The organism is Ureibacillus aquaedulcis (assembly GCF_030418165.1).
In the GTDB taxonomy this organism is placed as follows: Bacteria; Bacillota; Bacilli; order Bacillales_A; family Planococcaceae; genus Ureibacillus; species Ureibacillus aquaedulcis.
Genome location: NZ_JAUHTQ010000005.1, coordinates 115,343 through 230,685, shown reverse-complemented (window position 1 = coordinate 230,685; position 115,343 = coordinate 115,343). Strand labels below are relative to the sequence as shown.

100 protein-coding genes, 1 riboswitch and 2 other annotated features (2 of these 103 running past the window's edge) are annotated in these 115,343 nt (G+C 38.4%); of the genes, 77 read left to right on the top strand and 23 right to left on the bottom strand.

The window, feature by feature from the left end; genetic code table 11:
• Window positions 1-801 carry the 3' portion of an o-succinylbenzoate--CoA ligase gene (locus QYB95_RS09430; RefSeq protein WP_301138082.1) on the top strand. The gene continues 636 nt to the left of window position 1, outside the view, so the window shows 801 of its 1,437 coding nt (coding positions 637-1,437); its start codon lies off the left edge, out of view; it ends in the stop codon at window positions 799-801.
• A gap of 55 nt (window positions 802-856) precedes the next feature.
• Here the strand turns inward: QYB95_RS09430 and QYB95_RS09425 are convergent, their stop codons facing one another.
• Complete coding sequence (locus QYB95_RS09425) at window positions 857-1,873, bottom strand: metal ABC transporter solute-binding protein, Zn/Mn family (protein WP_301138081.1); 1,017 nt, start codon at window positions 1,871-1,873, stop codon at window positions 857-859.
• Between the two features lie 154 nt (window positions 1,874-2,027).
• Window positions 2,028-2,261 (bottom strand): membrane protein insertion efficiency factor YidD, encoded by a 234-nt coding sequence (yidD, locus tag QYB95_RS09420; protein ID WP_301138080.1) that lies wholly within the window; start codon window positions 2,259-2,261, stop codon window positions 2,028-2,030.
• Window positions 2,262-2,570: 309 nt separating this feature from the next.
• Here yidD and QYB95_RS09415 point away from each other — a divergent pair, with 309 nt between their 5' ends.
• The 4 genes from QYB95_RS09415 (at window position 2,571) to QYB95_RS09400 (ending at window position 4,766) form a co-directional block, all read left to right on the top strand.
• Window positions 2,571-3,023 (top strand): Dps family protein, encoded by a 453-nt coding sequence (locus tag QYB95_RS09415; RefSeq protein WP_301138079.1) that lies wholly within the window; start codon window positions 2,571-2,573, stop codon window positions 3,021-3,023.
• Window positions 3,024-3,166: 143 nt separating this feature from the next.
• Window positions 3,167-3,484 carry a transposase gene (locus QYB95_RS09410; RefSeq protein WP_301138078.1) on the top strand — a complete coding sequence of 106 codons (318 nt, stop codon included), beginning with the start codon at window positions 3,167-3,169 and terminating at the stop codon, window positions 3,482-3,484.
• A 51-nt stretch (window positions 3,485-3,535) separates the two neighbouring features.
• Window positions 3,536-4,003, top strand: a complete 468-nt coding sequence (locus tag QYB95_RS09405) for an NUDIX domain-containing protein (protein WP_301138077.1) — start codon at window positions 3,536-3,538, stop codon at window positions 4,001-4,003.
• Entirely contained in the window at window positions 3,987-4,766 is a 780-nt protein-coding gene (locus QYB95_RS09400) for an alpha/beta hydrolase family protein (RefSeq protein ID WP_301138076.1), read from the top strand. Before QYB95_RS09405 ends, QYB95_RS09400 begins: the two co-directional genes overlap by 17 nt.
• A 62-nt stretch (window positions 4,767-4,828) precedes the next feature.
• On the opposite strand, the gene pckA is transcribed toward QYB95_RS09400, so the two are convergent.
• On the bottom strand, window positions 4,829-6,415 hold the full coding sequence (pckA, locus tag QYB95_RS09395) for a phosphoenolpyruvate carboxykinase (ATP) (protein WP_301138075.1): 1,587 nt from the start codon (window positions 6,413-6,415) through the stop codon (window positions 4,829-4,831).
• A 198-nt stretch (window positions 6,416-6,613) separates the two neighbouring features.
• Window positions 6,614-6,731: riboswitch (SAM riboswitch) on the top strand.
• Window positions 6,732-7,173: 442 nt separating this feature from the next.
• On the opposite strand from pckA, the gene metK reads away from it, so the two are divergent.
• Both metK and QYB95_RS09385 read left to right on the top strand, forming a co-directional pair.
• Window positions 7,174-8,370 carry a methionine adenosyltransferase gene (gene metK / locus QYB95_RS09390; protein WP_301138074.1) on the top strand — a complete coding sequence of 399 codons (1,197 nt, stop codon included), beginning with the start codon at window positions 7,174-7,176 and terminating at the stop codon, window positions 8,368-8,370.
• 516 nt (window positions 8,371-8,886) lie between these two features.
• Complete coding sequence (locus QYB95_RS09385) at window positions 8,887-9,987, top strand: acyltransferase (RefSeq protein ID WP_301138073.1); 1,101 nt, start codon at window positions 8,887-8,889, stop codon at window positions 9,985-9,987.
• 85 nt (window positions 9,988-10,072) lie between these two features.
• Here the strand turns inward: QYB95_RS09385 and QYB95_RS09380 are convergent, their stop codons facing one another.
• Together QYB95_RS09380 and QYB95_RS09375 are read right to left on the bottom strand one after the other, a co-directional pair.
• On the bottom strand, window positions 10,073-10,624 hold the full coding sequence (locus tag QYB95_RS09380) for a hypothetical protein (protein WP_301138072.1): 552 nt from the start codon (window positions 10,622-10,624) through the stop codon (window positions 10,073-10,075).
• 136 nt (window positions 10,625-10,760) lie between these two features.
• A complete protein-coding gene (locus tag QYB95_RS09375; protein WP_301138071.1) occupies window positions 10,761-11,273 on the bottom strand; it encodes a gamma carbonic anhydrase in 513 nt (170 codons plus the stop codon).
• A 112-nt stretch (window positions 11,274-11,385) separates the two neighbouring features.
• On the opposite strand from QYB95_RS09375, the gene QYB95_RS09370 reads away from it, so the two are divergent.
• The gene (locus tag QYB95_RS09370; protein ID WP_301138070.1) at window positions 11,386-12,186 is read left to right on the top strand and encodes an alpha/beta hydrolase; all 801 of its coding nucleotides are present in this window, start codon (window positions 11,386-11,388) and stop codon (window positions 12,184-12,186) included.
• A 222-nt stretch (window positions 12,187-12,408) separates the two neighbouring features.
• On the top strand, window positions 12,409-13,863 hold the full coding sequence (locus QYB95_RS09365; protein ID WP_301138100.1) for an alanine/glycine:cation symporter family protein: 1,455 nt from the start codon (window positions 12,409-12,411) through the stop codon (window positions 13,861-13,863).
• Window positions 13,864-13,908: 45 nt separating this feature from the next.
• Here QYB95_RS09365 and mnmM read toward each other — a convergent pair whose 3' ends face one another.
• Both mnmM and mnmL read right to left on the bottom strand, forming a co-directional pair.
• Window positions 13,909-14,481, bottom strand: a complete 573-nt coding sequence (gene mnmM / locus QYB95_RS09360) for a tRNA 5-(aminomethyl)-2-thiouridylate-methyltransferase MnmM (protein ID WP_301138069.1) — start codon at window positions 14,479-14,481, stop codon at window positions 13,909-13,911.
• A gap of 42 nt (window positions 14,482-14,523) precedes the next feature.
• Complete coding sequence (gene mnmL, locus QYB95_RS09355; RefSeq protein WP_301138068.1) at window positions 14,524-15,486, bottom strand: tRNA modification radical SAM protein MnmL/YtqA; 963 nt, start codon at window positions 15,484-15,486, stop codon at window positions 14,524-14,526.
• A gap of 290 nt (window positions 15,487-15,776) precedes the next feature.
• Between mnmL and QYB95_RS09350 the strand changes: the two genes are divergently transcribed.
• The 10 genes from QYB95_RS09350 (at window position 15,777) to QYB95_RS09305 (ending at window position 28,134) form a co-directional block, all read left to right on the top strand.
• On the top strand, window positions 15,777-16,967 hold the full coding sequence (locus QYB95_RS09350; protein WP_301138067.1) for an MDR family MFS transporter: 1,191 nt from the start codon (window positions 15,777-15,779) through the stop codon (window positions 16,965-16,967).
• A gap of 87 nt (window positions 16,968-17,054) precedes the next feature.
• Window positions 17,055-17,269, top strand: a binding site (T-box leader).
• 331 nt (window positions 17,270-17,600) lie between these two features.
• On the top strand, window positions 17,601-20,015 hold the full coding sequence (gene leuS / locus QYB95_RS09345; protein ID WP_301138066.1) for a leucine--tRNA ligase: 2,415 nt from the start codon (window positions 17,601-17,603) through the stop codon (window positions 20,013-20,015).
• Between the two features lie 311 nt (window positions 20,016-20,326).
• Window positions 20,327-21,523 carry a class I SAM-dependent rRNA methyltransferase gene (locus QYB95_RS09340; protein WP_301138065.1) on the top strand — a complete coding sequence of 399 codons (1,197 nt, stop codon included), beginning with the start codon at window positions 20,327-20,329 and terminating at the stop codon, window positions 21,521-21,523.
• A gap of 13 nt (window positions 21,524-21,536) precedes the next feature.
• Window positions 21,537-21,719 (top strand): hypothetical protein, encoded by a 183-nt coding sequence (locus tag QYB95_RS09335; RefSeq protein ID WP_036197386.1) that lies wholly within the window; start codon window positions 21,537-21,539, stop codon window positions 21,717-21,719.
• A gap of 400 nt (window positions 21,720-22,119) precedes the next feature.
• Complete coding sequence (cobA, locus tag QYB95_RS09330; protein ID WP_301138064.1) at window positions 22,120-22,890, top strand: uroporphyrinogen-III C-methyltransferase; 771 nt, start codon at window positions 22,120-22,122, stop codon at window positions 22,888-22,890.
• Window positions 22,891-22,905: 15 nt separating this feature from the next.
• On the top strand, window positions 22,906-23,664 hold the full coding sequence (locus tag QYB95_RS09325; protein ID WP_301138063.1) for a sirohydrochlorin chelatase: 759 nt from the start codon (window positions 22,906-22,908) through the stop codon (window positions 23,662-23,664).
• Window positions 23,657-23,803, top strand: a complete 147-nt coding sequence (locus tag QYB95_RS09320; RefSeq protein WP_301138062.1) for a YezD family protein — start codon at window positions 23,657-23,659, stop codon at window positions 23,801-23,803. The genes QYB95_RS09325 and QYB95_RS09320 overlap by 8 nt, the downstream gene beginning before the upstream one ends.
• 24 nt (window positions 23,804-23,827) lie before the next feature.
• Window positions 23,828-25,657: an assimilatory sulfite reductase (NADPH) flavoprotein subunit gene (locus QYB95_RS09315; protein ID WP_301138061.1), complete on the top strand. Its 1,830-nt coding sequence runs from the start codon at window positions 23,828-23,830 to the stop codon at window positions 25,655-25,657.
• A 13-nt stretch (window positions 25,658-25,670) separates the two neighbouring features.
• Window positions 25,671-27,392 (top strand): assimilatory sulfite reductase (NADPH) hemoprotein subunit, encoded by a 1,722-nt coding sequence (gene cysI / locus QYB95_RS09310; protein ID WP_301138060.1) that lies wholly within the window; start codon window positions 25,671-25,673, stop codon window positions 27,390-27,392.
• 142 nt (window positions 27,393-27,534) lie between these two features.
• Entirely contained in the window at window positions 27,535-28,134 is a 600-nt protein-coding gene (locus QYB95_RS09305; protein WP_301138059.1) for an NAD(P)-binding protein, read from the top strand.
• Window positions 28,135-28,347: 213 nt separating this feature from the next.
• Here QYB95_RS09305 and QYB95_RS09300 read toward each other — a convergent pair whose 3' ends face one another.
• Window positions 28,348-29,604, bottom strand: a complete 1,257-nt coding sequence (locus QYB95_RS09300; protein WP_301138058.1) for a BaiN/RdsA family NAD(P)/FAD-dependent oxidoreductase — start codon at window positions 29,602-29,604, stop codon at window positions 28,348-28,350.
• Between the two features lie 293 nt (window positions 29,605-29,897).
• Here QYB95_RS09300 and QYB95_RS09295 point away from each other — a divergent pair, with 293 nt between their 5' ends.
• The gene (locus QYB95_RS09295) at window positions 29,898-31,511 is read left to right on the top strand and encodes a putative polysaccharide biosynthesis protein (protein ID WP_301138057.1); all 1,614 of its coding nucleotides are present in this window, start codon (window positions 29,898-29,900) and stop codon (window positions 31,509-31,511) included.
• A 14-nt stretch (window positions 31,512-31,525) separates the two neighbouring features.
• Complete coding sequence (locus tag QYB95_RS09290; protein ID WP_301138056.1) at window positions 31,526-32,233, top strand: pseudouridine synthase; 708 nt, start codon at window positions 31,526-31,528, stop codon at window positions 32,231-32,233.
• 258 nt (window positions 32,234-32,491) lie between these two features.
• Here the strand turns inward: QYB95_RS09290 and QYB95_RS09285 are convergent, their stop codons facing one another.
• Window positions 32,492-32,713, bottom strand: coding sequence for a DeoR family transcriptional regulator (locus QYB95_RS09285; protein ID WP_036197405.1), 222 nt, complete (start codon window positions 32,711-32,713; stop codon window positions 32,492-32,494).
• A gap of 861 nt (window positions 32,714-33,574) precedes the next feature.
• On the opposite strand from QYB95_RS09285, the gene pepV reads away from it, so the two are divergent.
• From pepV to QYB95_RS09255, 6 genes are all read left to right on the top strand, one after another.
• Window positions 33,575-34,969 carry a dipeptidase PepV gene (gene pepV, locus QYB95_RS09280; RefSeq protein WP_301138055.1) on the top strand — a complete coding sequence of 465 codons (1,395 nt, stop codon included), beginning with the start codon at window positions 33,575-33,577 and terminating at the stop codon, window positions 34,967-34,969.
• Window positions 34,970-34,989: 20 nt separating this feature from the next.
• Window positions 34,990-35,853 (top strand): D-amino-acid transaminase, encoded by an 864-nt coding sequence (gene dat, locus QYB95_RS09275; RefSeq protein WP_301138054.1) that lies wholly within the window; start codon window positions 34,990-34,992, stop codon window positions 35,851-35,853.
• 184 nt (window positions 35,854-36,037) lie between these two features.
• On the top strand, window positions 36,038-37,033 hold the full coding sequence (locus QYB95_RS09270; protein WP_301138053.1) for a nuclease-related domain-containing protein: 996 nt from the start codon (window positions 36,038-36,040) through the stop codon (window positions 37,031-37,033).
• Between the two features lie 3 nt (window positions 37,034-37,036).
• On the top strand, window positions 37,037-37,984 hold the full coding sequence (locus tag QYB95_RS09265) for a diacylglycerol/lipid kinase family protein (protein ID WP_301138052.1): 948 nt from the start codon (window positions 37,037-37,039) through the stop codon (window positions 37,982-37,984).
• A gap of 86 nt (window positions 37,985-38,070) precedes the next feature.
• Window positions 38,071-38,721 carry a tRNA (guanosine(46)-N7)-methyltransferase TrmB gene (trmB, locus tag QYB95_RS09260; protein ID WP_301138051.1) on the top strand — a complete coding sequence of 217 codons (651 nt, stop codon included), beginning with the start codon at window positions 38,071-38,073 and terminating at the stop codon, window positions 38,719-38,721.
• A 204-nt stretch (window positions 38,722-38,925) separates the two neighbouring features.
• A complete protein-coding gene (locus QYB95_RS09255; RefSeq protein ID WP_301138050.1) occupies window positions 38,926-39,801 on the top strand; it encodes a YtnP family quorum-quenching lactonase in 876 nt (291 codons plus the stop codon).
• 51 nt (window positions 39,802-39,852) lie between these two features.
• On the opposite strand, the gene QYB95_RS09250 is transcribed toward QYB95_RS09255, so the two are convergent.
• Complete coding sequence (locus QYB95_RS09250) at window positions 39,853-40,167, bottom strand: peptidase M4 (protein WP_036197739.1); 315 nt, start codon at window positions 40,165-40,167, stop codon at window positions 39,853-39,855.
• A gap of 240 nt (window positions 40,168-40,407) precedes the next feature.
• Here QYB95_RS09250 and QYB95_RS09245 point away from each other — a divergent pair, with 240 nt between their 5' ends.
• The 9 genes from QYB95_RS09245 to QYB95_RS09205 all read left to right on the top strand — a co-directional run bounded on the left by QYB95_RS09245 (window position 40,408) and on the right by QYB95_RS09205 (window position 50,993).
• Entirely contained in the window at window positions 40,408-41,484 is a 1,077-nt protein-coding gene (locus tag QYB95_RS09245) for a M42 family metallopeptidase (protein ID WP_301138049.1), read from the top strand.
• 66 nt (window positions 41,485-41,550) lie between these two features.
• Complete coding sequence (locus QYB95_RS09240; protein WP_345783713.1) at window positions 41,551-42,078, top strand: DUF84 family protein; 528 nt, start codon at window positions 41,551-41,553, stop codon at window positions 42,076-42,078.
• 450 nt (window positions 42,079-42,528) lie between these two features.
• Window positions 42,529-43,056, top strand: coding sequence for a hypothetical protein (locus QYB95_RS09235; RefSeq protein ID WP_301138047.1), 528 nt, complete (start codon window positions 42,529-42,531; stop codon window positions 43,054-43,056).
• Between the two features lie 159 nt (window positions 43,057-43,215).
• The gene (locus QYB95_RS09230) at window positions 43,216-44,025 is read left to right on the top strand and encodes a DUF1444 domain-containing protein (protein WP_301138046.1); all 810 of its coding nucleotides are present in this window, start codon (window positions 43,216-43,218) and stop codon (window positions 44,023-44,025) included.
• 2 nt (window positions 44,026-44,027) lie between these two features.
• Window positions 44,028-44,645: a YtpR family tRNA-binding protein gene (ytpR, locus tag QYB95_RS09225; RefSeq protein ID WP_301138045.1), complete on the top strand. Its 618-nt coding sequence runs from the start codon at window positions 44,028-44,030 to the stop codon at window positions 44,643-44,645.
• Window positions 44,646-44,997: 352 nt separating this feature from the next.
• Window positions 44,998-48,345, top strand: a complete 3,348-nt coding sequence (locus QYB95_RS09220) for a DNA translocase FtsK (protein WP_301138044.1) — start codon at window positions 44,998-45,000, stop codon at window positions 48,343-48,345.
• 277 nt (window positions 48,346-48,622) lie between these two features.
• A complete protein-coding gene (murC, locus tag QYB95_RS09215; RefSeq protein ID WP_301138043.1) occupies window positions 48,623-49,939 on the top strand; it encodes a UDP-N-acetylmuramate--L-alanine ligase in 1,317 nt (438 codons plus the stop codon).
• A gap of 91 nt (window positions 49,940-50,030) precedes the next feature.
• Window positions 50,031-50,516 carry a DUF948 domain-containing protein gene (locus QYB95_RS09210; protein ID WP_301138042.1) on the top strand — a complete coding sequence of 162 codons (486 nt, stop codon included), beginning with the start codon at window positions 50,031-50,033 and terminating at the stop codon, window positions 50,514-50,516.
• 18 nt (window positions 50,517-50,534) lie between these two features.
• Window positions 50,535-50,993, top strand: a complete 459-nt coding sequence (locus QYB95_RS09205; RefSeq protein ID WP_301138041.1) for a YtxH domain-containing protein — start codon at window positions 50,535-50,537, stop codon at window positions 50,991-50,993.
• Window positions 50,994-51,383: 390 nt separating this feature from the next.
• Here the strand turns inward: QYB95_RS09205 and QYB95_RS09200 are convergent, their stop codons facing one another.
• Complete coding sequence (locus QYB95_RS09200; protein WP_301138099.1) at window positions 51,384-53,525, bottom strand: cell division protein FtsA; 2,142 nt, start codon at window positions 53,523-53,525, stop codon at window positions 51,384-51,386.
• Window positions 53,526-53,705: 180 nt separating this feature from the next.
• Between QYB95_RS09200 and QYB95_RS09195 the strand changes: the two genes are divergently transcribed.
• A complete protein-coding gene (locus QYB95_RS09195) occupies window positions 53,706-54,791 on the top strand; it encodes a bifunctional 3-deoxy-7-phosphoheptulonate synthase/chorismate mutase (RefSeq protein ID WP_301138040.1) in 1,086 nt (361 codons plus the stop codon).
• Window positions 54,792-54,972: 181 nt separating this feature from the next.
• Window positions 54,973-55,971 (top strand): catabolite control protein A, encoded by a 999-nt coding sequence (ccpA, locus tag QYB95_RS09190; protein ID WP_301138039.1) that lies wholly within the window; start codon window positions 54,973-54,975, stop codon window positions 55,969-55,971.
• 39 nt (window positions 55,972-56,010) lie between these two features.
• Here the strand turns inward: ccpA and QYB95_RS09185 are convergent, their stop codons facing one another.
• Genes QYB95_RS09185 through QYB95_RS09175 form a run of 3 tightly spaced genes read right to left on the bottom strand, consistent with a single transcriptional unit; the run spans window position 56,011 to window position 58,469 of the window.
• A complete protein-coding gene (locus QYB95_RS09185; protein WP_301138038.1) occupies window positions 56,011-57,168 on the bottom strand; it encodes an acetoin utilization protein AcuC in 1,158 nt (385 codons plus the stop codon).
• A complete protein-coding gene (locus tag QYB95_RS09180) occupies window positions 57,165-57,815 on the bottom strand; it encodes an acetoin utilization AcuB family protein (RefSeq protein ID WP_301138098.1) in 651 nt (216 codons plus the stop codon). The genes QYB95_RS09185 and QYB95_RS09180 overlap by 4 nt, the downstream gene beginning before the upstream one ends.
• 21 nt (window positions 57,816-57,836) lie before the next feature.
• Window positions 57,837-58,469, bottom strand: a complete 633-nt coding sequence (locus QYB95_RS09175; RefSeq protein ID WP_301138037.1) for a GNAT family N-acetyltransferase — start codon at window positions 58,467-58,469, stop codon at window positions 57,837-57,839.
• Between the two features lie 282 nt (window positions 58,470-58,751).
• Here QYB95_RS09175 and acsA point away from each other — a divergent pair, with 282 nt between their 5' ends.
• From acsA to argD, 5 genes are all read left to right on the top strand, one after another.
• Window positions 58,752-60,479 carry an acetate--CoA ligase gene (acsA, locus tag QYB95_RS09170; RefSeq protein ID WP_301138036.1) on the top strand — a complete coding sequence of 576 codons (1,728 nt, stop codon included), beginning with the start codon at window positions 58,752-58,754 and terminating at the stop codon, window positions 60,477-60,479.
• A gap of 359 nt (window positions 60,480-60,838) precedes the next feature.
• A complete protein-coding gene (gene argC / locus QYB95_RS09165; protein ID WP_301138035.1) occupies window positions 60,839-61,873 on the top strand; it encodes an N-acetyl-gamma-glutamyl-phosphate reductase in 1,035 nt (344 codons plus the stop codon).
• Window positions 61,874-61,888: 15 nt separating this feature from the next.
• Window positions 61,889-63,112: a bifunctional glutamate N-acetyltransferase/amino-acid acetyltransferase ArgJ gene (argJ, locus tag QYB95_RS09160; RefSeq protein ID WP_301138034.1), complete on the top strand. Its 1,224-nt coding sequence runs from the start codon at window positions 61,889-61,891 to the stop codon at window positions 63,110-63,112.
• On the top strand, window positions 63,075-63,866 hold the full coding sequence (argB, locus tag QYB95_RS09155) for an acetylglutamate kinase (RefSeq protein ID WP_301138033.1): 792 nt from the start codon (window positions 63,075-63,077) through the stop codon (window positions 63,864-63,866). The genes argJ and argB overlap by 38 nt, the downstream gene beginning before the upstream one ends.
• Window positions 63,867-63,905: 39 nt before the next feature.
• A complete protein-coding gene (gene argD, locus QYB95_RS09150) occupies window positions 63,906-65,057 on the top strand; it encodes an acetylornithine transaminase (RefSeq protein WP_301138032.1) in 1,152 nt (383 codons plus the stop codon).
• Window positions 65,058-65,138: 81 nt separating this feature from the next.
• On the opposite strand, the gene QYB95_RS09145 is transcribed toward argD, so the two are convergent.
• Entirely contained in the window at window positions 65,139-68,168 is a 3,030-nt protein-coding gene (locus QYB95_RS09145; protein WP_301138097.1) for a transglycosylase domain-containing protein, read from the bottom strand.
• Between the two features lie 115 nt (window positions 68,169-68,283).
• Window positions 68,284-68,495, top strand: a binding site (T-box leader).
• A 125-nt stretch (window positions 68,496-68,620) separates the two neighbouring features.
• On the opposite strand from QYB95_RS09145, the gene tyrS reads away from it, so the two are divergent.
• The 3 genes from tyrS (at window position 68,621) to QYB95_RS09130 (ending at window position 71,838) form a co-directional block, all read left to right on the top strand.
• Entirely contained in the window at window positions 68,621-69,889 is a 1,269-nt protein-coding gene (gene tyrS / locus QYB95_RS09140; RefSeq protein ID WP_301138031.1) for a tyrosine--tRNA ligase, read from the top strand.
• 103 nt (window positions 69,890-69,992) lie between these two features.
• Window positions 69,993-70,175, top strand: a complete 183-nt coding sequence (locus QYB95_RS09135) for a hypothetical protein (protein ID WP_301138030.1) — start codon at window positions 69,993-69,995, stop codon at window positions 70,173-70,175.
• 319 nt (window positions 70,176-70,494) lie between these two features.
• Entirely contained in the window at window positions 70,495-71,838 is a 1,344-nt protein-coding gene (locus QYB95_RS09130) for a hydroxysqualene dehydroxylase (protein ID WP_301138029.1), read from the top strand.
• Window positions 71,839-71,972: 134 nt separating this feature from the next.
• Here the strand turns inward: QYB95_RS09130 and rpsD are convergent, their stop codons facing one another.
• Window positions 71,973-72,575, bottom strand: coding sequence for a 30S ribosomal protein S4 (gene rpsD, locus QYB95_RS09125; protein WP_301138028.1), 603 nt, complete (start codon window positions 72,573-72,575; stop codon window positions 71,973-71,975).
• 532 nt (window positions 72,576-73,107) lie between these two features.
• Here rpsD and QYB95_RS09120 point away from each other — a divergent pair.
• The gene (locus tag QYB95_RS09120; RefSeq protein ID WP_301138027.1) at window positions 73,108-74,985 is read left to right on the top strand and encodes a sensor domain-containing diguanylate cyclase; all 1,878 of its coding nucleotides are present in this window, start codon (window positions 73,108-73,110) and stop codon (window positions 74,983-74,985) included.
• Between the two features lie 91 nt (window positions 74,986-75,076).
• Here the strand turns inward: QYB95_RS09120 and QYB95_RS09115 are convergent, their stop codons facing one another.
• Together QYB95_RS09115 and hisJ are read right to left on the bottom strand one after the other, a co-directional pair.
• Window positions 75,077-75,556, bottom strand: a complete 480-nt coding sequence (locus QYB95_RS09115; protein WP_301138026.1) for a GAF domain-containing protein — start codon at window positions 75,554-75,556, stop codon at window positions 75,077-75,079.
• A gap of 88 nt (window positions 75,557-75,644) precedes the next feature.
• Window positions 75,645-76,436, bottom strand: a complete 792-nt coding sequence (hisJ, locus tag QYB95_RS09110) for a histidinol-phosphatase HisJ (RefSeq protein WP_301138025.1) — start codon at window positions 76,434-76,436, stop codon at window positions 75,645-75,647.
• A gap of 308 nt (window positions 76,437-76,744) precedes the next feature.
• On the opposite strand from hisJ, the gene ezrA reads away from it, so the two are divergent.
• From ezrA to QYB95_RS09060, 10 genes are all read left to right on the top strand, one after another.
• The gene (gene ezrA / locus QYB95_RS09105) at window positions 76,745-78,454 is read left to right on the top strand and encodes a septation ring formation regulator EzrA (protein ID WP_301138096.1); all 1,710 of its coding nucleotides are present in this window, start codon (window positions 76,745-76,747) and stop codon (window positions 78,452-78,454) included.
• Window positions 78,455-78,582: 128 nt separating this feature from the next.
• Window positions 78,583-79,731 (top strand): cysteine desulfurase family protein, encoded by a 1,149-nt coding sequence (locus QYB95_RS09100; RefSeq protein ID WP_301138024.1) that lies wholly within the window; start codon window positions 78,583-78,585, stop codon window positions 79,729-79,731.
• On the top strand, window positions 79,728-80,936 hold the full coding sequence (gene thiI, locus QYB95_RS09095) for a tRNA uracil 4-sulfurtransferase ThiI (RefSeq protein WP_301138023.1): 1,209 nt from the start codon (window positions 79,728-79,730) through the stop codon (window positions 80,934-80,936). The genes QYB95_RS09100 and thiI overlap by 4 nt, the downstream gene beginning before the upstream one ends.
• Window positions 80,937-81,037: 101 nt before the next feature.
• Window positions 81,038-81,250: an alpha/beta-type small acid-soluble spore protein gene (locus QYB95_RS09090; RefSeq protein WP_301138022.1), complete on the top strand. Its 213-nt coding sequence runs from the start codon at window positions 81,038-81,040 to the stop codon at window positions 81,248-81,250.
• 306 nt (window positions 81,251-81,556) lie between these two features.
• The gene (locus QYB95_RS09085) at window positions 81,557-81,769 is read left to right on the top strand and encodes an alpha/beta-type small acid-soluble spore protein (protein ID WP_301138021.1); all 213 of its coding nucleotides are present in this window, start codon (window positions 81,557-81,559) and stop codon (window positions 81,767-81,769) included.
• A 225-nt stretch (window positions 81,770-81,994) separates the two neighbouring features.
• The gene (gene mbcS / locus QYB95_RS09080; RefSeq protein WP_301138020.1) at window positions 81,995-83,581 is read left to right on the top strand and encodes an acyl-CoA synthetase MbcS; all 1,587 of its coding nucleotides are present in this window, start codon (window positions 81,995-81,997) and stop codon (window positions 83,579-83,581) included.
• 213 nt (window positions 83,582-83,794) lie between these two features.
• On the top strand, window positions 83,795-84,805 hold the full coding sequence (gene sppA, locus QYB95_RS09075) for a signal peptide peptidase SppA (protein ID WP_301138019.1): 1,011 nt from the start codon (window positions 83,795-83,797) through the stop codon (window positions 84,803-84,805).
• 13 nt (window positions 84,806-84,818) lie between these two features.
• Window positions 84,819-85,418, top strand: a complete 600-nt coding sequence (locus QYB95_RS09070) for an RDD family protein (protein WP_301138018.1) — start codon at window positions 84,819-84,821, stop codon at window positions 85,416-85,418.
• Window positions 85,419-85,555: 137 nt separating this feature from the next.
• The gene (tpx, locus tag QYB95_RS09065; protein WP_301138017.1) at window positions 85,556-86,059 is read left to right on the top strand and encodes a thiol peroxidase; all 504 of its coding nucleotides are present in this window, start codon (window positions 85,556-85,558) and stop codon (window positions 86,057-86,059) included.
• 116 nt (window positions 86,060-86,175) lie between these two features.
• Window positions 86,176-87,105 carry a class I SAM-dependent methyltransferase gene (locus tag QYB95_RS09060; protein ID WP_301138016.1) on the top strand — a complete coding sequence of 310 codons (930 nt, stop codon included), beginning with the start codon at window positions 86,176-86,178 and terminating at the stop codon, window positions 87,103-87,105.
• Window positions 87,106-87,313: 208 nt separating this feature from the next.
• Here the strand turns inward: QYB95_RS09060 and QYB95_RS09055 are convergent, their stop codons facing one another.
• Window positions 87,314-87,760: a universal stress protein gene (locus QYB95_RS09055; protein WP_301138015.1), complete on the bottom strand. Its 447-nt coding sequence runs from the start codon at window positions 87,758-87,760 to the stop codon at window positions 87,314-87,316.
• 350 nt (window positions 87,761-88,110) lie between these two features.
• Between QYB95_RS09055 and ald the strand changes: the two genes are divergently transcribed.
• A complete protein-coding gene (gene ald, locus QYB95_RS09050) occupies window positions 88,111-89,223 on the top strand; it encodes an alanine dehydrogenase (RefSeq protein ID WP_301138014.1) in 1,113 nt (370 codons plus the stop codon).
• A gap of 45 nt (window positions 89,224-89,268) precedes the next feature.
• Here ald and QYB95_RS09045 read toward each other — a convergent pair whose 3' ends face one another.
• Complete coding sequence (locus tag QYB95_RS09045; protein ID WP_301138013.1) at window positions 89,269-90,360, bottom strand: M24 family metallopeptidase; 1,092 nt, start codon at window positions 90,358-90,360, stop codon at window positions 89,269-89,271.
• A gap of 213 nt (window positions 90,361-90,573) precedes the next feature.
• On the opposite strand from QYB95_RS09045, the gene QYB95_RS09040 reads away from it, so the two are divergent.
• Both QYB95_RS09040 and QYB95_RS09035 read left to right on the top strand, forming a co-directional pair.
• Complete coding sequence (locus QYB95_RS09040; RefSeq protein ID WP_301138095.1) at window positions 90,574-91,251, top strand: metal-dependent hydrolase; 678 nt, start codon at window positions 90,574-90,576, stop codon at window positions 91,249-91,251.
• A 143-nt stretch (window positions 91,252-91,394) separates the two neighbouring features.
• Window positions 91,395-92,702 carry a DRTGG domain-containing protein gene (locus tag QYB95_RS09035; RefSeq protein WP_301138012.1) on the top strand — a complete coding sequence of 436 codons (1,308 nt, stop codon included), beginning with the start codon at window positions 91,395-91,397 and terminating at the stop codon, window positions 92,700-92,702.
• Window positions 92,703-92,760: 58 nt separating this feature from the next.
• Here QYB95_RS09035 and QYB95_RS09030 read toward each other — a convergent pair whose 3' ends face one another.
• A complete protein-coding gene (locus QYB95_RS09030; RefSeq protein ID WP_301138011.1) occupies window positions 92,761-93,063 on the bottom strand; it encodes a YtpI family protein in 303 nt (100 codons plus the stop codon).
• A gap of 125 nt (window positions 93,064-93,188) precedes the next feature.
• Between QYB95_RS09030 and QYB95_RS09025 the strand changes: the two genes are divergently transcribed.
• From QYB95_RS09025 to QYB95_RS08990, 8 genes are all read left to right on the top strand, one after another.
• Complete coding sequence (locus QYB95_RS09025) at window positions 93,189-94,136, top strand: DHH family phosphoesterase (protein ID WP_301138010.1); 948 nt, start codon at window positions 93,189-93,191, stop codon at window positions 94,134-94,136.
• Window positions 94,137-94,153: 17 nt separating this feature from the next.
• Window positions 94,154-97,237 (top strand): DNA polymerase III subunit alpha, encoded by a 3,084-nt coding sequence (gene dnaE, locus QYB95_RS09020; RefSeq protein ID WP_301138009.1) that lies wholly within the window; start codon window positions 94,154-94,156, stop codon window positions 97,235-97,237.
• A gap of 263 nt (window positions 97,238-97,500) precedes the next feature.
• Entirely contained in the window at window positions 97,501-98,148 is a 648-nt protein-coding gene (locus tag QYB95_RS09015; protein ID WP_301138008.1) for a FadR/GntR family transcriptional regulator, read from the top strand.
• Between the two features lie 18 nt (window positions 98,149-98,166).
• Window positions 98,167-99,039 carry an acetyl-CoA carboxylase, carboxyltransferase subunit beta gene (gene accD, locus QYB95_RS09010; protein WP_301138007.1) on the top strand — a complete coding sequence of 291 codons (873 nt, stop codon included), beginning with the start codon at window positions 98,167-98,169 and terminating at the stop codon, window positions 99,037-99,039.
• Window positions 99,032-99,997: an acetyl-CoA carboxylase carboxyltransferase subunit alpha gene (locus QYB95_RS09005; protein WP_301138006.1), complete on the top strand. Its 966-nt coding sequence runs from the start codon at window positions 99,032-99,034 to the stop codon at window positions 99,995-99,997. The genes accD and QYB95_RS09005 overlap by 8 nt, the downstream gene beginning before the upstream one ends.
• Before the next feature lie 454 nt (window positions 99,998-100,451).
• The gene (pfkA, locus tag QYB95_RS09000; protein WP_301138005.1) at window positions 100,452-101,411 is read left to right on the top strand and encodes a 6-phosphofructokinase; all 960 of its coding nucleotides are present in this window, start codon (window positions 100,452-100,454) and stop codon (window positions 101,409-101,411) included.
• 23 nt (window positions 101,412-101,434) lie between these two features.
• Window positions 101,435-103,195 (top strand): pyruvate kinase, encoded by a 1,761-nt coding sequence (gene pyk, locus QYB95_RS08995; protein WP_301138004.1) that lies wholly within the window; start codon window positions 101,435-101,437, stop codon window positions 103,193-103,195.
• Between the two features lie 148 nt (window positions 103,196-103,343).
• Window positions 103,344-103,733: an FxsA family protein gene (locus tag QYB95_RS08990; RefSeq protein WP_301138003.1), complete on the top strand. Its 390-nt coding sequence runs from the start codon at window positions 103,344-103,346 to the stop codon at window positions 103,731-103,733.
• Here the strand turns inward: QYB95_RS08990 and QYB95_RS08985 are convergent.
• Window positions 103,720-104,697 carry an AI-2E family transporter gene (locus QYB95_RS08985; protein ID WP_301138002.1) on the bottom strand — a complete coding sequence of 326 codons (978 nt, stop codon included), beginning with the start codon at window positions 104,695-104,697 and terminating at the stop codon, window positions 103,720-103,722. The genes QYB95_RS08990 and QYB95_RS08985 overlap by 14 nt on opposite strands.
• Before the next feature lie 238 nt (window positions 104,698-104,935).
• Here QYB95_RS08985 and citZ point away from each other — a divergent pair, with 238 nt between their 5' ends.
• From citZ to pnpS, 6 genes are all read left to right on the top strand, one after another.
• Window positions 104,936-106,051, top strand: a complete 1,116-nt coding sequence (gene citZ, locus QYB95_RS08980) for a citrate synthase (RefSeq protein ID WP_301138001.1) — start codon at window positions 104,936-104,938, stop codon at window positions 106,049-106,051.
• A 78-nt stretch (window positions 106,052-106,129) separates the two neighbouring features.
• On the top strand, window positions 106,130-107,389 hold the full coding sequence (gene icd, locus QYB95_RS08975; RefSeq protein ID WP_345783712.1) for an NADP-dependent isocitrate dehydrogenase: 1,260 nt from the start codon (window positions 106,130-106,132) through the stop codon (window positions 107,387-107,389).
• Window positions 107,390-107,604: 215 nt separating this feature from the next.
• On the top strand, window positions 107,605-108,543 hold the full coding sequence (gene mdh / locus QYB95_RS08970; protein WP_301138000.1) for a malate dehydrogenase: 939 nt from the start codon (window positions 107,605-107,607) through the stop codon (window positions 108,541-108,543).
• Window positions 108,544-108,728: 185 nt separating this feature from the next.
• Complete coding sequence (locus tag QYB95_RS08965; protein ID WP_425609192.1) at window positions 108,729-109,163, top strand: MaoC/PaaZ C-terminal domain-containing protein; 435 nt, start codon at window positions 108,729-108,731, stop codon at window positions 109,161-109,163.
• Window positions 109,164-109,217: 54 nt separating this feature from the next.
• Window positions 109,218-109,931, top strand: a complete 714-nt coding sequence (locus QYB95_RS08960; protein ID WP_301137998.1) for a response regulator transcription factor — start codon at window positions 109,218-109,220, stop codon at window positions 109,929-109,931.
• The gene (pnpS, locus tag QYB95_RS08955) at window positions 109,928-111,373 is read left to right on the top strand and encodes a two-component system histidine kinase PnpS (protein WP_301137997.1); all 1,446 of its coding nucleotides are present in this window, start codon (window positions 109,928-109,930) and stop codon (window positions 111,371-111,373) included. The genes QYB95_RS08960 and pnpS overlap by 4 nt, the downstream gene beginning before the upstream one ends.
• Before the next feature lie 358 nt (window positions 111,374-111,731).
• Here pnpS and QYB95_RS08950 read toward each other — a convergent pair whose 3' ends face one another.
• Window positions 111,732-112,826 carry an ABC transporter ATP-binding protein gene (locus QYB95_RS08950; protein ID WP_301137996.1) on the bottom strand — a complete coding sequence of 365 codons (1,095 nt, stop codon included), beginning with the start codon at window positions 112,824-112,826 and terminating at the stop codon, window positions 111,732-111,734.
• Between the two features lie 217 nt (window positions 112,827-113,043).
• Here QYB95_RS08950 and QYB95_RS08945 point away from each other — a divergent pair, with 217 nt between their 5' ends.
• The 3 genes in view from QYB95_RS08945 to QYB95_RS08935 are tightly spaced (at most 31 nt apart) and all read left to right on the top strand, a layout consistent with a single transcriptional unit that may run on beyond the window.
• Complete coding sequence (locus QYB95_RS08945) at window positions 113,044-114,399, top strand: acyclic terpene utilization AtuA family protein (RefSeq protein ID WP_301137995.1); 1,356 nt, start codon at window positions 113,044-113,046, stop codon at window positions 114,397-114,399.
• A gap of 3 nt (window positions 114,400-114,402) precedes the next feature.
• The gene (locus QYB95_RS08940; RefSeq protein ID WP_301137994.1) at window positions 114,403-114,711 is read left to right on the top strand and encodes a DUF4387 domain-containing protein; all 309 of its coding nucleotides are present in this window, start codon (window positions 114,403-114,405) and stop codon (window positions 114,709-114,711) included.
• Between the two features lie 31 nt (window positions 114,712-114,742).
• Window positions 114,743-115,343, top strand: partial view of an ABC transporter permease gene (locus tag QYB95_RS08935; RefSeq protein WP_301137993.1) — the 5' portion only. It continues 302 nt past the right edge of the window; 601 of the gene's 903 nt are visible here — the first part of the coding sequence; it begins with the start codon at window positions 114,743-114,745; its stop codon lies off the right edge, out of view.

Genomic DNA, 115,343 nt, shown 5'->3' with positions numbered 1-115,343 from the left:
AAAAGGTTTGACATAGAAGGAACTATAATGGATATAGCAGATGGGCATGTCACACATATGTCTGCGGTAGCGGTGATGTTGCAGCGAATTCTACAAGGACTGGAAGAGAAAGGGTTGAAGGCTTCTCCGAGATTTAAATTAATCTTGGCTGGTGGAGGACCTGTTCCGGAAAAATATATCGAACGGGCTCATCGCTTAAAATTAATGGTTTCTCAAACTTATGGAATGACAGAGACCTCTTCTCAAACCGCAACATTATCAAATGAAGATGCATTGAGGAAATTAGGCTCTGCCGGAAAGCCGCTATTCTTTAATCAAATTCAAATTTCTGACGCTTTGTCCCCAAGAGAAATGGGAGAAATTTTAATCCGCGGTCCACATGTTACGCCGGGATATATAGGGCGATTCTCAGAGAAAAGCTCCACTATTGATGGTTGGTTACATACTGGCGATATTGGTTACTTAGATGAGGATGGCTACTTGTTTGTTGTTGATCGCCGTTCCGATTTGATCATCTCCGGTGGGGAGAATATTTACCCAGCCGAGTTGGAGAATGTGCTGCTAAGTCATGAAGCAGTTCAAGAAGCAGGTGTCTGCGCCATAGAAGATGAAACATGGGGACAGGTTCCGGCAGCATTCATTGTACTAAAATCGGATGCGACAGAGGCTGAGCTGATCCAGTTTTGTTCAGAAAGGCTGGCAAAATACAAAGTACCTCGGTATTTTTATTTTGTACCAAATCTCCCCCGGAATGGTTCGGATAAATTAATGAGAAGAAAGCTAAAAGAATTATTGCAGTAAATGAAAAAGGTTCGCCTCCAAAAATATTGAGGTGAACCTTTTTCGATTTTTCGGTTTAAGGATTTAAAGCTTGTTTTAATGTCTCGATATTCTTTTCCATAAGTGTGAAGTAGGTTTCACCATTCTCGATATCCTCTTCTGTTAATACGCTTAAATTATGTAATTCAAGCGAGTCCGCGCCAACTTCATTCTGAATAACTGAAGAAAGTTTAGAAGATACATTTTGTTCAAATAAAATATATGAAACCTGTAACATTTCAGCTTGATCGACAATCTTTGTTAATTCCTTTTGGGATGGCTCACTTTGTGAATTAATCCCTGCAATTGCGATTTGATCCAGTCCATAACGATCAGCGATATAACCGAAAGATGCGTGAGAAACAAAGAATGTTTTAGTTTCTGCTTCTGAAGCCATCTGTTCAAACTGTTGGTCCAAGGATTCTAATTCAGTCATTAACTGGTCATAGTTTTCATTTAGTAATTGTTCTTGTTCTGGAAGGGCAGCTACAAGTTCATCTTTAATAGTACCTGCTAAATCTTGGGCAAGAACTGGTGACAACCAAATATGTGGATCTGTATCGCCGTGATTATGGCCCTCATGTCCTTCTTCCTCATGATCATGGTCATGCCCCTCATCACTGTGTTCTTCTTCTGCGGATGCATTTAGCATTTCATCAGAAATAGCATCAGAAGTTGCAACCAGTTTAACATTTTCATTTTTCAAAGTGTTTTTGGCATTTTCTACAAATCCCTCCAGGCCCAATCCGATATAAAAGAACAGGTCTGCATCGGCTAGTGACATCATATCAGCTTGAGTCGGTTCAAATGTATGTTCATTTGTTCCGGGCGGGTAAATAGAAGAAACATTGACATAGTCTCCACCAATACGCTCTGCAAAGTAGCTTAATGGGTAAACTGTTGTATAAATGTCGATTTTATTTGCATTTTCTTCAGTAGTCGTTTCTTTGTTGTCGGTAGTCGCTACCTCGTTATTAGTAGTTGTTGTGCTATTACATGCTGTTAAGCCAAGGAAAAGAGCAGCAATCAATAGTAAAAAAGATAATTTTTTCAAATCATATCAAACCTTTCTAAATAGTAATAATTACTATTTGCATTTTCAACATTCTCAATAATACATGAAGTAGTGAAAAAATACAATTAGAAATTCAATATTCCTTAAAAAAATCTCCATACGTGTATTTATTCAAAAATAAAAGACCCTCGAATTATTTTTTCTTCGAAGGCCATTCTTCTGGAACCGGGTCAAATCCACCTGGGTGAAATGGTTGGCATTTTAATATTCTTTTTGCAGTCAAGAAAAAGCCCTTAATTGCTCCGTGCTTCTGGAATGCTTCTAAACCATATTGAGAACATGTAGGATAAAACCGGCATGAAGGAGGTGAAACAGGGGAAATTACTCTGCGATAGAATTTAATTAGCCAAATAAAGGGATATTTCATTATACTGTATTCTCCTGACTCGCTAGAAAGATTTGCTTGCAGATTGGATTCAATCCTTTGTTTAAATAACTTCTTTTATTTAACGGTATACATAAGACAACTTAGGTTGTGTGTTAGCAAAAGTTCTAACAAACTACTATTTGATTATAAAGCAAGAAAGGAAAACGGGGTTAATTTTTTCGTACAATTATGAGTCAGTTTATATTAGGAAATGTTTTAAACCAACCTAGAAAGGTTATAGTAATTATGTCATATAAATAAAGGCAATAAGGATTTATTATTGTCCAATATTAAAACGAGGTGGATAATATGGCAAACAAACCATTGGTCGATCAATTAAATGATCTAGTAGCAACATCATCCGTACTTTACACAAAACTTCATAATTATCACTGGTATGTAAATGGACCGTCCTTCTTTACACTCCATGCAAAATTTGAGGAGTTTTATAATGAAGTGACATTGAACCTAGATGAAATAGCAGAGCGTATTCTAACAAAAGGCAGTAAACCGGTTGCGACTTTAGCAGAGCATTTAGAGATGTCCCTTATAAAAGAAGCAACGGGTACTGAGACAACAGAAGAGATGGTTGAAACGACAATTAGTGATTTTAAAACCATTATGGGCTTCCTGAAAGAAGCAATGCAGCAGGCGGCTGAAGAGGGCGATGACCGTACTGAGGACATGCTTAATGCAATGACACAAAGCTTTGAAAAGCATGTTTGGATGCTATCTGCGTTTTTAGGTAATATCGAACGATAAGACATTATACTTTGACCCAAAACTTCCATGCGAATACATTTTGGGTCTTTTTAAGTACAATTTAATTCGGTCTAAATAAAGAACATCATCCTTTTCAACAATGCATAGTTCAAATTTTTCGCTGCATACTGTATGAAAAGGAGTTGATCATTATCGACACAACAACAATATATGTTTCTGTAGCTAATCAATCATACAGTTATTTGCCATTAGGCTTGCCTTGTGAATTTAAGCTGCAATTGGAGGAGCAAAAAGCCCTTTTATTTGAGAAATTGTTTCTACAGTTAAATTCCTTGGAATTTGATAATATAGTTCGAGCTCATTTACCCTACATTCCATATCACTTAGATGAATCAAATGATGAAATTGATAATCGCATGAAGAAAATCTATGCTCTTATTCACGAATTTGGTGATGATCAAACAAAGGAATTTGTTGAACAATTACCTTATTTCCATTGATTCCAAAACATCCCTTAGCTAAACTGTGAGTAAGAAGGAAGTGGCTTAGGGATGTTTACTTTTACAGATGAAAATGGTTATAAGTGTGAGTTGAGCTTTAATCGCCAATCTTTTGAAATCGAACCCAGACATGTATTAGTCCTGGTTTTGTATAAAGGAAAATGGCTATGTACAATCAATAAAAAGCGAGGCATTGAATTTCCTGGAGGAAAAGTAGAGCCAGGAGAAACAGTAGAAGAAGCTGCTATTCGTGAAGTTTATGAAGAAACAGCTGTTGAAATTTCAGATTTGAAATGGTTTGCCCAGTACGTTGTACATGATGCACCTCCTTTTTGTAAGGCTGTTTTTACAGGGAGAGTCGAAAGAATTGATGAGTTCTCAGAAGAACATGAGACATCGGGAATGACTTGGCTGACTATGGAAGAGTTGCAAAATCATCCTTCTTTAAGTTTCTACATGAAGGATGAAGGAATGAAGAAGATGTTGCAGGAGGTGAAGTATCATGAAAGACAATGGTAGTATTGAGTTGATCAGAGGATATCCTTCACCAAACCCCAATGTCACTCTGCATGAGGTTATCTATTGGTCGGAGGGACTTCGAGTGAAAGGGTTATTGGCCAAGCCCAAAAAAGAGGGCCAGTATGAAGCACTGCTTTACTTGCGCGGTGGTCTGCAGTCAGTCGGTATGGTACGCCCATCAAGGATTGCTCAGTTTGCAAGTCATGGCCTGGTGGTTTTTGCTCCGTATTATCGAGGTAATCGAGGTGGCGAAGGGCGAGACGAAATGGCTGGGGAAGACCGATTTGACGCTGTAAATAGTATAGACATGCTAAAAAAATTTGCTGATGTTGAAAAAGTGCATTTATTCGGTTTTTCCCGTGGGGGATTAATGGCTTTATGGACCGCTATCTTAAGGGATGACATTAAATCTGTTGTCACATGGGCAGGTGTTTCAGACGTTACCTCCATGTATATGGAGAGAGTGGACATGCGCAGAACGCTTAAACGCATTATTGGGGGTTCCCCAAATAAAGAGCAGGAAAAGTATGATGAACGCAACCCTATTCTAAAAGCGCAGATGATAAATGCCCCTGTATTGATTATTCATGGAACTGAAGACGAGAATGTTAGTATTGAACAAAGCTATGATTTGGAGCAGGCCTTAATTAAGGAAAAGAAGCAGGTAGAAACATGGTTTTCTTCAGGCTTGACGCATTATTATCCTCCACATATTAACCGACAAACGGTGAGAGCATTATGTGAGTGGATGAAGATGAAATAATAAAAGCGGACGTCCCTTAAATAAGAGACAGTCCGCTTTTTATTTTGATTTTAAACCAGGATTTAAGCTAATGGTCCACCTTTTTTAAGAATCTCTTCAGAAACGTCAGAGAACTTAGTGAAGTTTTCCTTAAATAGGTTAGCCAGGAAATTAGCCTTTTGATCATAAGCTTCTTTGTCAGTCCAAGCAGCACGAGGATCTAGTACTTCACTTGGCACTCCTTCAACGGCTGTTGGAATGTGTAAGCCAAAGATTGCATCTTGTTTCGTTTCAACATCATTTAGGTTACCATCAATCGCAGCACGAACCATTGTACGCGTATAAGAAAGCTTCATACGAGAGCCGACACCGTACTCTCCACCAGTCCAGCCAGTGTTTACCAAGAATACTTGTGAGCCGTGTTCGTCAATTTTTTCACCAAGCATTTCAGCGTAACGTGTAGCTGGAAGAGGCAGGAATGGTGAACCGAAGCATGTAGAGAAAACTGGCTCCGGCGATGTAACACCGCGTTCCGTACCTGCTAATTTAGAAGTGAAGCCACTTAAGAAGTGGTACATTGCCTGCTCTTTTGTTAATTTACTGATTGGAGGCAGCACACCAAAAGCATCAGCTGTTAAAAATACAATTGTTCTTGGATGACCTGCAACAGAAGGCATTACGATATTATCGATAAAGTGAATAGGATATGCAGCCCGTGTATTTTCAGTAAGAGAACTATCATCATAGTCAGGAATGCGTGAATCAGGATCTACTACCACATTTTCCAACACCGTACCGAAACGAATTGCATTATAAATTTCTGGTTCTTTTTCGGCAGACAGGTTGATTGTTTTAGCGTAGCATCCACCCTCGATGTTGAATACACCGTTGTTTGACCAACCATGCTCGTCATCACCGATTAATTTGCGATTCGCATCTGCAGATAAAGTTGTCTTACCTGTACCTGATAGACCGAAGAATAGTGCAACATCTCCAGCTTCTCCTACGTTTGCCGAACAATGCATAGAGAAAATATCGTTCTCAGGCAATAAGTAATTCATAATACCAAAAATGGATTTTTTCATTTCGCCGGCATACTCAGTACCGCCGATCAGAATGATTTTCTTTTCTAATGAAACGATAATGAATGTTTCGGAAGCTGTGCCATCGACTGCAGGGTCTGCTTTAAAATTTGGAGCCGACACAATTGTAAATTCAGCTAGATGAGTAGCTAATTCTTCTTTAGTTGGACGGATGAATAATTGATGACAGAATAGGTTGTGCCAAGCGTATTCATTAATAACTTGAATTTGCAGCTGGGATTCTTTGTCTGCACCAGCATATCCTTTGAATACAAATAGCTCATCTTTTTCTTTTAAATAGTTGACAACTTTTACATATAGATTATCAAACACTTCAGCAGAAATCGGGCGGTTAACATTACCCCAGTCGATTTTGTCTTTTGTGCTTTCTTCTTCTACGATATATTTATCTTTAGGAGAACGACCAGTATATTTGCCTGTTTCAGCACGTAATGCACCTTCAGCAGTTAATGTAGCTTCTCCACGTTCTGTAGCTTTTTCCACTAGTTGTGGTACGGATAATTGAACTTTAATATTGTCGCCGTTTAATAATTCCTTCAGCTCATTTGCAATTTCTACTGAATTCATCGATTAAATACCATCCTTTTTATAGAATTCCCAAAATAGTGGGAGGTTTGAATAATTTTAAAATTAGTATAACACATTGAATTAATTAATCTATACTAATCGAAAAAATTATTTTTAAATTATTAAACTTTAATAGATTTATTCAAAAACAATTGACAAGTAACTATACATTACGTAAGATGAAAACTTGAACGGATACTCTTATCCCGAGTTGGTGGAGGGTCAAGGCCCTGTGAAACCCGGCAACCTGCATTATTATTCATTTTAATGCGATGGTGCCAACCTGATGCAAGGGAATACCCTTGAACGATAAGAGTGAAAGGTAATGTCATGAAAGTACTATTCCTTTTACTCATGTGGTTAACTAGAGTAAAAGGAATTTTTTTTTCTAATTAGAACACAATGATAAGGATAGCATTTCTGTCTATTTTTATCTGCGCCTTTCTAAATCCATGTATTTGTTAAGAGACCGTATAGACATTAGATTGTAGTTTTAATATGCCCAGTATTCAGATTTTAAGCAATTAACATCAATTACTGTGGCAACTGTAATGCTGAAATTGTTCATTATTGTTTTATACATAATAATAAAACAACTAACCGAATTTTTCTAACAATATTTTAGAAAATCGGAATGAATGGACAAGATGAAGGTAACGGCTAAAAAATACCGAACTCACTAGAGCGGGTTTAACATGGATAATGAGTACCGTATCAACAACGAGAAATATCTCGCTATATACCTAGGAGGAAACAAAATGACAAACCGTCGACTGTTTACATCAGAAAGCGTAACAGAAGGGCACCCGGACAAAATTTGTGACCAAATTTCTGATGCGATTTTAGATGCGATTTTACGTGAAGATCCTAATGCACGTGTAGCTTGTGAAACAACTGTGACAACTGGGCTGGTACTAGTTGCAGGGGAAATAACAACTTCTACATACGTAGATATCAAAGGAATTGTTCGCGATACAGTAGCAGAGATTGGCTACACTCGTGGTAAATATGGATTCGATGCAGAAAACTTGGCTGTTTTAGTTGCTATCGGTGAACAATCACCAGACATTGCACAAGGGGTGGACCAAGCTCTGGAAGCCCGTGAAGGTTCAATGACGGACGCAGATATTGAAGCAATTGGAGCAGGTGACCAAGGATTAATGTTTGGGTTTGCGTGCAACGAGACACCTGAACTTATGCCGCTGCCGATTAGTCTTGCGCATCGTTTGGCACGACGCTTAACAGAAGTGCGAAAATCAAATGAACTTTCTTATTTGCGCCCAGATGGCAAAACGCAAGTAACAATTGAGTATGACGAAAGAAACCAGCCTGTTCGTGTAGATACAATTGTTATTTCTACACAGCATGATGAAGAAGTGGCATTAGAACAATTACATGAAGATATAAAAGAAAAAGTGATTAATGTTGTGGTACCGGCAGAATTAATCGATGCGAACACAAAGTATTTCATCAACCCAACTGGCCGTTTTGTTATCGGTGGTCCAAAAGGTGATGCTGGACTTACCGGCCGTAAAATTATTGTTGATACTTACGGCGGTTATGCCCGTCACGGCGGCGGTGCATTCTCCGGTAAGGATGCTACAAAAGTTGACCGCTCGGCAGCTTATGCTGCAAGATACGTAGCAAAAAATATTGTTGCTGCAGGTCTAGCTGAACGTGCTGAAGTACAATTAGCTTATGCCATCGGTGTTGCACGCCCTGTTTCCATCTCCATTGATACGTTTGGTACAGGAGTTGTGAAAGAAGAGCAATTAGTAGAGTGGGTAAGTGAATTATTCGATTTACGACCTGCCGGCATTATTAAAATGCTTGACCTACGTAGACCAATCTATAAACAAACAGCTGCTTATGGACATTTCGGCCGAACTGATCTAGACGTTCCGTGGGAAAATACAGATATTGCTGAACAATTAAGAGCAAAAGATGGACTTTAACCTTTGATTGTCTAAATTAATGTGCATACTTGATGTCTAATACGTATGAAAGATTAAATGTGTAGAAAAGCGAAAGTTTTTCTACACATATTTTTTTGGGAAATTCCTCAAAATAAGTGTTTTATCACACTCATTTGAATATGTTGGTTAGCCAAGGTATGCAGAAAAATGTTAAAGTAGATAGTAGTAGAGTAGTAGCCTTTTTGCTTTTAATATCTTTAAAAAGTGTAGAAGCAGGTATATAAACGCCAGATAATAGCATTCCACAACATTTTTTAGAACATGTGAAGAAAAACAAGTGTTTCTCTAATAATGTTTCTTATTTATTTTATGGGGGAAGTAAAAGATAACTTAGTAGAATCCCTAAAAATGGAAGTATGAATTTTAAGGTTAGTTTAAGGTTCTTTACGAATAATAGATTTATAGTAAGCAAACGGCCCTTTAGGAATGATTCCGCACAAGTTCTCTACTGAGTTCTGAGAAAGAGTAGTAAATTAGTATTGAGAGGTTTAAAAAATGATTAAAAAAGAAAAATTGAATGAAATATCGATAGTACGGGCAATAGCAATCTTGGGTGTACTGTTTGTTCACTCGACTTCCTTTATAACAGTAGAATTGCCAACAGTAAGCAGAAGTTATGTATTTTACAACTTTTTAAATACCTTTTTTAAATATGGGACGCCTACTTTCATATTTTTAAGCAGCTTTGTTTTATTTTATAATTATGCAAATCGTGAAATAACTAAAAAGATGCTATTAAATTTTTATAGAAGAAGATTACTATATATAGTAGTCCCTTATCTTATCTTTTCTGTATTTTATTTTGCATTAACGGTACACCTCTATTACGATTATACTTTAACGGAAGCATTGACCATTTTCACACAAAAAGTATTAACAGGAAAAGCTTATACACATTTATACTTTGTCTTCATTAGTATACAATTATATCTAATATTCCCTCTGGTTCTTTATTTGGTACAAAAGTACAAATGGGTCTCAAAATATGCAATTTTAATTGGGCTTGTGATTCAATGGACGTTTGTCATTTTAAATCATTATTTCTTCCATATTACATTCAAAGGAAGTATTTCTCTTTCCTATATGGCCTATTACTTTTTGGGAATATATCTGGGCGTGCATTTTGAACAGTTCAGAACATACCTGAAATCTAATAAAAGACATCTAATAAGCGCATTATGGCTAATATCAGGCATCCTTTATGTATATGTAATGTATCTCACAAGAAAAGGCTTGGCAACATATGATTCGTTGGTATATGAATTCTTTTGGAATGTCTTTACTTATTTTGCTGCAGTATTTTACTTTGGTTTTGCGTTTACGATTTATGACAAACTAAATGTAGGCTTAAGGAAAGCACTGCTATATCTTGGTGACATATCCTTTGGAGTATATTTAATTCACCCGTTCTTCTTGTTATACTACCGAATGATAGGGATTGATCCACAGAGTCCATGGTATCACTTATTCAATTTAGGTTTATTCTTATCGGGGTTAATTTTCTCGATCATAACAGTTGAACTGATTACCCGCTACTTTAAATATTCTTGGATACTATTTGGAACGGTAAGAAAGGAACCAGGAAAGCAAAAATAGATATAAAAAACACCTTCGATACGAAGCTGCAGTTGCTGTAAACTAAAATCGAAGGTGTTTTTTTATTGGTTTATACGAATCTTAACTAATAAATTTCAAATGGCACTTTATATAATTGAAGCTTTTCATAAATTTTACTTTTAACAGTAGAATCAACTGCTCCGGTGGCTTTAAAATTAAAAGAATAGCCATCAGTGAAAGTAAAAATATAGGATTCATACTCTACTTTTTCGCCATCAGGGTGGATATGCCTTACGCTTGATAAATCAGACCACTGATAGATTACCTCACTGCCAAACAAAGGGTTGTACTCAATATAGTTTTCATCCAGATATACATAATGATTTAATCCCGTAATGTAAATGATTAAAAATCCCAAAATGGATAATATCAATACAAAGAGTTTGGTCATTAGTTTTTTTACGAAATAAAGGATTAAGAGTGAGATAAAGGCGATGAAAAAAGCCAAAAGGTACATTATTAGATTTTTACCAAATGAGATAAAGGCTATTTTATTGGGATCCTCAAAAACGACAACAGATAGTACAGCTGGCGTCATTAAAACGATGAACGGTGCAATTACAAGTACAAGAATTGCCATTACCCAATAGATGCTTCTTTTTTCAAATGGGTCCATTTCATTCTCCTTTATATAGGTAGTTAGGTAAATCAGGAAAGCCAAGAAGGGTCCGAAAACAAAAAACAGGTATAATCGAGAAGCGATATACCCGTAATGTAAGCTGCCAAAAAGAGGTTTCTATTATTTTATGAACTTAAGGTTGAATAGATTTGTAAATTTGTCCTTTTTCTACATATTCCCGAATTATACGATCCATATCCTCGCGATCCACTGCTGTTACTTCACGTACAACCTTTGCGGGTCTTCCCATCGCCAAGCTGTTCGGAGGGATTTTTTTACCCGGTGGTACTAAACTACCAGCGCCAATAAATGCCCCTTCTCCAATTTCTGCTCCATCCAGAATGATGGAACCCATGCCGATTAAGGCTCTTTTTCGGATGACACAACCATGTAAAGTCACTTGGTGTCCGACAGTAACTTCATCTTCAATAATCACGGGGTTTTCCGGGCTTTGGTGAATACAGCTTAAATCTTGAATACTGCATCGTTTCCCGATGATGGTCGGTGCTACATCACCACGAATAACCGTGTTGAACCAAATAGTAGATTCTTCACCAATTGTTACATCTCCTGTAACTACAGCATTATCTGCAATATAAACAGATGGGTCTATTTTAGGATTTTTGTCTTTGAAAGGATAAATCATCGAAAATCTCCTCAATTCTTTAGTATGATATAGTATAGCGTATCAGATTAGGACGTGAATGAAAATTATAGTAGTAGTTGTACCCATTTTTTGATGGGTAGGAGGGGCAAGTATGTGGAAATGGGAAGCAGAAGGACAAACGAAGGCAGTTGTCGTTCTATTGCACAGTGCATTTGAGCATCATCAATGGTATGCATGGTTGATTGAAAAGCTTCGAACAGAGGGCTTTACAATTGTAATGGGTGATTTGCCGGGGCACGGCAAGAACTTAAAATACGGCAAGGTTCATGACGAAGACCTAACCGAGTATTCGGAGTTTATTCAGAAATTAATGCAAAATGCGCTACTTTATCAATTGCCCGTTTTTATAATGGGGCATGGGTTGGGTGCAACATTGGCGATTAGATTTTTGAAAAAAAATGATGTGGAATGTGCAGGATTAATCCTTACATCACCGTGGCTGGTTTTAAAGAAAACAACGAATCTATTGACAAATGCAATGACGAGTTTAGGCTCACTTGCTTCAAATAAAAAAGTCTCGTTAAACCTTGATAAGAAGATGCTAACAAGAAATAATGAAGGATATCAGGAGTTAGTGGATAATACACCTTACCATACCAATGTAACAGTTGGATGGTATAAGGAAGTTCAAAACCTCTTGAAAAATATAATGGCGGAACAAGAAAGTCATTTATCATTGCCCATATTATTAATAACGGCCAAACAAGATAAAATTACGGATCCTTCCGCCGGACGCAAGTGGCTCTTCAAACAAAAGTCGACAGAAATACAATTTAAAGAGTGGCCATACAGTTATCATAATGTATTCCACGATAATGAAAGAGAAGAAATATTTATTTACTGCAGGGATTTCATGAATAACGTGATGAGATCGCTTGGCTATATAATTTAATAAATATCGGTAGATGTCTTAGGAGTAAATAGAACAAACTCCTAAGATTTTTTTGTATAGGAAAAAAGCTGTAATAATTAGGACATGGGATTTATATAATTTACAAAATTCAAAATCTTGAAACATTTTTCTAGCATTCTCTAAAAATATGTTGAATAGATTTTTTAATTTATGTAATATAAATAATATTCTTACAAATAAAGTTTGAGAGGTGTATTCATGATTGATCAAATTGTCACGTGGTTAAACGATATTTTATGGGGTCCAGTAATGATTTACGGTATTTTGGTCGTGGGACTATTGTTTTCCATCCTAACAAAGTTCGTGCAAGTAAGAAAAATTAAGGATATGTTCACGCTTATGTTTACTGGGGAAAAGTCGGAAGCAGGGGTAACATCGTTCCAGGCTTTAACGATGGCGTTATCAGGTCGTGTTGGTACAGGTAACATAGTTGGTACAGCGACTGCAATTGCTTTTGGTGGACCAGGTGCAGTATTCTGGATGTGGGTAACAGCTTTCATTGGTGCTTCTACAGCTTACATAGAGTCTACATTAGCACAAATATATAAAGATAAGAAAAATGGTGTTTACCGTGGAGGACCAGCATTCTATATAGAAAAAGGTACTGGTCAACGATGGTTCGGTGTAGTCTTTGCTTTGGCGGCAATATTGGCGGTTGCCATATTAATGCCGGGAGTACAGTCCAATGCTATTACAAGTGCTGTTGATAATGCATTCGGTATTAACCCAACGATTACAGGAATTATAGTTGTTGTCATTTTAGCATTTATCATAATGGGCGGAGTTAAACGTATTGCAAATGCAGCACAGATTATTGTGCCGTTTATGGCTGTTCTTTATATTTTATTAGCTGTAGTCGTAATCATAATGAATATTGGGCAGGTTCCGGAAGTTTTTGCTTTGATCATTAGAAGTGCATTTAATGCAGATGCAACATTTGGTGGTATGATTGGGGCAGCAATTGCTTGGGGAGTAAAGCGTGCTGTTTATTCAAATGAAGCAGGACAGGGAACTGGACCTCACTCTGCAGCTGCTGCAGAAGTATCCCATCCTGCTAAACAAGGTTTGGTGCAGGCAGCATCGATTTACATTGATACATTATTAGTTTGTTCTGCGACTGCATTGATGATTCTATTTATGGGCACTTATAATGTGAATGTAGGCAGCGCTGATGGAGAATTGGTAGCCGAGCATGTAGCTGGTGCAACGTATACAGAATTTACTCAATTAGCAGTGAATGCAGCATTTCCAGCCTTTAATAACTTTGGTTCTGCTTTCGTTGCTGTTGCCTTATTCTTCTTTGCATTCACGACAATTATGGCATATTACTATATTGCAGAAACCAATGTTGCGTACCTTGTTTCAGGAAAAACCGAAAGAAATGCTACATGGATTTTGAAAATAGTCATCATTATTTCTACTTTTTATGGTGCGATCCGAACTTCCGATTTAGCCTGGAAGTTTGGTGACTTGGGACTGGGCTTGATGGTTTGGATAAATGTTATTGCCATTCTCATTTTGATGAAACCGGCACTACTGGCGTTGAAAGATTATGAGCAACAGAAAAAAGAAGGAAAAGATCCAGTTTTCGATCCTATTAAGCTAGGTATCAAAAACGCTACATTCTGGGAAGATTACAATAAAGACAAAAAATAATAAAAAGCGTGAAGCAACGAAATAATCGTTTAGCTTCACGCCTTTTTATTTTGAAAACTGTTTTACCTTTTCGAGTGCTACTATAAAGGGTGGGTCGTTTTTCTGATTAATAAATTCGTATCTCAATACGTGCACGTATTTTTGTGGGAGGGAACTTACAAAACGCAGTACTTCATCGCGTTCCTCCTTGCCGCCATCATGTCCATGATAGATGACCAGAACAATGATGCCGCCAACTTTTAGTAGCTGCAGTAGTTGTTCAATGGCAAGTATGGTCGTATTTCCTTTGGTTACGATTGTATGGTCGGCGCCTGGCAAATAACCTAAATTGAAGATGGCACCCGCAACTTCCTGGTGAACATACTTTGCAATATTTTCATGTCCATCTAAAAGGACAGTGGCATTTGACATACCATGTTCAAATAGTCGCTCCGAGGTAGCATCTATCGCTTGTTTTTGCACATCGAATGCATAAACATGTCCAGCGTCTCCAACAAGTTGGGCGAGAAATAAAGTGTCATGTCCATTTCCGGCAGTACCGTCTACTGCAACTTCTCCTTTTTCAATACATTGCGTAAGGAGGGTTTGCGCATATTGTATAACTCTTTGAAGCTTCATAATTCGTCACATCCTCTTGAAAATAGAGCATAAGTTGTTCATTTACACGGTTTCGTTTGCAGAAGGTACATAGTATTTTCCTTGCCAACTGCCTCGGCGTTCGAGCTCCGCATCAATTCCATTCAGTACTTCCCATTTGTTTACACTCCACATAGGGCCAATCATTAAATCAATCGGACCGTCTCCAGTAATACGGTGAACAATCATTTCTGGAGGAATGAGTTCCAATTGGTCAGCTACTAATTGAATATATTGGTCTTTTTCAAGGAATTCCAACATTCCTTTTTCGTATTGCTTTACTAGTGGTGTTCCTTTTAATAAATGAAGAAGGTGGATTTTAATCCCTTGAACATCCAGCTTCGCCACTTCCCGGGCAGTCTCCATCATCATATCGTAATCCTCCAACGGCAAACCGTTGATGATATGTGAACAAACACGAATATTATGCTTGCGCAGTTTTTCCACACCTTCTACATATGTTGCATAATCATGGGCGCGGTTTATTAAATTCGCGGTTTTTTCATGGACAGTTTGCAGACCCAGCTCTACCCATAAATAAGTTCTTTGATTTAATTCCGCTAAATATTCCACCACATCATCCGGCAGGCAATCCGGACGAGTCGCAATACTTAACCCCATTACTCCTTCGCAAGCAAGGGCTGCTTCAAATTTCTCTTTTAACACATGCAGTGGTGCGTGTGTATTTGTATATGCTTGGAAATAGGCCATTGTCATACCGTCTTTCCATTTATGCTGCATTTTTTCTTTAATCTTTTCGAATTGCACTGGGATTGGGTCTACCCGGTCGCCGGCAAAGTCGCCGCTACCTGCAGCACTACAAAAAGTACAACCACCAAAAGCGACCGTACCATCACGATTTGGGCAATCAAAGCCGGCATCCAGGGCCACTTTATAAACCTTTTTGCCAAATTCATCTCTTAAATAGCGGTTCCATGTATAATAACGTTTCCCATCTGACGGGAACGGAAATTGTTGTTCTGCCATTATATTTCACTCCTCTAACAAATCATTCTACCATGAAATAATACTCATGGCACTTGAACAAAATCTCATGGCTTAAATTCTTGATTTATATAGAAAATTCTATTATTCACTAACTAAGATTTTGTAATATTATGGCTATTTTGCTCCCTATTGATTTTTTAATTCTTTACTAGTACTTTTGAAAAAAGAGGACTACTACTATTCTTTTGGTTCAAAATAAAATCAACAAGAGAAGAACATCATCTTTGGATAAAGGGTGTTTCTGCTACTTTAAATGGAGGAATGGGGAAATGCCCAAAAATGTATGGCTGCTCGTAATCGGTGCATTTATCAACATTACCGGAAGCTCTCTTATATGGCCTTTAAATACAATTTATATGCATGAGCATCTAGGACAAACTTTATCGGTTGCCGGCTTTGTTTTAATGATGAATGCAGGTGCCACGGTTCTGGGTAATCTAGTGGGTGGATATTTGTTTGATCGTTTCGGTGGGTATAAGTCCATCATGCTCGGAATTTTTATAACGGTACTATCGTTAATAGGAATTACCATTTGGCATGGTTGGCCGCATTATGTTTACTTTTTGGTCGTTATGGGGTTTGGGAGCGGAATAGTAATTCCGGCAATGTTCGCCCTGGTAGGTTCTGTTTGGCCTGAAGGTGGCAGGAAAGGATTTAATGCAATCTATTTAGCGCAAAATCTTGGTGTTGCGGTTGGTCCAGCGATAGCAGGTCCCATTGCCGAAATCAGTTTTGATTATTTATTTATCTCAAATCTAGGTTTATATATAGTCTTTTTACTAATCGCTCTTATTTCTTATCGTGGCATGATACCGAAAATCGAAAAAGAAACGAGCGAGAAAGTCATTGAAACCAATTCATCAAAAGCTAACTTTTATGCATTGCTTATTCTCTGCAGTGCTTTCTTATTGGCATGGGTCGCTTACTCACAATGGGCTTCAACATTATCGACACATATTCAGCAACTTGGAATCGGCTTAAAAGAATATAGCTTGCTTTGGACCATAAACGGCTTATTAATCATCACGCTGCAGCCTCTGATTAGTCCACTTGTCCAGAAGTACGAAAAACAAATTAAGGGACAATTAGTAGTCGGAATGCTGGTCATGATGTTTTCGTTCACGATTATTCTATATGCAGATAGCTTTAAAATGTTCGCCGTAGCAATGATGATTTTAACTTTAGGTGAAATCTTTGTATGGCCCGCAGTACCGACAATTGCCAATATGTTGGCACCCAAAGGAAAAGGTGGTACTTACCAAGGGGTAGTAAATAGCATCGGATCTATTGGAAGAATGATTGGTCCATTTATCGGTGGAATAATTGTAGACGTTTATAATATGGATGTACTAATAGCTGTGCTATGCGGATTATTTATTATCGCAATTATCCCTTGTATCCTTTATGATCGCCCATTAAAAAAGGAAAATGGCAAATATACTGACCATATTCAGAGTTAATCAAAGTAAATCTGGATTTTGCGGCTGTCAATCCAGGAAAGACTTGTTTATTTTGCCTATATACATTAAAATAAATAAAATATGAAAAGTATGACAATGAGAAGGAATAGTAAATTTTGAAGCTTCGAAGAGAGTTAGCGGGTGGTGTGAGCTAGCAAGTGGAGAAATTGAACTCGCCTTGGAGTCTGTTTTAGTGAAGAAAGTAACTAAAACCGTTTTTCCACGTTATGGAGTTAAAGCTGAGTGAAGTGTCACTAATTTGGGTGGTACCGCGGGAGTTGCAAATATCTCTCGTCCCTTTCTAAGGAAAGGGACGGGTTTTTTTATTTTTTAAATATTTTGTCAACTTTCCCCTAAGTAACTGCACGTCTAATTCAATTGTGAATTGAACAATGATTAGTTTTACCATTATTAGGATAATCTACTTTTGTTACAGCTTTTGTTAACTTCATTAGTAGAGATCACATCTGAACTGAATGAAGTTTAAGCTTCCGGCGGATGCCACAGATTTTTAAAGGTAATTATCAAGCTAGCTTGATATAATCTGGGCAAAAAATACGCCAAGGCGTATTTTAAATACATTCCTTCGTGTCGACACAGCGTGCCTATTCAATATTAAGGAGGAGATAGCATATGAGTTTTAATCATCAACAAATCGAAAAAAAATGGCAACAATACTGGCTTGAAAATAAATCGTTTAAAACATTGGACGATACATCAAAGCCGAAGTTCTATGCACTGGATATGTTCCCGTATCCGTCAGGGGCAGGGTTACACGTTGGGCACCCGGAAGGTTACACAGCGACGGATATTTTATCGCGTTTCAAACGCATGCAGGGGTATGATGTATTGCATCCGATTGGTTGGGATGCATTTGGTCTACCGGCTGAGCAATACGCATTAGATACAGGAAATGACCCTGCCGAGTTTACGGCGAAAAACATCGCAACATTCAAGCGCCAAATTCAAGAATTGGGGTTCTCTTATGATTGGGATCGTGAAATCAATACAACAGATCCTGGCTATTATAAGTGGACTCAATGGATTTTTACAAAGCTTGTCGAAATGGACTTGGCTTATGTGGACGAAATCCCTGTAAACTGGTGTGAAGCATTAGGTACAGTACTTGCCAATGAAGAAGTAATCGACGGAAAATCAGAGCGTGGTGGGCACCCAGTAGAACGTAGACCAATGCGTCAGTGGGTACTGCGTATTACAAAATATGCAGACCGTCTACTGGACGATTTAGAAGAAGTAGATTGGCCAGAGTCCATCAAAGATATGCAGCGCAACTGGATTGGCCGTTCTGAAGGGGCACAAGTGAAATTTACTGTTGCTGGTTCTGAAGGACAATTCGAAGTCTTTACAACTCGTCCAGATACTTTATTCGGTGCAACTTATTGCGTATTGGCACCAGAGCATAAATTAGTTGATGAAATCACAACGGCGGAACAGCGTGAAGCAGTCGAAGCATATCTAGAAAAAGTAAAAATGAAATCTGATCTTGAACGTACAGATCTAGCAAAAGAAAAAACGGGTGTATTTACGGGTGCATTTGCAGTAAATCCAATTAACGGAAAAGAAATTCCAATCTGGATTGCTGACTATGTATTGGCATCATACGGTACGGGTGCTATTATGGCGGTTCCTGCACATGATGAGCGCGACTATGAGTTCGCAAAAGAATTCGGTTTGGAAATTATCCCGGTACTTGAAGGTGGAGATATTGAAAATGAAGCCTTTACGGGAGACGGTGCTCATATTAACTCGGATTTCTTGAATGGTTTAAATAAAGCCGAAGGGATTTCCAATGTGATTCAATGGCTTGAAACGAATGGTGTAGGTGAAAAGAAAATTACGTATCGTTTGCGTGACTGGCTATTCTCCCGTCAACGTTATTGGGGTGAACCAATCCCTGTAATTCATTGGGAAGATGGCACAATGACAACGATTCCAGTAGATGAGTTGCCATTGGAATTACCAAAGACTTCAAATATTCGTCCTTCTGGTACTGGTGAATCACCATTAGCCAATATAGATGAATGGGTAAATGTAGTTGACCCTGAAACAGGCAAAAAAGGCCGCCGAGAAACGAACACAATGCCGCAATGGGCAGGTTCAAGCTGGTACTTCTTACGATATATCGATCCGAAGAATAATGAAGCGATTGCCGACGAAGAATTGTTAAAACGTTGGTTACCGGTTGATATTTATATTGGTGGAGCAGAGCATGCCGTACTTCACTTACTATACGCACGCTTCTGGCATAAAGTACTGTATGATTTAGGTGTAGTGCCGACTAAAGAACCATTCCAAAAGTTATTTAACCAAGGAATGATTCTGGGTGAGGGTAATGAAAAAATGTCTAAATCTAAAGGAAATGTTGTAAATCCTGATGATATCGTAAGTACGCATGGTGCAGATACACTTCGTTTATATGAAATGTTCATGGGACCATTGGATGCTTCTGTTGCATGGTCTACTAACGGACTAGACGGTGCACGTCGTTTCTTGGATCGTATTTGGCGTCTTTATACGACTGAAGAGGGTGCACTATCTGAAAAAGTACAATCGAACGCAGATACAACACTTGAAAAATCGTATCACCAAACAGTGAAAAAAGTAACGGATGATTACGAGAATCTTCGATTTAATACAGCCATTTCCCAAATGATGGTGTTTATTAACGATTGCTATAAAGCAGAAACGTTCCGAACAGAGTTTGCAGAAGGCTTTGTTAAGCTTTTAGCACCAATCGCACCTCATGTTGCTGAAGAACTATGGGAAATCCTGGGTCATACAGGAACGTTGACTTATGAAGAGTGGCCAACATTCGATGAGTCAAAACTTGTGGATGATGAGGTCGAAGTAGTGGTTCAAGTTAACGGTAAATTACGTGCGAAAGTGAAAGTGGCAAAAGACGTAACAAGAGAACAACTTGAAGAAATTGCTAAAGCCGATGAAAAAGTACTGGAATTTACGGAAGGCAAGCAAATTGTCAAAGTCATTGCTGTACCAGGTAAACTAGTCAATATCGTAGTAAAATAATGTTGAAAGCAGAATGTGATCATCTCGTTGATTGCATTCTGTTTTTTTATATGGGGAATAATAGGAGGGAAACCCTGAAAAATAGCGTGTAGAGATATCGTAGAGGTTGATTTTAAAAATAGCTCATTGAACCAGGATGCTAGCTGCATTGATACAGTCAAATAGCTTAATTCTTAATCCCGCAGCATGATAGTTTGTGTTGCTTCACGAACATAATCGCTTTTTTAAGAAAATAGTGTCATAATAAACAAGCTTGACCATTTTCTATAAGAAATTTTAATAAAAATTAATTATATAGTTAGGATGACTTGATGAATCACGTAGTTGAATTAATACTAAAACCAAAATTTGTTGCAGAAATCGCAAATGGCTATCCGTTAATTTTAAAAGAGGCGGCTGAATCAACCAATGAAACAATCGAGGAAGGGACGCTATTAAAAATAGTTCGCCCTAATCGAAAATATATCGCTACTGGCTATTATGGCAAACAAAATAAGGGAATCGGGTGGGTATTGACAAATGACCCATCGAAGGAAATAGACGAAGCTTATTTTGAAGAAAAGTTTAAGCAAGCCATCAGCAAGCGGGTTGATTTTTATAAACAGGATGATACGACTGCCTTTCGTGTATTTAATGGCGAAGGTGACGGTATCGGGGGACTAACAATCGACTATTTTGATGGTTTTTATTTAGTTAGCTTCTACAGCAAGGGAATCTATTCATTCCGTGATGCCATTTTTGCTGCACTAAAAGAGACAACAAACCTTCGGGGCATTTACGAGAAAAAGCGTTTTGATACAAATGGCCAATATGTGGAGCAGGATGATTATGTCGAAGGGGAAGTTGGGCAATTTCCGCTCATTATTAAAGAGAATGGCATGAACTATGCGGTTAATCTAAATGATGGTGCCATGACCGGAATTTTCCTTGATCAAAGAAATGTTCGGCTGGCCTTGCGTGAGAAGTATTCCAAAGGAAAAACCGTACTGAATACATTTTCATACACAGGAGCTTTCTCCGTGGCTGCTGCATTGGGAGGAGCATATGAAACAACCAGTGTTGACCTTGCCAAAAGAAGCCTGCCTATGACCATTGAACAATTTAGCGTAAACGGAATCGATTATGAACAACAGCAAATTAAGGTAATGAATGTATTTGATTACTTTTCTTATGCTGCTAGACACCAATTGAAATTTGATGTTGTTGTACTTGATCCACCAAGCTTTGCCCGTACAAAAAAAATGACATTCAGCACTTCAAAGGATTATCCCAAGCTGATTGAGGATGCAATCGAAATTACCGCTTCCAACGGATTAATCATCGCATCTACAAATAATGCGAGCTTTAATATGAAAAAGTTTAAAACCTTTATCGATAAAGCTTTTAAAGAAAAAAATAAGCGTTATAAAATCCTGGAACAACATCAGCTTCCCGAGGATTTTGCTACTTTGGAGGATTATCCTGAATTTAATTATTTAAAAGTATGTATGATTCAATTACTTAAATAAGGACTGAGATAAGATGAAATATACAAAATCAACAATGCTTAAATTAGTAAATGAAGAGCGTGAACTTCATGATGAATTGAAGCGGATCAAAAGTGAAATGGGTCTAGAGAAGAATTTGGCACTAAAGGCCCTATATCACTCGACTGTAGCTGATGGTGGGCGCTATCAGGAACGTTACCAAGAACTAGATCGATAATTATGGATGCTTGAAGTTTAAATCTTCAAGCATTTTTTTAATGGAAGAATTGGAAGAAGGCTACACGGATATCAGATTTAAGCGGAGTTATCAACTTAATCTTTTTAGTCAAGTTAGCTACCACACCGTAAAAATTTTTGAAGTGAAGATTGACATATAAAAACATTAAATTTATTATGTATATAAGTTTACTATGAATTAAAGAGCTGACTAGAAAACTAGAGGCCTCAATAAACTTGTGATGTAATAGAACCTCCGGGTATTGCAGCATAGGTTATTGGGGTCTTTATGTTGTTTCTAAAATCAGAAAAATCATATTCTTCAAAAACATAGTTGACCGATAAGAATTGTTGTGTTTATATTAAGGTAATATTTTGTGCTACATATCGGGGGGAGCGTAATGGGGAAAGTATATATAGTAGGAGCCGGACCGGGAAGTGTAGATTTAATAACAGTGAAAGGTTTAAGGTGTATCCAACAAGCTGACGTAATACTTTACGATCGGCTAATAAACAAGGAGCTGTTAGAATTCGCGAAGCCTAATGCCGAGCTTATTTTTGTAGGTAAATTGCCAAAATTGCATGGAGTGATACAAGATCGCATCCATAGGCTACTAGTTCAACATGCCCGCAAAGGGAAGATAGTGACACGTTTAAAAGGCGGCGATCCATTTGTATTTGGACGTGGTGCAGAAGAAGCGGAAGTGCTGGTTGAAGCTGGTATTCCTTTTGAAATTGTCCCAGGTATCACTTCCGGGGTAGCTGCTCCTGCATATGCAGGAATTCCTGTTACCCACCGTGATTTAGGGTCTAGTTTTGCTCTTGTAACCGGTCATATGCAAGAAGGAAAAGAAGATGCGATTAACTGGAAGGGTTTAGCAGAATCAATTGATACTTTAGCCATTTACATGGGGGTACGGAATCTGCCATATATAACGGACCAACTGATCAAAAACAAACGTAATCCCAACACGCCGGTAGCGCTAATTTATTGGGGAACAACTGAACATCAAAGAACGATTACAGGTACTTTGGAAACAATAGTAGACATAGCAAGAAACGAGAAAATCGAAAATCCAAGCATGATTCTTGTTGGTGAAGTAGTTAAAATGCGTGAAAAAATTGCTTGGTTTGAAAAAACAACAAACGGTTTACAGGAAATTTCAGTTTAGAAAGAAGGGAATCGAATGCAGGCAGTATTATATGTTGCACATGGGAGCCGTGTAAAAGCTGGAGTGGAAGAAGCGAGACAATTTATTGAAAAAGTAAAATCACAAATTGATGTCGAGGTACAGGAGATTTGTTTCCTTGAGCTAGCGGAGCCATCCATTGTAGAAGGTGTTGCAGCATGCGTTGCAAAGGGTGCAACAGAAATTGCCGTCATTCCTATTCTTTTGTTAACAGCAAATCATGCCAACCATGATATTCCCCATGAAATTCATAAAGCGAAACAACTTTATCCAAACGTTTCATTTACGTACGGTAAACCTTTTGGCATTCATAAAAAATTGTTTAATAGTTTACAAGATCGCGTGAAGCAAAAAAGCACAAAGCCAAACGAAGAGATTGATGTTTTATTAATCGGTCGTGGAAGCAGTGATGAAAGAGTTCAGTTTGACTTTCAACAAATAGCAGATCAGCTTAAACGATTAAATAACTACGCAAATGTAGATATTTGTTTTCTATACGGCAATGGGCCTTTATTTGAAAATACATTAAAGCAATTACAGAACAATCGCAGAAATTCGGTCTTTGTAGTTCCATATCTTTTATTTACGGGTCTTTTAAAAATTGGGATTCAGAAGAAAATGGCGAGCTTTGGGTTTCCAGATGATGAGGTAGTCCTTTGTGAGTGCTTAGGGTATGACGAAAATGTCCGCCAGGTGTTGATAGAACGAGTGAAAGAAACGTTATATTCGTATAGGGAGAGTGTTCCGAATGGATAAAAAACAAGCAAATTTCGAAAAGGCAGTCGAAAATCTCAAAAAAATGATGAGTTCCATGAACTATGGCTCAATTACTTTAATCGTACAAGATAACATTATTGTACAAATCGAAAAGAATGAAAAGATTCGGTTAAGATAATTTAGGCGAAGAGGTGTAGACAAAGTGTATTTAGAAGTAACCAATAGCCCCTTTAACGAACAGCAAGTCCAACAATTAAATGAAGTTTTTGCAACATTAACTCAAAACCAAAAAGTATGGTTAACGGGTTATTTAAGTGCAACTGCTTCAATAGGAGCGCAAGTTGCCACTCCGTCATTGGTAAGCGAGCATCCTTCCACGGAGGTTGCAGTATTACCAACCACATTTGAAGCTGCAACAGCAAAACATATTACCATATTGTATGCCACGCAAACGGGCAATGCGGGAAGGCTTGCCAAACAATATGGCGAACAATTGCAAAGCAACGGTTTTGAAGTGAACGTTATTTCCATGAATGATTTCAAAACTAATGCCTTAAAAAAATTGGACCACTTACTTGTTATCGCAAGTACTCATGGTGAGGGAGAGCCACCGGATAATGCCATTTCATTCCATAGTTTTCTTCACGGAAAAAGAGCTCCGAAATTAGATCATGTTAAATTCGCAGTACTTTCATTAGGTGATAGTTCGTATGAATTCTTCTGCAAAACAGGGGCTGATTTCGATGAAAGGCTGGAAGAGCTGGGTGCTAAAAGATTAGTAGACCGTGTTGATTGCGATCTTGATTATGATGAACCAGCAGCTAAATGGTTTGATTCTGTCAAGTTGAAATTACAGCAAGGTGCGGTAAGTGGGCAAACAATACAAGAAGCTGCCCCTACTGTCCTAGAATCTTCAGTCCTCTACTCTCGTAAAAATCCATACAACGCGGAGATATTGGAAAAAATAAACTTAAATGCTGCAGGCTCCAATAAAGAAACAATTCATCTAGAATTGTCTTTGGAAAACTCGGGAATTACATTTGAGCCAGGTGATAGTCTTGCTATCTATCCAACAAATAATGAAAGTCTAGTTAATTCATTGATTACTGCCCTAGGCTTCAATCCCGAAAAATCAGTAAATGTGGAAGGCGAAGAAGTAACGTTGAAAGATGCTTTGACAAATTTACTTGAAATTACGGTGCTTTCTAAGCCAGTCATGCAAAAAATTGGTGAATTTACTTTGAGTGAAGAATTTCATGCTTTACTTGCAGACCGTGAAGCTTTTAAAAGCTATACACATGGCCGGGATATATTGGATGTTGTCGGAAAATTCGCTCCATTCAGTTGGGACGAACAAAGGTTTGTCGCTAGCCTAAGAAAAATCCCGGCTCGGCAATATTCAATTTCCAGTAGTCTAGCGGCATACCCGGACGAGGTCCATATCACGGTTGGTGCCGTTCGTTATGAAGTAGACGGTCGTGAACGATTGGGTGTTTGCTCCACACACGTTGCGGACAATTTGGAAATTGGCGATACTGCAAGGGTTTATATTCAACATAATCCGAATTTCAAATTACCGTCAGATGACAAACCAATCATCATGGTTGGTCCTGGTACCGGTGTTGCGCCATTCCGTTCCTTTATTCAAGAGCGAGAAGAGCGTGGTGCAGAAGGTAGGAACTGGCTATTCTTTGGAGATCAGCATTTCGTAACAGACTTTTTATATCAAACAGAGTGGCAAAGCTGGCTGAAGTCCGGAGTTTTAACAAAACTGGATGTAGCCTTTTCCCGGGATAAGGCAGAAAAAGTCTACGTGCAACATAAAATGCAAAAGCATGCATCCGAGATTTTCGAATGGCTGGAACAAGGTGCGACTCTCTACGTATGTGGAGATAAGGATCATATGGCAGCTGACGTTCAAAATACTTTGCTGGATATCATTGCAGAACAAGGAAACAAAACAGAAGAAGATGCAAAAGCATATCTTGAAGAACTACGTAAACAAAAACGCTACCAACGAGATGTATATTAAGGGGGAAGTACGAATGGGACGAAAGATTGTGTTACCGCCTCAAGAAGGTAAACCAAGTGATGTGGAGGAAATAAAAGCAGAAAGTAATTACCTGCGCGGCACTCTTGTTGAATCTATGGAGGATGAACTTAGCTCAGGCATTTCGGATTGGGATAATCGTTTAATGAAGTTCCACGGTAGCTATCTACAAGATGACCGGGATGTTCGCTTGGAACGAGAACATAAGAAGTTGGAACCTGCTTACCAATTTATGGTTCGTCTTCGAATGCCGGGTGGTGTCGCTACTGCAGGGCAATGGCTCAAAATGGATGAACTTGCGGAGAAATATGGAAATCAATCATTTAAAATAACTACACGTCAAACAATACAATTTCATGGTATTTTAAAGTGGAATATGAAAAAACATATGCAAGAATTGAATAGTGTTTTATTTGATACAATCGCTGCCTGTGGAGACGTAAACCGAAATGTGATGTGTAATGCGAATCCTTATCAATCGCAGCTGCATCAGGAGATTCTTGAGTGGTCAACTAAAATCAGCGAGCATTTATTGCCTCGGACGAATGCTTACTACGAGATTTGGTTGGATAAAGAAAAAGTAATTGATACACAGGAAGAACAGGAACCGATTTATGGTTCACTCTACTTGCCGCGTAAATTTAAAATCGGCATTGCTATCCCGCCAGCTAACGATGTTGATGTATTTTCCCAGGATATCGGGTTAATTGCTGTGCTGGAAAACAATCAATTAGTAGGTTTTAATGTTGCAATTGGCGGCGGCATGGGGATGACCCATGGAGATACTGCAACTTATCCGCAATTAAGTCGCCTGATCGGGTATGTATCGAAGGATAGGATTGTTGACGTGTGCGAGAAAATCATGACGGTACAACGTGACTATGGAGATCGTTCCGTCCGTAAGTATGCGCGTTTCAAATACACAGTCGATCGCTTAGGGTTGGAAAAAGTAAAAGAAGAGGTAGAGTCACGTCTAGGGTATACATTTGAAAAAGTGAAACCATTCAACTTTGAACATACAGGGGATCGTTACGGATGGAGAAGAGGGGATGATGGGAACTACCATTTCACGCTATTTATCCAGAATGGCCGTGTACGTGACTTTGACAACTATCCATTGAAAACCGCATTACGTGAAATAGCGGAAATCCATAAAGGGGAATTCCGTTTCACCGGAAATCAAAATGTTGTTATTGCTAACGTCGAAGCCCAAGACAAAGAAGCAATTAGTGAAATTATAGAAAAATACCAATTAACTGATAGTGATAATTATTCAGCATTACGCCGCAACTCGATTGCTTGTGTAGCATTGCCGACTTGTGGCCTGGCAATGGCTGAAGCAGAACGTTATTTACCCTCATTAATTGAAAAAATTGAAGGTATTCTCGATGATAATGGCCTTCATAACCAAGAAATTACAATCCGTATGTCGGGCTGTCCAAACGGCTGCTCCCGTGCAGCTATGGGGGAAATTGGATTTATCGGTAAAGGACCGGGTAAATACAATTTCTATTTAGGAGCCAGTCATGCAGGTACTCGATTAAATAAAATTTATAAAGAAAACATTGGGGAAGAAGAAATCTTGTCAACTCTTCGACCAATTATTGAACACTATGCAAAAGAACGTATGGATAATGAATACTTTGGTGACTTTGTAATCCGTGCCGGCTACGTTGAAGCAGTAACGGATGGCCGCCATTTCCATAACCAAACTTAGGTAGAATTTGAGAAAAGGTTGTATTTCGGTACAGCCTTTATTTTGCAGCTCGGACAGTTTTGGTTTCCATGTGAAAATTTGAATAGAGACATCAACTAAGGTAATTGGTCGAGTTGAATTTATAGTGATGGGAGGAATATGGATGTACCCGATTATAATGAACTTAAACAATAAACGCGTACTGATTGTGGGTGGCGGGGAAGTGGCGACTAAAAAAATGAAAATGCTCTTAAGGCAAAATGCACAAATTGTTGTTGTAAGTCCTACTATTACTCCTACACTCTATACATATTTTGTCAATGGGGAAATTAGGTGGTTGAAACGCTCCTTTGAAGCAGCGGATACTAAAGGTGCCTTTCTTGTCATTGCCGCCACAAATAATCGTGATGTAAATGCTATGGTCGGGGAGAGCTGTCTAGAAAATCAGCTAGTCAATATTGTAGATTCTCCGGTTGATAGCGATTTTTATAATATGGCCTATTTAAATCGAGGAAAGCTGAAAATTGCTATTTCTACTGAAGGAGCAAGTCCATTGTTGGCCAAGCAGATCAAGCAAGACTTAAATAACTTTTTTGACGATGGGTATGAAGCCTATTTGGACTTTCTATCGGCTGCAAGGGAAAAAATTAAGCTGTTAGTCAATGATGAAGAACGAAAATACTTATTGCTGCAAGAATTATTAGAGGAGAAGTTTCGCACGAATGAAGAGGAACGCGAGAAGTTTTTTTTGGATATTGGTTAAGAAAAGGCTAAATCAATCTTTAAGGGGTTAGCACTTTATTTTAATGGTTTCAAAATGTGAAGATTGTTAGCGAAAGTGTCACTTACCAAGCTCTAATAGGACAAATAAAAGGAGCAGGGGTGAGGAAGTGTCTCCGTCTCCATACAAACAAAAAAAAGAGCAACTACCCAATAGCCATAGGTAGTCACTCTCGCTCTTAAATTTTCATGGAAATTAATCCATCGCACCTGCACTCATGCCGGCGATTCGGCCTGTTACAAGCGCACTTGTGATATTGTAGCCTCCGGTATATCCATGAATATCCAATATTTCGCCACAGAAGAATAAACCAGTTTTCATTTTTGAAGCCATTGTTTTAGGTTCAATCTCTTTGACCGACACTCCTCCACCCGTAACGAAAGCTTTTTCCAGCGGTAATGTACCGTGGACATCCATTGTAAAACTCACCAGTTCGCGTGCTAATTGCCGAATTTTTTCTTGTGAAAGTTCAGCTGCTGTAGTTGAAGGATCGATGCCGGCACGCTCCATTAAAAATAGGAGCCATCTTTCGGAAGCAACGGATTTCCATACATTTTTTACTGCTTTTTTCGGATCCTCTTTTAGTAGTTTGTTTAAATATTGCAAGCATGTTTCTTCGTTGAATTCGGTTAATGTTTGAATTCGCAGCGCAACCGGTGCACCGCCATTTTTTTTGCGTTCTTTAACAACAAACTGGCTGCACCGCAATACGGCAGGTCCGCTTACACCAAAGTGGGTAAAGAGCATGTCCATTTGATGTGTGATAATCGCTTTTCCTTTTTTATTCAGTACGGAGACGCCCACATCACGTAATGCAAGCCCTTGTAACTCCCTGGATTGAATGAAAGGCTCTTTAGATGTAACTGGTACTTCTGTCGGATAAAGCTCGGTTACAGTATGACCGGCACGCTCTGCCCATGGGTAGCCATCTCCAGTCGAACCGGTTTGAGGTACAGCTTTTCCTCCCACAGCCACAACAACTGCTTTAGCCAAAATCTCGGTGCCATCGGATAGGCGTACGCCTAATATTTTTTCGTCATCCATCAATAGTTTAGCCACAGCTGTTTGAAGCCGGATTTCAACATGAAGGCGTTTTAGCTCTTTTACCAATGCCTCTACAACATCGGAAGCACGGTTCGAAACAGGGAACATTCGGCCATGATCCTCTTCTTTTAATGCTACACCTAGCCCTTCAAAGAATTCGATTATATTTTCGTTGTTATAAACGGTAAATGGGCTATATAAGAAACGGCCATTTCCCGGTATATGCTTAATGATTTCATCAACAGCTAATCGATTCGTAACATTACATCTGCCACCACCTGAAATCGCTAGTTTTTTCCCGAGCTTATTCCCTTTTTCAATTAACACGACTTTTTTCTTTTGTTCTGCAGCTGCAATTGCTGCCATTAATCCGGAGGGACCTCCACCAATTACAATAACATCGTTCATTTTTATTTCTCACTTTCTGGAAGTTTGCCTTATACTTAATACTTGTAGTCATACTCCTCTTCACATTATACATAATTCTGAAGAAACTATTTGAGTTAATCGACTTTCACATGTAAACTAACATGTAGATTCGTTTTCGAAACAAAAGTTGTTTGAAATCGTCGACTATTTCAGTCGACTTTTATTTTTCTAATGTATTCGTTGAAAGTTAAGTTTAATTTAGTTTAGTAATTCAAATAGCTTACATATAATACATATTTATTTAACAATTTCATAAAGATTGGGATGTTTTTATGTCATCATTAATGAAGGGAACTGCGATACTAACAGTTGGTTTGTTTTTATCGAAAGTTCTTGGGTTAGTTTACCTTTTTCCTTTCTATTCAATCGTAGGTGGGGAAGAAAATCTAGGTTTATACACTTATGCTTATATACCATATAACATTATGCTCTCGGTTGCGATATCTGGGTTGCCACTGGGCGTCTCCAAATTTGTATCAAAGTATAATGCAATCAATGATTATGAAGCCGGAAGAAAACTATTTAAATCAGGCATTTTGGTCATGCTTTTAACTGGTGTTGCATCATTTTTAATTCTGAATTTACTAGCCAACCCAATAGCGAATGTCGTTATTGAAGATGATGAACAAATTTACACTGTTGATCAAATTGCATCTGTTATTCGTTGGGTAAGCTTTGCATTATTGGCTGTCCCTGTCATGAGTTTAATTAGAGGATTTTTCCAAGGATACAGTCATTACATGCCAACATCTGTTTCACAGTTGGTAGAGCAGATTGTACGGATAATCGTCTTGCTTGGCGGTTCTTTTGTGGTAGTAGTTATTTTGGATGGAGCACCTGAAACAGCTATTAAATTTGCGGTTTTCGCAGCCTTTATTGGTGCGATTGGTGGATTATTTGTTTTATATTATTACTGGAAAAAATTAAGGCCAGAATTTAATGCACTTAGGTTAGATAATGTTTCATCCGGTGACCTCTCATATAGGGCAATCTATACTGAGATTATTAAGTACTCTATTCCATTCGTATTCGTTGGAATGGCAAGCTCCCTATTCCAGTTGGTGGATATGTTAACGTTTAATAGAGCAATGATTTCCATCGGATTGGCTAGCGTGACAGATCAGTATTTAACTATGCTGAATTTAACGACACAAAAAATTGTAATTATTCCAGTTATGCTGGCAACAGGCTTTTCGATGGCTTTAATACCATCCATTACAAAGCATTTTACATTGGGCGAATTTGATACCCTGCGAAATACTTTGGATAAAACGTACCAAATTCTATTGTTTATAACAATACCTGCTAGTATTGGAATTTCCATTCTGGCACCAGGTATTTATCATGTTTTATTTCAACAAAGCGAAATGGGCGCAGAAGTACTGGCACACTATGCACCATTGGCCATTCTCTTTGCGCTATTTTCAGTAACAGCCGCCATTCTTCAGGGAATCGATTATCAAAAGTGGATAATCTTCAGTTTATTAACCGGGGTATTGTTTAAACTTATGTTAAATACACCTCTTATAAAATTAATGGATGTGGACGGTGCTTTGTTGGCTACAGCTATCGGCTATGCTGTGACCATCTCCATCAATATTGCGGTAATTCATAAGGCCCTGCACTATAGTTCAAAGTTAGTATTAAGACGAATTATGTTAATATGTATATTAACTTTACTCATGTCAGTTTCAGTTTTAATTGTATATAAATTACTCTATTCATTAACAGTACCGACAAACAAATTACTTGAAGCACTTTATTTAATCCTCTCTGTAGGGGTTGGGGTAATTGTGTATGGTTATCTGTCATTCCGATTAAGGATTGCACAAAAATTATTGGGCGGACGATTTACAAAAATAGCAAACAAACTAGGATTTAAATAGGAGGGTCTAGTCGAGTGCGGTTAGATAAATTATTAGCGAATATGGGCTATGGGACCCGAAAAGAAGTGAAGCAATTGTTAAAGCAAAAGGGGGTGACCGTGGATGGAGAAGTTGTCAAAGATTCCTCCATGCATGTGAACCCTGATATACAGGAAGTTAGTGTTTTTGGTGAAAGAGTAGAATATATGGAATTTATCTACCTTATGATGAATAAACCACCCGGAGTTATATCAGCAACAGAAGATCATGTAGACAAAACGGTTATTGACCTTTTAGATCCGTTGGCACAGCATTTTAAACCTTTTCCGGTAGGTCGCTTAGATAAAGATACAGAAGGCTTATTATTGATAACTAACGATGGTCAATTGGCCCATAATCTTTTATCACCGAAGAAACATGTCCCAAAAACCTATTATGCCAAAATAGATGGGGAAGTTACTGAATCAGACATCGAAGCATTTAGACAGGGTGTTGAACTGGATGATGGGTATGTTACAAAGCCGGGGGATCTGGTTATCTTAAGTTCGGGACCGAAATCTGAAATTGAACTGACAATTCAGGAAGGCAAGTTCCATCAAGTAAAAAGGATGTTCGAATCGGTTGGGAAGAAGGTAACTTACTTGAAACGGTTATCGATGGGAAGCCTAAAACTGGATGAGGAACTTAATTTAGGGGACTATCGAGAGTTAACCGAAGAGGAATTGGATAATTTTAAAAAATAGTATTAAGCAAAAAAAGAATGACCCCGACGAAAGGTCATTCTTTTTTTGTTTTTAAGAAAGCATAATACTTCAGTGTCTTACATAAGTGTTGAGCTAATCGGAAAAAGGTTTATCGATCAGCCGTTTTTTTAATATATAGTATGTTACTAATCGTAATGTCAGCAACAGTTCGCATAAGGTGAAGGTGGAAAATACTATTGAAGTGTTTAACTAGCAAACCTTCCTCAAGCTAAACAGGAGGAATTTGTTGCATTCTATCTAAGATGATAATTTAACTTTTTTCTTCGTCGTTGTCCATTTGCCCCGACTTGGGCTCGTTACCAAATCATTAAAGGCTAACACATTCAAATCTCTTTGAATGGTGCGAGGAGTGATGTTGAACTCTTCGACTAAATCCTGTGTAGATACTGTTCCTCTATCAAGGATAAACATGTACACGTCTTTAATACGATTAAGCATTCTGTCAGTAGTTGGTTTCATAAAAATGAACCACTCCTTCGGTCTTAATTCTCATGGCAAAGACTAGCGGACGACATTATTAGTGCAGAGGCACCAGGCTAATTAAATTTCTGCCTTAGACATCCCCTTTTTCATATATTATTTGTCAAGTAGTTTACTATGACAAGGATATTATATCAGCAATCTATGAATTTTTCCATAATTCTCAGTTAATTAATACAATCTTTACAACATGTCTATATTTGGATAATACGAAATATAAGGCGCTTTTATGACTATTGTGCTTGTACTTTCTTAAAAGATAAGTATAAAATTTAGTGATAAAAATAAGGTAATCAGATGCGAGCACTTTCGCTTTTGCTGGGGCCAGCGCGTCGTGAGTGACATTGAGGAGGCAGCAGGATATTGTGCTTTCGTTTGTAAGCTGAACAAGCCCCTTTCGTTTTTCGTTGTCTAACTACAGGTGCTAGCTCCTCGACAATTTCAGAATTGCCGCAAGGATTAGAAAACTTAGCTGATTGCAAATGCTTTAAGCAATCAGATTTAGTTGCACTTATGCAGCCTAGAAAGTTTACCCTTTCCTAGGCTGCCAAAGAGCGTCCTTTTGCCAATTCCTCCGCCGCACATGGATGTGCAAGTGCCGACAGTGCCACAGGACGTGGCGTATTTGTCGGCCAATTGTTTTCGGAGCTGAACAAGCACCTTTCGTTTTTCGTTGTCTAACTACAGGTGCTAGCTCCTCGACAATTTCAGAATTGCCTGCAAGGACAAAGAGCGTCCTTTTGCCAATTCTTCCAATTGTTTTCGGAGCTGAACAAGCACCTTTCGTTTTTCGTTAAGAAAGAGTAAAATTGTCGTTAATTAAGTAAAGAGGTGGTAAAAATGGATTGGTTAAAATTAGCGGAATCCAGAAAAGAAGAGCTAGTTTCAGAATTGCAGCAATTAATTCAAATTGAAAGTGTTCTTGATGAAAAAACTGCAAGCGATTATGCTCCTTTTGGCGAAGGTCCATTAAAGGCACTTGAATTTCTGCTTAACTTAGGAGAGCAACAGGGATTTACTGCAAAGAATATTGATAATTTTGCTGGTCATCTTGAAATGGGATCAGGAGACGAATTGCTAGGCATTTTATGTCATGTGGATGTAGTGCCGGTGGGCGGTTCATGGACTTATCCTCCATTTAAAGGTGAGGTAGTTAACGGGAAATTGTTTGGCCGTGGGGCGATTGATGATAAAGGTCCGACAATGGCAGCCTACCTTGCAATGAAAATGATAAAGGATGCTGGAATAGATTTAAACAAACGTGTACGCATGATTATTGGAACGGATGAAGAAAGTGGATTCCGTTGTGTTGATCGTTATTTCATGAAAGAGGAAATGCCGACAATCGGTTTTGCGCCAGATGCAGATTTTCCACTTATTAATGCAGAGAAGGGAATTGCAATTCTGGATTTTTCGCAAAAAGGAAAAGTAGAGGATAATGAGCAGATTATCGCTTTCAAAGCCGGACAGCGTTCTAATATGGTACCTGATACAGCAGAGGCAATCGTACACAATGTAACTTCCTCAATTGAAGAAGACTTTACCCTCTTTTTAGATGAAAATAGCGCAGACGGTACATTAACGAAAGAAGACGGTCGATATATAATAGCTATGAAGGGGAAAGCCGCTCATGCAATGGAACCTGAAAAGGGCAGAAACGCGGCCGTATTGCTCTCAAAATTCCTTCAAAACATAGTGACTTCAAAAGCGAGTAAAGAATTTGCTGCATTTATGGTCAATACTTTCGGTAAGGACCATTTTGGAAGTGCGATTAAGCTGGATTATCATGATGAAATGTCTGGTCATACAACATTGAACCCGGGTGTTGTGTTATTCCATCAAAATCGTGGTGGTCATGTACAGGTTAGCATGCGTTACTCAGTAAGCTATCCTTTTGAAGAGAAAATCACAATAGGAACTCGGGAAGCATCTGCTTTGGGTTTTGCACTTGATGTTGCGTCTAATTCATCACCACATTATGTCCCGGAAGAAGATGAATTCGTTCAAACTTTGTTGGATGTGTACAGAAAATATACGGGAGATGATTCCAAACCGTTATCTACCGGTGGCGGAACATATGCAAGGACGATGAACAAAGGGGTGGCATTCGGTATGCTATTCCCTGGGGAACCGGATGTCGCTCATCAAGCTGATGAATTTGTAGTTGTCGATAATCTTGTGAGGGCGGCTGCCATTTATGCAGAGGCTATTGTCCGATTAGCAGGAGAAAAATAAAGATAAAAGGGTTGGTTTTAATGAGCTATACTTTATGGAATGACCAAATTGTGGATGATCAACAAGTTTCAATTAATAAAGAAGACAGGGGCTATCAATTCGGTGATGGCGTTTATGAAGTTATTAAAGTATATGATGGGGAAATGTTTACCGCTGCAGAGCATATCGACCGTTTCTATGCAAGTGCGGAAAAAATCAAATTGACGGTGCCATATACAAAGCATAAACTGCATCAGTTATTACATGAATTAGTTGAAGCAAATGAATTGAAAACAGGCAATTTATACTTCCAGCTAACACGTGGTACATCCTCTCGCAATCATATATTTCCAGGAGATGATGTACTCCCTGTATTAACGGGAAATGTAAAAGAAGCACCCCGCTCAACAGAAAATGGCAAAAGTGGGGTAAAAGCAACATTTGCAGAAGATATTCGATGGCTACGCTGTGATATTAAATCACTTAATCTATTGGGTGCGGTATTGGCAAAACAAGAAGCCCATGAAAAAGGCTGTTATGAAGCAATACTCCATCGTGGAGAGAAAGTAACGGAAGGTTCTTCAACAAATGTATTCGGCATTAAAGATGGTATATTATACACACACCCTGCAGACAATTATATTTTAAGTGGTATAACACGCGGTGTTATTTTGGCATGTGCAAATGAAATCGGACTTCCTGTTAAAGAAGAGTCATTTACAAAAGACCAGGCGCTGCAGATGGACGAATTGTTTGTTTCCTCAACAACATCGGAAATTACACCAGTTGTTGAGTTGGATGGAAATTCAATTAATGGCGGGGTCATCGGCGAGTGGACTCGTAAGCTGCAAAAACAGTTTGAAACAAAGCTTCCTGTGGCAGGTACAATTGAAAATCATAAATAGTATAGTGATTAGTGGGTAGGAACATCTATCCACTATTTTTTTAGTAATTCGTCCTGTAAAATTGTAATGATTACTCGAAGATATAAAAAGCGTTTGCAAGGGTATAGAATGTTAAAAATGAGTCTTCAATCGAGACGCAAGGGATGCTTAGTGCGTGTAGGATTGACATAAAGGAGTGTTTTGGTTGGCTCAATTAGTGAAACTTCAAGATTATATTTCAAGATACCAAGTCGATTTATCAAGGTACCCTACCCAGTTTGTGCGATTGAAAAAAATTCAATGGGATCGTGTAAAACAGCAATGGGTCTCCGGAGAAGAAATTTCGGAGTGGGAGCAGATCGACGAACAAGCAGAAGTAAAAGAAAGCAGAAGAACCTTTTCCTTCTTTGAAAAATTCAAAAATAAAAAAGACAAAAAACAAATCGAAAATATGGACGATGTTGACATACCGAATGAACTGATGAGTGAGGTCGATGTGATTCCGGAAGAAGAAACAACTCTATTTTTCGAACCGAACATCGTATATAAACCGAATACAATGGAAGAGCTAAAGAAAATGTTTTTAGATCAATTCTTTCATTTTCAAATTAAATGGGCAAGCTCGACAATTCGGGAAAAGTCATATGTCGATCCGAAATTTTTGCGTGATAGCCTACTCCGTAGCATACTGCAGAGTTTTCCGGATAGTTTTCTAGTATTCTACTATCCAATCATAAAAGTAAAAAAGGCTCCCGTTGAGCTGGACATTGTTCTGCTGACACCAACGGAATGTTTGTGCATTACAGTTGTCGAACAAGAAAACCAGGCTGTCTTTGTAGGAGAAGGGGAGCGTTTCTGGACGAAAAAATCCGGGAAAACGAGCAAAAAAATCCTGAATCCTTTAATTCAGTTGAATCGAATGGAATCCATACTATCGAAAATATTGATGGAAAATGATATCGAGATGCCTATTCGTAAGGTACTTCTTTCACGAAATGGCTATTTTGATTATCCAGGCACGGTATTCAATGTCCAATTTATAGATAAGCGGGATTTTCCAAATTGGATGCAGCATTATAGACAATATTCGTCGCCTATGAAACATATGCAAATACGGGCAGCAAAAGCGATTTTACAAACAGTCCAAACAACTTCATTCAATCGGGATATTTGGAATGTTGAAAAAGGACAGGAGCAATAAAAGGTGAAGCTGCATTTTATCATTAATGAGCGAGCGGGAAATGGTAAGGGAAAGCGTGTTTGGAAAAAGCTTCAAAATGAATTGAAGAGCCCATTTTCTTATCACATTACAGAGTACAAAGGTCATGGCATAAAGATTGCACAGCAGATTGTAAATGAAGACAGTGCATCTGGTGAAACGTTTCTAATCATTGCTATTGGCGGGGATGGGACGATTCATGAAGTAATGAACGGTGTACGAGAAGCCCCAAATGTTTTGGTTGGTGCAATTTGTGCAGGATCAGGGAATGACTTTTCAAGGAGTTTTCCAACATTTAAATCTTCACATGAAATCGATAAGTATGTTCAAGAAAGTAACTTTGAATATAAGACCAACGATTGCGGATGTTTTGTTTGGAACGAAGAGAAGATTCGATTTATTAATAATGCCGGTATTGGTTTTGATGCCTTTGTGGCATATACAGCTAACCTTTCAAGATTCAAGAAACATTTGAATACACTGGGACTTGGTAAACTGAGTTATGCCTACAGCGTATTAAAAAGCGTATTTACATTTAAAATGTTTGACGTTATTGTCGAACAAGGCGGGCAACAAAGAAAGTATGATAATGTATGGTTCGTCACTGTTTCCAATCAACCTTATTTCGGGGGCGGAATGAAAATCTCTCCATCATCCATACCAGATGATGGACTACTTGAATTATCAATCGTATATAATCTTTCTCGATTAAAGTTATTATTAATGTTTGTCACCGTTTTTTTCGGTGCGCATATAAAATTGAAAGAATTTGTCCAGGTGCAAGATGAGCAATTTACCTTATACATAAATGATGAAGTGCCCTGTCATACCGACGGGGAAATTCTTGGTTTAACGAAAAAGAATTCGAAAATAAGCTGCATGGTTCAGAAAAAATGTTGGAAAGCGGTAACGAAAAATAGCAATACGATGTAAATAAAAGAAAAATAAGCTATAATGACAAAAAAGATTTGAAAATAAAAAGGTATTTTTTATGAACAACTAGAAAAGAGGATTAGGCATTGAGATTAAGAAATAAACCATGGGCAGAAGAATTTATTGGGAGTCATCCGGAAGTAATTATTCCCAATCCAGAAGAATATATAGGGAATTGGCAGCGGATTTTTGGAAATGATAACCCGGTTCATATAGAAGTCGGAACGGGAAAAGGGCAATTTGTTACGGGTATGGCATTAGCCAATCCTGAAATTAACTATATCGGCATTGAATTATATACAAGTGTCATTGTAGTAGCACTGGAAAAAGTAATCGAAGCAAATACACCGCCGAACTTACGTCTGTTGAAAGTGAATGGGGCAGACCTGGATAAGTACTTTAAAAAAGGCGATGTAAGTCGAGTGTATTTAAACTTCTCCGATCCTTGGCCAAAGACACGCCACGCCAAACGCCGTCTAACACATGAAGGATTTTTGAAACTATACGAGTCAATTCTAATTGATAACGGGGAAATTCATTTTAAAACAGATAACCGAGGACTATTTGAATACTCATTAGTCAGTATGTCCGAATATGGTATGCTGTTAAAATATGTTTCACTTGATTTGCATGTCAATATGCCTAAAGACAACATTATGACGGAGTACGAAGAAAAGTTCTCAGCCAAAGGCCAGCCGATTTATAGGTTAGAATCGGCATTTAAAACCAAAAAATAACATTTTTATAAGCGGCATTTAATCTATAGGGATATTTGCGACGAAAGCTTGCGGCAGTCGCTTACCTACCGTTTAGGATCGCAACTCATATCTAAGAAATAAATGTATGTTTTTTAATAGACTGTGATAAATGCTTTAACCATTTATCGCAGTTTACTATAGAGAGTCTGAAAATTCGAACTACCATTAAAGGGGGAGAAATGGATGGATCAACTTCAGTTTCACGATATGACTTTATCATGGCTCAATGGGGGCGTCACTTCAATGGATGGCGGAGCTATGTTTGGGGTAGTGCCAAAACCGCTATGGGCACGCAAATATCCGGTAAATGAAAAAAATCAAATCGAATTGGCTTGCGAACCAATTTTGATTCAATTTGAAGGAAAAAATTACTTGATTGATAGCGGGGTAGGTTTTAATAAACTATCAGAAAAACAACTGCGGAATTTTGGAGTGACGGAAGAATCAACAATCCTTGACAGTTTACAAGAGTTTAGGCTGACGGCAACTGATATTGATGTTATCCTAATGACACACTTGCATTTTGATCATGCAAGCGGCCTTACGAGATGGGAAGGGGAAGAACTGGTTCCGACATTCCCGAATGCCAAAATCTATACGACACAGATTGAATGGGATGAAATGCGGAATCCGAATATTCGTTCCAGAAATACGTATTGGAAGGAAAATTGGGAGCCAGTGCAGCACCTTGTAGAGACGTTTGAGGGGCAAATAACGGTAGCACCCGGAATTGAGATGATCCATACTGGCGGACATAGTGATGGACATGCCATTATAAAACTGACTCAGCAAGGAGAAACAATGCTGCATATGGCAGACATTATGCCGACACATGCCCACCTGAATCCATTATGGGTATTAGCCTATGATGACTATCCGATGACCAGCATATTTGCAAAAGAAAAGATATTGAAAGACGCTTTGGCAAATGACACTAAATTTATCTTCTATCATGATGCTTATTACCGAATGATTCAATGGGATCAAGATGGAAAAGAAATTAGAGATTCACTGAAGCGCGGAAAAGAAGCAAGAATACAATTTCAGACGAATGCATAAAAATAAGCTGTTCGATTAAAATTTAATCGAGCAGCTTTTAATTCATTCATATTAGGATTTAACTAAATCCACTACTACACCAGATCGTGCATCTGCTGCAAATTCAAATGTTTCCAATTGACCGTTATTCATACGTGTAATTCCGCCGCGATAAACGGGAATGGTCATAACGCCGTTGTTGAAATCCTCGGTTTTCATATAAATCCAGGAACCATCAATTGGGCTTTCTTTTTTAAATTCATCTTTTACATTGTCTAAAACTTGATTGGCAGGTACAAAAGGTGAAATTCTTTCAGAAGCTTCTTTAATGATAATTGCTGCAGCCAGACCAGTAGCTACGCCTATTAAAAAATCTCTTAATTTCATTTGTCATCCTCCTTTGAGCTATTCTTCATTTTAACATTATTTAGTATAGAAGTCTTGTACTAGTACTAGGAAAAAGCACAAGTTCAAAAATATTAAATGGATAGAAGCGTATTATTGGAACATGCTTTAAGCAGAAATTATTAAGGGTTGGTTATGTAAATTTTTCCTCATTTTCAATTCGTAAATCGAAATATATATGTTAAAATAATTAGGTATCTAAATAAATAGGGAGTGTTCTGTATGAATACTGAAACATTGCAATTATTCAAAACATTGACTGAATTACCAGGCGCACCAGGTAACGAACATGCAGTTCGCAAATTTATGCGGACTGAGCTGGAAAAATACTCCGATGAAATCATCCAGGATAATCTGGGCGGGATTTTTGGTGTAAGAAAAGCAGAAGATGCGAATGCACCCAAGATTTTAGTTGCCGGCCATATGGATGAAGTTTCGTTCATGGTCAAAAACATTACTGAAAATGGGATGATTCAATTCCAAACACTTGGTGGTTGGTCAAACCAAGTTTTACAAGCCCAAAGAGTAACCGTCTATGCCAAAGAAAAAGAAATCCCTGGTGTCATTGCTTCCATTCCTCCACATTTACTAAGAGGAACAGATAATAAGGGTGCTATGGAAATTAAGGACATGCTAATTGATGTTGGGGCGGATAGTAAACAGCAGGCATTAGAAATGGGGATCAGACCTGGTCAATCAATCATCCCGGTCTGCCCATTTACACCGATGGCAGATCCCAAAAAGATTATGGCGAAAGCTTGGGACAATCGATATGGGTGCGGATTAGCAATTGAATTATTAAAAGAATTAAAGGAAGAAAAGGTGAATAATCATCTCTTCTCCGGCGCCAACGTCATGGAAGAGGTTGGTTTGCGCGGTGCCCAAGTGTCGGCTAACATGATCAAACCAGATATCTTCTTTGCGCTGGATGCTTCGGCAGCTAATGATACAACTGGTGACAAAACGCAATTCGGTCAATTAGGAAAAGGTACTCTTCTTCGTATTTACGATCCAACTATGGTTACTCACCGAGGTTTACGTGAATTTGTACTAGATACGGCTGAAACAAATAGTATCCCGTACCAATACTTTGTTTCCCAAGGGGGAACCGATGCTGGAAAAGTGCATATCGCAAATGAAGGGATTCCAAGTACAGTAATCGGTATCTGCTCACGCTATATTCATACTTCAGCTTCGATTATTCATGTGGATGATTACGCAGCAGCGAAGGAATTGCTTGTAAAGCTTGTGAGAACGCTTGATAGAAGCACTGTTGATACAATCATAAGCAATGGATAAAATTACCACTAGGAAAGATGCCGATTGTGGCATCTTTTTTCTTGGTAAGTACGTCCAAGATAGGAGATGGCAAAATTGATAGTAGGAATCGGTACAAAAAATAGAGCTAAAGTTGCAGCAATTCAACATATAGTCGATCAATACCTACAAGATGTTGAATATATACAAGTAGCTGCAGCATCCAATGTCTCGGAACAGCCTTTTTCAAACGAAGAAACGAGACAAGGGGCCATCAATCGTGCAATCAATACATTGGAAGAGGTTAAGGCAGACTTGAATTTCGGACTTGAAGGTGGAGTGCACGAGATTGGCAATGAAATGTATTGTACGAATTGGGGAGCAGCAGCATTAAAGGATGGTACGGTGATTTCAGCGGCAGGTGCACAATTCTTATTGCCAGAAGAAATTGCCAATGAATTACGTGCCGGAAAGGAATTGGGGCCAGTGATGGATGCATACACAAAGCAGCAGGATACACGTTTGGGAGCCGGTGCTGTGGGTGTATTTACAGCAGGTCTTGTTGACAGGACAGAAATGTTCGAACATATTGTAAAATTGATTATTGGCCAATATCTGTTCATGCACAGAAAGTAGAAGCTTAATTTTCTAAAAGGCATAAATAGATAAAGGTATAGCACTTTAAATGACTTACCTCTTTCCAATTTATTGGTACCATAATTAATATTTGTGTATGTCTCAAGAAAATTATTTTGTCAAGAGACCGCGGCCTACTATGTAAGCTGCCTACCATATTCGGAAACCTTAGGAGAAGATACTTTGTGGGCGGGCCTCCACAAAAGCCGTTGACAAAGGCGCGGGCGTCGTGCCATTGTCACCATGACCAACTTCGTGTTGGCCCCATTGACTAGTCGTAGAGACACTACAAGGTGGCTTTCGCGGCTTGTGTGCTAGACCGCCCACCTAAATAACACTTAATTAAGAAGCTTTATTAGTAAGTCCGAAATTTTACTATACATAATGAGGTTGCATCGATGCCTATTTATCATTTACAATAAATAGTTGAATAGAAAGTGGGGACTACATATGAAACGTAAATGGTTGCTTGCCTCTGCTTGTTGTGCTTTATTATTCACATTAACAGGCTGTGGTAAAACCGTTGAAGAGCAAATTGATACTGGTGTGGCAAGTGCTCAAACTGTTTTTGAAGAAAACCCTCAACAACCCAATAAAACAATTGGCAAGATTGAATTATATGTTCCTTCTGGTTATGATGTAAAAGAAAGCGAAGACCTGAATAATCTAATTATTACGCAGGGCGAAGAAAGCTATATTCTTTTCGTAAATTATCAAGAAAAAGAAGATAGTAACTTACAATATGAATTGTTGAAAAATGACTCATCAAAAAAGATCATAAAAGAAGAAACTGTAGAATTTGATGGTGCATTTGGATTCAGTGCAGTACTTGACTATGATGAGGAACAATTTGAACTGATTGTTAGTAGTGGTGGGGTTAAGATGTCCACAATTTCCGAAGATGAAAATATCGACCAGAAACTTGTGGATATGATGACGATTGTCCGTTCAGTCAAAGTTCTTGAAGAAAAAGAGTAAGTGGCGAACAAACTAATCGACTAGAAATAGAATTTTTTGTTACAATAAGATATATAATTTTTACGGTTCACTTTGTGTGAGCCGTTTATTTTTGTTGAATAATAAGAACATAGAACAAACTTAATTACATATTTTTGTAATTGGATAGGATGTGAGCAGATGAAATCAAAAGAACTAGTCGAGATACTCAAGGACCGTTTAGGTTTGGATACATTTGATTTTAATTTTGATAAAGAAAAAGATACTTTACGTCTTGACCATAAATCATTGAACCGAGGCATCGACATTTCACTTCCGGAAATACTGGCCAAATACCAAACGATGAAAGAAAAAGCAATTGATGAAGTTGTTTATACAATCGAACAAACATTTTCTGCCATGGAAAAGGAACAAAGCGAAGGATTTCATGATCTCTCTTTAGTTTACCCTGTTATCCGTTCAACCTCATTCCCATTGCAATCAAATGAAGGTTTTCCATTTCTTACAACAGATCATACTGCTGAAACACGAATTTATTATGCCCTCGATCTAGGGACAACCTATCGTTTAATAGATGAGTCAATACTTGAAAAGCTAAAGGTGAGTGCAAATCAAGTCCGGGAGGCGGCACGTTTTTCTGCCAGGAAGCTGCCAACTAATACGAAAAGAGATGAAGTCGCGGGAAATATCTTCTATTTCTTAAACGAAAATGATGGATATGATGCGAGCCGGATCTTGAATGAATCTTTCCTCAAAGAAATGGAAAGCAAGATTGAAGGGGATATGACGCTATCTGTTCCCCATCAAGATGTGTTAATTATTGGTGATATACGCAATGAAGTAGGGTATGATGTATTGGCACAAATGACGATGCATTTCTTTTCAGTAGGTGCTGTTCCAATTACATCGCTATCATTTGTCTACGAAAAAGGCGAATTAGAACCAATCTTTATATTGGCTAAAAACAGAGTAGAGAAGGAGAAAGAGTAAACATGATCGTAGCTTATAACAAACCGTTTGTAGGGGATGTACTATTAGTCCAACTAGCATCCGAGAAAATTGTAAACACTGAGGTAGAAAAGTTCGGCGATATCGCCATTCTGAAAGAGCAGGCAACAGGGGAAGTTAAGGCTTTCAATATCTTTAATGCCAGTAAATATATCGACTTGGAAGTACAAGGGACAGTAGAAGTAACACCAGAGATTGTAGAAAAAATTGAATCTGCCTTAAAGGCAAATGATGTAACAATTTCGCTTGATGTAGACTTCTCTCCTAAATTTGTAATCGGGTACGTGGAAGAAAAGGAAAAACATCCAAATGCCGATAAACTTAGCATTTGTAAAGTGAATGTTGGAGAAGAAGTATTGCAAATTGTTTGTGGAGCTCCAAATGTTGAGGCAGGACAAAAAGTTGTTGTAGCAAAAATTGGCGCAGTAATGCCTTCCGGTTTAGTGATCAAGGATTCTGAACTACGCGGTGTAGCTTCAAGCGGAATGCTTTGTTCAGCAAGAGAGCTAGCGATTCCGAATGCACCTTCTGCTAAAGGAATTCTAGTGTTGGAGGGAGATGCGGAAGTCGGGTCTCCGTTCGAAATTCCATCAAATCTATAAAGTAGATTCAATTTTTAACTTAAGGGCTATTTCTAAAAAAGGACACCTGGACCGAAAACGTTTGTCAATAATCGAGGAGATTTCACTAATGTGGAATCTCCTCTTTTTCTTTTTATAGAAATGTTTTAACATTGTTATCTTATTGAAATGTAAGTATGATATGATTTTGCTAACTAAGGTAGATTTATATTATTTACCTGTCAAACCAGTTTTTCAATAAATTGGTTATAGTAAATGTGAGATGGCTCAGGATTCCATAAGAAATTGGAACTATTGGTTAAATATTGGTGCCTACTTACATATAATTACTTTATAATAAAATAGCTATGTTGATAGAAAAGAGTGATAAACAGTGAACTGGTTTAAAAAGCAAATGAATAAACTATTTGATAATGATATAGATGAAGAAGAATATTACGAAGATGAAGAATTTGAAGAATTTGAAGAACAAATATCTCTTAACTTTCATGAAGATGGTCAAATCAATGAAGGCTATCAGAATAAGAGAAAAAGCTTTAAGTTTCCAATAATAGCAGATAACGAAGTAGAGTTGCCCCCTGGGGATGCTCAAACAGTATATCCAGAATCCCAAAATCAACTCTCGAATAGATTTGATGAGACAAAAAGGGACTCAAAGTATTTTTACCAGCCAAATGCGATTTCCAAAGTATATGATGTTGAAGTTTCGGGAATTCGTGATTTACTAGAAAAACGTCAACGAATCAAAGGACATTCCAATGTTTTTAATCACAAGGAATCTACTTTGATCCGCCGTGTTGAAAAAGTTAAGAAAGCAGAACCGACAAACAAGGAATTTAAAAGGACGACGCCAATTAAAAAGACTATAAATGAACAAGACGATCCACTGATTCCAAAAAGAAAATTCACTCCAACCCAAGTGCCGTCGCCTGTTTATGGATTTAAAAAACCTAGTAATATTGACCAATTGCTGTCAAAGAAACAAGAGCGAGTAGGTTTAAATTCAAAAGTAAGTGAAGACGATGCTGAGGAGAAGCACACGATTTCCGAAATTGCTCACTTGCAGCATGAAGAAAAAATTGACTTGATGCTTTCAGAAAGTGCAAGAGTGAAAGAGGAAATTGCAAGTTCGGTCGAAACCATTACCGGTATTGATAATCAAAAATTAAACAATACAGCGCCTGTAATTGAAACTTCAACTACTAATTTTATCGAAATTGAGGATGAGCTGGAAGAAAAACCAATTGTCTTAACAGATGAACTATATGAGAAAGTAGAAGATTTTCCAATCTTGGCTGAATCATTTGAGGAGACAGCGACTGCAAAACATGAAAATGTAGAAGCACCTCAACCGGTCCATGCGAATTTACGAGGGCATGCGGGCGTAGAAGCTGCCGTAACCGTATATGATCCAGAGCCTTCTATAACTCCAATGTCAGAAGGGGAGAAAGGATTGCCATGGGGCCAAATCGGTGAAAATAGCTCAAATAAGCTTGATTTGATGAATCAACAAAATACGACAGTACTTGAAGCTGAAATTGAAACAGAACCATTCACTGAAGAACGAGACCTTGAAGAAGAAGAGGGTTATGTTAACAAAGGAGATTTTATTGAAAAATTACTAGTTTCTCAGGTTATCTCTAATGATGAGGAACCATCTGACCCTTATCTAGAAACAGAATCTGCTGAAGAATCTTATCTAGAGCCTATCCAAAGTGCTCAAGTCCAAAGATTGGTTTCAATTGCTTTAAATGATAGTGAACTAGAAGAAGAAACTGAAAACCAAACAGCACATGGGCACGATAGGTTTGAAACAATTGATCAGAGTAATGAGGGACAAGCACTCGGAGTAACAGAGACCTATGAATCTCAAATACTTGAAATTAAAAGTCCAGTTAGTGAAAATGAAGAAAATATGTCGGCAGAAAAGCAATCTAAAGGTAGTAAGCTGCCATTTAATGTGTTGATGCTGAAATCCGACAAAGAAAAATATGCCGCCAGACTAGCACAAAAACAAATGCTTCAACATAATGATGATATTAAAGAAATACATGGGCATATAACTAAGACCGTAGAAGAGCCAGTAATAGAGCAAGGTCACGGCACTTCACAGTTTGGAGCTGCAGCTACGGCGGTACAACATAATGTAACAACGCAACAACAACAAACAACGATGTTGCGGGAAGAGAAAGATTGGGAAGACGAAACGCTCCCGATTCAAGAAGAGGAAACTGTGCCTTTACAAGAAAAGGTTGCGGAAATGCCTGAAGAGGTTGCTGCAACTAACCTAGGAGTGAAATCATTACCAAAAATTTATATAAAGCCTTCTTTTGATTTTTTATCACCCCCTGAAGAGAAGACAGAGGATCGAGAGTGGCTGGAATCGCAGGGCGATGTATTAGTAGAATCATTATCCTATTTCCAAGTAACGGCACAAGTGGAGTCGATTACACAGGGACCAGCCGTTACTCAATTCGAGATTACAGTGGGCCATGGAACGAAAGTTAGCAAAGTGCGCAATTTGTCGGATGATTTAAAGCTTGCTTTGGCAGCCAAGGATATTCGTATTCAAGCCCCGATCCCAGGTAAAAGTACAATAGGGATTGAAATTCCTAATCGCATTTCCCGAGCTGTGCAATTATCTGAAGTTACAAGCAGTGATTCTTTCTTGCAGTCCGATTCACCACTGGAGGCTGCGTTAGGCCTGGATTTAACGGGTAAGCCTGTAACAATAGATTTAAGAAAAATGCCGCATGGTTTGATTGCAGGAGCAACAGGATCAGGAAAATCTGTTTGTATTAATTCGATTTTAATTAGTTTATTATATAAAGCAGATCCTAATGAGTTAAAATTAATGTTGATCGATCCAAAAATGGTTGAACTGGCACCATTCAATCATATTCCACATTTGGTCAGCCCGGTAATTACCGATGTAAAAGCTGCTACGGCAGCTTTGAAATGGGCGGTAGAAGAGATGGAAAGGCGTTATCAATTATTTGCTCATGTGGGGGTACGTGACTTACCGCGTTATAATAAATTGGCTGACTCAAAAGGGGAGCATGGGCATAAATTACCTTATATCTTAATCGTAATTGATGAGCTTGCAGATTTAATGATGATGTCCCCAGCGGATGTAGAGGAAGCAATTTGCCGTATTGCCCAAAAAGCAAGAGCATGCGGAATTCACTTAATCGTGGCAACACAACGCCCTTCCGTTGATGTCATTACGGGGCTGATCAAATCCAATATACCGACTCGTATTGCATTTGCGGTCTCTTCGCAAGTTGACTCACGTACAATACTAGATAGCCAAGGTGCAGAAAGACTGCTCGGTAGAGGGGATATGCTGTATTTGGGCAATGGCATGAGTGCACCGATACGACTGCAGGGTACATTTGTAACGGATGATGAAATCCAGGAAATTATAGATTATGTAAGAGCACAGGGAGAACCGGATTATTTCTTCCAGCAAGATGAACTATTAAAGAAAACAGAAATGGTTGAAGAACAAGATGAATTATTCGAAGAGGTTTGCCGATTTGTTCATGAACAAGGTTCTGCTTCCACTTCTTCAATCCAAAGAAAATATCATATCGGTTATAATCGTGCCGCACGATTGATCGATATGCTGGAAAGCCAAGGTTTTATTTCAGAGCCAAGAGGAAGTAAACCTAGAGAGGTTTATCTTACAGATTCTGATTTAAGCACAATGTTTGAGTAATGAGGGGGATTCCCTCTCATTTTTTTGCAGGAGGAAAGTAAATTAGTTCCCAAAAAAGCGCTTTGAAGCATGAAAAAGCAGCGTGCGATAATTTTTTCTTAACCAAAAAATAAAAATACGAATAAATGAGTGAATGAATCGATAAATAAAATTATTTTACAATATTCTTTAGTAAAAATAATGCTATAATGGGGTAAGTTTTGTTTAATTGGCACAAACTAACTTCAACTACAAACGTTCATTCATAGGGACCTGTGGATCCCGGGAGGTTTAAAATATGACATTTTATCATTTTACAGGAATAAAAGGTTCAGGTATGAGCTCATTGGCTCAGATTTTATTTGATTCAGGAGAAGAAGTACAAGGTTCTGATTATGAGACCTATTATTTTACGGAAAAACCCCTAAGAGATCGCAATATCACGATACTGCCTTTTAGCCCAGACAATATTAAAGAAGGCATGACCGTTATTGCCGGTAATGCATTTCCAGACGAGCACCCGGAAATTGTACGTGCAAAAGAGCTGGGAGTAGAGGTAATCCGCTACCATAAGTTTTTGGGTGACTATATCAACCGTTATACATCGATTGCTATTACGGGTGCACATGGGAAAACGTCCACAACCGGGCTAATGAGCCACGTAATCGCAGGCTTCATGCCAACATCCTTCTTGATTGGCGATGGCACCGGTTCTGGTAAGGAGGATGCTAGCTTCTTTGTGATGGAGGCCTGTGAGTATCGACGCCACTTTTTAGCTTATCACCCAGATTATGCGGTTATGTTGAATATCGATTTTGACCATCCTGATTATTTTGCAGGGATAGAGGATGTCTATTCGGCGTTCCAGGAATTGGCCTTGCAAGTGAATAAGGCAATCATTGCATGTGGTGATGATGAGCACCTCCAAAAAATCCAGGCAAATGTCCCTGTGCTGTATTATGGCTTTGGTGCAAACAATGATTTTGCAGCAAGAAATATTGAGAAATCAACGGAAGGCACAGTATTCGAGGTTTATGTACGAAATGAATACTATGATAAGTTCTTTATTCCTTTATATGGTGACCATACTGTATTAAATGCCCTAGCTGTTATTTCCTTATGTCATTATGAAGGAATCCCGGCACAGTTGATTCAAGAGCGCCTGCGTACTTATGGCGGTGTAAAAAGACGTTTCACGGAGACGAAAATTGGGAATAGTGTTCTTGTAGATGATTATGCACATCATCCAACTGAAATAAAGGCAACAATACAATCAGCACGTCAAAAATATCCTAATCAACAAATCGTAGCTGTTTTTCAACCTCATACATTCAGCCGTACTGCAGCATTTTTACAAGATTTTGCTGATAGCTTATCACAAGCGGATGCAGTATATTTATGTGATATTTTCGGTTCTGCTCGTGAAAAACAAGGAGCATTATCAATTGAAGACTTACAGGATTTAATAGCGAATAGTAATATCCTTCAATTAGATAAAATTGACCTTTTGGGAAAACATACCGATGCTGTTTTCTTGTTTATGGGTGCAGGAGATGTCAATAAGTATCAAATTGCATTTGAGAATGTATTGAAAAGCAATGAAGAAACAGCTTAAACGCCTAAGTTTAGGCTGTTTTTTCTAAACGGAAGGAATCGCTTCTGAATTTGTCGAATAATAGGAAGTAGCAGACGTAGGAGGTTATTTTATGGAAATCATTTTATACATCTCGGCATTACTTGCAGCAATAGGCTTTTTAGTACTATGTATTAGTGTTGGGATGACCCTATTCGGATTAAAAAATACTTTGAACAGTATTGCGGGTACAATTGCTGGAATTGAAGGGCAAATGGAAGGGATTACTCGTGAGACAACCTCCCTATTAGCAAAAACAAACACGCTGGCTGAAGACGTTACGGAGAAATCGGAAAAATTAAATTCAGTAGTTGATGCCGTAAAAAATATTGGGGTATCGGTAAATGGTTTAAATGCATCCATTAACCAGATCACTACATCCATTTCAACGGAAGTCAGCAAAAATGAAGAAAAGATAGCCCAAGTTGTTCAATGGGGGAACGTGGCTATGGAAATTGCTGATAAATGGAAACAGCGCAAAACAATCGATCAAGATGATGTAGAAGAAGCTACGAATGAAATTGTTAAGAAATCTTCTAAATTTAAGCGCAGAACATAAAAAGGGGATGTTTTAGATATGGCAGGGGAAAAACCAAACTATAACGAAGTAAAAAATGAATTACCCAATTTACCTCAGGTTTATACAGGAACAGATGCAATGTACGAGGAGGAATCGGTGAACATGAAAGATTTTGTTATTGGAGCTTTAGTAGGGGGAATTGTTGGAGCAGCAGCGGGTTTATTACTTGCACCTAAAACGGGCAAGGATTTACGTAGTGATGTAGCAAGCCAGGCCGAGATGATCAAAGATAAGAGTGTATCGCTATCATCCACTGCCAAGGAAAAGACTGTACAAATTTCGAACCAATTAAAAGAACAGTCAACTCAGCTTGTTGATAAAGTAAAAACTAAATCTTCAAAGGTTCCAACGGTATTTGATGATGGTACCGTTTCATACGAAGGGGAAGAACCATTAGAAAACGAAACTTATGAAGGTGTAGATATTTCAGAAGCTTCAAGACCTTCTTCTATCTAACAAAAAGATACCAGGTGAGGTAAAACAATTTGTTTTACTCACCTGGTTTTTGATTTTATAAAAATTCCTGGTTGGTGAGGGCAGTAGGAGAGACTGAATAATCAGCAGTGTCCTTGAACCCGAAAAGAGCTCAAAATGCATGTTCTATCGGACACCTATTGTAAGTAGAATGCGAAATTGTCCAATAGGTGGGCTCTATTGGACACCTATGAGTAAGTAGAATGCGAAATTGTCCAATAGATAAGTTCTATGGGACAAATATAAGTAGTAGAATGCCAAAGTGTCCAATAGACGGGATCTATTAGACACTTTTGTGTAAATATAATGCCAATTGTCTATTAGGCGGCCTCATAAAAATACTTTTTAAACTCTATCCTAATGTCCCAAGATTTATTGAGTTAGAATAATCTCGAGCTGGTCGCCTCCAAAGATTTCTTCATCGAAAGAAGAAGGCTGTCCATTCCGCAATATTGTAAATTGGCCATTGAAGTTTTGCGGCAACTGCCAGCTAGAGAAACGGAATATATCCTGGTAGATCCAGCGGTTGGTATCCTTTTCGACAATGGATAGGGAAGAACCGTTTGACACCATTTGAGAGGCTTGTACCGCTTCGCCATTATATAATATTTCGGTGCGTATCTTTTTTAGTTCCAATGCTTCGTGCAGAAAGAAAACGGTGATTTTTTCTTCAAGCATCAAGTTCAACTTATTTGCAATCATTTCTATTGTAGGAACTGCACTATCTTCAATTATTATGGCGTCCCCATTCTTAAATGGATAAGTAGTTTTATAGGGTTTACCGTTCAATAGTAACTTTGAGGAATACTCGGGAAAGAAAACAGGTTTTCCATCCACCGTTAAATAAAATGAATTTAATTTCTGTAATAGGTCTGCTTGTTTGGTATGAAGAAGCAACTCTTCTACCGTTTCAATTGTTTCAACAAGAAGTGAGTCCCTATCCTTCAGCACTTGGTCAACCGAACATAATGTATTGTTTATTTTAACGATAGGCTCAACTGTATACTGCATATCCTGGACAGTTACATTTTTAATTAGTGCTTCGTCCACGATGTCCCGAACGGTTGCCATTGCATCGTCCCCATTTCGCCCTTCGATGAGGGAAATAACATCCCCATTTTTTATCTTCGTTTTGGTAGAAGCATTTTCCCCATTAACCAGTATCCTTGCCGGATGCCCATGTCCACCTGGAATCAAGATATCCTGGTTGTTTACTGTAATGGCCATTCCTTGGCCAGGTTTGCCATAAAGTTGATTTGCCCGTAAATTCGCTGATAAAAAAGCATCTGCAACCGTCATTTCCTTTAGTTCAAATAGTCTTACAACCTGTTCATTTACGCTTACTGACATATACTGAATAGGTGCTTTCCTTGCAGCAATCGCTATTCCAATTGGGGTCACTAGTTCTGGAGTAGCTGGTATTGACTCTTCCTTCGTCAAGTTTTGAATTGCGTCGATTCCCCGAACAGCTACGCGATTTGACGGTAGCTTTAGAATCTTGCTCAATGTGCTTGGCAGATTGGGTGTTAAACTTCCTCCACCAACCAGCATAACAGCTTTCGGGGGGATTTGATTATTCAACCTAAGTACTTCACCGCCAATTGCCTGTGCAAGCGCTTCTACAGAAGGGTGAATTGCTTGGATCACTTCTTCTTTAGGAAAGGTTTGCTCGAATCCTAGAATATCCTGTATCACCACGTTTTCTTCAGTTGATAATTGTCGTTTTGCCGCTTCTGCGACCGGAAAATCCAGCAAATAGTGATCGCTTAATGCCTCGGTAACTTCATCCCCGGCAGTTGGTACCATTCCATAAGCTACAACCGTTCCTTTATCGGTTATGGCAATATCAGAAGTACCTGCACCAATATCAACCAAAGCGACATTTAAACGTCTCATCGAAGGTGGAATCAACACGTTAATGGCAGCTATTGGTTCAAGAGTTAATGCTTCCATTTCCAGCTCAGCCCGTTTCAATGCAGCTAGCAAAGATTCTACGACAACTCTTGGTAAAAACGTCGCAATTACCTCAACTGTAGCTTCATCACCTTGCTGGTCTACTAAACTGCCTATTTCTTCTCCATCGAGCTTATAAAATAGTACGGAGTAGCCAACACAATAATAGTGACTTATATTTTCATCTTTTTTGGAAGAGAGAAGCTTTGCCTGCGCTAGTTGAACCGCCTGCAGCTCAAGGCGGCCAATGTCTTCTTCAGTAAAAATGGGACGATTTTTAATGTTGATGGTACTGCTGGCTTGCTCTGTTTTTAATGCACGGCCTGCAGCTGCAACACTCACTTTTGATAAAGGTCCATACTTGTGTTCAAGTTCACTTTTTATTTCTTTTATTAAGTCTGCCACATATAAAACATTATGTATTTGTCCATCTACCATAGCCCGCTCTTTATGTTCTTTTATAAGAATATCAATTACATGAAAATGCTCGTTGTGCGCCTCAAGAATAATGCCAACGACTGAACGTGTACCAATATCCAATGCAAATAATCTTGAACTCAGTGAAATCGCTTCCTTTCAAGGAAAATCAACAAAGACACTTTAGCGAGTTGAATCGCTAAAGAAAAAAGCGTGACAATTTGAAATTTGTTGATTATAATATGATTATTAACTTAAAATGTATCATACATTTTGATGTTCTTCAAAAAAGAGTAACATACACAAAAGGAGAGGAGAAAAGAAATGAGTGAGCAAAATTTAGAAGCATTACGAGGTCAGATAGACGAATTAAACATAGAAATCTTACGTTTAATTAATGAACGAGCAGAGATTGTCGACGAGATTGGCAAAATTAAAGGAAAACAAGGTGTTAACCGATATGATCCTCTTCGTGAACGCCATATGTTAAATCTTTTAAAAGAACATAATAAAGGTCCGTTAAACCAAATGACGGTCGATTATATTTTTAAGCAAATATTTAAAACAGCATTAAAGCAGCTTGAAGCAGACAAGAAAAAAGAACTTCTTGTATCGCGCAAGAAGAAATCAGAAGATACAGTAGTAGAAATAAATGGCGAAACAGTAGGATCAGGCAACCCAACATTCGTATTTGGCCCATGTTCGGTAGAGTCATACGAACAAGTTGCAGCTGTTGCAGCTTCAATCCAAGCAAAAGGGTTAAAAATGATTCGTGGTGGAGCATACAAACCTCGTACATCGCCATATGACTTCCAGGGGTTAGGTCTGGAAGGGCTTAAAATTTTAAAACAAATTTCAAAAGAATACGGGTTGGCAGTTGTGACAGAAATCGTAACACCTGCCCATATTGAAGAAGCATTGGATTATATCGATGTTATTCAAATTGGTGCACGCAATATGCAAAACTTCGAGTTATTGAAAGCTGTCGGTGCGACAAACAAACCGGTTCTTTTAAAGCGTGGTTTAGCAGCTACAATTGATGAATTCATACATGCTGCCGAATATATCATGTCTAAAGGAAATGAAAATATTATGTTATGTGAGCGCGGTATCCGTACTTACGAGAAAGCAACACGTAATACTTTAGATATTTCTGCTGTGCCAATTCTAAAACAAGAAACACATTTACCTGTGTTTGTCGATGTAACTCACTCAACTGGCCGTCGTGATCTACTATTGCCTTGTGCAAAAGCAGCCATCGCGATTGGTGCTGACGGAGTTATGGCAGAAGTACATCCAGATCCATCTGTAGCACTTTCGGATTCGCAGCAACAAATGGATATCCCGGAGTTCGATGCATTCTATAACGAAATTCAAAAATTCATGAAACAATATGAGTTAAAAGCATAAATAACTTTTAAGTCCAAAAGTATGATTTGAATACTTTTGGGCTTTCTTTTTGTTCGTTGTTTATAGTGGATGATATGACAAATGTTTAATCTTTCTAAAGATTATATGCTTTATATTGAAAAAGAAATGGATATTGTCGTATGATGGAAATACTAATTTGACTTAAAAGGAGGCGTATCCTTTGACTGTAACAATTTATGATGTTGCACGTGAAGCCAATGTATCAATGGCAACAGTGTCACGTGTAGTTAACGGAAACCAAAATGTAAAACCTGCTACAAGAAAAAAAGTGCTGGAAGTTATAGAACGCTTAGAGTATCGACCAAATGCGGTAGCACGAGGGTTGGCTAGTAAAAAAACTACTACTGTTGGAGTTATTATTCCAGATATATCAAATAACATATATGCCGAGGCAGCCCGTGGTATAGAAGATATTGCAACGATGTATCGTTATAATATAATTTTGGCGAATTCTGACCAAAATGAAGACAAAGAGCTGAATCTATTAGATACCATGTTGGGGAAGCAAGTGGATGGAATCGTCATGATGAGTGATGCAGTAACAGAAAAGCTGCATCAATCGATGGATCATTCGCCTGTACCCATTGTACTTGCCGGTTCGGTCGATGAGACGGACAAATTCCCTTCGGTTAACATTGATTACTTCCAAGCCTCTTTAGAAGCTGTCCAAATGTTGATAGCAAATGGACATAAGCGGATTGCAATTGTTACAGGTCCTCTTGCCTATACAATAAATTCCAAGTTTAAAATAGAAGCTTATAAAAAAGCACTATCGGATGCTAATATCGTGATTGATGAAAAGTTAATCATTTCTGATGATGATACTTATGATAGTGGTCTTGAAGCATGGGAGAGCTTAAGTGAACTTGAGCAGCCGCCAACTGCATTCTTTGCGGGAAGCGATGAATTAGCAATTGGACTGATCCATGGTGCACAGGATAACGGGAAAAAGGTTCCGGATGAGATTGAAGTCATCAGCTTCGAGAATTCAAAACTTGCCCGTATGGTTCGCCCTCAACTTACAAGTGTTGTGTTGCCTTTATACGATATAGGTGCTGTTGCCATGCGGTTACTGACAAAACTGATGAATAAAGAAAATATAGAAGACCAATCAGTTATCATTCCTCACCGGATCGAAATGCGCAACTCGGTTAAATAATAAAGGGCAGCTCGTTTTTTAGCGGAGCTGCCTTTTCATCTATCTTTTTTCATTGCGAATCATATGGAGTGCTTTCATGAGCATTTGGGCATTTTTTTCTTCAATCTCCATCTTTCGTGGAACTGGTTCATATAAAGGATTTGGATCTTCCCAGGTTGGAATAAGCGGTACAGGAGATTCAGGCTGCCATTTATCCAACCAGTTTTTTGGGAGGGAACCAGTGGGTGAAGGCAGGTCATTCATCTCAGTCCAGATAAAGGACCAGGCTCTAGGAACAACGCGCCATATATCGTACCCGCCACCCCCAACAGCAATCCATTTTCCATCACAGTATTCATGAGCTAATTGATGAGCCAATCTTGGTATTTCCCGATAGATTTTCATCGTTCCATAAAGATGGGTAAGCGGGTCAAAGTAGTGTGCGTCAGCACCATTTTGTGTAATGACCACATCCGGCTTAAAATACTCAAATACTTCTCTTACCGCCTGTTCATAAATTTCTAGATAACTCTCATCTTCCGTAAAGGCATCAATCGGAAAATTAAATGACGTACCATACCCTTGACCGTTGCCGCGTTCTGTTACATTCCCCGTACCAGGAAATAAATAGCGACCGGTTTCGTGAATGGAAAGTGTACAAACATCAGGATCATCATAAAAAGCCCATTGAACCCCATCTCCATGATGGGCATCTGTATCGATATACAAAACTCTTGCATTATATTTTCTTTGCATATAGCGAATTGCAACCGTACTGTCATTATAGATGCAAAAACCCGATGCACGTCCATAAAACCCATGATGAAGTCCACCGCCCAGGTTTATGGCATGGCGGCTTTTACCTTGCATAACGTAATCTACTGCTTGCAATGTACTTCCGACCAATAATGCACTTGCTTCATGCATATTGTCAAAGATGGGTGTATCTTCTGTACCAATTCCGTAATTTTCGCATTCCTTAGGAGTTAATAGGCCATGGCCCGCTTTTTTCACAATATCGATATATTTTTTATCATGACCAAGTGCTATTTCTTCATCTGTCGCAATTCTGGCAGGTACAATATTTTCCTCTGATAGTGCATGAATTTCTTTTAGTAGATCAATTGTTAAAAGTAGTCGCTTATGATTGAATGGGTGAGATTGCGAAAACTTATATCCAAGTTGTTCCGGCGAATAAATAAATACGGCATTTTTCATAGGCCGCCAGCTCCAGGCAGATTTGGCCATAATACATCAAAGCCTTCTTTGCGCAAGTCTTCAATTATGGACAGCGGATTAATGATTTGAACCCGGACACTTATAATTTTGTTTTCTGTATGATGGCTACTTGGATAAACTAATACACTTAGGACATTGGCATGATGCTTTTTAAAGATTTCGGTAATATCCGATAATATCCCAGGCTTATCTTTTACTCTTATATCAATCTTGGATGAAGGCCTATTCGCTCCAGTCAACTCAATATATGTATAAAGCAAATCTGTCGTTGTTACGATGCCAACCAATTTGCCGCCAGATACAATCGGCAGACAACTAATTTTAGATTCATAGAGTGTAAGGGCAACCTCTTCGATAAAATCAAGTGGATGTCCGATTAAAGGGTTCTTTACCATGATTTTTTCAAGAGTTGTTTCATAGGTTGTGAAGTTTGAATCTTCCTTTACGGAAGATGGTAATATGTTTTTTAGATCATGCGCGGTAATGATCCCGACTACCTTTTCTCTTTCATCGACTATCGGCAAATGTCTGATTTTCTTCTCCCTCATAATTTTGATTGCATCTTTTACTGTATCGGAAGGTGCCAATGAATGGACATCTTTATTCATAATCTCTTCAATAATCATCATGTTGCTTGCCCCTTTCAATTAGTACATGAAACGATTTTTAAAGCGTAATCGATCAAATCTTTCCATTGTATCATTATTTACCCGTTTGCCAACGCGTGCCATTAAGCAATTAGCAGGATGGGATGTGATTTCGGGATCATCTGTTGCGTAATATGCGAAATCGACATTCTTCATCAATCTCTCCATCATTTTTCGATAGTCCCATACATTTAACCCCGTACCTTTTAAATCCCAATGCCAATAGTATTCAGTGGTAATGACCAAGTAATCTTCCATGGCATCATCCATAAAAGATACAAGCAGTAATTTCTTTCCTACCCCACAACCACGGTAAGAGGGAATCACTTCAATTGCACCGAGTTCTATCATATTTTCTATTTGATCCTCGGCCCACCTCTCCAATGGATCGGGATACAGATATGTAACATAGCCAACGACGGTTTCGTCCTTGCGGATGATTATAATTCTTCCTTCTTCAAGTTTTGCAATCTCAACCAGTGCCTTTTGCTGTTGCTTGGACGGTCTAAATGATATTAAATCTTCATGAAAAGTATATTCTTCTAGCAGCTGTGAAGGCACCGGACCTTCGATTGTGACTAGTCCATGCCTTGTTTCCATTTCTATGGAATAAAAGGTTTTAGTATGTTTCATTTCATTCGCTCCACATGAATTTGATAATTCAATTATATGATAAATACTGCATAAAATCGCTGTTATTTGTTAAAAATACAGTAATTGTTATAAAATTGAAAATATTTAACTCAAAATGTTCAGAATATTGTAAAATGTAAGGGCGCCAATCTATATTACTTGCACTTAGTATTATAGATTGGAAAATTATCACCTTGTCACAACAAGTAGTGGATAATTTTATTCCGCAATATTTAAAGTTGTGAAGTTTGAGGAGAAATTGAGTTGAAAGGGGTAATTTTTATGGGGATAAAAATTACGGACAGATTAACTGTTGTTAGCGGGGATCATAATCTAACCAATTATGATGAAAAAGTTGGATCTTTTGATTGGAAAGAGACAGAAACAGCATTTAGTTGGCATGCATCGGGGAAGGTTAATGCCGCTTATGAAGCCATTGATCGACATGCCGAAAGTTTTCGAAAAAATAAAGCAGCATTATTTTTCGATGACGGATCAAGAAAAGAAGTCTACACCTTCAATGATTTGAAACGTTTTTCGAACAAAGCTGCAAATGTGTTGAAGAAACATACTACGCTGGAAAAAGGTGACCGTTTATTTATCTTTATGCCACGATCACCGGAATTGTATTTTTCTCTATTGGGTGCCATCAAGATGGGGGTTATTGTCGGTCCTTTGTTTGAAGCGTTTATGGAAGGTGCCGTTTATGACCGTTTATCGGATAGTGAAGCAAAAGCTTTGGTTACGACTCCGGATCTATTAAAGCGGGTGCCAGTAGAGAAGCTGCCACATTTAGAAAAAATCTTCGTTGTTGGGGAACAAATTGAAGAGAATGATAAAATTGTGGACTTTACAAATCAAATGAAAGAAGCTTCAAGTACTTTTGATATAGAGTGGGTTGACCGCGAGGATGGAATGCTGCTGCATTATACTTCCGGTTCAACGGGATCGCCAAAAGGTGTTTTGCATGTTCATAACGCAATGATTCAGCATTACCAAACAGCACAGTGGGTTCTGGATTTACAGGAACAAGATATTTTCTGGTGCACTGCAGATCCTGGATGGGTTACCGGTACTGCTTACGGTATTTTTGGTCCATGGCTAAGCGGGGCAACAAACCTGATTGTTGGTGGACGTTTTAGCCCGGAAAATTGGTATAGTGCGATAGAGCGGTATGGTGTAACGGTTTGGTATAGTGCGCCTACAGCTTTTAGAATGTTGATGGGAGCAGGTTCAAGCGTGCTGGAGCAGTTTGACCTCTCCACACTTCGTCATATACTTTCAGTAGGCGAACCTTTAAATCCGGAGGTAGTAAGGTGGGGTATGGATGAATTGGGGCATAGAATCCATGATACTTGGTGGATGACTGAAACTGGTGGTCATATAATTTGCAATTATCCTTCCATGGAGATTAAACCTGGTTCGATGGGGAAACCTGTACCTGGCATTTACGCAAGCATTGTAGATGATGAAGGAAATGAGGTGCCGCCATATACTATGGGTAATTTGGCAATTCGGAGGGGCTGGCCGTCCATGATGCGCGAGATTTGGGGGAATCCTGAGCGCTTCAACTCGTATTTCCTGAAAGAGGAATGGTACGTGACAGGGGATTCAGCATATATGGATAATGAGGGATACTTCTGGTTCCAGGGGCGTATTGATGATGTCATCATGACAGCAGGTGAACGTGTGGGTCCATTTGAGGTAGAGAGTAAATTGCTTGAGCATCCAGACGTTATTGAAGCAGGCGTAATAGGCAAACCAGATCCAATGCGGGGGGAAATTATTAAAGCGTTCATAGCTTTACGGGAAGGTGTGGAAGAGAGTGATCAGTTAGCTGAAGATATTCGTAATTTTGTTAAAAAAGGTCTAGCTGCTCATTCAGCACCACGTGAGATCGAGTTTAAGGATAAGCTTCCGAAAACTAGAAGCGGTAAAATAATGCGCCGGGTTCTAAAAGCGTGGGAGTTAAAACTGCCAACAGGTGATCTATCAACAATGGAGGATTAATTTTTTTAGAGCGGTAAAAAAGCAATCACTTAAAGATGGAGGTATAGTCCTTTTAGGTGATAATAAAGTTATTCTATAATTATGGTTTGGTAATTATTAACAAATATTTAATAAAAGATTAATATTTATACAATTTGTTTTAAGGGTACTCTGATTTAAAATATGATAGAGTACCCTTTTCTTATGCGTTTAAAAATTTAGAAAATATATAAAAATACAGTTGACTAAATATTTATGCAGACTTATACTAACGTTATTATGACAGATTAAGAACAAGAAAAGGGAAAATCTTAATAAATTAATAGATTAACTCACAAAATTTTGACGCAAGCAGGATTTCAAATTTAGGGGTGAATGAATTGAAGGTTGGAATAATAGGGGCAACAGGATACGGTGGGTTGGAATTGATCCGTTTCTTGCACAATCATCCAGAAGTCGAAAAGATAGAATTATTTACTTCTTCTGAAGAAGGTACAATTTTTTCTTCGAAATTTGGGCATTTGTTAACGATTCACGATACACCGTTACAAAAGATTGAAGCCGAGTCTCTGGCTGGCTTTGATGTGGTATTTACAAGTACTCCTTCTGGGGTAACAAGCAAATTGTTGCCACCATTAGTCGATATTGGCCCTAAGCTCATAGACCTTTCAGGTGACTATCGCCTAAAAGATTTAGGGGCTTATGAAAAGTGGTACGCTAAAGCACCAGCACCGGAATCGATTGTTAAGAAAAGTGTTTATGGATTAACTGAGTGGAATGAAGAAAACATAAAATCCGCTAGTTTAATAGCCAATCCAGGTTGTTACCCAACCGCTGTTTTACTTTCAGTACTGCCTTTAATAAAAGAGCGATTAATCGATCCCGAATATTTGGTAGTTGATGCCAAAAGTGGTGTGTCTGGTGCAGGAAATAAGCCTTCCCAAATAACGCATTATAGTGAAATGAATGAAAACTTTTCTATATATAAAGTAAACAAACATCAGCATATTCCAGAAATTGAACAGGCTATTGCAATGTTTGCAGATTTTGAAACAACCATTACTTTTAACACGCACTTAGTTCCGATGACGCGTGGAATATTGGCCACTTCATATGCACCAGTATTCCCGGGTGTTACAAATAAACAGTTAAATGATTGCCTGCTGGAAACATATAAAAGTCACCCGTTTGTGCGAGTGGTACAAGATGTTTCTTCAATTGGAACAAACCGTGTAAAAGGTTCGAACTATTGCGATATATTTGTGCAATTGGATGAAAGAACGAACAGGGCTACGATTGTTGGAGTAATCGACAATTTAGTAAAAGGGGCTGCCGGGCAAGCAATCCAGAATATGAATGTTCAGTTGGATTTACCACAGAAGCTTGGTCTGGATGTAGTTCCGTTATTTATTTAAAGGGGGAGAAAAATATTGAATACATTGTATGAGGTTAGAAAACTTTCAAGCAAGAATATTGTATCACCTAAAGGATTTTCAGCTGCTGGTATGCATTGCGGCATTAAGCATAAGAAAAAGGATTTAGCACTTTTAGTAAGTGAAGTTCCAGCAAGTGTTGCGGGTGTATTTACTACGAATGCTATTCAAGCTGCTCCTTTAAAAGTTACAAAAGAAGTAGTTTACCAGTCGGGTAAAATGCAGGCATTAATCGTAAACTCGGGAAATGCCAATGCTTGTACTGGTAAACAGGGGATTGCAGATGCATATGAAATGCAAAACTTGGCAGCGTTGAAACTTGGAATCGACCCTTCACTTATCGGCGTTGCATCAACTGGTGTTATAGGTGAAATTATGAAAATGGAGCCAATCCGAATTGGTGTTGAAGAGTTGGAGCTAGGGAACACGTTAGAGCATGGCATTGATTTTGCACAAGCAATTTTAACGACGGATACAGTAATGAAAAATACGACTTATAGTACATTGATTGATGGCAAAGAAGTGGTAATATCCGGTACTGCGAAAGGTTCTGGAATGATCGAACCGAATATGGCAACGATGCTTGGATTCATAACTACTGATGCCAATATTGAATCGGATGTATTGCAAGCCGCTCTTTCAGAAATTACAAACTTGACATTCAATGCTATAACGGTCGATGGCGACACATCTACAAATGATACTGTAATCGTTATGGCAAATGGGTTGGCTCAAAACGATTCTTTAACTCCACAACATCCGGATTGGCATAATTTTTATAGTACATTGCAAGTGGTAGCTGAAGATCTGGCAAAAGCAATTGCGCGTGATGGAGAAGGCGCAACAAAATTAATAGAAGTAGAAGTAACCGGAGCTATCTCGGATGAAGAAGGGCGAAAAATTGCTAAAACTGTAGTTGGTTCACCTTTAGTCAAAACCGCAGTCTTCGGAAATGATGCAAACTGGGGACGTATTATCGCAGCTGTCGGATATAGTGGTGCAACGGTTGACCCAGAAAAGATTACAATCAAGATCGGCAATGCATTAATGGTGGAAAATGGGGAACCAGTACCTTTTTCTGAAGAAGAATTAATTAAAATTTTAAAAGCGAATGAAGTGAAAATTTACGTGTCATTAGGGCAAGGTGAAGGACACGGTTTGGCATGGGGGTGCGATTTAACTTATGACTACGTTCAAATCAATGCTTCCTACCGTTCGTAAAAAAATCGTCATTAAACTTGGCGGTAGTACATTGGAAGGCTTAAATAAAGCCTTCTTTTCCAATTTCAAAAATCTCCAGCAAGAAGGTTATGACATTATTATCACCCATGGTGGTGGTCCTGCAATTAATAGGGAACTAGAAAAACAAAATGTAAGTTCATCTGTTCTTAATGGAATCCGCGTAACAAGCGAAAAAGCGATCAACATTGTCCAATCAACATTAATAGGGAAAGTAAATCCAGCTTTGGTGAGCGAGTTAAATGAAGCAGGAATCTTGGCAGTAGGATTGAATGGCTTTGATGGCCAACTACTGCAAAGCGAGTTTTTAGAGCAAGAAACTTATGGTTTTGTAGGAAAAGTAACTCGAGTGAATACAGAGCTGATCAATACTTTGTGCAACAATCACATTGTTCCTGTAATTGCCTGCGTTGGAGCATTTGCAAACGGCCAAGCACTTAATATCAACGGAGACACGGTTGCTAGTGAAGTGGCACTGGCGATAGAGGCGGAAAGCTTATTGCTCGTAACAGATGTTACTGGCATTCGTATCGAAGGAGAATACCAAGAAGAAGCAACTCCAAGCTTAATCGACCAATGGATTGATGACGGGTATATTTATGGTGGCATGATACCAAAGGTAAAAGGGGCAATTCAGGTGTTAGAAGCTGGTGTGCCGTCAGTACAAATTGTTGATGATCAATTAACAGGAACAGTCATTGTACCTTCTTTTAGTGAGAAGATGGCAAGACTGTAAGGGAATTGCGTTCCTAAAAAAAGAAAAGGGGCTGATTAAATGACTGCTTTATTTAATAACTATTCTAGAAGACCAGTTAGTATAGTTGAAGGAAAAGGAACCATTGTAAAAGATGCGAATGGAAAACAATATCTCGATTTTACAAGTGGAATTGCGGTTTGTTGTTTAGGTCATGCGCATCCGGCATTAGTAAAAACAATACAGGAACAAAGCGAAAAGATCTGGCATATCAGTAATTTGTTTGAGAGTCCAGGTCAAGTTGCTTTAGCGGAAAGTCTGGTAGAGGATAATCATCTAGCCCATGCATTATTTTGCAATAGTGGAGCAGAAGCAAATGAAGCAGCAATTAAATTAGCCAGAAAACATACAGGGAAACATCATATTATAACATTTGAAAATTCATTCCATGGCCGGACTTTCGGTGCAATGTCTGCCACGGGACAAGAGAAAATTCAAAAAGGTTTTGGACCGTTAGTCGATCGGTTTACGTATCTTCCTTTTAATGATGTAGAAGCGCTTAAGGAGACAGTAGATGATACTGTGGCTGCCATCATGCTTGAAGTTATTCAAGGAGAAGGCGGTATTATCGAGGTAACGGAAGAATTTGCACAGGTAATTAATGAAATATGTGAAAATAGTGATGTATTGCTTATTGTGGATGAAGTTCAAACAGGTATAGGCCGCACGGGTACACGTTTTGCATTCGAACAAACACCCTTAAAACCTCATATAGTATCCATGGCAAAAGGTTTGGGTGGTGGATTCCCGATTGGTGGAATTCTGGGTACAGCGGAATTATATGAAACCTTTGGCCCAGGTTCACATGGAACAACATATGGAGGAAACCCATTAGGCGTAGCTGTGGCCCAAACGGTTATCGATCATGTATTTGATTCATCGTTCCTGGACGAAGTGCAAGAAAAATCCCAGTATCTAATCTGTAAACTAAAAGAAGCACTACCTCAGGAACAATTTGAAATACGCGGTAGAGGGTTGCTAATAGGCCTGGATTGTGGAAAAGAAGTTGCAACTTTAGTTGAAAAAGCAGAGCAAGAGGGCTTACTGCTTGTTGCAGCAGGTCCACAAGTGCTGCGACTTCTACCACCATTGACGGTAACAACTGAAGAAATCGATAGTGCTATTGAAATTCTGAAAAAGATTTTAGTAGAGGAAAAAAGCCCAGTCTCTTAAGTGAGACTGAGCTTTTTTGATTCTCTAATTATGAAGGCTGTAGCTTAACTTTAGTAAAGATTTGAAGATAAACCCGGTTTATTATTGATCTGTCTCATCTGTTGGTGGAGTTTGCCCTGCTCCATTCCCAGGATTATTACCATTTTCACCACCGTTATTATTCTCGTTATCATTTCCATTGCCATTGCCATTGCCATTATTGCCGCTACCCTCATCATTACCGTTCGGGTTGTCATTGCCATCCTCGCTGGAATTACCTTCGCCGTTTGAACCATCGTCGGAACCACCATCCGTTTCACCGTTCCCATTGTTAGGGTCAGCGTTATTATTTTCCGGAGGTTGTACAGGTTCTGTTGGTGTTTCAACTGCTGTTGTAATCGTATTTGAGTTGGCAGACTCTCGTCCAGTTATGTCAACAGCTACAACAATGTAGGATCTCCCACTTGTAATAGTAGATTGACGGCCGCTTCCATCCCTTAATGTGGATACAAGGGTACGACTACCATTTGTTATATCGTAGACTCGATAACCAATCACATCGTTTGAAGCTGATTTAGACCAAGTCATTGCATTTCCTTGGTGTGAAGCTGTTACTGCCTGTGGAGGGCTTCCATCTGCATTGAACTTGGCAGAGGATACAACATTACTTGTTCCACCGGGCCATAATTTCGAAGGATCTCCACCAAGACGACCAAGGATTCGACTGGCAAATTCAGCATTAATTCCTGAACCGCCTGTAATAACAAATTCTCTTGGTGTCGAATCTAATGCAATATATGCTTTTCCATCAATCATTACAGATGTGGAGGCATTTAAACTTGAGTCCACTTTACTTGGCAAGAAGACATTTCGGTTAAATAAATCTGAACGAACCAAACCAGCCTGTGAACATGCCGTTGAAGGAGCATCTCCCGAAATACCGCAAAATGATGCGTTAACAACATTCGCAGGTCGTTCAAATTGTCCGGCAGGGTCGACTAATTCTGGATTTACATCATATAGGGAGTTCATTAAACTTGCCCACAATAAGTTCACTCGTGTACTTGGCTGTCCATACGTATTGTTGAATTGGGCAAGTGACTTATTATTTTCATATCCTAACCAGACACCCAGTGAAATATTAGGGTTGTATCCAACTAACCAGACATCCTTGAAATCATTAGTAGTTCCTGTTTTTGCAGCAAAATCGGATGAAAATTTCAATGCACTGTTTGCTCTAGTTGCTGTACCTTGATCTAGAACATCTCTTAACATATCTGTGACCATATAAGATGTTTCAGGTGAAAATACTTTGACAGGTTCGACTTCATGCTTATAAATAATATTGCCATCCAAGTCTTCAATACGGTCAATCATATAGGCATCGATGAACTGACCACCATTTGCAAAGGTTGTAAATGCATTTGTATTTTCTTCCACTGTTGTACCGTAAGTTAGACCACCTATAGCAGCCGATAAGTTTTCATAGTCACCAGGCGTAACTTGTGAGAATCCCATCTTTTCTAGGTATCCAGCCGGTTTTTTATCTAAAATTGAATCATATAATCGTAATGCTGGCAGGTTTTGAGATTTAGCTAATGCTTCACGGGCTGGAATGATACCCAATTCTTGATTTTCAAGATAGTTCGTTGGGCTATATCCATCGAAGCCCCGAGTAAATTTCACATCTACTACAGGACTACCGGCACCAATCACACCATACTCAATTGCCGGTGCATATACTAATAGTGGTTTCATTGTTGATCCATTAGGACGAAACGCGCGTGTTGCATAGTTGAATTGTTGCTCTAAGTCAAATTTCCGGCCACCGACAAAGCTTAGAATTCTACCTGTATTATTTTCAATGGCAATACTGCCAACTTGAACTGGTTCTTCAGTGACAATCTCTTCGCCGGTTTCTTCATCGATTTCGGTTTTTGTAAAGGTATGACCATAGCCTTGGAAGTTTTGTGCAGCTTCCTGCATTGCGTCATACATTCCTTTATCAATTGTTGAATAGATTCTATAACCCCCGGATCGTACATCGCGGTCGGCGAGAATCATATATTTTTCTTCCAGGTTTTCTTCTTCATCTAAACGTTTAGGATCGATTCCATCTTTTTCTGCCAATACTCGTGCGATAATTTCTTTTGCTCGATCTTCTAGTTCATATGTAAGCCATGGATAGTTATCTGTAGCTTCTGGTTCTGGCTCGCGGAAATCTTTCGTAATATCATATTTCACAGCCTGCTCGTACTCTGGCTGAGTAATATAACCAACAGCCAGCATTCGCTTAAGAACCGTTTCCATACGCTCAATCCCAGGTTTTAAACCTTCAGCATCCTTTATCTCACCTTTATTGGTAAACGGTGTATGTGCAAATGGTGCTTGTGGAATACCGGCAATATAGGCAGCTTGTGCCAGGTTTAATTCGGATGCTGAAATTCCAAATATCCCTTGTGCTGCGGTTTCTACACCGGCAATGTTTTTTCCGGATGCATTCCTACCATAAGGTATGATGTTTAAATAAGCTTCAATAATTTCTTGCTTCGTCATAAATTTCTCTACACGAAGGGCTAGCAGTATTTCTCTAGCTTTTCGCTCATATGAAACTTCGTTCGTCAATATCTGGTTCTTAATTAATTGCTGGGTTAAAGTAGAACCGCCTGTTTGAGTGGATGAGTTTGTAATGTCCTGAAAAAGTCCGCGTAAAACGGCCTTAGGAACAATTCCATCATGTTCATTGAAATACTCATCTTCTGTTGCAAGTACAGCATTAATTAATGTAGGAGAAACTTTGGCAATAGAAGTTTCCCTTCTTTCCAGATCAGTTCGCAGCTTTCCTATATAAATATCACCAGCGAAATAGATTTCACTTGTCTCGTCATAATTATAAATTTGATCTCGCATTTCTGCTTTTGTCATGAGTGGATCATCTTTGACAAGTGATGCAAAATAACCAAGTCCCAGGCCGCCGATGAAAATGGCTGCTGTAGTGGTGAAAATCAGGAATATAAGAATTAAATTCCATATCACACTACCGGTAATTCTTATTCTGCTCATTTGCTTTGACGTTGCTAATCTATCTAATTTCGCATTAAATTGTCGAATATATTCGATTATACGATTCATCCATTCTTTCACGAAACGTCACCCCCTAAAATCTCGTTTATTATAGCATAATTCACTATAGTGCGAACATAGATATTGACATTGATTTTAAAACGAGTAGAATAATCAATATACTTTTCAAGTGATGATAAGATTGAAGTAGTGTTTTCATTCCCTGATTCAGAGAGCTAGCGGTTGGTGGGAGCTAGACATAGTGGAAACACGAATTACGTTCTTGGAGCCTGGACGACTGCGTTGCGTTAAAACGTTCTAAAGAGGAAGAGGTGCTATGATGACTTCTTCAAGCCGGGTGGTACCGCGTTAAATTTGCTAATTGACGTCCCAGCATGCATTGTATCTGCATGCTGGGACTTTTTTGTTTATGTATGAATGCTTGTAAGTTAGTTTGAATTCCTGGTTTATTTTAATTATTAATTATAAATAATGCAAAGAGGAAGAATGGAGGATAAAAAATGACAAACCCTTTAATTGAAGATTTACAATGGCGCGGCTTGTTATACCAACAAACCGATGCAGAAGGTATGGAAAAATTACTAAATGAAGAAAAAGTAGCATTGTATGTTGGCGTAGACCCAACAGCAGATTCAATGCATATAGGACATATCGTACCACTGCTGACGCTGCGCAGATTCCAGCAGGCTGGACATCGACCAGTATTGGTAGTAGGCGGCGCAACAGGAATGATTGGAGACCCATCTGGTCGTTCTACAGAGAGAAATTTATTAACTGAAGATCAGATTGCACATAATGTAGCAGGTTTAAAAGCACAAATGGAGCGTATTTTTGATTTTAGTGAAAGCGAAAATGGCGCGCAACTTGTCAACAACTACGATTGGGTTGGAAAATTAAGCGTGATTGATTTCTTGCGTGATTATGGAAAACTAGTGAATGTGAATTATTTATTGGCAAAAGATACAATTGCTTCCCGTCTGGAATCTGGAATTTCATTTACTGAATTTACGTACACGATTATTCAAGGACTTGATTTCAACTACTTATACGATAACTATAATGTAAAAATCCAGGTTGGTGGATCAGACCAATGGGGAAATATTACAACAGGACTTGAGGTTATCAGAAAAACGCATGAGGAAGAAACAAATGCCTTTGGAATTACAATTCCATTAGTAACAAAAGCGGACGGCACGAAATTTGGAAAAACAGCAGGTGGTTCTGTATGGTTAGATCCTGAAAAAACGTCTCCATATGAATTCTACCAATTCTGGGTCAATACAGCTGATTCTGATGTTATCAAATACTTGAAGATCTTCACATTCCTATTGCGTGAAGAAATTGAAGAATTAGAGACAGCTGTCCAAGAAGAACCACATTTGCGTAAAGCTCAAAAAACTTTAGCTGCGGAAATGACAAAGCTAATTCATGGTGAAGCTGGTCTTGAACAGGCCGAGAAGATTACGGCAGCTTTATTTTCTGGCGACTTAAAAGCTTTATCTGTAGAAGAGATGAAAGTAGCTTTTGCCGGTGTTCCTTCTATTGAAATGGCTAAAGAAGATAAAAATATAGTGGACCTAATTGTAGAAGCCAAAATTTCATCTTCAAAACGTCAGGCCCGTGAGGACGTAACAAATGGCGCAATCTCGGTGAATGGAGAAAAAATAGCTGACCTTGACTATGTAGTTGATAGTAAAGACCGTTTGGAAGATGCTTTTGCTATCATCCGACGAGGCAAGAAAAAATACCATATGGTAAAATTTAACTAAATGAAAGTGTCCTAGTTCCGAAGTTGAGCTAGGACATTTTTTTGCTTTTTTTTAGAATGAAAAAAAATTTTTCGCTCATATTAATATGGTGGAGGTGAGAGACATGGCACAAAACAACAACAACAACAACAACCAACGCAACAACCGTCAAAACAATGATGCTGAAAACCGCAACAACCGTGCGGAGTTTGCAGAAGAATTGAACTTTGACCGCAATAATAACAACAACAACAACAACAACAACAGAAACAATAACAACAATAACAACAACAGTGAGAATCGCTAAGTAATTACTCTCACACTGAGTATAGATATGTCTTTGAACAGTCTATACAAAACCCCGAGTTTTGCCACTTTTTAAAAAGTGGCAATTCGGGGTTTTTATTTTTTACTACTCCCAATACAAGGGGATACAGGTTCGTTATACGTTTTATTGGAACTAATAGGGGTATATTTTATCTTTGAAGTGGTTTTACTAAGATTTAGCTTGAATGAAAGTCAATTAAGTTATTCAAAGGGGTAATATGCAGATTGTTTACATGTCGATTTTTTTCAACCTGCCCCAAATTTAGATATGAAAATTAAAAGAGTAAGGGTGGTTCACTTTGGAAGAATTTGATGCAATTATTGTAGGTTCGGGTTTAGCTGGTTTAACGGCTGCTTTGGAACTAAGTGAAAACGGGAAATCCGTAATTGTACTGGAGAAGCACAGAGTAATTGGCGGCAGAACAGCGTCATGGGATGAGAATGGTATGCTTGTTGAATCAGGATTCCATCGACACATTGGTTATTATGAAGCATTGCCGAAAATTCTTAAAAAAGCTGGTGTGGATGTGGATGATATTGTTCAATGGGAGGAACAAATTGATATCCGGATTAAAGGAAGCAAAGACAAGGCGACTTTTGGCATTTCACCAATTTATGGCCCAATAGATACGTTAAAAGGGGCATTTGGAAACAATGATATTCTAACTCTTGAAGACAAACTTTCATTAGCTGCTTTTTTTACAAATGGATTTCTGGAGTATACAAAAAATCCGGATAAATTAGATGAGTATAGCGTAAGGCAGTTTGCAGATAAATATAATCTTAGTGAAAATGCATTGCATTATGTTGTAATCCCATTAAGTGCAGGAGTTTTCTTTCTGCCACCTGAAAGGTATTCAGCAAAAGTCTTCTTTGGATTATTTCTTCCGGGAATCCCTCGATTTTATAAATTGCGAATTGGAGGATATTTGGGGGGGATGACAGAGATATTGGCCAAACCTCTTGCGAAACAAATCATTAAAAATAAAGGAACAGTTCGAACAGATACTAAAGTAACGGAGTTAATTATGAACCAGGGAAAAGTAGGTGGAGTTAAATTGGAAGGTGGCAGTGAAATTATGGCAAAACACGTTGTAGTCGCTGCAAATCTGGGTGGAGCCCAAAAAATTTTGAAGCGTCATTTTGAAACAGATAAGTCCTTTGAAAATATCTTTGCATTGCCAACAATGCCTGCTGTCACAATTCAGATGGAGTTTAAAAAGCCAATACTTCCAGTCGACCGAACGACATTTGGCCCATTAACTTCACTGGCTAGTTTTGCTGAACAGTCGCGTTCGACATTTAGACACGTTCCTGGCAGGCTTTCAATTATATTAACTCCGCCAGAAAAATTCCTGGACATGAAGGATGAGGATATTTTAAAGCATGTACAAAAAGATGCAAAAGAATTGGGGCTAGATTTGGAAACGGAGTTGACGGATTATCGAATTGTAAGCCATCCAGAGGATTTTCATAGCCTAGAACCAAATAATGATCACTTGCGTCCTGAACAGAAAACTTCTATTCATGGTCTGCTATTAGCGGGGGATTATACCCGACAGCCTTTTTTTGCAACGATGGAGGGGGCTGTAATTTCCGGAATGAATGCAGCAAAATTAATACTTGATGAAAAAGAACCATAAACTTTTGTACAGTAGCCAGGACTTGGCCTCAGTAATTAATCAACCTTTTTGTAGAATAGCTGCCTAATGTGGAGAAATATGCTCCATAAAAAAGAGGACGACCAAAGTCATCCTCTTTATACACAAACTTAGGATTAACGAGAGTAGAACTCTACGATTAATTGTTCTTGAATTTCAGCTGATAATTCAGAACGCTCTGGAAGACGTACAAAAGTACCTTCTTTTTTGTCTGCATCAAATGATAAGTAATCTGGAACGAAGTTGTTTACTTCGATAGCTTCTTGTACTACAGCTAGGCTTTGAGATTTTTCGCGTAAAGAAATCACTTGGCCTGGTTTAACGCTGAAAGAAGGGATGTCAACGCGTTTACCGTCAACTAAAACGTGACCGTGGTTAACTAATTGACGAGCTCCACGACGAGTGCGAGCTAAACCTAAACGGTATACTAAGTTGTCAAGGCGAGTTTCAAGAAGGATCATGAAGTTTTCACCGTGAAGACCTTTTAGTTTACCAGCTTTAACGAATAGGTTTTTGAATTGGCGCTCAGTCATACCAAACATATGACGAAGTTTTTGTTTTTCTTGTAATTGTAAACCGTATTCAGATAATTTTTTGCGTTGGTTTGGACCGTGCTGACCTGGAGCATAAGGGCGTTTTTCTAATTCTTTACCTGTGCCGCTTAATGAAATACCAAGGCGACGAGACACTTTCCATGATGGACCTGTATAACGAGACATAATTTTGTCTCCTCCTTTTAATTTGGTTTTTTGTACTGAACGAAATATTAAATTTCTGCTTCAGTTTTTAGAAAAAACACTTTTCCGTTATAATATCGAAGTATGTCTTTTCTATTAGTAAAACAAAAACCAGTTGTACCCGAAACTTGCTGGATTTTATATTCATGCATCTTCGCCCTTGCAGCCGATAGGGTTACACAATACACCATCTCGGAACGATATGTTGACCAAGAGGAATAAAATACAGACACAGCTTATACAACTGCTGCGTTTATTTTACACGAAGACTATTATATAATTTTTTAATATATGAGTCAAGGATTGTTGTTGCAAATGAATGGTACACTAATATGGTAATTTAGTATATGGAAATTGTTAAAATTATGAAATAATCATGCTGTAATATATTGGATGATTTGAATATATAATCCTATTTAATTAGAAAATAATAGTCAAATTGGCACAAGGCGTGTATAATTTACATTAAGTTACATAAAAAATGATTTTTGTTACTTTAGAAAAGGTGATTTTTATGAGAGAACATCGGGAGATTTTAACAAATATAAAATCAGATTTATTAAGTTTATGTATGGACTCAATGAATCAAAAAAACTGCTATGATGAATATGTCCTATTGATACAGAATAGCCTGAAACAGTACTTTGATATTGAGAAATGCTGTTTTCTTTTATTTGAATGTGAATCATCAAAACCATGTCATATTAAGTCCTCATTCGAAATAGATTTCAACGATTTTCATTGGAGTAATTTCTGGACAGAAGCCTCATCAGGGAAGTTGATTGAAGTACCAAGATTTCTATCAGGTAAAAAGGAATTTAATGAATTCTCTCATATACTTTCACTTAAAACAGAATCCTTAAGTATCAACTGTATTATGGTATTAGATGCCACACCAAAATGGATGGCCTTTTCGCAAAGTGAATATTTTCAATATTTTGTAGATATAATTTCCAAAATCTTGAATGCATTCTATAAAAATATTGAAATTCTGGAAAATGAAGGCCAATACCGCAAATTATATAATATGACTGATTTGTTTCATTCCACAATGGATATTGATTTAATACTGGAAAATGTATTAACGACCATACAAGATAATTTCCCAAACTTTAATGTCGAGCTAATCTTATCCAATGATCAAGATCGTCAAACCAAGGTGCAGATTAAACCGTTTGATTATCTCTCTGAAAGACCCTCGGCAATTGAGGCATTTGTCTCAGGCAAAATTACGATTGACCAAGTTCCTGAGTTAAACCGTTGTTTACTGAATGCGCCTATTAAAGGTAGACAAGCCATTTATGGAATTCTGCAAGTTAGCGCTCCTATCGGTTATGTTTTTTCAAAGACACAGGAAGATTTTATAAGAATGCTTGCACATGCATCCGGGAATGCCTTGGAGAATGCCAAACTATATCACCAGTCCCATAGGTTGATAAGCGACCTTCAACTCATTAATGAAACATCTCATCGTTTAAATATGAAACTAGAAAGTAAAGAAATGTTTATGTTTTTACATAAACAGCTAATGAAATCTTTCCAACCAATGGAATTATGCTTTGTTTTGAAAAATGATTCGGAGTTGGAGTTAGTGGAGGGATCAACAGCGCTTTTTGATACCGAGGAAGGTTCTTTATTTATTAATCACGTCTCAAGACATTTTGAGAATAGTCAAGAGCCGTTATTTATTGCGGATTGCAGCCGATTGATTAGAAAGGAACTTCAATACAATTCGATGATGGCCATCCCGATGATCGTGGAACAACGTATAAATGGTTTCAGCATCGTATTGCATCGCGATTCATACTTTTTCTCTTTTGATAGTTTTAAACTAATGCAATCACTTATCCACCACTCTTCTCTAGCCATTGCAAACTCGATTTTACGCAATAAGTTACAGGAAATGGTCGATCATGATCACTTAACAAAATTACACGCGCGTAGTTTCCTTGATAAATTTGTCGAGAATTCATTGAATCATGATAGTGCAGGAATGTTTCTTTTAATTGATATAGATAATTTTAAACAAGTGAATGATACCTATGGACACCAAGTTGGTGACGAGGTGCTTGTCCAAATTGGGAATCAGCTAAAAAAAGTGATAGGAACCCGGGGTATATGTGCAAGGTGGGGTGGAGAAGAGCTAGCAATTTACATACCCAATATTTTAGCCGATGAAGTTGAAAAAATAGCGTCACAAATCGTGTTGTCGATTCCAGAGGCTACAAATCCTACGGTTACAGTTTCAGCTGGTTTAATTACTTGGAATGCAAATGAACGCCCAAAATTCCATCAGTTCTTTTTACATGCTGATACTGCACTTTATAATGCCAAGTCCACAGGCAAAAATAAATTTTCCATTTTTAACGAGTCGATGCTACTTCAACAATAAAAACTTACTACAATCCAAATAAGTGTAATTCGCTTATTTGGAGTAGTAAGTTTTTTTATGGCAATTATGAAATTAAAATCACCCGGGCTTTTTATAAAAACTTTTGTAAAGTTTGGACAAATAATTCCAGACCTTGCTGATCTTCGAGTGTAAATCGGGACTTTATCGGGCTATCGATATCTAGGACACCAAGTACTTCGCCGTCTTTCATCAAGGGGATGACGATTTCCGAATTCGATGCCGCATCACATGCGATATGACCAGGAAATGCATGAACATCATCTACGAGCATTGTTTTTTGCTCTGAAACAGCTGTTCCACAAACACCACGACCTACCGCAATACGAACGCAAGCCGGCAAACCTTGAAATGGACCCAGTACAAGTTCGCCTTCTTTCATTAAATAGAACCCAACCCAATTGATATTATCCAGAAATTGATTTAAAAGGGCAGAAGCATTGCTTAAGTTGGCAATTAAATCCGCTTCACCTTCCAGTAGTGCATCTAATTGTTTAGATAATGTTTCATATTTTTTTAGAACTGGACCTTCATATTGTACTTGTGTAAACATCTTAAACCTCCAAAATTAGTTATATCCTGTATGAACAGTTAGTACAACAATCCTGGGCAAAATTTCGCCCACTTGGACTGCAGTTTCATCATTTCATTATTGTATCATAATGCTGATGTAAATCCTTTACGCTGTGTGCGTCCGAGCCAAAGACTGACGGCAAAGAAATGGAGCGAGCATATTCAATCATGTGCACTGGCGGATAAGGTTCTTTGCAAAATAGTTTGCTTATGCCTGCACTATTTACATCCAATTCGTAGCCTTTATCTTTCATTTTTGTTAATACTTCAATAATACGGTGATTATCATCGATTTTTTCTCCATGTGCTAGCTGGAATTTGTGTACAAGGGTCGGGTGACCGATTCTTCGAGGTTTAAAACGGCCGAGATTCGCATCAATGGATTGTAAAACAGTATCATAATAAAGATTATAAAGATTCTCAACGCCACCTAACTGCTGGGCAAAATCAAGGTAAACCTCATCGGAAAAATCAATGCAAGTATATGTATTGTTGTGCTTTAAAAAATGGACAGAAAGGATTGCGTCATCAAGTAATGGGCCGGCAATGTCCAACAATGCTCTTGTTTCCGTTTCATAACCAACAATATAATCTACTTCCAATCCCACTTTAATGGTGATTTGATCTTTGTATTGCTGTTTCAGCTCCTGTAATGCCTCGAAGTAGGCAGTTAAATCCTTTGGTATCATCCCGCTATCCTTGTCTGGTGTAGGGTCAACAAAGTTAGTTGGTAAAGGTGCATGCTCGGTAAAAGTAATTTCAGAAAAGTTTTCTTCAATTGCCTTTTCGATATATTTTTCAAACGGATCCTTAGTACCGTGTGGGCAAAAAGGTGAATGTATATGGCCATCTTTTTTCATGAACAAACCTCCCCGGATGGATTAATCGTCTATGCTTGCAAAAATCGATAGAAGCCTCGGTAAAAGTTACCTATAATCTATTTTTTAATTATATGCTAACTTAATAAAATAATAATCTAGGATTTTGTTTTTTTGATAGTAGAATGACTCAAATTCGTGAAGAATTATTAAATTAACACAAATGGCTATATAATTATTACAATTTACTAGCAAAAAGCTGTATTTTTTTAAACAAATGAAAAAAAACATGGTATATTATAGATACAAAATTGTAGCAGGTACAGTGATTTGGGAATAGGGGGCTTATGATGCAGTATATCATCATTGTCGTCATCGTACTATTAGCATTATTTATCGTTGGGCTTATGATCCGTCGGAAACATAATGTTGTTATACAGCGACTTGAACAAGAAAAAATGCAAATTCAGCATTATCCTATATTTGAGGAGCTAACAAAGGTAAAGTCTCTAAATATGAATGGTCAAACAGAGGAAAAGTTTGAACATTGGCGTAACATTTGGACCGAAGTTATCGATGTCCATGTTATCAAAATAGATTCTATGCTTTTTGATGCGGAAGAATACATCGATCGTTTCAAATTTAAAAAAGCTTCTAATGTAGAACAGGCGATTGAGGAGTATATTGCTAAATGCGAAAAGAGTAAAAATCTAATCATTAGCGAATTGGAAGAGTTAATTGGCAGTGAAGAGAAGAACCGCATTGAGATTGAGCAAATTAAAGAGCATTATCGATCAGCCAGAAAAACTTTGCTGGCCCATCAATATTCTTTTGGTCCAGCCCTGGCAGCATTAGAAAAAAGAGTGGAGCAATTTACTCCTAAATTTGAAGAATACGATGCATTAACGGTGGACGGGAATTACTTGCAAGCCAGAGAAATTGTTTTAGGCTTAAATACGGAAGCACAAACAATCTATCACTTATTATCTGAGGTCCCAACGTTGCTTACGGAGATTCAAACAAAAATACCGGCTGCCATCCATGAGTTGAGGAATGGACAACGTGAAATGGAAGCGCAATCTTATTACTTAAATCATTTGGAGTTAACCAAGTATCTTGACGATCTTGAAGAAGAGCTGGAAACACTTAAATCAAAATTAGCCGATTTAGATGTAGCAACAGTAGCTCCACGACTAAATGAAATAAATGATGAGATTGAGAATTACTATGATCTTTTAGAAAAAGAAGTCATCGCCAGAAATTATGTGGATAAAAATTGTGATGATACATTCCAAACTTTAAATGAAGTAGTCAAAGCAACAAAAGAAATCAGTAATGAAGCAGTATACGTGCAAAATAGTTATCATTTGCCTGAAAATGAAGCAGATATTCCAAAAATTGGCCTCAAACAACTGGAGATCATCCAAAAACGTTTTGAGCTGCTCGTATCACGTGTCAAGGATGAAAAATCGGCTTATTCGAGTTTGCAGGAAGAGCTGGTTGAAATCAGTGAAGAAATTGAACGAATTAAAGACGAACAGGAACAGTTCTCCAGTCGTTTAAAGAATTTAAGAATTGATGAAAATAAGGCTCGTGCAAAGCTGGATTCTTTAAAACGAATCTTGCAGGAAACCGACCGACAGCTTAGTAAGGCGAATATTCCAGGAATACCCGAAGAAATGGATGCCAGAATAGAAGAAGCTGAGGAACAAATTTATATCGTGATGCAAAGTTTGCAAGATGTACCACTCAATATGAACCGCGTTCAAGGGAACATAGAAAATGCAGAAAAATGTATACAAGAAGTAAGTAAACATGCGCAAGAAATGATAGAGAATGTCATGTTGATAGAAAGAATCATTCAATATGGAAACCGTTATCGCGCGACGAACCAAAAAGTGAATGATCTTCTGCTTGAATCTGAATATGCTTTCCATCAATACCGGTACATAAAAGCGTTAGAAGATGCCGCCGCAGCAGTTGAGTTGGCAGAGCCAGGAGCAATTAAACGTATTGAAGAACTTGTTCAGGATGAGCTTTACGAAAAATCTCAATATTAGCCAATATACTTGACAATAGCGTTATAATTAAAGTAGAAGCCACCGCACTTAAGTGTTGGTGGTTTTCTTATGAATCGAATCGAATACTTTTAAATTTATAAATGCAAGAACTTAAGGTGGGATATACAATGATCTATCTAGATAACAGTGCTACTACAAAACCGCACAAAGAGGTTTTAAATACATTTGTACAAGTGAATGAATCCTTTTATGCAAACCCTTCTTCTATTCATGAAGCAGGAGTTGAGGCAAATACTTTACTGGACCGAGCGAGAGGCCAGATAGCCGATCTTCTTCATACGGAAGGTCAATATGTATTGTTTACAGCTGGGGGAACGGAATCAAACAACTTTGCGATATTCGGTATTTCTAAAGCAAATACGCATAAAGGAAAACATATTATTACAACAGAAGTTGAACATCCTTCCGTTTTAGAAGCTGTAAAATCACTGCAAAACGAAGGATATGAAGTTGACTTCCTGAAAGTTGATGAAAATGGTGTCATATCATTGCAGGAACTACAAGCCAAGCTTCGCAAAGATACAGTTCTTGTAAGCATGATGCATGTGAATAACGAAATGGGAGCAATTCAGCCAATTGAAGAAGCTGCCAAAATAATCCACGAAAATAGCCGTGCTGCATTCCATGTGGATGCTGTTCAAAGTTTTGGTAAATTACCTATTTTCTTTAATGGAGAAGAGGGTCCCGATATTATTACAATCTCTGGACATAAAATACATGGCCTTAAAGGTTCCGGCATTATTGCCTTCCGTAAAAAGATGAATATTATCCCGCTTTTATTGGGTGGAGGACAAGAGCAAGGATTACGCAGTGGTACAGTAGCAGTTCCTCTCGCTGTTGCAACCGCAAAAGCTGCCCGAATAGCCATCGAAATGATGGAACAATCGACTGAAAAATATCGTAGATGGCATAATGATTTATTAGTATTTTTAACTGAATTCGGGGAAAATATTCATTTACTGTCCAAGGAAACTGGGGCAGCACATATTTTGTCCTTTAGTGTCAAAGATTTAAAGGGAGAAATATTAATAAATGCCCTTCAAAAAAGAGGAATTATTGTGTCCACTTCAAGTGCATGTTCTTCCAAGCAAAAAAAAACAAGCCATGTAGTCGAAGCATTAAACATGCTTTCGAATTTTAAAAAAGGTGTCATTCGTTTAAGTTTTGGTGCATTAAATACAGACGAAGATATCCTGGAATTTAAAAAAGCCTTCACAGATGTGATGAAAGAGTTAAAAGGAGATAAAAATCAATGATCTGGAAAGAAATACTAATAAGATACGGTGAATTATCAACAAAGGGGCGAAATAAGAAAGATTTTATCAATCGTCTCCGTGCAAATATACGCCACACATTTTCTGATATTGCGCCGCTGGATATCGCAACTGAGCGTGATCGTATGCATATTGCGCTGGAAAATGAAGAGCAATATGAAGTACTGATGGAAAAATTGCCTACCGTTTTCGGGATACAATCTTTCAGTCCTGTAGCAGTATGCAATAAAGATTTAGATGATATGAAAAAATTATCGCTTATTATAATGGAACAATTTAAAGAGCAAGAACTAACATTCAAGGTAGAAGTGCGCCGCTCGGATAAAACATTTCCTTTGGAATCACATGAGATTCAACGTGAAATTGGCGGACATGTATTAAGAAATAATCCTAATATATCGGTGCAAGTGAAAAAACCGGATGTCGAACTTCGGATTGAAGTGAGACAAGATGCCATTTATATGATGGCGCAGATTATTCAGGGTGCTGGTGGAATGCCGGTTGGTTCGAATGGTAAATCACTGTTGATGCTCTCGGGGGGCATCGATAGCCCTGTTGCAGGGTATTTACTAATGAAGCGCGGCGTTCGTTTAGAAGCGATTCATTTCTTCAGCCCGCCGTATACAAGTGATAACTCTTTGGAAAAAGTAAAAGTGTTAGCGAATGAGTTAACGAAGTTTGGAGCAAATATTCGTTTGCATGTTATTCCTTTTACAGAAATTCAGGTATTGATTAAGGATCGTGTTCCCAGCAATACGATTATGACGACAACTCGAAGAATGATGATGCGTATTGCCGATGAAGTGCGTAAAGAAATTGGTGCATTAGGTATAGTTACCGGCGAAAGCTTAGGCCAGGTAGCCAGTCAAACATTGGAAAGCCTGACAGCAATTAATGATGTAACGAATACGCCAATCCTTCGCCCTTTAATTGCCTTCGATAAACTAGAGATTATCGATATTGCAGAACAAATCGGAACCTACGAAACATCCATTCAACCATTTGAGGATTGCTGTACAATCTTTACGCCGGCAAATCCAAAAACAAAACCAAAAGTTGAAAAAGTGACTTACTATGAAAGCTTTACTGAATTCGATGAATTAATCGATCGTGCTGTTCGAAACAGGGAAGTATATAAGTTCCCGGAAGAAAACAACATGAAAGATAAATTTGAAGGGCTATTATAAATCGTTGTATGAGGACATTTGACAGGAAATACTTACCTTTATTCTTCAGTGTATTAAAAAACATTTTTCGCACAATCTAAATGCACAAGGAGGTGAGATAAATGTCAAACAACAGCGGTAGCCGTAATAAGCTAACTGTACCAGGTGCAGAACAAGCTTTAGATCAAATGAAATACGAAATCGCTCAAGAGTTTGGTGTTCAACTCGGACCTGAAGCGTCTTCTCGTGCAAACGGATCAGTTGGAGGAGAAATTACTAAACGTCTTGTGCAAATGGCTGAATCACAATTACGTGGTTCTTCATCAGGGCAATAATATCTAAAATTATTAAGGGCTAGCAGCAAACGCTGCTAGCTCTTTCATTTTATGCATTTCCACGACATAGGATCTTTATGAATAAGTATTTCCGGTTATGAAGTGTTTTAGTCCAATTGCTTGATGTCTGCTTAATGGAATATAGGAATGTAAACGAAAAGATAAAAGTTTATAAAAATGAAAAGTATAAACGTTAAAATAATCGTAAGTTGTCTACACTATGGAGCTAGAAACAAAAAAATCACTATTTTATATGTATTAAATAATGTTTTTCGCACAATCTAAATGCACAAGGAGGTGAGGTAAATGTCAAACAACAGCGGTGGCCGTAACAAGCTAACTGTACCAGGTGCAGAACAAGCTTTAGATCAAATGAAGTACGAAATCGCACAAGAGTTTGGTGTTCAACTCGGACCTGAAGCGTCTGCTCGTGCAAACGGATCAGTTGGAGGAGAAATTACTAAACGTCTTGTACAAATGGCTGAATCACAATTACGTGGTTCTTCATCAGGACAATAATAATATAAATAAGGGCTAGTAGCTAAAATGCTGCTAGCTTTTATTTTGGCCCAAAATTTTAGTGTCAAATCTCTCTAATTCCATAAAAATTGTTATTACTTTATACATATCTAATCTGCATTTAATACGGTTATTTCTCTTTTTCGAGGAATATTTTGATATAATAGGTGAATATATTATAATTAGAATAATGTGCCTTGTTTGGTGCATAAAAGGGGGATAAATATGAGAAGAGAAGATTTACTAGCTCCTAAAAAATATAATATTGTCGATGAAATTGAAAAGTATGCAAAAACGAGTTCAAAAGTTGCATTAATGATTCATCACGAGAGTGGACAAATCGAAAAAATTTCTTATGAAAAATTAATTAAAAAAGCAAATAAAGTAGCGAATTTATTCAAAAGCAACGGACTTGAAAAAGGTGATGTAATTCTAATCATGGTTCCTCGTTCAGAAGAGGCATATGTTACATACATCGGGGCTTTGAAGGCCGGGTTAACAATCATTCCAAGCTCGGAGATGCTTCGCGCGAAAGATATTGATTACCGAATTACCCATTCAGGTGCAAAGGCCATTGTTGCCTTTGAAAACGAGCTAAGTCAATTTGATGAAGCACAACATATAGATGGGTTAAAACTTTTTGTATATGGCCAATCAAAAGATTCATGGTTATCCATAGAGCAAAGTCTAGAAAATGAGTCGGATGTTTTTGCCGGGGTTGAAACAGAAGATTCCGATGTTGCATTCTTGTCTTATACAAGCGGAACTACGGGCAATCCGAAAGGAGTAGTGCATTCCCATGGTTGGGGTTATGCGCACTTAAGAACAACTGCTGCACACTGGCTTGGAGTACAGGAAGATGATTTAGTTTGGGCAACTGCAGCACCAGGATGGCAAAAATGGGTTTGGAGTCCATTCTTGGCTACGTTGGGAAGTGGGGCAACAGCATTTGTTCATCTAGGCAAATTTGAACCACAGGGATATCTTCAAATGCTGCAGGATTACCAAATAAATGTTTTATGCTGTACACCTACTGAATATCGTTTAATGGCTAAAGTAGATAAAATGGAACAATATAATTTATCAAGCGTTAAAAGCGCAGTTTCAGCTGGAGAGCCGTTAAATAGTGAGGTAATTAATAAATTCATGGATGTTTACTCTCTTCAAGTTCGTGATGGCTATGGACAGACAGAAAGTACATTATTGGTAGGGACATTATTGGGCATGACCCCAAAACCGGGTTCAATGGGGAAACCAACACCAGGGAACCTTGTGGAGATCATCAATGAATTTGGTGAACCAACTAAAGCTGGTGAAGTGGGAGATATTGCGGTGCATTCATCAACTCCAGCGTTATTTAAGGGTTATTTAAAGGATGAAGAAAAAACAAGCAAGCAGTATCGAGGTGAATGGTTCCTAACTGGGGATCGTGCCTATAAAGACGAGGAAGATTATTTCTGGTTTGAAGGTCGTGGCGATGATATTATTATCTCTTCAGGCTATACTATTGGACCATTTGAAGTTGAAGATGCCCTTGTGAAACATCCTGCTGTCAAAGAATGTGCAGTTGTAGCCAGCCCTGATGAGGTTCGCGGTAATATAGTTAAGGCTTTTGTAGTGTTGCGTGATTCCAATTTAAAAGATAGTCCGACGATTGTGAAAGAATTACAAGATTATGTGAAAGAAATCACTGCACCATATAAATACCCAAGAGCAATTGAATTTATCGATGAATTACCGAAAACATCATCTGGTAAAATCAGACGTATTGAACTACGTGAACAGGAATTCAAGAAACAAACAACAAATTAACTCTTAAAAAGATTGAAATGAAATTTATTTCCTAGGGAATAATGTCGAATGATAAAGGGGATTTTAAAGTCAGTTAGAATGGCTTTAAAATCTCTTTTTTATTATCATAAAATATAATGTGATCATATTATGGATTTTTTTTCTAAAAAAATAGATAAATATTGAAACAAATAAACAACTAATCCGTATGTAAGAATGAAGGAGGAGTATTGAATGAATACAAAAAGATGGCTTGCATTAGGAGCGGCAGTTGTATTGATTGTCTTTTCGATTGGTTTGAATACAGTAATATCTATATTTAAAACCGACTTTTTTTCAAATTTTGATAGCTTAACAGCGAGTGAACAAACAATGATTGAAACCGTAGTAGAACCTGGTGATATGGGAAGCAGGATTGCTTTACTATCTGTTGATGGAACGATTCAGGATGTCGGATCAAGTACACCTTTTTCTGCAGTTGAATACGATCATCAAAACTTTTTGGCACAATTAGAGACTATTTTAACCGATAAGTCCATTCAAGCTGTAGTATTATATGTAAACTCGCCGGGTGGGGGAGTTATTGAATCGGCTGATATTCATGAAAAATTAGTTGAGATTAAGGAAGAAAGAAAGATTCCAATCTATGTTTCGATGGGCTCATATGCAGCTTCCGGAGGATATTATATTTCTGCACCGGCAGATAAAATTTTTGCTCATAAAGAAACGATTACCGGTTCAATTGGCGTCATCATGCAAAGCTATAATTTCTCGGAGCTTGCAGGGAATTTAGGGATTGAATTCGAAACAATCAAATCAGGTGAGCACAAGGATATGTTTGGTGGAACAAGGCCAACGACGGCCGAAGAAAAAGCAATGCTTCAAGAAATGATCGATGAATCTTATGAAGACTTTGTCGACGTGATTGAACAAGGCAGAGGTATGTCAGAAGCCGATGTGAAAAAGGTTGCAGATGGACGCATCATGGGTGGAACCCAAGCCATTAACGCAGGTTTTGTCGATGAAATCGGTGGAATGGAAGATGCAATAGCGGCAGTAAGGGCAGACTTTGGATTAGAAGATGCGCAAGTGTTTGAATATGAATCAAATTTCGGTGACTTGACTTCAATGTTGGGTATGAAAATCAGTACTTTCTTCGGTCCTTCACCTGAACAGCAATTTTTAACAAAACTAATGTCTTCAAATGATGGACCACGTATGATGTATTTATACGGTGAGAATTAAGGAGGGGTTCTAGATGTCAGAAAATGAAAATTATGACTCAAGTGTTGCTCTTCCTCAAAGTGAACTTGTCCCTAACCTAGCGAAAAAACAAATTCAAATTGTTGAACAAATTGAAGAGAAGACAGCTGGTTTTTGGATGCGTTTTTGGGCGTTTGTCGTGGACATCTTAATTGTTTGGGCTCTAGTGGGGATTATTATCAATCCACTTTTCCACTTATTCGGCTGGAATTTATCTGAAAGTCATTGGTATTCCCCAATGACGATTGTCTCGGGCTTGTTTTATTACGCTTACTTTGTGATCACAACAAAATACTTGCAGCAAACAGTCGGGAAAATGATTTTTGGTCTAAGAGTGAAAGGGAAAAATAATGGCAAGCTTGATTGGCTGACTGTTTTGTTTAGAGAGCTGGTTGGTCGATTTATTAGCAATAAACTTCCTATCATCTATCTGTTGGTGGCTTTTATGCCAAAAAATAATGGCTTGAACGATATTATAGCTGATACAAGGGTCGTACAAGAAAGAATATTTATTAAGAGTAAAAAAGAAGTAGTACTGGAAAATCCTCAAAACGATGACCTTAAACCTCAAAATTCCATTACGCCCACGGTTTAAAGTTAGAACCATTCCAGGAACGAAGAAGCGATTCTTCGTTCTTTTCTATATACGTAAAAATATGTAAGAGAAGTTATTTGCAATGTAGGAATTATCTTTAGTAAGATTATTTATGTAATATAAAGGAGGGTTCCAAATTGGTACAAGTAGCATTCAAAAACAACCCAGTAACATTAGTAGGAAATGAAGTCAAAGCAGGGCAGAAAGCACCTGACTTTACAGTATTGGCTAACGATCTATCACCGGTTACCTTAAAGGATTCTGAAGGGAAAGTACGTCTGATCAGCGTTGTACCATCATTAGATACAGGTGTTTGTGATGCACAAACACGTCGTTTTAATGAAGAAGTAGTAGCACTAGGAAATGATGTAGCTTTCTATACAGTTTCCGCTGATCTACCATTTGCACAAAAACGCTGGTGTGCTGCTGCTGGTCTGGAAGGTGTTCACACTGTATCGGACCATAAAGAGTTATCTTTCGGTAAAGCTTATGGAGTTTACATGGAGGAACTGCGTTTACTGGCTCGTTCAGTATTCGTGATTGACAAGGAAGGTACTGTAACGTACGTTGAATATGTTCCAGAAGGTACTAGCCATCCGGATTATGAAGCGGCGATTGAAGCAGTAAAAGCATTAATCTAAGTGAATCAGACAGATTAATGATAGACTAAGAATAGTCTAGAAACATAGGATCGCTTAGATGTACACCCACTCGAGATTTAATCGGAGTGGGTTGTTCATTTCAAAAGGAGTTTTTTATGGAAAAGTTTGAACAAATATTTTCATTTATTAATGAAAAAGCGGAAAAGTATGAAAAAACGGATGGTCGTTCATTTTTAGATGGTGTATTACAATCTCTTGAAGATGTACTTGAGGGAAAAGAACCTTGGACCTTCGAGGATGCGACGAAAGAAGAAGTACGCAAAGCCATTCAAATTGCCATTCTAAAAGGGATGAGGAAAGCTTCACAACCAAACCATCAAATGACGCCTGATACGCTTGGTTTGTTGGTTGGTTATTTTGTGGAGCAATTTTTTGAGGAACAGCTGAGAACAAATTCTATTTCTATACTGGATCCGGCATTGGGAACAGGAAATTTATTGTTTACAGTAATGAATCTGCTGGATGGTAAAGTGTCTGCTACTGGAATTGAAGTAGATGAATTACTAATTCGGCTCGCTGCTGATAGTGCAGAGCTTATTGAACAACCAGTGGAACTGTATCATCAAGATGCATTACAAAAAATGCTGGTCGATCCAGTTGATGCGGTAGTTTGTGATTTGCCGGTCGGATATTACCCTAATGAAGAAGTAGCGGTTGACTATGAGCTTTGTGCCCATGAAGGAATGAGCTATGCTCACCACCTGTTTATTGAGCAATCGATCAATCATACAAAAGAGGGCGGATATTTATTTTTCTTAATTCCAGCAAATATGTTTGAATCCGAACAATCCAAGGAATTGCATAAATTCCTGAAAAAATCAGCTTGGATTCAGGCAGTAATTCAGCTTCCGGAAAATTTATTTGCATCGAAGGCTCATGAGAAAAGTATACTAATACTACAAAAGCAAGCAAAGTCATTAAAGGCTCCACGTGAAGTATTACTGGCTAAAGTGCCAAACATGTCAAATAAAGAGGCCTTATCAATGTTTTTTGAAAAGGTTCAAATGTGGAAAGAAAGTAAATAAAGCCAAAAGGTATCCAAGTTGTTTAAAGTTAAACGCCTGGATGCCTTTTTATTATCAGTGAGTCTATCTTTTATGTGGATAGTTCATCCAAGGTTTTTTAAGAATATTACATAAGATAGATTGAAGAAATAAAATCCCTTCTACGTTTATAAATTTTGCGTAGAAGGGATAAGCTATAATTTGGATTATTGGGTACTTGGAATGGGTATTATTCTGGTGTTCTAACTACTAAAACATCGCATTTTGATGAACGTACAATCGCTTCGGAAACGGAGCCAATAAGGAAACGTTCAACAGTACTTAACCCAGTCGCGCCACAAATGATAAGATCGGCCTCTATAATAGTTGAAAGTTCTTTTGTAATGATCGTTTTAGGAGAACCGTACTCTATAATTGTATTTACATTTGCAAGACCAGCATCTTCAGCTTGCTTCTTATAACCATTTAATAGCTCTTCCGAGAAGCTTTGTGCACGTTCAGCTATTGAGCGATCATATGCTTCGATGGCTGCAAAGGAGCGAGTATCAATCACATTTACTAAATTAAGTCTCGATTCAGGATTGCGCTTAGCGATATCGATTGATTTTTTGAAGGCGTATTCAGCTTCCTTTGAACCATCTACTGCAACTACTATACTTTTATATTGAGTCATCATAATTCCTCCTTTTTTCTATACTCTTATTATAACAAACAGGAAATAGAAAGATATCCATTCAACGGTTGAAAAGAAAACGTTCATATTTATTTCTAAAATTATCCATATAATTGTCGCACATTATTTATTGCAATTTGGTGTTAGATGCATTCTATAATTTATTCCTTTTTTTCCAAGGAATAAACTCATTTTAACTAGAATATTCTTCAAAGTCCTATTTTTCTATAATTTTGAAAATTATTTCAATGAACATGAATTTTGTATCTTACAATATTGGGAAAATACTGGTATTATGGATTTGCATTCATATTAATGGATACATAATTCTACAACAGGGAGAGAGATCAGCTATGAAAATCGGAGTACCGAAGGAAATCAAAAACAATGAAAATCGTGTAGCAATGACGCCTGCTGGAGTAGTAACATTAACAAGTGCCGGTCATGAAGTATTTATTGAAACAGGTGCCGGGGTGGGGTCTGCATTTTCTGATGAGGACTACGTAGCAGCTGGTGCAAAAATTGTTGCTTCAGCAAAAGAAGCATGGTCACAAGAAATGGTGATGAAGGTGAAGGAGCCTATTCCAAGCGAATATCAATACTTCCATGAAGGCCTAGTATTATTTACGTATTTACATTTAGCACCAGAAGTAGAATTGACGCAAAGTCTACTGGATAACAAAGTAGTTGGAATCGCATATGAAACAGTACAACTTCCAAACCGTTCGCTGCCATTGTTAACTCCTATGAGTGAAGTGGCTGGCAAGATGTCAGTACAAATTGGTGCTCAATATCTAGAGAAGATGAATGGTGGAAAAGGGATATTATTAGGTGGTGTTTCAGGTGTCCCACGTGGCAAAGTAACAATTGTGGGCGGTGGCATGGCTGGTACGAATGCAGCCAGAATCGCTGTTGGTATGGGAGCGGAAGTAACCATTCTAGATTTAAATCCTGAGCGCTTGCGTCAGCTCGAAGATATCTTTGGTTCGTCTGTTCAAACTTTGATATCTAATCCTTATAATATCGCTGAATCGGTGAAAGATTCTGACTTAGTCATTGGTTCAGTATTGATTCCGGGTGCAAAAGCACCGAAGCTTGTAACAGAAGAAATGGTGAAATCAATGCGTCCAGGTTCCGTCATTGTGGATATTGCGATAGACCAAGGCGGAAGTTTCGAAACAACTGATCGTGTGACAACACATGATGATCCAACTTATATTAAACATGGTGTTGTACACTATGCTGTTGCCAATATGCCTGGTGCAGTGCCACGTACGGCAACCATTGCTTTAACAAATAATACAGTACCTTATGCATTGCAGATCGCCAATAAGGGATATAAACATGCTTGTATCGAAAATGAAGCGTTGCGAAAAGGCATTAATACACTAAATGGATATGTAGTTTATAAAGCAGTTGCCGAAGACCAAGGGCGAGAATATGTTCCTGTAGATTCGCTTTTATAAATAATAGAAACGGTGACGTGATTTAATTTCACGTCACCGTTTTTCTTAAGATAGAACGATTAATTCTTTTGTGAAATTTGTCAAAACCTCTACGCCATCTGCTGTAACAACTACATCATCTTCAATACGAACACCTGTCACATCAGCTTTATAAACACCTGGTTCAATTGTGAAGACCATTCCTTTTTTTAGCTCCAATTCGTTCGTTCCCGTTACGGAAGGGAATTCATGCACAGAGATTCCAAGACCATGGCCTAAACGGTGGGTAAAATATTCCCCGTATCCAGCATTAGTAATCGTATCACGCGCAATCTTATCCAATTCCATTGCACGAACACCGGGCTTAACAGCTGCGATTGCATTTTCATTAGCTTGGCGTACGGTATTGTATATTTCCTTTTGTGCATCCGCTGGTTCCCCGTAGGCAACTGTCCGTGTAATATCCGAACAATAGCCATCGTAAATAACCCCTAAGTCAAATAAAATCATATCCCCCTTGCGGATTTTGCGATCACCAGGTGTACCATGCGGAGACGCTGTTTTTGGACCTGAAAGCACCATTGTTTCAAAGGACATTTTACAGCCTTTTGCTAAAATCGCATTTTCAATCGCTGTCAGGATTTCCATCTCCGTTCTGCCCTCGGCGATTTCCTTGCAGCCTACTTCGATTGCATAATCGGCAAGTTGAGCTGCTTTTCGCATCTTCTCGATTTCAATTTCATCTTTAATGACACGCATTTCATTGATTTTGTCATCAAGTCGTACAAAATTAGCCTGTGGATAAGTTTCCTGCAAGCTTTCTAAACGCTCAACAGTTAGATGCGCTTTTTCAATTGCTAAGGTAGACAGATTAATACCGCGGGATTGAATTGCCTGTTCAATTAGACTCCATGGATTATCCGTATCTAAATGTCCAACGATTTCCTGGCTCCACCCTGAATTGACTGCATCAGGAGCTTCCATTTTCGGACAAATCAAGAAGGGCTCAGCCTCCTTGAACACCATCACTCCCAATAAACGTTCATGTGGATTGCTCTTAAAGTTTGAGAAATAAAAAACATTATCAGGTGTTGTAATAAATGCGGCATCATATTGATTTTCTTTTAAATAAGATTGTAGTTGTTCAAGCTTGCTCATAAATATCCTCCTACTGTTTTAAATCATAAAAATTGCACGAGTATCGTTTTATACTGTAAACTTTTGATATATTTTTACCCCACAAGGGTAAAACCTTATTAGTTAAACACTAATCATATTTTGTTTAGCTGTCTATAGTATAGCAAAAGAAGGAAAAAAGCGGCTTAAAAACGAATTAAGATTATTTGAACACAATTTGAAGGAGGACAAATGATGCAAGTTTCATATCATGGACATTCAATTGTTAAGATTAAAACAAACGGCAAAACGATCTTGATTGACCCTTTCATTAGTGGAAATGGGTTAACGGATTTAAAAGTAGTGGAAGAAAAACCTGATGTTATTCTACTGACACATGGCCATAATGATCATGTAGGGGATACTGTAGATTTGGCAAAAGCGAATAATTCCCTCGTAGTTGCACCCAACGAGTTGGCGGTCTATCTTGGAAAACAAGGTTTAAATGTACACCCTATGGGAATCGGGGGGGCATACGAATTTCCGTTCGGGAAAGTAAAGTATACACTGGCTTTCCATGGATCTGTCTATGAAACAGAAGATGAAGTGATCAATACAGGTAATCCGGGTGGGATTTTATTCTATGCGGAAGGTGTAACACTTTACCATGCCGGCGATACAGCACTATTCGGTGATATGAAACTGATCGGAGACAGAAATTCGATTGATATAGCCTTCTTGCCGATTGGCGATAACTTTACAATGGGACCGGAGGATGCGGCCTATGCTGTAGAGCTGCTAAAACCAAAGTCGGTAGTTCCTATTCATTACGATACATTCCCGGTAATTAAACAGGACCCAACAGTATTTGCCGAACTTGTAAAGGGCAGCAAGGTACAGATTCTAAAACCGGGTGAAGAAGCAGAATTATAATTGAATAGAAGAAAGTAGCCAAAAGAAGTAAAAGTTTGATAAACAATCATCATTCTGCTAAATTTTGCGCTACTTTCTTTTTTTATACATAATTAAATATGGTACACTAATACCAGGAAAGATAGATGGGAATAGGTGATAGAGTGTCTACTAAACATGAGAAAATTCTACAATATATCGAATCACTGCCTGTAGGCGATAAAATTTCAGTTCGGCAAATTGCCAAAGAAATGCAAGTCAGTGAGGGCACTGCTTATAGAGCGATAAAAGAAGCTGAAAACCGCCGTTTAGTAAGTTCCATAGAACGTGTTGGGACTATTCGTATTGAGAAAAAGAAAAAAGAAAATATCGAACGTTTAACTTTTGCCGAAATCGTTAACATAGTAGATGGACAAGTATTGGGCGGAAAAGACGGTTTGCATAAAACGTTGGGCAAGTTTGTCATCGGGGCGATGCAATTGGATGACATGATGCGCTATACAGATGCCGGGAGCCTGCTCATTGTCGGGAATCGTTTTAAAGCACATAAAAATGCATTAAAAGCAGGTGCTGCCGTGCTGATCACAGGTGGCTTTGATACAACTGAAGAGAATAAACAATTGGCCGATGAGCTGGAATTGCCAATTATTTCATCTAGCTATGATACATTCACTGTAGCGACGATGATTAACCGCGCAATATATGACCAGTTAATTAAAAAAGATATTCTATTAATTGAAGATATATATGTACCAATCGAAGAAACGTATTCACTAAAAACAACCGATACAATTGCAGATTTCCATAAGCTTAACCTGCAAACTACACATGGTGCATACCCTATAGTGACTAATGCAAATAAGCTTGTAGGAATGATTTCGGTTAAAGATGTTATTGGAAAAGAAGAGAGTGAAACGGTTGATAAGGTAATGACAAAAAATCCGATTTCAGGCTCCATGAAAACAAGTGTGGCGGCTGCCGGACACCAAATGATCTGGGAAGGAATCGATTTATTGCCTATTGTCAATGATGATGGAATTTTACAAGGGGTTATCAGCCGGCAGGATGTACTTAAAGCGTTACAGCATGCACAGCGGCAGCCGCAGCATGGTGAAACAATAGATGACTTGGTAAAAAGCGAAATGAAAGTTATGGGAGAAGAAGATGTGGTAGTCGAGTTTACAGTAACCCCACAAATGACCAATCAATATGGGGCAATCTCGTACGGTGCATTTACTACTTTACTGGCCGAAGTGGGTTCCTTTGCATTAAAACGCAGAAAACGTGGAGATGCTGTTGCTGAAAATATGACAATTTACTTTATTAAACCAGTACAGATGGAAAGTGTATTAACAGTTGTTCCTCATATCTTGGATATGAGCCGTAAATTTGTGAAAATGGATTTTGATATATTTAGCGAGACAGTTCTTGTCGGAAAAGCCATGATGATGTTCCAACTACTAGAGCGCTGATTTAAACAAAAAGCAATATACAACAAGCTTCGTTGTATATTGCTTAAGGTTGTTCAACTTATTTATTTAATTCATATTCTTCCTTAACAAACTGACCTTCGTGGCGTACTCGTTTATAGCTGGAAAAGGCTTTGACGGCCCCTAGCAGAATAAATACGGCGGCAATCAAAAAACCAACCAGTGTTGGGTTAACGACACAAGTATTTAATCCAAATACAATTACAAATATACCTAGTGCAACCCCAGCTTTTGCTTTATACCATTTTTTTTGAATGGGTAGAGTGGAGCGGAATTCCTTTGCTTTATTGTAAAGATACGCTGCAAATGAAATGACTATAAAAAATAGAAAAAATATATTCACCGTTTTTACCTCCCAAAAGGTGCATAATTGCTTTATGTACTGAGTGCTTCCATTATTGTAACGATTTTTATTAAAAAAAGCTAACACATAAAACAAAAAACGAGAGATTACAGGAGGAATTCCATTTGAAACGACAAATCATCGACAAGATTGAGCAATATGATACAATAATCATCCATAGACATGTCCGTCCAGATCCGGATGCATATGGTTCTCAATTTGGTTTAAAACGTTTATTAGAAGCGAACTACCCAAATAAAAAGATTTATGCAACTGGTGAGCATGATCCATCTTTAACTTTTTTGGAAGTACCCGAAGAAATTAGTGATGACGTTTTTACGAACAGCTTAATCATTGTAACGGATACTGCAAACACGGGACGTATTGATGATAGTCGATACCATACTGGCGACTGCCTAATAAAAATCGATCATCATCCGAATGATGATCAATACGGCGATTTATTGTGGGTGGATACAAACGCCAGTTCATGCAGTGAAATGATTTATGAATTATTTATAGAAGGAAAAGAATATAAAAATTGGAAAATGTCAGATGCAAGTGCACGTCTCTTATTTGCAGGGATTGTGGGCGATACGGGACGCTTCATTTATCCAAGTGCCTCTGTAAGAACGTTTGAAATTGCCGGGCAACTAATCAAATACGATTTCGACCGAACAGAAGTGTTTAATGGGATGTATGAAAAGGAACCTAATTTATTGCACCTGCAAGGATATATCTATGAGAACTTTGAAATAGATGAAAATGGTGCGTGTTTCATAAAACTGACTAAAGAAGTTCTGGAAAAGTTCCAAGTGACGCCTTCAGATACTTCGCTCTTGGTAGGTTCTTTAAGTGATATTAAAGGGGTTATTGCGTGGGTATTTTTGGTAGAGGAAACAGAACAAATTCGTGTTCGTTTACGCTCTAAAGGCCCTGTAATTAACGAACTTGCAAAGAAATTTCACGGTGGTGGCCATCCTCTGGCTTCCGGAGCAACGGCTTATTCGTGGGAAGAGGCAAATAGAGTAATCGATGAGCTAAAAGAAATCTGTCGACAATTTAAAAAATAATAATGGAGGGATGAAGTGTGACAGTCGTATATCCACAGGTACGAACGAGTGCAGATTTATTGAAAAGTACAATTCGTATGGAAGAGCTCATCCCTTTTTTACATTCCCAAAAGGCAGAGGTGTGTGCAATGGTCAATACGAAATTGTACGGGCTTTTGCCTTTTTGGCATTCAATGAAAAAAAACGGAATTCACCCAGTAGTGGGGTTGTCTATTCAGGTTGAATTTTCTGCGGAAATTTCCCTGCCGATACTTATATACGCAAAAGATAATGAAGGATATAGAAATTTACTAAAAATAAGCAGCAGCATCGCCATTCGGGATGATGAAAAGATTCCGTGGCGTTGGTTAGTTGCTTACTCAAAAGGATGTGCGGCTGTTATTTCAACGGAAGCCGGGCGGTGGTTCAGTGAAAGCAATCAAATGTACGTACAACTTGCTGCAAAAACCTTCCAAGATAATCTTTATTTTGGGATATCACGAAGTGGTGGTTTTGTTTCCCCGTTCGAACAAAGAGCACTGCAATTGAGCCAAACTTTCAATGTAAAATGTATAGCTATCCACGAATGCTTATTTCTATCTCCTGAAGATCATTTTGCATATAAGGTTGCAAGGGCCATCGAAACTGGTGTGAAACTGAGCGAGGGAATACATACGGAGCATGAAAATAAGTTTGTCCCGACAGCAACCCAGTGGCAAAACTGGTATCAAGACCAACCTCAATTGCTTGAAAATAGCAGGCAATTTTTAATGAGCTGTCAGGTTGACCTAAGCAATGTTGCACATTTCATGCCAAAATACCCTTTGGATCCGGGACAAGATTCGGCTATGGTTTTGGCTGAAATGGCTATGGCCGGGTTAAAGGAACGTTTACAGACGGATACCCCACAAAGAGAGTATCTTAACCGGCTGGAGTATGAGTTGAAAGTCATTACTTCCATGGGATATGCAGATTATTTTCTAATCGTTTCAGATTTCATGCACTTTGCCAAAAATACCAATATTCTAACAGGACCCGGCCGGGGATCCTCGGCAAGTTCTCTTGTAGCATATTGCTTGAATATTACTCAAGTGGATCCTTTAAAATATGGTTTGTTATTTGAGCGTTTCTTGAATCCGGAACGGGTAACCCTTCCAGATATCGATATTGATTTTGTCGATACGAAACGTCAGGAAGTTATTCAATACGTAGCGAATAAATATGGCAAGCAATATGTAGCTCAAATTATTACTTTTGGAACTTTGTCTGCAAAGGCAGTGGCAAGGGATGTTGCCAGGATGTTTAACTTTGAAAGTGAGACACTTGCCATGATTTCAAAATTAATACCCAATAAAGCTGGCATTACTCTACAAGAAGTCTACGCTACCTCAGAAGCCTTCCGCAAATGGGTAGAAACGGAGCAAATCCGGAGAACTTGGTTCCAGGCGGCAAAAAAGCTGGAAGGGTTGCCTAGAAATGCATCGACTCACGCTGCAGGCGTAGTGCTTAGTCCAATGCCGCTTGTTGAAGTTGTACCTATTGAAGAAGGGCATGATGGGATTTATTTAACTCAGTGGCCGATGCAGGAGGTTGAGCAGGTTGGTCTATTAAAGATGGACTTCTTGGGCCTTCGAAATTTAACAATTTTAGATAATATTCGGCAATCTATCTATTACACACATAAAAAGTGGATTGATTTCAATCAAATTCCACTAAACGATGAAAAGACCTTCGAGCTCTTAAGACAGGGTGAAACAACGGGAATATTCCAGCTTGAATCGGATGGAATGAAGAATGCGTTAAGAATGATAGCGCCAACCGAGTTTTTGGATATTGTTGCAGTCAATGCCCTTTATCGACCGGGTCCAATGGAATTTATCCCTGTATATGCAAGAAGGAAAGCAAAGCAAGAGCAAGTCCAGATGCTCCACCCTGTATTGGAACCAATTTTAAAGGAGACGTATGGAGTAATTGTCTATCAGGAGCAAATAATGCAGATTGCACATATATTTGCTGGTTTTACGATTGGTCAAGCAGACTTACTAAGAAGAGCTGTAAGCAAGAAGAAAAGAGAAGTACTGGAACAACAACATCAAGCATTCGTAAGTGGAGCGGTCTCAAAAGGATACCCTGAGAGAATTGCAAATGAGGTCTACGAATTAATTGTTCGATTTGCAGATTATGGTTTTCCAAAAAGCCATGCAGTAGCCTATAGTATGATCTCCTACCAGATGGCTTATTTGAAGGCCAATTACCCGGCCAACTTTTATGCAGCGCTCATGACGAATGCAACGGGCAATCAAGAAAAGCTATTCCAGCTTATTTTGGAAGCGAAAAATAAAGGGATAGCAGTATTGAAGCCATCCATTCAAAAGAGCCAAAGGTTTTTTACGGTGGAGCAAGGAAAGATTCGATTCAGTCTTTCTGCTATTAAGGGAGTGCCCCAGCCATTCTTGCAAAAAATTATGGCGATTCGAAAACTAAAAGAGCAGCCATTCGAAGATATTTTTGATTTAGCGGTATCTTTGAGTGCTGTCCATTTTACCCGAAAAGTCATAGAACCTTTGGCTAAATCAGGTGCCTTGGATGACTTCGGGAAAGATCGGGCTACACTTCTAGCCACTATCGAGGCAGCAGGAAAACATGCTTCACTCGTACGGCCAAACGAAGAAGAAAATGACTTGTTCGCTTCCGATAGCTTAATCTTTGGAAAGCCGAAATACGTGGAAGCACATCCAATACCCGATAAGATGAAGCTTCAATTTGAAAAAGAAGCACTAGGTTTTTATTTAAGTGAACATCCGGTTGCGTTAGAAAGAGCTAAATGGAATGACGTAAATGCCACGACAAAAGAACTTGGTCCGGATAGATCGAATAACTTCATTAAATTAGTAGGTATGGTTGAAAATATCCGTCAAATTCGTACGAAAAAAGGAGAGCTCATGGCTTTTATTGGGCTGCAGGACGAGTATGGGTCAATCTCTGTAACACTTTTCCCGCAAAGCTATAATGAAGTGATCGGATGGATCAAAGAAGACAGAATCGTATACGTTGAAGGATTATTGGAACAGCGGAACGGAAATCTGCAAATAAAGGTAAAAACGATGAAAAACAGTCAATAGCGAGAAAAAAACAGCTATAATTACAAAAACTGTGCAATTGTTGCACAGTTTTTTCTTTACAAAAGGCACAACATTATGTATTCTAATGAAAAGTGGTCAGACCACTTTTGAGCTGATAGGACTTTTAAATTTGGAAAAGCAATTTTTTAGAGCTCATTAATTTTTTCTAGTCTTGCAAAAAATCGTAATTTCTAATGTTTGTTATGTGATTTACATTGTACGGATAAAATGCCTTTAGTTCCTAACGTCAATGCGGGGTGCTTATGGATAAAAAACAAGAAAACAAAAAAGTATTTTTAGAGATTGTTAATCAACTCAGGAAGTTAATCAAGCAAGAGGGGATTAAACCGGGAGAAAAAATACCTTCAGAACGTGTACTATCCGAAAGACTGAATGTTGGCCGTTCTTCAGTAAGAGAGGCACTCCGGAGCTTGGAGCTGCTGGGGCTTATTGAAACAAGACATGGCGGGGGTACCTTTTTATCTGCTGTTCATTCAAACCAGCTGGTCGAGATTTTGGCATCCTTTATACTGCAGGAAAACAAGGCAGTTGAGGATGTTCATATAGTCAGAAGAATGCATGAAAAGGAAGCCATAAGAGTCATCTGTTCAGAACAATCTTTAAGAAGCTTACCAGTTTGGGAAAGCTTGTTTATGAAACTAGAACTAGAAAATGAAATCGTTAGAGATCTATTACTAAGAGAATTAATGATTGCTTCCGGTAATAGACTTGCTTTAAAAATATGGCTACAGCTTGTAGCATACAGTGCAACTCCATTAAAGAAGCTATCGACCGAGGAAGAAAAGCCGCTGCTTCAGATGCTTATAAAAGCATTACAGCTAGGCTATGAAAAAGAAGCCACTTCCGCATATGAAAATTGGATGCACTATTTGAAAAATTCATCATCATAAATGTAAGGGGGAAAAACAGTGGCAATTAGAAGTTTATTATCTATTAACAAAAAGAAACAAAAAGGTGTCATTGTAGATCGTAATAAAGAAAACTCCTTTCCAGCAGATTTAATGACAAAATGTCCGGAATGTAAAAAAATCTACTTAACTAAGGAATTGGACAATAATTTAAAAGTTTGTCCTAATTGTGATCATCATTACAAAATGACTGCATGGGAAAGAGTTTCAATTTTGCTGGATGAAGGTACATTTGAGTCTTTTGATGAAAACTTACGTACTTCTAATCCATTAAAATTCCCATCCTATCTAGATAAAATCGAAATTGATTCACACAAAACGGGGTTAAATGAAGCAGTTTTAACAGGTAAGGGAAGCATTAAGGGGACAGAAGTAGTTGTTGCAATTATGGATTCTCATTTCCGAATGGGTTCCATGGGGTCGGTAGTTGGCGAAAAAATTACACGTGCGATTGAAAAAGCAACTGAAAATGGTTTGCCATTTTTAATTTTTACAGCAAGTGGTGGGGCGCGAATGCAAGAAGGGGTTATCTCACTCATGCAAATGGCTAAAACAAGTGTGGCACTAAAACGCCATAGTGATCATGGGCTGCTTTTCATCTCGATTATGACCCATCCAACAACAGGAGGAGTTTCGGCAAGTTTTGCTTCATTAGGGGATCTTAACATTGCTGAACCGCAAGCTTTGATTGGTTTTGCCGGGCGACGTGTAATTGAGCAAACTGTTCGTGAAAAGCTGCCGGAAGATTTCCAAACAGCGGAGTTTTTACTAGCACATGGTCAATTAGATGCTATTTTCCATCGTAAAGAAATGCGCGACAAACTAGCAACAATAGTAAAGCTGCACCATAAAGGAGGAGTTTCAAATGTCTAAGTCTCTTGACTTTGAAGAACCTGTTGTAAAACTTCGTGAAAAAATCGGAGAATTGAAGGAAATTGCCAAAAGTGCAGAAGTCGATATGTCTTCAGAAATTGAAACACTTGAAACAAGACTGAAACAACTAGAAGAAAAAATTTACAATAATATGGAACCATGGGATAGAGTGCAAGTAGCAAGACATGCACAACGTCCAACAACATCCGACTATATTAATGAAATCTTTTCTGATTTTATCGAATTACATGGGGATCGATCTTTCGGGGATGACGAAGCAATCATTGGGGGAATTGCAAGTTTTGAAGGACAGCCGATTACGATAATCGGTCATCAAAGGGGTAAAACAACAAAAGAAAATATCCGACGTAATTTTGGGATGCCTCATCCGGAAGGCTACCGAAAAGCATTACGTTTGATGAAGCAAGCCGAAAAATTTAAACGACCAATTATTTGTTTCATTGATACAAAGGGAGCTTACCCGGGTAAAGCGGCTGAAGAACGTGGACAAAGCGAAGCCATAGCAAAGAACCTGTTTGAGATGGCAGGGCTAAAAGTGCCGGTAATCAGTGTTGTCATCGGAGAAGGCGGCAGTGGGGGAGCTTTGGCATTAGGGGTTGCAAATAAAATATATATGCTTGAGAATTCAACATATTCCGTTATCTCTCCGGAAGGTGCGGCGTCAATCCTTTGGAAAGATGCATCTTTGGCTAAACAAGCAGCTGAGGCCATGAAGATAACTGCCTTTGATCTAAAAGAGATGGGTATTATTGATGGGATTGTCATTGAAGTTGCTGGGGGAGCACACAGAGATGTACAAGCTCAAGCGCTGGAATTAAAAAATTGTTTAAACAACGCATTATCTGAATTATGTCCTTTATCAGAGACGGAACTTATCGAAGATCGTTATGATAAGTTTAGAAAAATAGGCGAATTCATTGAAGAAGAAGTTAACTGATAGAATGAGATGGCTCATATCTAGATAAATAATTGAAACAATGGCAAAATCCAATTTGGGTTTTGTCGTTTTTTTTGAGAAGTTATATTAAAGTACATAGAAATATAATAGAAATACTTATAAAATTCCTTTAGTTGAGCGGTCTAGCACACAAGCATCGAAAGCCGCTTTCTTGTGTCTCCACGACTTGTCTTTTATGAAATTTATTATTTTTGATTTTATTGGATGCATTGTTTACGAAAACATTTAATTTCACATTATAGAGATGCTCGTGTTTTTATGAAAATAAGGGTAGAATATTAACAAAGATTAGTTAATAGTTTAACTTTTGGGTCTTCCCCTAAATTTTGTTCTATTTGTAAAAGTATCGTTATAACTTTTTTGAAATTCTCACATTCATTTCATTTTATGCTAATGTGTGTAATAAGAGGATAGTAGGAGGTTCTTTACGAGAATGAAAAGAATTGCCGTATTAACAAGTGGAGGAGATTCTCCTGGAATGAACGCAGCCATTCGTGCTGTAGTACGAAAAGCGAATTTCCATGGCGTTGAAGTAATGGGCGTTTACCATGGATATGAAGGGTTCATCGATGGCAAAATGGAGCTGTTGGATTTAGGCTCGGTAGGTGGAATTATTCAGCGCGGCGGGACAAAATTATTTTCTTCACGCTGTCCCCAATTTAAAGAAGACGAATATCAGCTACAGGGTATAAAAAAGATGAAAGAAGCTGGCGTAGAAGGCCTTGTCGTAATTGGAGGAGACGGTTCTTACCGGGGGGCTTTGGAACTTACAAAAAAAGGGTTCCCAAGTGTAGGAGTGCCTGGAACAATCGATAACGATATACCCGGTACTGAATACACTATCGGCTTTGATACTGCACTGAATACTGTAGTGGAATCAATCGACAAAATCCGTGATACCGCAACTTCGCATGAAAATTCGTTCATAGTGGAAGTAATGGGCAGAGATGCCGGGGACATAGCCTTGTGGGCAGGACTTGCAGCAGGTGCCGAATCAATTTTAATACCTGAAGAGGAATACGATATTGATGATATTATCTCCCGCATTCAACATGGTATTGCCCGTGATAAAAAGCATAGCATTATCATTGTGGCTGAAGGTGTCATGGCTGGAAATGAATTGGCAAAAATATTAAAAGAAAAGGCAGACATTACGACGAGAGTATCGGTGCTTGGACATATTCAACGCGGCGGATCACCTTCTGCCAGGGATCGTGTGCTCGCAGGACTTTTTGGCGCAAAAGCTGTAGAAGTATTGCTTGAAGGAAGAAGTGGACGGGCAGTCGGCATCAAAAATCATCAGGTTTATGATTATGATCTAGAAGAAGCATTTTCGAATAAGCATAAGGCAGATCTAAGCCTTTATACATTGTCGAAAGAACTTTCAATATAACTAAAGTAAACGGAGAGAAAACTATGAGAAAAACAAAAATCGTTTGTACTATAGGTCCAGCTAGTGAATCGAGTGAAATGCTTACCAAACTAATGGAAGCAGGCATGAATGTAGCCAGATTAAACTTTTCCCACGGGAATCACGAAGAACATGCAGTTCGAATCGCAACAATTCGAGAAGTAGCTCAAAAACTGAATAAAACAGTAGGAATTTTGCTAGATACAAAGGGTCCCGAAATTCGAACTCATACAATGGAAAACGGTGAGCTGCACCTTCAGCAAGGACAAGTCATCGACATTTCGATGACCGAGGTAGTAGGGAATGAAAACTGCTTCTCTGTTACGTATGAAAACTTGATTGAAGACGTTGACCAGAACGATCGAATTCTTTTGGACGATGGTTTGATCGAACTTCGTGTGTTGGCAAAAGATTTGGAAAAAGGTCTGATCCATACAATTGTTGAAAATGCCGGTCTTTTGAAAAATAAAAAAGGTGTAAACGTACCCGGTGTATCTGTAAAACTTCCCGGAATCACGGAAAAGGATGCACAGGATATTTTATTTGGTATCGAGCAAGGTGTTGATTTTATTGCCGCTTCTTTTGTTCGTACTGCCAAAGACGTGCTTGAAATCCGTGAATTGCTTGAATCAAATAATGGCAGTCACATTCAAATCATACCTAAGATCGAAAACCAAGAAGGTGTCGATCATATTGATGAAATTATTCAAGTTTCGGATGGATTGATGGTTGCACGAGGAGACTTGGGGGTTGAAATACCGGCAGAAGAAGTGCCGCTTGTTCAAAAGACACTTATTAGAAAATGCAACTTGGTAGGCAAGCCGGTAATTACTGCGACGCAAATGCTGGATTCAATGCAGCGTAATCCGCGTCCAACTCGAGCTGAAGCAAGCGATGTTGCCAATGCCATTATTGATGGAACAGATGCCATCATGCTTTCCGGTGAGACAGCGGCAGGACTTTACCCAGTAGAATCTGTTAAAACAATGAATAGAATTGCCGAGTATACGGAGAACTCGTTGGACTATCGAACAATCGTAAATACACGCAGCAAGGAAAAAGGGGCAACAATGACGGAAGCTCTTTCTCAAGCTGTTGCTTATACATCGATTAACCTGGGGGTAAAATCTGTGCTTGCACCTACAGCAAGTGGAACAACCGCTAGAATGATCGCAAAATATCGTCCTGGTGTGCCTATCATTGCCATAACAAATATCCCTTCAACAGCTCAAAAGTTAACCCTTGTTTGGGGAGTAACACCAATTGTTACACAAAAAGTAACTACAACAGACGAAATCCTGGAATTGTCAGTAGATGAATCATTGAAGCACGGCTACGTAGATCATGGAGATGTAGTGATTATTACGGCAGGAGTTCCTGTTGGCGAGGCTGGTACAACGAACCTAATGAAAGTCCATGTAATTGGTGATTTATTAGCAAAAGGGCAAGGTGTTGGCAAGCTCTCTGTAGTCGGCAAGGCGATTGTGGTGAAAAACGCTGAAGAAGCTAGAAGCTACGATACCGAGGATGCCATTTTAGTAACGGTTGGTACCGACCGTGAAATGATGGATGCAATTAACAAATGTGCAGGAATTATTACAGAAGAAGGCGGTTTAACAAGCCACGCTGCTGTCGTTGGATTAAGTCTTGGCATTCCTGTAATTGTAGGTGTAGATGAAGCCACAACATTAATTCGCCATGGACAAGAAATCACGATGGATGCAGAAACAGGTGTAATTTATAAAGGGCATGCAAGTGTTTTATAAACCAAAGAATTGAATATCCTATAAAAAGGGGACACCTCAATCTTAATTGAGAGTGCCCCTTTAATCTCTTATAAGCCACTGGAACTTATCACCTTATAAATCGTATATAAATACTACCGAAGTTCATTCGAAAAATGGAGGTTTACCAATGAGAAAAATGATAGGTGCTTTTATAGCAACCATCCTAGTCGAAATAGCTATTTTTATAGTAGTTGGAAAAGTGCTGGGTGTATTCAATACATTAATGCTAATAATAGTTACTAGTATAATTGGCGTTATCATCGCAAAAAAGCAAGGAATGCAATCTATTCGAAATCTACAAAACAGCCTTTCGGAAGGAAATCCTCCGGGAACGGCTATTATTGATACTTTTTTAATATTTGTAGGGGGCATATTATTAGTAGCGCCAGGGTTTTTAACGGATTTCCTAGGTATAACCCTTATTATCCCACTTACAAGAAAATTGTATAAGCCTGCAATCTACTACTGGTTAAGAAGCAAGTTAAAAAAAGGCCAAGTGTTCATTATTCATAAATAGATTTTTGTTTAATCCTCACTGCAATCAGTAACAGGAACGGGCTAATTAATATGCCGTAAACTCCGAACAATAATATAGAGGCAGCGCTGATGAAGAAAGTATGCACAGTTCTTAGATGGAAAGTTGATGCCCATAATAGCGACTCGGCGATCTGGCGTGTCAACTGTATAAAGATATAAAGGATGATCAATGAAATACAAAGGAACTTTTCTCCAATTACAAAGAAATAGATGGCAATCGGAATCAGGAATAAGCCGATGCCGAAAAATGGCAGGGCATCTGCCAACGAAATTAAAAAGGACTTGCTAATAGGGTGTTCAAACTGCAATAGTGCCAGTCCAAAGCTTAATAATAAAAAAGTAATGATAAATAGTTGAAATTCAACATAGAGAAAGTATCCAAAAAGACCTGTTGCCTTGGAGAAATAACCTTTCCATTCGTCGCGATACTGTTTAGGTACATAGACGAAAAACCAGTATCTGTTTTTTCTGGATTCGAAGATGGAGAAAAAGAAGGCAACGATAAAAATAAAAAGTTCAATGATATAAGTCAAGATATCTTGCAAAATATTTGCCAGACCCATAATGGCACCATCAATATAGGAAAGCGACTTATTGAATATGGTTTCCAGCAATATATGATCACCCGAATTAAGAATATCCAGATTTTGAACTTGCACCTTCACTTCAGGGTAGATAGAGATAATGCTTTGGACGGTCATAAAAAAGAATGCATAAGTTGAAAGGAATATAATTACTGAAACCAAGATAGCACTTATTATGTATGGCATTCTTAAACTTTTATGAAAAAAGTTGATGACAGGATATAAAAAGTAAGCAAAGAATATGGCTATTGATACAGGTAATATAAGCCATAAAATAATAAAGTATAAGATTAATACTAAATATTTTATGTTTTTTTTGTATGGAAAACCGTTCTTTTTGCTAGTTTGCAATATTTCCACCTCTATTTCATATAATTGCCATCTCTTTTGAGACGTTTTTCTCTCCTTTAAACATGTTTTTCATTAACTAATCCATATTTTCTTAATTTGGTTCAATTTCATTCACAAAGCCGTCAAAATTTATTATAATATGGGATGTAAGCGATTTACTTATAGGTTCACATGAGCAGAATTTTTTAGGTGCTATAAAAAGAAAGCACTTACAACTAAAATCTTTATAAAGAGGGAGCGATTTTTTATGACAGCAACACGCGGTTTAGAAGGTATCGTAGCTGCAGAAACTAAAATCAGTTCAATTATCGATGACACACTTACATACGTTGGATACGATATTGATGATTTAACTGAAAATGCTACATTCGAAGAGGTAGTATATTTACTTTGGCATACACGTTTACCAAAAAAAGACGAGCTTGCAGAGTTAACTAAAGAATTAGCCGAAAATGCTGAAGTACCTCAAGCTATCTTTGACCAATTTAAATCATATCCATTAGATACAGTACATCCAATGGCTGCACTTCGTTCAGCTATTTCAGTATTAGGTGTTTTTGATTCGGAAGCAGATGAAATGTCTCCTGAAGCAAACTACCGTAAAGCAATTCGCCTACAAGCTAAAATTGCTACTGTAGTTACTGGTTTCTCTCGTATCCGTAAAGGTTTAGAACCAGTTGCACCAAAACCTGAATTAGGATATGCTGCAAACTTCCTATATATGTTACATGGTAAAGAACCAGCACCGATCGAAATTGAAGCATTCAACAAAGCTTTAGTTTTACATGCCGACCATGAATTAAACGCTTCAACATTTACAGCACGTGTTTGTGTAGCTACATTATCTGATGTATATTCAGGCGTAACTGCTGCAATCGGTGCGTTAAAAGGTCCTCTTCACGGTGGAGCTAACGAGCAAGTTATGAAAATGTTATCTGAAATTGGTTCACTTGATAATGTTGAATCTTATATCCAAACAAAACTAGATAACAAAGAAAAAATTATGGGATTCGGACACCGCGTATACCGCAAAGGCGACCCACGTGCAAAACATTTACGTGAAATGAGCGAAAAATTAACTAAATTGACTGGCAAACCAGAACTATATGAAATGTCAGTGAAAATTCATGACATGATTGTTGGGCAAAAGAAACTTCCAGCAAACGTTGATTTCTTCTCAGCATCAGTTTATGATTCATTAGGAATCGAACATGACTTGTTCACACCAATCTTCGCAGTTTCTCGTACATCAGGTTGGATTGCACATATTTTAGAACAATATGCGAATAATCGTCTAATTCGTCCTCGTGCAGAATATGTTGGACCAGGAATGCAAAAATACGTATCAATCGAGGAAAGATAATTTTTATAATATATGTTAAAATTGTCTAGGACTGTGAAATCACAGTCCTAGATTTATGAAAATAGGGAGGCAACATCTATGTCTAAAATTGCAGTAGAAAACGGCGTACTTCAAGTACCAAATAATCCAACGATTCCTTTCATCGAAGGTGACGGAATTGGTCCAGATATCTGGGCTGCAGCATCACGCGTAATCGATGCAGCTGTTGAAAAAGCTTATAACGGCGAAAAGAAAATTGAGTGGCTAGAAGTACTTGCTGGTGAAAAAGCATTCAACCAAACTGGTGAATGGTTACCACAAGAAACTTTAGATAAAATTAACGAATACTTAATCGCAATTAAAGGACCTCTTACAACTCCAATCGGTGGCGGTATCCGTTCCCTAAACGTTGCATTGCGTCAACAACTTGACCTATATGTATGTTTACGTCCAGTACGTCACTTCGAAGGTGTACCTTCTCCAGTAAAAAAACCAGAAGATGTTGATATGGTAATCTTCCGTGAAAATACTGAAGATATCTATGCTGGTATTGAATATGCTCAAGGATCTGAAGAAGTGAAAAAAGTAATCAACTTCTTGAAAGAAGAAATGGGCGTTAACAAAATCCGCTTCCCGGAAACTTCAGGTATCGGTATTAAACCAGTATCAAAAGAAGGTACTGAACGTTTAGTGCGTTCTGCCATCGAGTATGCTATCAAGCATAACCGTCCTTCTGTAACTTTAGTTCACAAAGGTAACATCATGAAATTCACTGAGGGTGGATTCAAACAATGGGGTTATGATTTAGCTGAACGTGAATATGGCGAGCAAGTATTCACTTGGGATCAATATGACCGCATCAAAGAAGCAGATGGCGTAGAAGCTGCCAACAAAGCTCAAGACGAAGCTGTAGCTGCTGGTAAAGTAATCATTAAAGATTCTATTGCTGATATCTTCTTACAACAAATCTTGACTCGTCCAAATGAGTTCGATGTAGTAGCTACTATGAACTTGAATGGTGACTATATCTCTGATGCATTAGCTGCACAGGTTGGTGGTATCGGTATCGCTCCAGGAGCTAACATTAACTATGTTACTGGACATGCAATCTTCGAAGCAACTCACGGTACAGCTCCAAAATATGCTGGTCAAGACAAAGTGAACCCATCTTCAGTATTACTTTCAGGTGTATTAATGCTTGAACACTTAGGATGGCAGGAAGCTGCAGACTTAATCACTAACTCTGTAGAAAAAACAATCGCTTCTAAAGTTGTAACTTATGACTTTGCCCGTTTAATGGATGGCGCTACAGAAGTTAAATGTTCAGAGTTCGCTAACGAATTAATCAACAACCTTTAATCTTAGCAAAATTAAAAATGTAAAATAAAATGGGTAGCTTTTATGAATAAGGTAGCAATACTTTATGAAATATTAGCTACCCTTCTTTTTACCCTTTCCGTTTTTGGATATATTAATAGTAGATGGATAAATTACCAATTTTAAATAACGATTTGATAAACACCGTTCTTCCCTAAAATAAGGAATCAAAATCAGGTAAAAGGAGTGTTGGCAATATGTCTCTGAAACGAAAAAAAATATCTGTTATCGGTGCAGGTTTTACTGGTGCAACGGCAGCGTTCCTAGCTGCTCAAAAAGAACTGGGAGATGTGGTACTGGTTGATATTCCCCAGGCGGAGAACCCAACAAAAGGGAAAGCCTTGGATATGTGGGAGGCAGCACCTGTACAAGGTTTTGATTCGCACGTAAAAGGTACTTCCGACTACGCGGACACTGCGGACTCCGATTTAGTGATTATTACTGCAGGTATAGCGCGAAAACCTGGGATGAGCCGTGATGATTTAGTTCAAATAAATCAAAAGGTTATGAAATCAGTGGCCGGGGAAATTGCCAAATATTCACCGAATTCAACAATCCTGGTTTTAACAAATCCTGTAGATGCCATGACTTATACAGTATATAAGGAATCGGGATTCCCTAAAAACCGTGTAATTGGACAATCGGGGGTTTTGGATACGGCTCGATTCTGTGCATTTGTTGCCGAAGAATTAAATATATCCGTTAAAGATATTAGAGGTTTCGTACTAGGTGGACATGGCGATACAATGGTTCCACTGACTCGCTATTCATATGCGGGCGGCATACCTTTGGAGACACTAATTGCCCCTGAGCGTTTAGAAGAAATTGTACAGCGGACACGAGTGGGCGGTGGAGAAATCGTAAATCTGCTTGGTAATGGTTCTGCCTACTATGCACCAGCTGCAGCCCTTGTAGAAATGGCTGAAGCAATCATAAAAGACCAAAGACGTATCTTGCCTTCCATTGCCTATTTGGAGGGGGAATACGGCTATGATGGCATCTACCTGGGTGTCCCTGCATTACTTGGTGCAAATGGCATCGAAAAAATCTTTGAACTCCAATTAACAGAACAGGAAAGAGCAGCACTGGATGTATCGGCACAAGCGGTGAGAGAAGTAATGAAGGTGTTGGAATAAGAGTGTTGATTAAGTCGAGTGGGGCAACCTCACTCGATTTTTTAATGCAGTATTAGGGGATAGATTTCCCAGCTTCATTCCCCAACATAAACTTATTTCATTCCCTATTTCTAGAGATTGTTATTTTCACTAAAAATTGATACTATGAAGGTAACTGAGAAAGCGAAGGGGTTGCTGCGTAATTGCTGTTACGTAAGGGTATGAAACTCGGAAAGAAGATTGATGAAATCATTGTTGGAGAAAAGCTGCTATTAAACGAAAAGATTGAAGACAAAGATTTACTGCTTTATCTAGGCTTGACTAACGATAATAATCCACTATATATTCAGCATGATTACGCGGTCGGAACACCATACAAAAAACCGATTATTCCTGCGATCATGTTAAATGGAATCATTACTTCTGCCATATCCAAACACCTGCCTGGACCCGGCTCACATATTCGCGAACAGAATATTTTATATTTAGAGCCGGTGTATCTAAATGAAACAATCCAACTATTACTTGAGGTACAGCATATCGATCTAAATCAAAATATACTTGAAATCTATGTGAATGCATTTAAAGAAAAGAATATACAAGTATTGGATGGCGTACTTAAGGTAGTACCACCTTATTAGAGTTTTGTTTTCTGATTTGAAATGGGGGTTTCAAATCATCATTGGAGGTTGTATATGTTAAAAACAATTTTGGTCGTAGAAGATGAAGTATCAATTGCAACATTATTACAATATAATTTAGAGCGCGTTGGATACGAGGTACTGCTTGCTCATGATGGGAAAACAGGCTTTGATATGGCCCTAGAACATTCACCAGATCTTATTTTATTGGACTTGATGCTGCCCACTATGGATGGGATGGAAGTATGTAAGGAGCTTCGCAGTCAAAAACGCAATATACCGATTATTATGCTGACAGCAAGAGATGACGAGTTTGATAAAGTATTAGGTTTAGAACTTGGTGCAGATGATTATATGACAAAACCATTTAGCCCGCGAGAAGTAATCGCTCGTGTGAAAGCCGTTCTGCGACGGTTTACACCAGTTCAGCAACAAGAGGAAGAAGAACCGGAAAATGTAGTTTATAACTTTGGCAAATTACAGGTGTTCCCGAATCGGTTCGAAGCATTTCTTGAAGAAGAGTCATTGGAATTTACACCAAAAGAATTCGAACTGCTCGTCTATCTATTGGAAAATAAAAATCGCGTATTAACCCGAGATCAGCTGTTAAGCGCTGTATGGAATTATGATTTTGCCGGCGATACACGAATTGTTGATGTGCATATCAGCCATTTGCGGGATAAAATTGAGGAAAATAGCCGAAAACCGAAGTTCATTAAAACGATCAGAGGAATCGGATATAAATTCGAGGAGCCCAAAAGCCTATGAAGGCATACCGAAATCGATTATTTGTTACCTTCATGATTTTAACCGGTTCTGTTTTAGCTGTCCTTGGCTTTATTTTGGGTCAGCTTTTTCCTTTTATAATAGAGAACTTTGCAGCAAAAACTAATCTGGAATTCGACCTAGTGCAGGTAGAAGAGATAGGGAAACAATTTTCCTCTATCATTGCTTTTTTAATTTTGGTTAGTTTTGTGCTCATATGCTTAGTTGCAAATCATCTCATTCGGAACTTATTAGATCCGATTGAAAATATCACGCTGACTGCTAAAGAACTCACGAAAGGAAACTATCGAGCCCGTGCTTATGCACTTGGACCTGTAAGTATTGTTGAATTAAGAAATTCCATCAATATTCTAGCGAGAAACCTGCAAGAGCTTGAGAAGCTTCGCGAAATCGAAGATGAACGACTAAAAACGCTAATCGAGAACATGGGCAGTGCTCTTATTATGATTGACCGTGAGGCGGTCGTGTCAATTGTAAATCGGCAATTTCTGGACGGATTTGAATTATCAATTGATGAAGTCAAAGGGTACAACTTTTTAACATTGGGCTTACCAACCGAGTTGGAAAAATTTATAGACCATGTTTTTTTAACGGAACTTCCTTATCGCAAACAAATAGAAGTGGAAATCCAGCAGGAGATTCAATATAAGCAAGTTTATGGGGCACCTGTCGTTGGAGATCATGGGCGCTGGCTCGGCGTTGTAATCGTTATGCATGACATCTCGGAGCTGATACGCCTTGAGCAAATACGCAAGGACTTTGTTGCGAACGTATCCCATGAATTGAGAACGCCGATCACTTCCATTAAAGGATTTTCGGAAACTTTATTGGATGGTGCTTTTAAAGATGAAAAAATGCTTATCTCTTTCTTGGATATTATTTATCAAGAAAGTAATCGCCTTCAGATGCTGATTCAAGACTTGCTGGAGTTATCGAAAATTGAACAGCATGGATTCTCCGTTAATATTGCTCCGGCGAGTTTGCAGGAAGTGTTGATTCGTGCAGTAGAACTAACAAGTCCACGCCTGGATGAGAAGAACATGCAGTTTGATGTGGATATTGTCCGGGATGTCATGGTCATGGGAGATTTCAATCGACTGATTCAAATTTTCACGAATCTGATTACGAACTCCATTACCTACTCTCCTGAAAATACTGCCATTACACTACGCATCAAGTCGAATAGTGAGTTTGGCATTATCGAAGTAGAGGATCAGGGGATGGGCATCGAGAAAAGTGAAATTGCTCGTATTTTTGAACGATTCTACCGGATAGATAAAGCACGTAGCCGAAATTCGGGAGGTACGGGTTTAGGGCTTGCTATTGTAAAACACTTGGTGGAAGCTCACCAAGGGAAAATAAACGTAGAAAGTACAGTGGGAAAAGGTACTTGCATGAAAGTATTAATTCCATTAAAAAAGTAACTTAACAATAGCTTTACAATAATGTTATTGTACCTTCATATTTCTATCATATGATTATTAATAGAAACCCCCCCTGTTTCAAATTTGTAATTAGATAAACATACATGAAAGAAAATGTCCCAATCAGCAGGGGCATTTTCTTTTTTTGGGGGCAAAAGATTTGCTTAAATGAAACTTTACTAACATCAACCGGTAAATATATAGGAGAAAACTATTAACACAGATCCTAGCTTAAATTTTGTCTAGTTGAGTTAGGCATGCGCGTGTTCGTCACGGGAGCGATGTTCTCGCTGCCACAAAAGCCGCAGTTCTAACTCTATTATTAAAAATGAGTTGGCTTAAGAGGCCACCCCATTTTCTATACCCGATTCTCTGATTCGACATCAAAGAAAAGTGCTTTATCCATATCGAAGAATAGTTCTATTTCTTCTCCTGGGACAACAATCGTGTCAGGATGCACGCGAGCGATAAAGGATTGTTCTTCAATCATGGAATGCAATATTAATTCGGAGCCCGTTAACTCGGCCACTTGAATTTTTTCTTTCACCTTGCAAACTTTTTCATTTGAAAGTGCAATTTTATTTTGATTGATATATTCAGGACGGATGCCTAATTTGATTGCCTTTCCTTCGTAGCCTAGTAACTTTAACCTTTCATACTGACCTTCTGGAATTTTTAACTGGTAGCTTCCTAAAGTAAACAGTCCATTCTCTATTTTGCCATGAAAGAAATTCATGGCAGGTGCACCAATAAAACCTCCTATAAAAATGTTGTTTGGGCGATCGTACACTTCTTTTGGAGCGCCAATTTGTTGAATGATCCCGTCCTTCATCACTACTAATCGTGTTGCCATTGTCATGGCTTCTGTTTGATCATGTGTCACATACACCGTTGTTGTACCAAGTCGTTGATGGAGCTTCGAAATTTCTGCCCGCATCTGGACACGTAATTTTGCATCTAGATTAGATAAAGGTTCATCCATTAAAAAAAGACTCGCATCCCTCACAATTGCACGGCCCAATGCAACACGTTGTCTTTGGCCGCCTGATAGGGAGGAAGGTTTTTTCTTTAAGACATTTGTTAGCTCCAAAATGTCAGCGGCCTCCTTTACCCGTCTATCAATCTCCTTTTTTGATAATCTTCGAAGCTTGAGTCCAAATGCCATATTACCGTATACATTCATATGGGGATAGAGTGCATAGTTTTGGAATACCATAGCAATATCACGATCTTTGGGGGCTACATCATTCATTTGCTTTAATGCAATTCGCAAAGAGCCATCCGTAATTTCTTCAAGACCCGCAATCATTCTTAGTGTTGTAGACTTTCCGCAGCCTGATGGTCCGACCAAAACGATAAATTCCTTCTCCTCAACGATTAAATTAAAATTGCTTACAGCCTGGGAACCATCAGGATAGGTTTTGCAAATATTCTCCAATGCCAGAGCTTCCAATAAACATCCTCCTTATGAAAACTTTTCGAGTATACATTTCAAATTTCAGATAATGTAGGCATATTATATAGGGTTCATCAGAAAAGCCAATGATTTTATTACGTCTATTTTATGCATCTCTTTAAGAATCCATTTCTCGATATTTCCAGATAATTGTTGAATATCCGTAATAAGGTGTAACCGATTACAAAATAGTGATGAAAAGGAGAGGATTCGTATGCAAAAGGGCATTAAAATAATATCTCCTTGCGGCATTCTCGGGTATGGGTTTCCCGAACAACCTTTTTTGGACGCTTTCAACGAGAAAATTCATGGAATAGTGGTGGATGCAGGATCTACAGATGCAGGTCCTCATAAATTAGGAGCGAATGTTTCGATTGTAAGTCGCCGTGCACTAAAAAAGGATTTGTCTATCATTCTTCAAAAAGGTTTAACGCATCGAATTCCTGTCATCATTGGTTCATCAGGGGGAGCAGGAGCCAAAAAACATGTTGAGTTAACTGTAGAAATTGTAAGAGAAATATTGGCTGAGCTAAATACCCATGCCAGGATCGGGATCATCTGGGCGGATTTTAAACAACAGACAATTATTGACGCATTAAAGGAAGGACGCATCACGCCATTAAGTTCTAATATCCCGAACCTTACAATTGAGACGATATTGGATACCAAAACCATTGTGGCACAAATGGGCCACGAACCTATCTTAAAAGCATTAAGGCAGCGATGTGACATTATTTTATGTGGACGAAGTTATGATCCGTCTCCTTTCGCGGCTTTGGGAATTTATCATGGAATGGACCCGGGGTTATCGTATCATCTAGGAAAAATATTGGAGTGCGGGGCTTTATGTGCAGAGCCCGGAACGACAAAGGACGGCATTCTCGGTACGCTTTACAGGGATTCTTTTACTGTGCAGGCCTTGAATCCAATGCGAAAATGTACACCAACCAGTGTGGCGGCACATACATTCTACGAAAAAGAGCATCCGTTTATATTGCATGGGCCAGGCTTTAAACTTAATCTTGAAAACTGTGAATTTAATGAAGCAGGGGATGGAGTAATCGAAGTTCGGAACAGTCAATATATTGCTGATGATGAAATGCGGATTAAGTTAGAAGGAGCTCGAAAAATTGCCTATCGTACGTTTGTTATTGCAGGCATTCGAGACCCGCTATTAATCAACCAATTAGAGGAGGTAGAAAAAGAAGTCGTTAGGCAAGTAAGAAATTACTTTGCAGAGATTTCCGTGAATGATTACAAAATAAATTTCTATCATTACGGGAAGGATGCCGTTTTGGGTGAGCAGGAGCCCAGCCTCTTTTTTGGACATGAAATTGGGGTCATGTTCGAGGTATTGGCTAAAGATCAGGAATTGGCCAATGCGATTTGTGCCAATGTTAGATCCACCTTTTTGCATTTCGGCTATGTGGGGCGAAAATCGACAGCCGGAAATCTAGCTTTTCCATTTGCTCCGAGTGATATCGAGTTTGGCCCTGTTTATGAATTTTCTATTTATCATTTAATGCGAATTACACAAGACCCGTTCCTTTTGGAGATAGTGGAGGTATGAAAAATGGTCAAGTTGGTCGAAAAAGCGAAAATCCTGCGCAGTAAAAATGCGGGTCCGTTTGAGATTACTTTAGATGTTTTGTTCGATGACAAAAAGATTTATGAGGAAGTAAAGGATGCAGGGGTGATTACAAAAGAGAAGATTGCCGAAATTTATAATTTGAGCCTTGAGGATATCCACCATCTCGTTTATTTCGATCAAGCGCTTGGCATAAAAATAACAATCGCCAGGAAAATCTCTTCAGGGGGGCCGGGAGACAGGGATGTTTATGGTGCTCAACAGCATGCCCCATTAATGAATCTTGAAATTTAACAAGGATACTATTTGAGAAAGGGGTGAGGAGATGAGAAGGGGAGGTAGCTTAAAACGTATTCGCAAAGATTGGATTTTATATTTGATGCTGCTGCCTGGAATGCTCTATTTTGTCATATTCCACATTATTCCCATCGTCAATATGAAGCTGGCATTTCAGGATTACAGAATTATAGGCGAAAATATATGGGTTGGATGGAAGCATTTTGAGCAGTTATTCAGCTCACCGGCCTTTAAGGATGTCTTATTGAACACCGTGATTATCAGTACTATGAAGATTATTTTTATTTTCCCCGTTCCCATTCTTGTCTCGCTTTTGGTAAATGAATTGCGTTTTGGTCCATTTCGGAAATATGTTCAATCGGTTTCTTATTTACCTCACTTCCTATCCTGGGTGGTGATTGCAGGAATCTGGATTACATTGCTTGATCCACTTGATGGGGGCGTGAATGTTATACGCAACTTCTTTCAATTGCCCTCGCTTGACTATATGACTAGTAAAGAACATATTCGCTGGGTGCTCGTGTACTCAGAGATGTGGAGAAGTGCAGGATGGGATTCCATTTTATATTTGGCGGCAATCCTGAAAATTAATCCCTCGCTTTATGAAGCAGCCCGTATCGACGGGGCAA

Coding starts and splice junctions, on each gene's coding strand:
- QYB95_RS09060 (WP_301138016.1), top strand. CDS start 86,176: ATGGAAAAGTTTGAACAAATATTTTCATTTATTAATGAAAAAGCGGAA.
- QYB95_RS09040 (WP_301138095.1), top strand. CDS start 90,574: ATGCAAGTTTCATATCATGGACATTCAATTGTTAAGATTAAAACAAAC.
- QYB95_RS08940 (WP_301137994.1), top strand. CDS start 114,403: ATGGTCAAGTTGGTCGAAAAAGCGAAAATCCTGCGCAGTAAAAATGCG.
- QYB95_RS08960 (WP_301137998.1), top strand. CDS start 109,218: ATGTTAAAAACAATTTTGGTCGTAGAAGATGAAGTATCAATTGCAACA.
- pckA (WP_301138075.1), bottom strand. CDS start 6,415: ATGAATTCAGTAGAAATTGCAAATGAGCTGAAGGAATTATTAAACGGC.
- dat (WP_301138054.1), top strand. CDS start 34,990: ATGAGCTATACTTTATGGAATGACCAAATTGTGGATGATCAACAAGTT.
- mnmL (WP_301138068.1), bottom strand. CDS start 15,486: ATGGCAGAACAACAATTTCCGTTCCCGTCAGATGGGAAACGTTATTAT.
- rpsD (WP_301138028.1), bottom strand. CDS start 72,575: ATGTCTCGTTATACAGGTCCATCATGGAAAGTGTCTCGTCGCCTTGGT.
- mbcS (WP_301138020.1), top strand. CDS start 81,995: ATGAGAAGAGAAGATTTACTAGCTCCTAAAAAATATAATATTGTCGAT.
- QYB95_RS09230 (WP_301138046.1), top strand. CDS start 43,216: ATGAAATCAAAAGAACTAGTCGAGATACTCAAGGACCGTTTAGGTTTG.
- QYB95_RS09335 (WP_036197386.1), top strand. CDS start 21,537: ATGAAATATACAAAATCAACAATGCTTAAATTAGTAAATGAAGAGCGT.
- QYB95_RS09240 (WP_345783713.1), top strand. CDS start 41,551: ATGGCAAAATTGATAGTAGGAATCGGTACAAAAAATAGAGCTAAAGTT.
- QYB95_RS09100 (WP_301138024.1), top strand. CDS start 78,583: ATGATCTATCTAGATAACAGTGCTACTACAAAACCGCACAAAGAGGTT.
- citZ (WP_301138001.1), top strand. CDS start 104,936: ATGACAGCAACACGCGGTTTAGAAGGTATCGTAGCTGCAGAAACTAAA.
- QYB95_RS09380 (WP_301138072.1), bottom strand. CDS start 10,624: ATGGACCCATTTGAAAAAAGAAGCATCTATTGGGTAATGGCAATTCTT.
- QYB95_RS09090 (WP_301138022.1), top strand. CDS start 81,038: ATGTCAAACAACAGCGGTAGCCGTAATAAGCTAACTGTACCAGGTGCA.
- QYB95_RS09295 (WP_301138057.1), top strand. CDS start 29,898: ATGTCATCATTAATGAAGGGAACTGCGATACTAACAGTTGGTTTGTTT.
- QYB95_RS09405 (WP_301138077.1), top strand. CDS start 3,536: ATGTTTACTTTTACAGATGAAAATGGTTATAAGTGTGAGTTGAGCTTT.
- QYB95_RS09385 (WP_301138073.1), top strand. CDS start 8,887: ATGATTAAAAAAGAAAAATTGAATGAAATATCGATAGTACGGGCAATA.
- QYB95_RS09250 (WP_036197739.1), bottom strand. CDS start 40,167: ATGAAATTAAGAGATTTTTTAATAGGCGTAGCTACTGGTCTGGCTGCA.
- icd (WP_345783712.1), top strand. CDS start 106,130: ATGTCTAAAATTGCAGTAGAAAACGGCGTACTTCAAGTACCAAATAAT.
- QYB95_RS09115 (WP_301138026.1), bottom strand. CDS start 75,556: ATGTTTACACAAGTACAATATGAAGGTCCAGTTCTAAAAAAATATGAA.
- QYB95_RS09255 (WP_301138050.1), top strand. CDS start 38,926: ATGGATCAACTTCAGTTTCACGATATGACTTTATCATGGCTCAATGGG.
- QYB95_RS09135 (WP_301138030.1), top strand. CDS start 69,993: ATGGCACAAAACAACAACAACAACAACAACCAACGCAACAACCGTCAA.
- leuS (WP_301138066.1), top strand. CDS start 17,601: ATGAGTTTTAATCATCAACAAATCGAAAAAAAATGGCAACAATACTGG.
- sppA (WP_301138019.1), top strand. CDS start 83,795: ATGAATACAAAAAGATGGCTTGCATTAGGAGCGGCAGTTGTATTGATT.
- pfkA (WP_301138005.1), top strand. CDS start 100,452: ATGAAAAGAATTGCCGTATTAACAAGTGGAGGAGATTCTCCTGGAATG.
- QYB95_RS09070 (WP_301138018.1), top strand. CDS start 84,819: ATGTCAGAAAATGAAAATTATGACTCAAGTGTTGCTCTTCCTCAAAGT.
- mdh (WP_301138000.1), top strand. CDS start 107,605: ATGTCTCTGAAACGAAAAAAAATATCTGTTATCGGTGCAGGTTTTACT.
- mnmM (WP_301138069.1), bottom strand. CDS start 14,481: ATGAAGCTTCAAAGAGTTATACAATATGCGCAAACCCTCCTTACGCAA.
- QYB95_RS09055 (WP_301138015.1), bottom strand. CDS start 87,760: ATGATGACTCAATATAAAAGTATAGTAGTTGCAGTAGATGGTTCAAAG.
- acsA (WP_301138036.1), top strand. CDS start 58,752: ATGGGGATAAAAATTACGGACAGATTAACTGTTGTTAGCGGGGATCAT.
- QYB95_RS09370 (WP_301138070.1), top strand. CDS start 11,386: ATGTGGAAATGGGAAGCAGAAGGACAAACGAAGGCAGTTGTCGTTCTA.
- QYB95_RS09210 (WP_301138042.1), top strand. CDS start 50,031: ATGGAAATCATTTTATACATCTCGGCATTACTTGCAGCAATAGGCTTT.
- QYB95_RS09005 (WP_301138006.1), top strand. CDS start 99,032: ATGTCTAAGTCTCTTGACTTTGAAGAACCTGTTGTAAAACTTCGTGAA.
- QYB95_RS09245 (WP_301138049.1), top strand. CDS start 40,408: ATGAATACTGAAACATTGCAATTATTCAAAACATTGACTGAATTACCA.
- QYB95_RS09300 (WP_301138058.1), bottom strand. CDS start 29,604: ATGAACGATGTTATTGTAATTGGTGGAGGTCCCTCCGGATTAATGGCA.
- QYB95_RS09015 (WP_301138008.1), top strand. CDS start 97,501: ATGGATAAAAAACAAGAAAACAAAAAAGTATTTTTAGAGATTGTTAAT.
- QYB95_RS09120 (WP_301138027.1), top strand. CDS start 73,108: ATGAGAGAACATCGGGAGATTTTAACAAATATAAAATCAGATTTATTA.
- argB (WP_301138033.1), top strand. CDS start 63,075: ATGACTACGTTCAAATCAATGCTTCCTACCGTTCGTAAAAAAATCGTC.
- murC (WP_301138043.1), top strand. CDS start 48,623: ATGACATTTTATCATTTTACAGGAATAAAAGGTTCAGGTATGAGCTCA.
- yidD (WP_301138080.1), bottom strand. CDS start 2,261: ATGAAATATCCCTTTATTTGGCTAATTAAATTCTATCGCAGAGTAATT.
- pepV (WP_301138055.1), top strand. CDS start 33,575: ATGGATTGGTTAAAATTAGCGGAATCCAGAAAAGAAGAGCTAGTTTCA.
- QYB95_RS09195 (WP_301138040.1), top strand. CDS start 53,706: ATGAGTGAGCAAAATTTAGAAGCATTACGAGGTCAGATAGACGAATTA.
- ald (WP_301138014.1), top strand. CDS start 88,111: ATGAAAATCGGAGTACCGAAGGAAATCAAAAACAATGAAAATCGTGTA.
- pnpS (WP_301137997.1), top strand. CDS start 109,928: ATGAAGGCATACCGAAATCGATTATTTGTTACCTTCATGATTTTAACC.
- QYB95_RS09185 (WP_301138038.1), bottom strand. CDS start 57,168: ATGAAAAATGCCGTATTTATTTATTCGCCGGAACAACTTGGATATAAG.
- QYB95_RS09305 (WP_301138059.1), top strand. CDS start 27,535: ATGTACCCGATTATAATGAACTTAAACAATAAACGCGTACTGATTGTG.
- QYB95_RS09175 (WP_301138037.1), bottom strand. CDS start 58,469: ATGAAACATACTAAAACCTTTTATTCCATAGAAATGGAAACAAGGCAT.
- QYB95_RS09320 (WP_301138062.1), top strand. CDS start 23,657: ATGGATAAAAAACAAGCAAATTTCGAAAAGGCAGTCGAAAATCTCAAA.
- metK (WP_301138074.1), top strand. CDS start 7,174: ATGACAAACCGTCGACTGTTTACATCAGAAAGCGTAACAGAAGGGCAC.
- tyrS (WP_301138031.1), top strand. CDS start 68,621: ATGACAAACCCTTTAATTGAAGATTTACAATGGCGCGGCTTGTTATAC.
- QYB95_RS09325 (WP_301138063.1), top strand. CDS start 22,906: ATGCAGGCAGTATTATATGTTGCACATGGGAGCCGTGTAAAAGCTGGA.
- QYB95_RS09235 (WP_301138047.1), top strand. CDS start 42,529: ATGAAACGTAAATGGTTGCTTGCCTCTGCTTGTTGTGCTTTATTATTC.
- ytpR (WP_301138045.1), top strand. CDS start 44,028: ATGATCGTAGCTTATAACAAACCGTTTGTAGGGGATGTACTATTAGTC.
- ezrA (WP_301138096.1), top strand. CDS start 76,745: ATGCAGTATATCATCATTGTCGTCATCGTACTATTAGCATTATTTATC.
- hisJ (WP_301138025.1), bottom strand. CDS start 76,436: ATGAAAAAAGATGGCCATATACATTCACCTTTTTGCCCACACGGTACT.
- QYB95_RS09350 (WP_301138067.1), top strand. CDS start 15,777: ATGCCCAAAAATGTATGGCTGCTCGTAATCGGTGCATTTATCAACATT.
- QYB95_RS09375 (WP_301138071.1), bottom strand. CDS start 11,273: ATGATTTATCCTTTCAAAGACAAAAATCCTAAAATAGACCCATCTGTT.
- pyk (WP_301138004.1), top strand. CDS start 101,435: ATGAGAAAAACAAAAATCGTTTGTACTATAGGTCCAGCTAGTGAATCG.
- QYB95_RS09340 (WP_301138065.1), top strand. CDS start 20,327: ATGAATCACGTAGTTGAATTAATACTAAAACCAAAATTTGTTGCAGAA.
- QYB95_RS09085 (WP_301138021.1), top strand. CDS start 81,557: ATGTCAAACAACAGCGGTGGCCGTAACAAGCTAACTGTACCAGGTGCA.
- QYB95_RS09180 (WP_301138098.1), bottom strand. CDS start 57,815: ATGATTATTGAAGAGATTATGAATAAAGATGTCCATTCATTGGCACCT.
- argD (WP_301138032.1), top strand. CDS start 63,906: ATGACTGCTTTATTTAATAACTATTCTAGAAGACCAGTTAGTATAGTT.
- QYB95_RS09285 (WP_036197405.1), bottom strand. CDS start 32,713: ATGAAACCAACTACTGACAGAATGCTTAATCGTATTAAAGACGTGTAC.
- QYB95_RS09400 (WP_301138076.1), top strand. CDS start 3,987: ATGAAAGACAATGGTAGTATTGAGTTGATCAGAGGATATCCTTCACCA.
- QYB95_RS08945 (WP_301137995.1), top strand. CDS start 113,044: ATGCAAAAGGGCATTAAAATAATATCTCCTTGCGGCATTCTCGGGTAT.
- QYB95_RS09145 (WP_301138097.1), bottom strand. CDS start 68,168: ATGAATCGTATAATCGAATATATTCGACAATTTAATGCGAAATTAGAT.
- QYB95_RS09205 (WP_301138041.1), top strand. CDS start 50,535: ATGGCAGGGGAAAAACCAAACTATAACGAAGTAAAAAATGAATTACCC.
- QYB95_RS08990 (WP_301138003.1), top strand. CDS start 103,344: ATGAGAAAAATGATAGGTGCTTTTATAGCAACCATCCTAGTCGAAATA.
- QYB95_RS09045 (WP_301138013.1), bottom strand. CDS start 90,360: ATGAGCAAGCTTGAACAACTACAATCTTATTTAAAAGAAAATCAATAT.
- cysI (WP_301138060.1), top strand. CDS start 25,671: ATGGGACGAAAGATTGTGTTACCGCCTCAAGAAGGTAAACCAAGTGAT.
- cobA (WP_301138064.1), top strand. CDS start 22,120: ATGGGGAAAGTATATATAGTAGGAGCCGGACCGGGAAGTGTAGATTTA.
- thiI (WP_301138023.1), top strand. CDS start 79,728: ATGATCTGGAAAGAAATACTAATAAGATACGGTGAATTATCAACAAAG.
- QYB95_RS09415 (WP_301138079.1), top strand. CDS start 2,571: ATGGCAAACAAACCATTGGTCGATCAATTAAATGATCTAGTAGCAACA.